Genomic DNA, 115,343 nt, shown 5'->3' with positions numbered 1-115,343 from the left:
CTGTTCAAGGTCCTGGCTCACAAGAACCGACTGCAGTTGCTCTATCTGCTTGCCGAGCAGGAACGCTCGGTCGCCGAACTCGAAACCGCCTTGTCCCTGAGCCAGGCCATGGTGTCCCAGCAGCTGACCCGCCTGCGGCTCCAGAGAATCGTGTCGACCCGCCGCGTCGGCCGGCGGATCTTCTATCGCCTGAACGACCGAGGCGTCGGCGCCGTGATCGCAGCCACCCTCGACGCAACGGCTGCGCACTGGACGAAAGCTCACGCCTGATCGAGGCGCGCGCAAAGGCCGGTCTAGTCATGCTAGTCGCCGGACAGGGGCCGTTCCGCCATTTCCGTTGCGACCGGCCCGTCGATCGGCGTGTCGTAGGTCATCAGGATATAGCCAAGCACTGTGTAGAAGCCGACGGTCGCGATCAGGTCGAAGACCGCCTTGCGCCCGAATGCCTCCGCAAGCTCGGCCTCTAGCTCGGCCGGCAGGCGCCGTTGATCGAAGAGCGCGTCGACGGCACGCGCGACCAGCCCGTCCTCACCCTCCGGCATTCCGCGCATCGCGGCGATACGCGCATCGCTCATCCCCAGCACCCGGGACCGGCTGACATGGTGGGCCCATTCATAGGGCGAGCCCATCCGGTGCGCGGCGCGCAGGATCACCAGCTCCGAACGCACAGCGCCGAGCGCGCTGTCCTTCACCACATGCTGGCGCAGCGCCGCCCAGGCCTTCAGCAACTCGGGGTGATGCGCCATCGTCCGGTAGACATTGAGCGCGCCGGCGAACCCGGTTCGCATCTCGGCAATCTGGTCGGGCCAGTCGGCATCCGCAATCGGTGGGCAGGGAGAGGTCGTCATCGTCAATCTCGTTGAAGGCAGCGCCGGAGGATGCCGGTTCTCAAAGCATCGGCCCGAAACGTGAATTGCGGTTTTCGGGACAGCCGATGCAAACACAGAGAGCTTAGATCATTGGAACGGATACGGGATCAGGTCCGATGATCAAGGCGCGAGATATCTTGCGTAGAGGACGGGAGCACGATCGGCCAGATGCCCACGACGCATCTGAACCTCCATGCCCCTCTTCCAAGCGAACACCTGTTCCGCTTCGGCAGTCTGGCGAATTCATGCCGCACGCCCCTGGGACAGGGGCGCACTGACGTTACGTACGCATGTCTTGAAAGCACAAAGGAAGTGCTTTATATCCCCCGGCATGGCTTCGCGCTATCAGTCGACCATGAGCTACATCCTGGCCCCCTCGCCGGATGACATGCGCGCGATCCGCGCGACGCTCGCCGATTATGCCGAGATGATGCGCATCCTCGACGCGATCGAGCGTGATCGCGGCGCCAGCGCAAATCTCGTTGCCCTGCATGAGCAGGCCTATGCCACCATCCGCGAACAGACCCGGTTGCCGGCGCGGCTGGTGACGCTCGGCCTGCGCGATCACGCCGGGCGGACGAGCGGAGCCATCATCGCAGACCTGCCGCTGGATGGGCGGCTCTATGCCATCAAGACCCCCACGCATCTGAGCCTCTCCACCATCGAGGGGCGCAGGCTCATTCCCTATTCCGTTGCCGGCTACGTACCGGGTTGGTCGGATCACGCCGAAGCACGGCTGGTCCTGAGGGATGACGAAACGCTCATCCTGGTCGGCATCGCCGCTGTCATCACACCGAAGGAGACCGTCATGGCCACCGAAGGAATTCTATCGCGCATCGGGCGTATCATTGCGGGCGCCGCCCACGGCACCGTCGACGCGCTTGAAGGCGCCAACGCCATCGTCACCGTCGAGCAGTCGATCAGGGAGATCGACGCCGTCGCGGAGGATGCACGGGCGGGCGCCGGCAAGGCGCGCGCCGAAGAGCACCGCCTCAAGGCCAAGATCGCCGAGATCAACGAGGAGATCGAGGATCTCGCCGGCAAGATCGAAGTCGGCCTGGCCAGCGGGCGCGAGGATCTGGTCACGCCCGTGATCGGCCTGCAGATCGACCTGGAGGCGCAGCGTTCGGCGCTGGAGACGGCGCTGGCCGAGGCTGCCGGCAAGATCGACGACGCAGGCAAGGCGCTCCAGGCGGTCAATTCCGCCAGACAGGATGCGGTTGCCCGGCTCGCCGCCCTGAAGAAGAGCAAGGGGGCGCAGGATGCGAGCCAGGACGTCAGTGCCTCGGTCCGCAACGACAACCGGCTGGCGCAATCGCTGAACGCGATCGAACGCGTCACCGGTGTCTCGGGGCGGCCAATGACGGGCGCCTCCGAAGTCGAGGAACTCGCCCGCCTGCAGCGTGAGAAGGCAATCCAGGAGCGACTGGCCCGCTACAAGGGCCAGAGCGGTTCATGAGCGCGCTCACTGCGCCGGGCTTCTATCCCTTCACGATCGCTGCGCTGATCCTCGTCGGCATCGTCGCCATCGAGATTGTCGCGATGGTCGTTGGGATGTCGATCTCGTCGCTGGTGAATGACGGGCTCTCCGATCACGGCGTCCATAGCGAGCACGGCCCGCTCGACGCCTGGATGTCCTGGCTCAACCGGGGCGGCGTGCCGCTGCTCGTCCTGATCATGATTGGGCTGGCCTCATTCGCCATCGCCGGGTTCGCCATTCAGGGCCTGGCCCAGGCACTTCTTGCGCCGTTGCCGACACTGGTTGCGAGCCTGCTCGCCGTGGCGGCGGCGCTGCCGATGACACGTGTGCTGTCGCGTTGGACGGCGCGGATCATCCCGAGCGACGAATCCAGCGCCATCAGCCAGTCCGACCTGATCGGGCTGATCGGAACGGTGACGCTGGGCCCGCTCGACCAGGGCAAGCCGGGGCAGGTCCGCGTCAGGGACCTGCACGGCAACATTCATGTCCTGCGGACAAAGGCCGCCGCGGGCCACCTCATCCCGCAAGGGGCGAGCGTTCTGGTGGTCGATGGTTCCAATGGGTTGTTCGAGGCCATTCCTGCGCCGGAGGAACTCGGCGCGCAGACCTGAAGCTGGGTAAGGGGAAATACGTTCATGGACTATGTTTCCATCCTCACGATTGCCGGAACGGCGATTGTGCTCATCGTCGGCATCGGCGTGGTCATGGCGGCGCTTTATACGCGCTCGACCCGGGACAAGGCCTATGTCCGCACCGGCCTCGGCGGCAAGAAGGTCGTCCTGGACGGGGGATCCGTGATCCTGCCGATCTTCCATTCCTATTCCTGGGTGCAACTCAGCACGCTGCGGCTTGAAGTGCAGCGCAGCGAAGGCGAGTCCCTGATCACGGCCGATCGCATGCGGGCCGATATCACCGCCGAGTTCTACGTCCGGGTGAAGCCGGATGCGGACAATATCGCCCTGGCGGCCCAGACGCTGGGCGACCGGACGAACAATGCCGACCTGCTGAAGACGCTGGTGGAAGCCAAGTTCGTCGATGGACTTCGCTCGGTTGCCGCGACCATGAGCCTGAAGGACCTGCAGGAAAAGCGCTCCGAATTCGTGAAGGCGGTGCAGGATGCCGTCGCAGCCGACCTGCAGTCCAACGGTCTCGAGCTCGAGTCCGTCTCGCTTACGCGGCTCGACCAGACCGACATCAAGCATTTCAACCCCAACAACACTTTTGACGCCGAGGGCCTGACCGCACTCACCCGCGTCACCGAGGAGCGCCGCCGCGAACGCAACGAGATCGTGCGCGAAAACGAGGTGGCCATCGCGACGAAGGACCGTGAGGCAGCGCTGCAACGCCTGACGATCGAACGCGAGCAACGTGACGCCGAGCTCAACCAGCAGCGCGACATCGTCAACAAGACAGCAGAGACGCGCGCGGAACAGGCCCGTGCGGAGCAGGCGGCGCGCCTGGCCGAGGAGACAGCCCGGCTCGAGACCGAACGCGGCGTGGCCAAGAACGAAGCGGAGGCCCGCCAGGCCAAGGAGACCGCCCGCATCACGGCCGAGCGTGGCATTGCCGAAAGCGAGGCCGAAGCGACGCGCATCACCGAGACTGCCAGGATCGACGCCGCCATCGCCGTCGCGCAGAAGAGCGAAGCCGAGTCGCAGGCCAAGGCAAAGGCGGAAGAGGCCAAGGCCGCGGCTGTCACCGCCGAGGAGCAGGTCGCGACCGCACGCGCCGTCGAAGTCGCCGAGCGCGCCAAGAAGATCGCCGTCATCGACGCCCGCAAGGTCGCCGAGCAGGCCGCGACCGGCATCACGGTCAAGGCCGAGGCTGAACGAGAGGCTGCCGAGAACCTCGCAGCCGCCATGCTGACCCAGGCGCAGGCCGAAGCCGATGCCGCCAAGTTTCGCGCCGGCGGCATCATCGAACTCGGCGAGGCGGAGGCGAAGCGCGAGCGCGCGATCAACGAAGCCCGCAATTCGCTTTCGCCGCAGATGGTCGATTTCGAGCTGACGAAGCAGCGCATTGCCGTCATTCCCGATGCCCTCGCGCAGGCGATGAAGCCGATCGAGAAGATCTCCGACATCAAGATCTTCAGCGCCGGCGGCCTGCTCGGAGCCATGAGTGCCGGGGGCGCGGGGTCGGCCGGCCATGCCGGCCCGATCGCGGACCTCAGCAGTCAGCTCCTCAGCTACGGCGCGCAAAAGCCGATCGTCGATGCGATCCTGGCCCAGGCCGGATTCGCGGGAGATGATCCCGTGCACGCCTTGCTCAATGGCACGCAACGCCCGACCGCGCTTCCCGCAGCCGAAAGCGGGGCGGCGTAGGCGATCGAGCGCCGCTTGGTCGATGGGCTGAAGGACAGAAGAGAAGGCAGGCCGGGCCAAGCGTCCGGCCTGGACCTCCCCCTCAGAGGTCCGGAGACTGATCGATCAGCGTCAACCGGGGGATCTTCGTCCCCTGGTCGAGGACGGCGCCGGGCGCGATGACCGCGTTCGCGCCGATCCGCACGTGATCCCCGACGAGCGCCCCGAACTTCTCGACACCGGGCTCGACGACCCGTCCGCCGAAGACGAAGCGGATGGCCTTCGCCTCCCATTCGTTGCGATGGTTCGCAATGATCGCACCGGCTTCGAGATTGACGTCCGCGCCCAGGATCGAGTCGCCGACGAAGTTGAAATGCGCGAGCTTGGCCCCGCTGAACATGAAACTCGACTTGAGCTCGCATCCGGGCCCGATGATGCAGCCCTCGTCCAGGAACACGCCGCCACGCAGATAGGCGCCGGCCGCCAGGAAGCAGCCCGGCCCAACAATGGCGGGCCCCTTCAGGACAGCCCCGCTCTCGATGGTCGCGGTTCGGTGCACGGCGACATCGCCCTCGCGCCTGTAACCCTCGTCTAGATCGCTGAGCGCCGCCCCGACCAGCTCCACGGCTCTCCGGGTTATCTGCCAAGCGTAATGATCGTCCCGTCCGAAAGGCGAATCCGGCCAAGACGCGACGAATTTTTCGATCCGTAGATCGTCAGACATGGCGTCTCCTGACTCTCTCCATGGACATGAGACGCGATGTCAGCGCCCCACCGCAATGGCGATTGATATGCAGGCGAAAGCCATGCAACACTTTGCGTCCGAACTGGATTGAGGATGCTTGGTGCATTCGTCCACGCACAGTGTCGAACAACAACAAGGTTAGACGATCCCGCTTCGTCTAACGGCAGGACACCTGATTTTGGCTCAGGGAATTGTGGTTCGAATCCATGAGCGGGAACCACCCAAGACACGTCGTCAGCCGGCATTCCCGGTTTTCGCGTTTGTACCCGTTCCGAATGGTCGTGAACGAGCCCCCATCCCCTCGCCCGCTGGCCAAGACATGCTGACGCTCGACCATCTCACCGTGATTGCGCCGACGCTGGTCGAAGGCGTCTGCCATGTTCGAACCTGCCTCGACCTCGATGTCCCCTTCGGACAGCGCCATGGCTATATGGGCACCTATAATCACCTGCTGCAGCTCGGCGGAACCGTCTATTTGGAGATCGTCGCGCTTGATCCGGATGCGCAGGGGCCGGGGCGTGCGCGCTGGTTCGGCCTCGACAATCCTGGCGCCGTGAAGGCCGATTGGGATGCGGGGCGCCGCTTGCGCGGCTGGGTCGCGCGAACCGACGCCATCGACCTGGTCCTTCGCGGTCGCGAAGACATCTTTGGGCGAAAGGTCTCGCTGCCATGGACCGCCCCCTCCTTTGACTTCGCGATCCCGGATGACGGCGCCCTGCCCCTCGGCGGAGCGGCCCCCTCGATCATCGACCGGCGCGGCAAGCCGCGCGCCATGTCTGCGATTGCGGATCTGGGTGCACGGCTGCGCTCGTTCACGCTCGAACACCGTGACGCCGTCGCCCTCTCCGCGCTCTATGAGGAACTCGGGATCGACCGTCCGCCTGTCATCATACCGGGCGATGATCTGCGCTATCGCGCGCTGATCGAAACGCCGGCCGGCGTGAAGGAACTGTCCTGAGTTAGCGAAACACCCGATCCCACCGGACTCTCGACCCATCGCAGAGCGGTTCGACGCAAGATGCCTGACCATTGCGCCCCATGAACAAGGTACGCCGCATGCCCAAGCGCCCACCGTTCGAGCGTATCGCGCTGCTTCTGCAAGGCGGAGGAGCGCTCGGTTCCTATCAGGCCGGAGTCTACCAGGCCCTGGCCGAAGCCAATCTGCATCCTGACTGGGTGGCGGGCATCTCGATCGGCGCGATCAATTCCGCCCTGATCGCCGGCAATCCGCCGGAGAAGCGCGTGGATGCGCTGCGCAGCTTCTGGGAGGCGATCACCGCGCCGCTGCCGGGTTTCCCTGCGATGGTCTCGTCCATGATGGGGGCGATGGCTGGCAATGGCGATCTCGCTCATGGCTGGCTCAACCAGACGCGTGCCCTTTCCACGCTGATGGGCGGCGCGCCGGACTTCTTCAGCCCGCGCCCGATCCCGCCCTTCCTGTCCTCGGATGGCGGTGCGGCTGCAGAGAGCTTCTACGACGTCAGCCCACTCAAGGCGACGCTGGAGCGGCTCGTCGATTTCGATCGCATTAATGCCGGCCCGATGCGCTTCAGCGTGGGAGCCGTGAATGTGAGAACCGGCAATTTCGCCTATTTCGATACGGCGACCCATGTCATCGCGGCCGAGCATGTGATGGCCAGCGGAGCCTTGCCGCCGGGTTTCCCCGCAGTAGAGATCGATGGTGAGAGCTACTGGTTTGGCGGGCTGGTTTCCAACACTCCGCTGCAATGGGTGCTGGACAGCCGGCCTCGCCAGGACACACTCGCATTTCAGGTCGACCTCTGGAGCGCGAAGGGCGAGTTTCCCACCGATCTGGTGAGCCAGGATTCGCGCTTGAAGGATATTCGCTTCTCAAGCCGGACCCGCGCAGCGACCGACCAGTTCCGGAAGAACCAGAGCCTGCGGCGCGCGCTGCGGCACCTGATCGAATACGTTCCCAAAGCGGCATTGGCCAACGCCGATCCTGACGTTCTCGCGTTGATCGCCGAAGCCGATGACAAGATCCACAACATCGTCCACCTGATCTACCGCTCCAAGAGCTATGAGGGTTCCTCCAAGGACTACGAGTTTTCGCGCGCGACCATGGAGGAGCACTGGGCCTCGGGCTACGAAGACGCGTCCCTTACCCTGAGCTATCCCGAAGTGCTGCGGCCTGCGGAGACGCCCGACGGCGTCGCCACCTTCGACCTGGCGGAACTGGCGCTGCGAAAGCGCAGATAGTGGCTTGCGAGCATGCCGCAGCAGGCTTCAGACCGATCACGAGCAACGAGGACACAGCGTCATGAAGATCGCCGATGTGCGCGCCAATGCTTTCGCGATGCCCCTGAACAATCCCGCCTACCCGAAACCGCCCTACAAGTTCTACAATCGCGAATTCGTCGTCATCAATTACCGGACGGATCCTGAGCGGCTGCGCGCGCTGGTGCCCGAGCCTCTGGAGGTGATCGGCGATACCGTGGCCTATGAGTTCATCCGCATGCCGGATTCGACCGGTTTCGGCGACTATACCGAGACCGGGCAGGTCATCCCGGTGCGCTTCACCACGGCGACGGGCGAGGTCCAGGAAGGCGGCTATGTCCACGCCATGTATCTCGACGACAATTCACCTATTGCCGGCGGGCGCGAGATCTGGGGCTTTCCGAAAAAGCTGGCGACGCCGAAGCTGACGCATCAACAGGAGACACTCGTCGGCACCCTGCACTACGGCTCGGTTCTCTGCGCGACCGCCACCATGGGTTACAAGCATCGCGAGCTCGATCTGGCGCCGCTTGCCAAAGCCATGGCCAAGCCCGCCTTCATGATCAAGATCATTCCCCATGTCGACGGCTCGCCGCGCATCTGCGAGCTGGTGCGCTACTACATGGAGGACGTGACGTTGAAGGGAGCCTGGTCCGGCCCGGCCGCCCTGCAGCTCTTCGAGCATGCGATGTGTGACGTGGCGCGGCTGCCCGTCCACGAAGTGGTCTCGGCGAGCCACTACATTGCCGACCTGACGCTGGGCCTCGGCGAGGTCGTGTTTGACTACCTCGCAACCGGCGCAGCCAAGGCCTGAACGGCGATCCGTTCGGCGCGTCGAAGCGTGTATCGGCCGATGGGATCAGTGCTTCGCTATAGGCACACCCTATCGGCCCTCGTGAAGAGCAACTGGTCCGACACTCCAGGTTGAAACGATCGACGCTGCCGAGGTGACGACGCCCTGTCTCCGTCGCCCGGCAGATGGAAGGTCAGCGCGTTTCCGGGCAAACAATCATTGACGTAGGCGGCGGAACGCAAAGGTCCCGAATCGGCCCAAAACTGACGTAACGTCGCCAAAAAGTACACTTGGCGAACAATATTCCCTAGCGTCAGTATTATCCACCCGTGTTGCCGAATTGTATCTACCCTCATCTTCCGATCGCGCGCGGATATCGGCGCCGCCGCGACGTCTATCCCCCGTGCGATTTTTGGTCTTTGGATCGAAGCTGACGGGTCCAACGGACGAATCGCGATGAAGGGTGCCTTTGGGGGGCGCAGCATGAATTTCTGGGCATCGACTGGGCGCCAGGCGCCCTCCGTGAGCGCGAACGCGGGCATGTTTGCGGGGCATGAGCGCCAGCATTCCGGCATGCGGCGGGCCTGGCTCGCCAGCGTATCGGCACTCGCCCTGCTCGGAGCCCTGGTTGCAACGCCGGCATTGGCGATTGATGTCGCGAACCAGAGCGACTGGAACGCGGCCGTTGCGGCCGTCGCGGCTGCGGGCGCCGGTTCCACCACCACGATCAACATCACCAATGGCTTTACGCTGACGAGTTCGCTCGCCCAGCTACAGGCGAGCAACGCCAATGTCACGGTGAACATCACCGGTAACAGCCAGGTGATCGATGGTGCGGCGGCCTTTCAAGGCATCCAGGTCAATGGCGCCAATGCGCCGACCGTCAACATCTCCAACCTGTCGATCACCAACACCGCCGCGCGTGGCGGCAAAGGCGAGAACGGATATAACGGCTATTACAGCGGCGGGCTCGCGTATGGCGCAGGCGGCGGCGGCGGCGGCGGCCTCGGCGCGGGCGGTGGCCTGCTGGTCGGCAGCGGCGCCAATGTCACGATCGCCGAAGTCACCTTCAGCAGCAACGCGGCGACGGGCGGCGCCGGCGGCAATGGCGGCGTCGCGCAGAACACCGCATCCGATCCGACCGGCGGCAATGGCGGTGCCGGCGGCGCGGCCAATAATGGTGGCGCCACCGGTGGCGGCGGCGCGGGCGGTCTCGGCGGCAACACCGGCACGCAAGGTACCGCCGGCACGGCGGGTTCATCCTTCGGCGCTGGTGGCGGCGGTGGCGGCGGTTCCGGCACCACTAGCAGCACCGCCTATACGCCGAACAACAATGGCGGCGCAGGCAATGCGAATGGCGGCAATGGCGCACAGGGCGGCGATGGCGTCACCAACAACAATGGCTCGCAGGGCCCAGGCTCGGATGGCGGCTCCGGCGGTGCGGGCGGCGCGGCACGCGGGGGCGCGATCTATGTCGCCACCGGCGGCTCGCTGACTATCCTCGATTCCTCGATTTCGGGCGTCTCGGTCACCGGGGGGACTGGCGGCACTCAGGGCGTCGGACAGGGCCCGAGCAGTTTCAGCGGGTCGCCCGGCGCAGCCGGCATCGCCAGCGGCGCTGCGATCTACCTCAGCGGCGTGACGGCGAATATCGGCGTCTCGAGCGGGACGGTGACCTATGCCAGCTCGATCGGCGGCAATGGCCTGATCAGCGGCGGCGTGACCACGGCGCTCAACAAGACCGGCGCGGGCACACTCGTATTGTCCGCCGCGAACGACTTCACCGGCAATATCGCCATCAGCGGCGGTACACTCTCGATCGGAGCCAGCAACAACCTCGGCAACGCCGCCAATGACCTGGTGCTCTCGAACGGCGGTACACTGGCGGTCACGGCCACCACCACGCTGGCGGCGGCGCGGACGTTCAGCATCACCGGTTCCGGCGGCATCGACGTGGCCAGCGGCACAACGACGACGCTGCAGGGCGTCATCTCGAACGGCTCCTCCGCCGGCAGCCTGGTCAAGGCCGGCAGCGGCACGCTCACGCTTTCGGGCGCCAATACCTATACCGGAACGACCTTCATCACCGCTGGCACCCTGACCATCACCGGCGGCCAGGCGATCAGTGACACCGGTCGTGTCGAGATCGCCAGCGGCGCGACCCTCGATGTCGCGCAGAGCGAGACGATCGGCTTCCTGTCGGGTGTCTCGGGCGCGCAGGTCATCATCGCCAGCGGCCAGACGCTGACGACCGAGGACAACAGCGGAGGAAACTTCGCCGGGACGATCTCGGGTGCGGGCAGCCTCAAGCAGAACTTCGCTGGCACCACGACAATTTCGGGCACCAGCACCTATACAGGCCCGACAACCGTGTCTGTCGGAACGTTGGTGGTGAACGGCTCGATCGCCTCATCCTCCAGCTTGACCGTCAATGCAGGCGCCACGCTCGGTGGCTCCGGCCAGGTGCCCGGCACCACGGTTTACGGCACGCTCGCACCGGGCAATTCGCCGGGCACGATCACGGTCAATGGCAACCTGACGCTGGGTGCGGGCTCGACCTATATTGCCGAAGTACAGGGCGCGGTCTCCGACCGGGTCAACGTCACCGGCACGGCAACGCTTGCCGGTATGTTGCGGATCGTGCCGCTGAGCGGCCCCTATACCTTCAACAGCGCCTATACCCTGCTCTCGGCGGCGGGTGGCCGCAGTGGCACATTCGGCACGACCGATGTCACCGCGTCCTTCGGCGACGGCGTCACCAGCGCGGTAAGCTACACCGCCAATGACGTGCTCCTGACACTGACGCCCAAGGCGATGACGACGCTCGGCGTCACGGCTCCCCTGAACGCCTTTTCGGTCGCCGCAGGCCTCGACCGGGCGGTGGCGGGCGGGGCCGATCCGTCGGCGCTGTTCGGCATCTACAATCTGCCGGCCGCGGCAATCCCCGGGGCGGTGAACCAGCTGTCGGGCGAGGCCCACACCGCCGCGCCGGCGATGGCGGTCTCGGCCGCCGACCAGTTCCTGCGTGCGATGCTCGATCCCTTCGCGGCGGGCCGCGGCACCGCGGGGCCTGCCCCCCCTGGCGAAGCTTCCTACTCCGGCCTCGTCCGCAAGGGCGCCGACGCACCGACCACGCCGACTGTCCTCGATCCGCCGCCCTACACCGTCTGGGGCGCAGCCTTCGGCTCGGTCGGTCGCAGCGACGGCAGTGCGCGCATCGGCTCGGCCAGGCGCGATCTCGACGATGCCCATCTCGCCGTCGGCGCCGATTTCAGGATCATGCCGGGCACGGTTGCGGGTTTTGCGGTCTCCGGCGGCAGCGCCCGGTCCTCGCTTTCCGGGGGGCTCGGCAAGGCCGAGGCCGATGTCTTCCAGGCCGGCCTCTACGGCACGACCCGGCTCGGCCCGGTCAACCTTGCCGCCGCCTTCGGCTATGGCCGACTCGAGAACGAGATCAAGCGCAGCATCCCGGTGCTCGGCAGCGCACTGTCCTCCTCCTATGCGACGACCGCCTGGAGCGGCCGGTTGCAGGCGAGCGCCGCCGTGCTCGACTGGAACGGCCTGACGCTCTCGCCGCTGGCCGCGCTGCAGGCGATCCAGGCGCGCAGCCCGGCCCTGACCGAGGCGAACTGGGCCGGCGCCAATGCCGGTGCGCTCACTCTGGCGAAGCGCAACGACATCACCTCGCGCAGCGAGCTTGGCCTGCAGCTCGACTATGCCAGCGGGCTGAACGGGCTGCCGGTCGCCGGCTATCTCCGGGCGAGCTGGGCGCATTATTACCAGCGCGATGCCGGCCTCTCCGCCTCGATTGCCGGCCTCATCGGCTCAGGCTTCACGGTCGAGGGTGCCAGGCCCGCCCGCAACAGCGCGCTGCTCGCCGCCGGGCTCGATCTCAAGCTCAGCCCCTCCGTCACGCTCGGCGCCCGCCTCGACGGCGAACTCTCCGGCTCCACCAACCGCCTCGGTGGCCAGGCTCAGATCAGGTTGAGCTTCTGAGCACAACCCACTGCAGCAATTAGCTGTTCCCGCCAGGGCGCCTCATGGAAGCGAACGCCCTGACTGCGCCAGGGGGAGCTCTGAATCTCCCCTGATCGAGCCGCACGCGGCTCGATCAGGGTGGCAGCGCCTTCAGCCCTTCAGTTTCGTCCAGCGCGCGTTCGCCTTCGATGAGGCGACCGCGGCCTCGATGAAGGCCATGCCCTGGAGCCCGTCCGCCAGCGTCGGGAACGTGCAGTCGTCAGGGACGGGTTGTCCGGCCTGACGAGCCCGGATGGCGGCGGCTGCCTCCCGGTAGATCGTGGCGAAGGCTTCGAGATAGCCTTCGGGGTGCCCCGCGGGGACACGGGTGACACGTTGCGCTGCCGCATTGGCGCCGCCGGAGCCCCGCGTGACGATGCGCTGCACCTCGCCGAAGGGCAACCATTTCAGCTGATCGGGCTGTTCCTGCGCCCATTCGAGCCCGCCCTTGTCGCCATAGATGCGCAGGCGCAGGCCATTCTCGTTGCCCGGCGCGACCTGGCTCGCCCAGAGGCTGCCGCGCGCGCCGTTCTCGTAGCGCAGCATGACCTGGACATTGTCGTCGAGGCGCCTGCCCGCCACGAAGCTGGTGAGTTCGGCCGAGATCTCCGTCACCGCGAGGCCCGAGACGAAGCCCGCCAAATGAAAGGCATGCGTGCCGATATCGCCGATCGAGCCCCCGGCGCCCGAGCGTGCCGGGTCGGTGCGCCACTCCGCCTGTTTCTGGCCGGTCTGTTCGAGCGCCTCCGTCAACCACTCCTGCGGGTACTCGACCTGCACGACCCGGATGCGACCGATCTCGCCGGCTGCGACCATGGCCCGTGCATGGCGAACCATGGCATAGCCGGAATAGTTATAGGTCACCGCGAAGACCACGCCCGCACGGTCCGTCGCCGCCTTCAGGTTCTGCGCCTGCTTGAGGCTCGTCGCCAGCGGCTTGTCGCAGATCACATGGATGCCGCGCTTCAGGAAGGCGAGCGCGGCGGGAGCGTGCATGTGGTTCGGCGTGACGATGGCCACGGCTTCGATGCCGTCGCGACGCCGCGCTTCGGCCCGCGCCATCGCCTCGAAATCGGGATAGACCCGCGCCGGGTCGAGACCGAGCGCAAGACCCGAGCGCAGGGCCTTTTCGGGCGTGGCGGAGAGCGCCCCGGCCAGAAGCTCGTATTCGCCGTCGAGACGCGCCGCCATGCGGTGCACCACGCCGATGAACGCGCCCTCGCCGCCTCCCACCATGCCGAGCCGGATGCGCGTATTCATCGGGTGAGCCCCAGGAGTTTGCCGTTGGTCGCGCTGTCGGCGCCGCTCGCAGCGAAATCGTCGAAGGGCCGTTCGGCCCTGCGGATCATATGGCTGCGGATGAACGCAGCACCTTCGGCTGCTCCCTGTTCAGGGTGCTTCAGGGCGCATTCCCATTCGACGACCGCCCAGCCCTGATAGTCGTACTGGGCCAGCCGCGAGAAGATACCGGCGAAATCGACATGCCCGTCGCCCGGCGAGCGGAAACGGCCGGGCCGCTCGACCCAGCCCTGATAGCCGCCATAGACGCCGGAGCGGCCGGTCGGGTTCAGCTCCGCGTCCTTGACGTGAAAGGCCCGAATGCGCGCGTGGTAGATGTCGATGAAGGCGAGATAATCGAGCGCCTGCAGCAGGAAATGCGAGGGATCGTAGAGGATGGTAGCGCGCCGATGCTCACCTACTGCCTCAAGAAAGCGCTCGAAGCTGGTGCCATCATGGAGATCTTCGCCGGGATGGACTTCATAGGCGAGATCGACGCCAACCTCGTCGAACGCGTCGAGGATGGGCGTCCAGCGCCGGCCCAGTTCCGAAAAGGCTTCCTCGATGAGGCCCTGCGGCCGCTGCGGCCATGGATAGACATAGGGCCAGGCCAATGCACCGGAGAAGGTGGCATGCGTGGCAAGGCCGAGATTTCGCGAGGCCCGTGCGGCGAGCTTGAGCTGCTCCACCGCCCAGGCCTGCCGCTCGGCCGGCTTGCCGCGCAAGGCGGCCGGCGCAAAGCCGTCGAAGAGCAGGTCATAGGCCGGGTGCACGGCGACCAGCTGGCCCTGGAGATGGGTCGATAGCTCGGTCACCTGAAGGCCATGGCGATCGAGCCTGGCGGCGATGTCCTCGCAATAGGATTTCGACTGTGCCGCCTGCGCCAGATCGAACAGTGCAGGATCGTTTGTCGGGATCTGAACGCCGACATAGCCATACCCAGCCGCCCAGCCGGCGAGCCCATCGAGACTGTCGAAAGGCGCCGTCGGCCCGACGAACTGGGCGAGGAACAGGGCTGGACCTTTCATCATCTCATTCCTTCATTCTCTGATGGGGGGCGGGTGCTGTCGGACAGGAGCGGTCGAACCACGCACGACGAGGCGTGTCTCCATCACCAGATTGGCGGCGGCGGGCTCCTCACCGAGGAGACCGATCATGCGCGCCATCGCCTGCCGCCCGATATCGAAACGCGGCTGGTGGATGGTGGTCAGCGGCGGCATGAAGGCGTCGGCGAGCACGATGTCGTCGAAGCCGACAACCGAGACGTCAGTGGGGACCGAAAGCCCGCAGGCGCGCAATTCGCTGATCGCACCGAATGCCATCTGGTCACTGGCCGCAAACAGCGCCGTGAAGCCAGTTCCGGTCTCATTGAGACGACGCACGGCCCGGCGGCCGGCATCCAGGCTGAAATCGCCCTCGACGATCAGCGCCTCATCGGCCGCGATGCCTGCTGCGGCGAGGCCGCTGCGATAGCCCGCCAGCCGGTCGACCGCGAGACGTTCCGGCAGCGGCCCGGTGATATGGGCGATGCGGCGGTGGCCGAGCCCGAGCAGGTGCTCAACGGCTTGCCGGGCCGCCGCGATGTTGTCGATCGAGACCGTCGGCAGGGCGAGTTCGGGAAAGGTCTCAAGCGCGATGACGATGGGCGGCAGCCGCGACAGCTCCGTCTTCAGGGCGTCCGGGAAGCGGCCGACCATCAGGATCAGTCCGTCGGCATGGCGCGCGCGCACCATGTCGACATAATGCGTGATGCGCTCGTCGTCGTCGCGCGCATCGCCCATCAGCACCTTGTAGCCGGCCCGCATGGCCGCCTCTTCGACGCCCTTGTAGATCTCGAGATAGAACGGGTTCGAGATGTCGCGCACCAGCAGGATGACCGTGCGGGTCGCGCGGCTCCGGAGATTGCGCGCCTGGGAGTTCGGCACGAAACCTGTCGCCGCCACGGCCTCGAGCACGCGCCGGCGCGTCTCGGGCTGCACCTTGTCGGGGCGCTGCAATGCCCGCGAGACGGTCGCCGTCGAGACGCCGGCGAGTTCTGCGACCGTGGCAATGGTGGGCACGCTCATGATCAGACCCGCAACCGGGCCTGGCGGCCATAAAGCAGCATCAAAACCAGGAGCGTCAGGCCGAAAATCATCTGACGGCCATAGGTTTCAAGCTGCAAGGTCGTCAGCACGCTCTGCAGCAGCACGAGCGCCAGCGCCCCGAGCACCGTGCCGAGATAGCCGCCGGCACCGCCTGCGAGCGATGTGCCGCCGATGACCACGGCGATGATCGAGGACAGGACGTATTGGTCGCCGACGCTGATGAAGGAGCTGCCGGTGTAGCCGATGACGCAGACCCCCGCGAGACCGGCGAACAGGCCGGAGAAGCCGTAGAGCAAGCAGCGGATGCGCGCGACCGGCAGCCCGACGAGCATGGCGGCGCGCTCATTGGCGCCGATCGCGTAAACGCCGAGCCCAAAGGCCGTGCAGCGCAGGACGAAGCCAAGCGCCAGAGCGATGACGGCCCAGACCAGGAGGATGCCGGGCAACCCGAACAGCAACGGGCGATTGACGAAACCCATCAAGGCGGGTGCGGCATTGCCCGACGGCACGCCCTGCGAATAGACGACGAGGCCGCCCTGGATGATCGCGGTCATGCCGAGCGTCATGACGAGCGGCGGAATCCGGACCACGGTGACGCCAAGCCCGTTGACCAGCCCGATGGCGAAGGTCACGGCGCAGGCGGCCAGCACCGCCGGCAGGATAGCAGCGTCCTGCCCGGCCATGACATTGCCGGCAATGACCGCGCCGAGCGAGACCATCGGCCCGACCGACAGATCGATGCCTTCGCGCCCGCCGAGGATGACGAGATTCTGGCCGGCGGCGACAATGCCGAGGATCGCAGCCACGGTGGTCAGGCGGACGATCTGGTCGCCCTGGGCAAAGCCCGGCGACAGCGCTTCGCCGATGGCGAGCAAGAGCGCGATCGCCCCTGCGGCGAGCACCAGCGGATTGGTGAGAAGGGCCCGCGCCGTCATCGCCGCGTCACCAGCACGCCGCCGGCCAACGCCGCGAGCACGATGACGCCCTGGACCAGGGTCTGCCAGGCGAAAGGCAGGCCGGCGAAGAAGATGACATTGCCGATCATGCCGAGCACCAGCGCGCCCAGCACCGAACCGACCGGGCTGCCCGAGCCGCCGGAGAGCGCGGTGCCGCCGAGCACGACCGCCGAGATCGACGAGAGAGCGAGGCTCTGTCCGAGCAGCGGATCGCCGCTCGCCGTCTCCCCGGTCAGGCACAGGGCCGCGAAACCGGCAAACAAGCCGGACAGGGCAAAGGCGCCGATGCGGATGCGCTCCAGCCTGAGGCCGGTCTGGAAGGCGCCGACACGGCTGCCGCCGACGGCCAGCAGATGCGCGGCGAAGGGCCGGCGGGCGAAGACGAGCGCAAAGGCGAGCCCCGCCAGTAGGATCCAGAGCACGACCGGCAGCCCGAGCAGCGTCGCGCCATAGCTGCGCCAGAACCGCTCCGGCACCGGCAAGCCCGCCTGCGGCAGTACGAAGAGCCCCGCGCCGGCAAAGACGATACCGGTCGCGAAGGTGGTGACGATCGCCTGGAGCCGGAGCAGCGCGACGAGCAGGCCATTGACGAGCCCGCAGAGCAGAGCGGTCGCAAGCCCCGCCAGCATGCCGGCAAGGATGGCCGCTGCCCCGTCGCCGCCGATCGCGGCGATGACGCTGACCGTCACCACATTGACGAGCGCCGCAATGGCGCCGACCGAGAGATCGATATCGCCGCTGAGTACGACATAGGTCTGGCCGATGGCGACTAGCGCCAGCGGCAGGAAGGTCGTGAGGTTCGATTGCAGCACCGCCGGCTGGACGAAGGATGGCTGGAACGCCGTGTTGACCAGGACGAGAACGATCAACGCGGCGAGCGTCAGCATCCAGGGCCGGCTGCGGATCAGGGCTGCGCTCATGCCACCTCTCCATAGGAGGCGCGCGTCAGGTGGAAGGGATCCAGCGTGTTCTCCGCGAGTTCGGCCACGATCCGCCCGGCGTTGAAGACGGCGACGCGATCGCACCATTCCAATAGTTCGGCATCTTCGGAGGAGTAGATCAGGATACTCGCGCCCGCGTCGGCGAGCTGCCGCATGATCGCCAGCAGATCGGCCTTGGCCGCGAGATCGATGCCCTTGGTCGGATCGTCGAGCAGGATGACGCGCGGTCCGGTCGCGAGCCAGCGGGCGATGAAGACCTTTTGCTGGTTCCCGCCCGACAGCGTGCCGATCGCTGCGGAGAGGCTCGCATATTTCGTCCTGAGGCTGTCGGCATGCTGCGCGGCGCGCGGCAGGAGCGCGCTGCGCCGGACAAGCGCCCGCTTCTCGCGGACGAGAACCGCGGCGATCAGGTTCTCGAAGATCGAGCGGCCGCTCAGGGCCGCGTCGCGCCCACGGTCGCCGGAGACATAGGCCAGGCCACGTCGGATCGCATCGGCCGGTCGGGCCGGCATGAAGGCCTCGCCCGCGAGCGTGACCGCTCCGGAGGAAAACGGCAGAACGCCGAACAGGCCTTGCAGGAAGGCCGACTGCCCCTGCCCCTGCAGTCCGCCGAGACCGACGATCTCGCCCGGCGCCACCTTGAGCGAGATATCGCGCAGGCGCGGGTTCGAAACATGGGCCACGACCAGCCCTGCCTCCGCCTGTGCCGCAGGCGGGCGCCGTCCGGCAGCGGGGCGAAGCTTCGTCTCGCCGACCATGTGCCGCACGACGGTGTCGCGATCGGTCTTTGCCGTTGCGAGCTCGGCGACCGTCGCGCCGCCGCGCATCACCGTGATCCGGTCGGCGACGGCAAAGACCTCGTCGAGACGGTGCGAGATCATCAGCGTCGAGACACCCTCGCCCTTGCGCCGGCGCAGGATCTCGAAGAGCCGCTCGGCCTGACGCCCGTCGAGTGCGGCCGTCGCCTCGTCCAGGATCAGGAGGCGCGGCTCGCGTGCCAGCACCTTCAGGATCTCGACGATCTGGCGCAGATCGGGGGGCAGATCGGCGATCAGCGCGTCCGGTGTCAACTCCAGCCCCGCGACGCCGGCGAAGAGCGCGATGAGTTCGCGCGCCCTCGCCCGCAGGCGCCCGCGGTCGATGAAGCCCAGCCGCGTGCGCGGCTCATGGCCGAGGCCGAGATTGGCCTCGACGCTGAGCTGCGGGATAAGGCTGAGCTCCTGGTAGAACAGGGCGATGCCGGCGCGTTCGGCATCGCGCGGGCCGCGAAAACGCCGCGGCTCCGCATCGATCGCAATGGTTCCCGCATCAGGCGCGACGGCGCCTGCCACGGTCTTGCACAGGGTGCTCTTGCCGCAGCCATTGGCGCCGAGAAGGGCGTGAATCTCGCCCGCCTCGACCTTGAGCCGCCCGTCGGAGAGGGCAACAACGGCGCCAAAGCGCTTGCCGACGCCCCGGGCCTCGAGAAGCGCCATGGCTACTTGAAGTACTGCTGGGCCTCGTCGGGCGTTACGACGGCAGTGACCGACCAATAGCCGGGCTTGCCCTCCGCCTGCTTCAGGGCCGCCGGCAGGCTGGCATTGTCGACGAACGGGATCGGGATATAGATGGCGTTGCCGTACTGCCCCTTGAACACTCCATCCTTGAACTCCTTGCCCATCAGGCGCAGCACCGCGACATTGAGCGCCGAGGCCATCACGCCGGGCGGATTGACCGAGGCGCCCGAGTTCAGCTTCTGCTCGGACCAGCGCGTCAGGAAGTCCTTGCGGATCTCGCCGGTCGCAGCGGTCTGGTCCTTCTTGCCGGCTGCGTCGATCGCGCGCCAGGCGCCATCGGCCATGCCGTCCTGCACCCAGACGCCGTTGAGCGCCGGATAGGTTGCGAGCAGGTTCTGCATCGCCTGCTGACCCTTGGCTTGGTCCCAGTCGGCATTGGCTTGGTTCAGCACCTTGATGTCGGGATGCTTGGCGAAGACTTCGCGATAGCCCGCGACCCGCATCTCATTGGCGGGGTGGCCGGCGATGCCGTTGATGGTGACGATATTGCCCTTGCCGCCGAGCGCCTTGGCGAGCCATTCCGCCGATTTCACCGCCCAGTCCTTCTGGTCGATGCCGACATAGATCGCGTCCTTGGACGAGACCTCGGCATCGGTGGACACGACGAGGATGTTTCGCGCTTTGGCCTGTGCGAAGACCGGATCGAAGGCCGTCGGGCTGTTCGGGTTGATGATGATGGCATTGACGCCCTGGTTCACGAAATTGCGGACATGGCCGATCTGGCCCTGCACATCCACGGTCGAGCTCTGGACCACGACCTCGACATTGACGCCCTTCGCCTTCCAGGCGGCGGCCGCGGCCTGGGCCTCCTCGATCATCTGCGTGCGCCATTCGCTGCCGACCCATCCGTTCGACAGCCCGATCTTGTAGGATTGTTGCGCACTTGCCGCGCCGCTCATCGCCAGCACTGCGGCAGCCGTCAGTAGTCCCCTGCGGGTTGTGATGCTCTTGATCATCGTTTCCTCCCTTGTCCCGTATTAATCGGGACTATCGGCAGGATGTAATCGATTGCATCAAGCGTCAATACGCCAAATGGCTGGTCCGATGTCCCTCATGGCGTGCTGGGATCAAGGCGGCGCCGCGAGGCGGCAAGGCCGGGCGATCAGCGCGGATTGCGACGAAGCAAGGGGCGCCCGAGGGCACCCCTTGTTGAAGGTCTGGCAGGATCCGTCCGGTCAGAATTTGACGGCTAGGCTGCCCTTGACGGTCTGCTCGATCGCATGGGCGCTGTACTGGCCGCCATAGGACAGGCTGAGCGTCGCGTTGGGCGCCACGGCGAGGTCGAGCCCCGCGTCGAGCACGGCCGCATTCTTCGCGATCGGGATGCCGGTGATGCTGAAGGGCGTGCCGCCGGCGAAGGACAGGAGCGAGGCCGGCGTGACGTCGCCGAAGGCGTGTCGCCAGGCAAGCGCCCCACGCAATTCCAGCGCCATGCCGTTCACGGTCACGGTCGTCGATGCCCGCATACCCAGCGTCGAGAAAGCGGTGCTCATATCGGAACTGCGACCGACGAGAGCCGCCGCCGCGCCCCGCTCGGTAAAGCCGTCGCTCTGCAGGTTGACATAGGCAAGGCCGGCAAAGGGCTCGAGCGCGACGCGCCCGGCGTCGATACGGTAGCCGAGTTCGCCGAAGACCTGTGCGGTCGCTGCGTTGTAGTCGCTCCTCAGCCGGTCGGAGAAGCCTGTGAAGGAGACGGTGCGGTCGACCGTGAGGTCGTGCCAGCTATAGGCGGCGCCGGCGCGCAGTCCGAAGGCGCCCCATTGGCCGCCGCCATAGAGACCGAGATGGTAATTGTCGCTGTTCCCTGAGGAAATCCGCCCCTTCGCCTCGAAGGTCGAGCGGCTGTAGCCGCTGTAGAGACCGACGCGCCAGTTGTCGAAGACCGCGGCATCGGCGCCGAGCAGGAAGCCGCCGCTGGACCGGGTCAGTTTCGAGACGCCACCCTGGGCTTCGTTGCGGCCCCAGGAGCCGAAGCCCTGCCCCCAGACCGCGAAACGGTCGTTGGGCACGAGCCGCGGCATCGGCCCGGTGACAGGCGCTGCCATATCGGCCGTGAAGCCATAGGTCATGACCGGCTGCTGCGCCGCCGCGACGGTCCCGAAGGCCGACCTCAGGCGGTCGATCGCCGTTGTGCGCACCACAGTGCTTTCCTCGACCAGGATGCCCTGCGCCGAGGCGTGCACCTCGCCCGACAGGGCGTCAAAAGCCTGGCGTGCCGCAGGGGCATCGAGCTTGACGATGGCATCATAGACGGGATTGCCGGTGCCGAGCCGCTCGCCTGCCGCACCCAGGCTCGTCTGGTTGCGGGTCTGGCCGACGCTTCCGAAGGAGACATCGTTGCGCGCGATCGTCAGGTAGGTTTGCGCGGCATCATAGCTCAGTCCCGGCGTCAGGAAGGCGAAATTGCTCGTCACCGAGGTGAATTGGCCGGACACACCGCCAGCGGCATCGAAGAGCTTGAAGCGCGCGGACGGCGGCATCGAACCCGAGATGGCCGCGATCGCCAGCGTAGCGCCGGAGACCGTGATCGTGCCGGTCGAGATGATCTGGTCCGACTGGCCGGCGCCATTGACCTCGACCTGATAGATCGAGCCGGGCGCGAAGGTCACGTTGCCGTTGACGGTCAGGGTGCCGATTGAGTTACCCGGGGCGACGATGCCCCCGGCGAGCACGTTCAGCCGGCCGATCGTGCCATTGCCGCCCAGCGTCGCGCCGCTTTCGACGGTCACGGCCGAATTGGCGAGCGAACCGTTCACAGCCAACCGCCCGGCTGCGATCGTGGTGGGTCCCGACAGCGTGCTGTTGCCGGTCAGGTTCAGCGAGCCCGTACCCGTCTTGGTGAAGCGGCCGGTACCGTTGATGGCGTTGGCGAATTGGGCATCGCTGTTCTGGTCGATCACCAGCGCGGCGTTGTTCAGGATCGCGCCGCTGCCGAAGCTGGTCGCGCTGCCGCGCAGCGTGCCGGCCGTGATCGTCGTGCCGCCGGAATAGCTGTTGACGCCGGTCAGGTTGAGGGTGCCGGTTCCGAGCTGCTTCAGCGCGCCCGTCCCTGAAATTGCGCCGGAGAAGGTGACCATGTCGGAGCGGTTGAAGGCCAGCGCGCCGCTATTGGCGACATCGCCGCTGATCGCGCCCGTCGTGCCGCCATCGCCGATCTGCAAGGTGCCGGCGCTGATCGTGGTGCCGCCCGCATAGCTGTTGGCGCCGGTCAGGATCAGCGTGCCGGGCCCCATCTGCGTCAGGGCACCCGAGCCAGATATGGCGCCTGCGAAGGTCACGATGTCCGATCGGTTGAAGGCGAGCCTGCTGTTGTTGACGACAGCACCGGTGATCTCGCCCGCCGTGCCGCCGGCGCCGACCTGCAAGGTACCGGCCGAGATCGTCGTGCCGCCCGTATGGCTGTTGGTTCCGGTCAGGATAAGCGTGCCTGCGCCGAGCTTGGCAAGCGCACCCGTGCCACTGAGCGCCTGGCTCAGGGTGAAGCTGTTGGCCGCATCCGCGATATCGAACCCGCCGCCATTGTTGCCCCAGGTCACAACCCGGCTGGTCGAGGTGAAGCTCGTGCCGGTGACACGCAGCACGCCGCCATTGAAGGCGAGGCCACCAGCCGCCTGGCCGAGATTACCGTCGGCGGAGACCGAGAGCGTGCCGGCATTCAGCAGCGTACCGCCGGTGTAGCTATTGGTGCCGGAGAGGACGAGTGTGCCGAGATCGGTCTTCACCAGTTCGCTCGCACCGGTCAGGTTCGATGCGATGGTTGCGACATAAGAGGCGCCGCCCGTGGTGCCGTCGCCGACGCGGATGATCGCCTGCGTGCCGCTGAGGGTAACAGTGCCCCCCTCGATCCTGTACCCGTTCGCGTCGAACTGCATGCCGGTCGCCGAGACTGCGCCCAGGCTGGTATCGACCGTGACGATGCCGCTCGTACCCTGGAAGACCATGTAGCCCGGAGCCGGCGCCGCGGGGCCGTTGATGGTGCCGTCCAGGTCGGTCCAGTTGCCGCTGGTCGCGCTCCAGATGCCGGCGCCGCCATCGATCGCGCCGTTATTGGCGTTGCCCGCCGCGCCGCCGTCCCAGAATTTCAGGGTGAGGCCGTTGCTGTTGACCAGGTTGACCTGGCTCGAGACGGAGGTCTGCACCGAGAGATCGCCGGCCGCAACGCCGCTCGGCAGTGTGCCCAGCGTCAGGCCGTTATTCGTCAGCGTGCCGCCATAGTTGAAAAGGCGATAGATGCCGCCGCCGAAGCCGCCGGCATTCGCGACGTTGAGGGTGCCGGCCAGCGTGAGATTGCCGGTCACGTCGACGCGGTCGCTGCCGTTCCCGGCCGGGAGATTGGGCAGGCCGAGATCAAAGTCGAGCTGCGAACCGGAGGACAATACCAGAGCGCCGACGGTGAGCGTGCCCGTGGTCAGGGTGCCGGGATTGGCGCCCGGCGCCAGGCGTCCGCCGCTGGCGACCGTGACGGCGCCGGTGATAGAGCCCGCGCCCGCCAGGGTCGCGCCACTCTGCACCGTGACCGCGGTATTGCCGAGCGAGCCCGACACTTCCAGCGTGCCGCCGCTGACCGTGGTCGCGCCGGTATAGGTGCTGGCGCCCGAGAGTTTCGTGACGCCCGTACCGCCGGTACCGCCGCTCGTTTCGAAACTGCCGGTGCCGCTGATCGCGCCGGCGATCGTGATCGCGTTATTCTTGTCGATGACGAGGGCGCCGGCATTGGCGATGGCGCCGCTGCCGAGCGAGCCCTGTGCGCCGCCGCTACCGACCTTGAGCGTGCCCGCCTCGATCACGGTGCCGCCGCTATAGGTCATGCCATCGCCGAGGACCGTCGTGCCGGTGCCGCGCTGGGCGAAGCTGCCGGCGCCGCTGACGGCATTGGGCAGCGCATAGATATCGGAGCGCTTGACCGCGAATTCGGCGCCGGACGCAACCGTCACCGAGCCTGCGATCGAGCCCGCCGCGCCGCCATTGCCGATCTGCAATGCGCCGGCATTGACGGTGGTGCCTCCCGTATACGTGTTTGCGCCGGTGAGGATTGTCCGGCCGCTGCCGTTCTGTTCAACCGAGCCTGCGCCGACGCCGTCGGAAATCACCTTGTCGAAGATATATTCGTTCGTGCGGTTGAAGGCGAGGACGCCGCTATTGGTGACATCGGTCGCAAGCGCGCCAGTCGTTCCGGCATTGCCGATCTGCAGCGTGCCGGCGGCGATCGTCGCGCTGCCGGTAAAGGTGTTGTCGCCCGCCAGGGTCAGGCGGCCCGTGCCCATCTTGGTCAGCGAGCCCGCGCCGCTGATGACGCCGGTAAAGGTCGAATTGGTCGCCTTGCCCGCGCTGAGGGAGCCCGCGCCGAGCTTGACCTCGCCTGCGCCGCTGAGCTCACCGATGCTCTGCGTATAGCCGCCAAGGTCGAAAGTCGCTCCCGAGGAGACAGAGACATTGCCGCTGGCGTTCAACCGGCCGTTGCCGCCGAGCAGCAAGGTGCCGGCGGTGATGAAGGTTGGGCCGGAATAAGTGCTGGCGCCGGACAATGTCAGCGTGTTGCTGCCAAGCTTGCGGAGCGCGCCATTGCCGGAGATCACGCCCGCGAAGCTGGCAGCGTTCAGGTTGTCGAATTCGAGCGTGCCGTCATTGAAAACAGCGCCACCGACCGAACCATCATTCGTGCCGTCATTGCCGATGCGCAGCGTGCCGCCGGTGGTGATGGTCGTGCCACCGGAGAAGGTGTTCACTGCCGTCAGCGTCAGGGTGCCGCTGCCGGCCTGGGTCAGCGAGCCGCTGCCGCTGATTACGCCGGCATAGCTAAGGTCGTTCGTGCGCTTGAAGCTGAGCGCGCCGTTGTTGAGGATGTTGCCGGAAATCGCGCCGGTCGTGCCGCTGTCGCCGATCTGCAGGGCGCCCGCGCTGATCGTCGTGCCGCCGGTATGGCTGGCCGCGCCGGTCAGGATCAGCGTGCCCGTCCCGCTCTTGGTCAGCGCGCCCGTGCCGGAGATATCGCCCGCCAAGGTCAGGCTGCCGGTGCGGTTGAAGGCGAGCGTGGCGTTGTTGACGACATCGCCGACGAGCGAGCCAGTGCCGCCGCCATCGCCGATCTGCAATGTGCCGCCGCTGATCGTCGTGCCACCGGTGAAGCTGTTGGCGCCGCTCAGCGTAAAGGTGCCCGTCCCCGTCTTGGTCAGCGAACCGCTGCCGATGATGTTGCCGGCGAAGGTCGAGGAGGCATCGGCGTTGCCGACCGTCAGTGCGCCGCCTGTACCGAGCTGGACCGTGCCGGCGCCCGAGAGCGCACCAACGCCTTGCGCATAGCCGCCAAGGTTGAAGGTCGCATTCGCGCCGACCGTCACCGCGCCATCTCCCAGCAGCCGGCCGTTACCGCCCAGCGCCAGCGTGCCGCCGCTCACCGTGGTGCCGCCGCGATAGATGTTCGCACCGGTCAGCGTCAGGGTGCCGGCGCCGGTCTTGGTCAAGGTGCCGGCCGGGCCGCTCGTGTCATAGATGCTGCCGGCATAGCTGCTGCTGCCGCCCGTGTTGAAGGTGACATTGGCGGTATTGAAGATATTACCGGCGAAAGAGCCATCGGTGACGCCATCGCCGATCTGCAATGACCCTGCGCTGACATTGGTCTCGCCGGTAAAGGTATGCACGCCGGTCAGCGTCAATTTACCGGTGGACGATTTAATCATGCCGCCCGTGCCGGAAATATCGCCAGCGAAGGTGTAATCATCCAAGCGACTGAAGGCGATAAGACCGTTATTGACGACGTTGCCGATGATGGAACCCGTGGTTCCGCCCATACCGATCTGCAGCGCACCGGAACTGATCGTCGTTCCACCTGTATAGGTGTTTTCGCCGGCCAGGATCTGCGTCGACCCCCCGTTCTTGATCACCGAGCCGGCACCCGAGATGATGCCGAAATAGTTGTTGCCCGAGCCGCCAAGGGTCAGCACGCCGTTGCTGCCGAGCTTGACCTCCCCGAACGAACCGCCGAGCCCCCCGATCGTCTGCGCATGGCCGTTGAGGTCGAAGACGGCGCTTGATGCGTTGAGCCAAACCACGCCCGTGCTGCTCAGGCTGCCACCCGTACCGAGCGCCAGCGTGCCTTGATAGATCATCGTCGTGCCGGTGCTGTTGACGGCACCGGTCAGCGTCAGCGTGCCGCTGCCTGACTTCATCAGGCCGCCCGTGCCGGTGACGGCGCTGGCAAAGTTGATGGAGCCGGAGTTATTGAAGGCCAAGGTACCGTTGTTGATCACAGAGCCGGTGATCGTGCCGTCGGTCGCGCCGTTGCCGAGTTGCAAGACACCGTCCGAGATGGTGGTACCACCGGTATAGGTATTGGTGCCGGTCAGGATCAGCGTGCCGACCCCGGTCTTCGTCAAGCCGCCGGCGCCCGCAAGGCTGGCGCCGATCGTGCCGGCCGAGAGGTTGAAGGCGGTCGTGGCCGTGATCGAGCCTGTGCCGGTGACGCTGCCGCCGGCCATCGTGAACGTCCCGACGCCAAGATTGTAGCCCGCCGCGACATTGACCGTCGCGGTGCCGCTATTGGTCAGCGTGCCGATACCGGTCATGTTGCCGCCGGTCAGCGAGAGCGTGCCGTTATTCTGGTTGTTGATATCGCCGGTGACGGCGACGTCGCCGCCGAGCACCTTGATCTGCCCGTCGTTGTTGATGCCCTGGCCGGCGGACAGCACCGCCGTCCCGGTCGGGCCATTGAAATTGATCGTGCCCCCGCCCTGGTTGTTGATCGCACCGGCATCGATGACGCTGCCGCCCACGCCGACATCGATGACCGCGTTGTTGTTGAGCGTATTGCCGGTGCCGCGAAGGGTTGCGCCGGCGCCGATGCTGATCGAGCCCGCGGCGTTATTGATGCTCTGGGCGCTGAGCGTGCGCCCGGCACCGATCGTGGTCGAGCCGTAATTTGCGAATGTGGTGATGCCCGTCACATCGTCGGCGGCTGTCGAGCCCGTCACCGACATGGCGATGCCGCCATTGACCTGGATCGTATTGTTGAAGACGCCCGCAAGCGTGGTGGTGCCGCCGAGCTCGATCGCGCCGATCGAGCTGCCGGCGAGCGCCTTGATGCTGTTAGTGCCGCCGGTGATGATGATGGCCGTCGACGCTGCGCCGTTCAGGCCTCCGGCACCGCCCAGGGCGCCCCCCGCGATCGTACCGCTATTGATGATCGTCAGGTTCTGCCCGATGATTCCGGAGCCGCCGGCCTGTGGACGGTAGGGTTGGGCGTTCTGGAAATCGGTGCCGCCACCGCCGCCCTTGATGGTGCCTGTATTCGTGATCGTCAGCCCGGCCGTGCCGGTCGCGGTAATGCCGTTACCGCCTCTGCCGCCCGCTCCGTTGCCGGAGGGGTCGGTGAATGGATTGATTGCTCCGTTGGATGAGCCGCCGCCGCCGCCATTGCCACCTGTGATCGTGCCGGAATTTGTGAGGTTCGCGCCGGTTCCGGCGATGATGCCGGAGCCACCGCCGCCACCGCCGCCACCACCGCCATAGGAGTAGTTCGGCACAGAATTGTAGTTTCCGCCGCCGCCGTTACCGCCTTTGCCGCCGGTAATGGCGGCGCTGTTGTTCAGATCGGCGTTAAGGGTCAGACCGGCACCGCCGGCACCGCCGCCGCCGCCACCGGCGCCCGCCGCATATCCGCCGCCACCGCCGCCCGCACCATCGGAGCCGCCACCGCTCCCGCCTCGGTTCCCCTGACCACCGGTGGATCCGCCGCCGCCGCCGGGAGCCGTCGCACTGCCGTCTCCGTAGGTGCCGCCGCCTCCGGCTCCGCCTGCGGTAGCGCCATTCGGCGCGCCGCTGCCATTGCCACCATTGGCTCCGGTGTACTGCGCCAGCGCCGGCCGCTGCGTCGCCGCCAGCATGACCGGCATGACCAGCGCCGTGCAGGCAAGCAGCACTGCGCGACGCCTGCGCCAGTGGCGCACCGTTGCGACAACCTGATCAGCCCGGTTGGCCAACGGAGCAGCCCCGTCATCGATGCGTGTTCCGGCCAGCCGAACCCGGCGCCCCGTCTCGATCTCTGCGGTCATGGCGAAGCCCAAATCCCCCCAGGCGCCGAGCGCCCCAGTCCTTGATGCAACCCCGGATTGCGAGGTCGCTTACGTCGTCTCAGTCAGCGCCTGTCAGGGCGCCGTCGGCCAAACATCACGTCAAATCAGAAGCGAGCCCCGCGCTCGTTCCCCGCCCAGCACGTGTCGCGCAGCTGCACCGGAGGCGCGCAACGACAAGCAGCCAACCAAATCTCCAGTAATCACGGGAGCCGCGTCCACGATCACGCCGAGCATGCCCCTCGCCCGTATGCCTTGCGAATGGCCGAAGCCTTCGCCCGGGTGAGTATCGTCGGTACGCCAGGCAAGCAGCGCTCCCCCCCGGGCCGATCGCCCGCGCTCCGCCTCACCGGCGAAGCCTCCATGACCATCGCCGCTGCGAGCACGAAGCACCTGCCGCTGCGACAATTCGGTCATATCAGAACGCCGGGACGGGACCAGACGGGCACGGCCGCGCGATGTGAACGGTCGTTAGCATTTGAGGGAATTTACCGCGTTATGCCGGCAAAACGTGCATTCCGTAGCCGATCGACGCCTTCCGACGCCAAATTCCGGCATGCCCGGCGACGGGCGAAACCAAGGCTGCCGGACGCCGTCAGAAGTTCGGCCTCCGGAAGCACGTAAAGCCCACGGAGCGCATGCGCCCGAGGCGAAGCCGGGGCCATCATGCCTCCCGCGTCATAATGCGGGCAAGGCAGGCACAGGACTGTGACTTCCGCAGCGCTGAAAGTCTGATGAAAGGTTCAGGGTCTAACGCTCACGGCGTCACGGTTCAGCCAATCCTCCGCGAAAGGAGGAAGGAAGCGTGACAGGAAACCAAAACCAAGGAGCCGGCCCATGCGTGCCCGCATTCTAACATCGTCGATTGCTTTCGCCGCGCTTCTGGCCGCAGCCGGGTCGGCGCTGGCTGCCGACAAGGTCACCATCATGGTGGGCGGCTATGAGAAGCAGATCTACCTGCCCGCCAAGCTCGCGGTGAGCCTGGGCTATTTCAAGGACGAGGGGCTCGATGTCGAGCTGCTGAACGAGGCCGCCGGCGTCGACGCCGAGAACGAGATGCTGGCCGGAGCGGTTCAGGGCGTCGTAGGCTTCTACGACCATAGCGTCGACCTGCAGGCCAAGGGCAAATATGTGATGTCCGTGGTGCAGTTCAGCCAGGCACCGGGCGAAGTCGAACTCGTCTCGTCCAAGTATCCCGACGTGAAGTCGATGGCCGACCTGAAGGGCAAGACCCTCGGCGTGACCGGGCTCGGCTCCTCGACCAATTTCCTGACGCAGTACCTGATGATGAAGTCCGGCGTGAAGCTCGGCGACTTCACTTCGCTTCCGGTCGGCGCGGGCACGACCTTCATCGCAGCCATGCAGCAGGACAAGATCCAGGCTGGCATGACGACGGAGCCGACGATCTCGCGCCTGCTCGCCACCGGAGAGGCCCGGGTCCTGGTCGATATGCGCACGGTCGAGAAGACCAAGGAAGCGCTCGGCGGCACCTATCCCGCCGCCTCGCTCTACATGCAGACGGCCTGGATCGAGAAGAACAAGCCGATCGTCCAGAAGCTCGCCAACGCCTTCGTCAAGACGCTGCGCTACATCAACACGCATGATGCCGCCGACATTGCCGACAAGATGCCGAAGGACTATTACGCCGGCAACAAGGAGGCCTACGTCAAGGCGCTGGCCGACGGAAAGGCCATGTTCACGGTCGACGGCGTGATGCCGCAAGGCGGCCCGGAGACGGTCCTCGCCGTGCTCTCCGGCTTCTCCAAAAACATCCAGGGCAAGCAGATCGACCTGTCGAAGACCTTTACGACCGAGTTCGTGAAGAACGTCAAATAGGTCCACCGCTCCCGGGCGATGGCGCCAGGCCATCGCCCGCCTTGTCTGCCTATCGCCTCTTGCGATCCGCGAACGCCGGCCTGCCGGCGAAGGAGAAGCCATGTCCGCGACCGCTCCCGATGAGAGCCCGGCGATCGAGCTGATCAATGTCAGCCGCCGCTTCCTGACGCCCGATGGCAAGTCGATGACCGCGATCCGCGATTTCAACATGAGCGTGGCGCGCGGTGAGTTCGTCGCCGTCGTTGGCCCGACCGGCTGCGGCAAGTCGACCACGCTGAACCTGGTGACCGGCCTCGCCCGCCCCTCGAGCGGTGAAGTCCGCCTGTTCGGCGAACCGGTCGACGGCATCGACCCGCGCATCGGCTTCGCCTTCCAGACCGATGCGCTGTTTCCCTGGCGCAATGTGATCGACAATGTCGTGGCCGGCCCGCTCTTTCGCGGAATGCCGCGCGACGAGGCCTATGCGAAGGCCAAGAAATGGCTGGCGCGGGTCCACCTGACCGGTCATGAGACGAAATATCCGCACCAGCTCTCCGGCGGCATGCGCAAGCGCGTCTCGCTGGCGCAGACCTTCATCAACGAGCCGCAGATCCTGCTGATGGACGAGCCCTTCTCGGCCCTCGACGTGCAGACGCGCGTGCTGATGCACGACGTGCTGCTCGACCTGTGGTCGGAGGCGAAGGCCTCGGTCGTCTTCGTGACGCATGACCTGGAAGAAGCGATTGCGCTCGCCGACAAGGTCTATGTGCTGACCTCGGGGCCCGCGACGGTGAAATCGGTCTATCCCGTCGATCTGCCGCGCCCGCGCATTGTCAGCGAAATCCGCTACGAGCAGGACTTCATCGCCCTGTCCAAGACGATCTGGGACGATCTGCGCGACGAAGTGCAGCGCGGCGCCGCCCGCGACGAAGCCCGCGCAGCCTAGGGAGCATCGACATGGCCGATATCGCAATCGCCTCCGGGCCGGTCTATCGCGCCGGGACGTCCGACGCCGAGATCGAGGCCGCCGCCGCCAAGGCGGCGCGCCGCCGCACGCAGCTCGTCCTGTTCTGGCGCTGGGCCATCCTGCTCGCCTTCCTCGGCGGCTGGGAGATCGGCGCGCGCACCGGCATCATCGACGAGTTCTTCTTCTCGAGCCCGAGTGCGATCTGGTCGCGCCTGGTCGAATGGATCTTCGAGGGCACCTCGGAAGGACCGCTCTGGTTCCATCTCTGGGTGACGATGGAGGAATCGCTGATCGGCTTCGCGACCGGCTCGATCGCCGGCATCGTCGTCGGCATCGCGCTCGGCCGCAACCGCATGCTCGCCGACATCTTCTCGATCTATATCAAGGTGATCAACTCGATTCCTCGTGTGGTTCTGGCACCGATCTTCATCATGGTCTTCGGGCTCGGCCTCGCTTCCAAGGTCGCCCTGTCCTTCGTCATGGTGTTCTTCGTCGTCTTCGCCAACGCCTTCCAGGGCGTGCGCGAGGCCGACCGCAACCTGATCGCCAACGCCCAGATCCTCGGTGCGCGCGGCTGGCAGCTGACGCGCTCGGTGGTGATCCCCTCGGCGATGAGCTGGATCTTCGCCTCGCTGCATGTCAGCTTCGGCTTCGCCATCATCGGCGCAATCGTCGGGGAGTTCGTTGGCGCACGTTATGGCATCGGGCTCCTGATCAACATCGCCAAGGGCTCCTTCGACTCTGCCGGCATGTATGCCGCGATCGTCGTGATCATGGTCGTGGCCTTGCTGGCCGAATACCTGATGACCCGGCTGGAGCGCAGCCTGGCGACATGGCGGCCCGCGCCCTTGCAAGACACGCAGTAAGACACGCGCAAGGACTAGAGAGGCCTCGCCCGGTCCGCTGACCGGGCGAGGCTCGTTTGCGGCTGGCGATGCCGTGTTCAGCCCGGGCGGGTCAGCTCTGGCCCGGCGGCGCGGCCGGCATAGACGGAAGCCTGACCTCGGCCCGCAGGCCTTCGCCCGCGGCGCGATTGGCGAGGGAGACGGTGCCGCCATGCGCTGCGGCGATCTCGCGCACGATCGACAGCCCGAGGCCAGTACCGTCCGGCCCGGCACCCGGCAGGCGGTAGAAGCGCTCGAAGACCATCTCCCGCTCCTCTTCGGGAATGCCTGGCCCGGTATCCTCGACGACAAGGCGGATCTGGCCCTCCGCCTGCGACAGCGCGACAGAGACGGCTCCGCCCCTCGGCGTGTAGCGCAGCGCATTCTCGACGAGGTTGACGACGATCTCGCGCAACAGCGTCTCGTGCCCCTGCAGCATGGCCGCCCCGTCCGATAGATCGAAGGCGAGGTCGATCTCGCGTTCGAAGGCGATCGGCGCCAGACCCTCCAGGGCCTCGCGCGTCACCGTGGCGAAGTCGAGAGGGACCTTGCGCAGGGCAGCGCCGCCCGGCTCGGCACGCGCCAAGGTCAGCAACTGATTGACCAGCCGGGCCAGGGCATCGAGCCCACGGTCGATGGCGTGGAGGGTTTCGTCCTTGGAGGCGACCTCGGTTTCCCGCAAACCGACGGTCGACTGGGTCTTGAGGACGGCGAGCGGCGTCCGCATCTGATGGGACGCATTGGCGACGAAACGCCTCTGCAAAGCCACATAGCGCTCGATGCGCCCGAAGGCGTGATTGAGCGCGCCGATCAGAGGTCTCAGCTCACTCTGCAGATGCGTCGTCTCGACGGGCTGCAGCGAGCCGGGCCGGCGGTCCGCCAGTTCCTTGCGCAGCCCGAGCAGCGGACCAAGGCCGCGCCGGAGACCAAAGAGCGCCAGGAGCGCGGCGAGCCCCACCAGCAACGCCTGATCACGCACCGAATTCAGCCAGAGATCGGTCACCAGCCGGTCGCGGCCGCGCAAGGTGGTGCCGACGATGACGATGGCATTGCCGCCCGCCGTCTTCGACACGACGGGCTGAGCCAGGGCGACCGCCCGGATGTCGTCAACGCGAAAGCGCGCGGAGAAGAAGACCGGCTGCAGGTCGCTCGGTGGTGCCGGCGGCCCCGCGACATCGGGAAAACCCGCGATCAGCTCGCCCGAGGGCGCGATCACCTGGTAGATCACCCGGTCGCGATCGGAGGTGGCGAACATCTCGATTGCCGAGGGCGGAATCAGCGCCTCGACGCTGCCGTCGCTTTCCTTGACCTGCTCCGCGATCACCCGCGCCGAAGCCAGCAGCATGCGATCGGTGACGAGGTTGGCAGTGGAGACCGCGCTGCCATGCGCCGTCCAAGCGTTGAAAGCGACGATACCGGCGAGCGGAACCAGCAGCCAGCCGAGAAGCTCGCCTCGCAGGCTCCTAGCCATCCTGCTTCCTCAGCGCATAGCCGAGCCCGCGCAGCGTCCCAATGGAAACCCCGGTGCCTTCCAGCTTCTTGCGGACACGATGGACATAGATCTCGATCGCGTTGGAAGTCGCGTCGTCGTCGAGGCCGAATACGGTATCGGTCAGCGTCGCCTTTGAGACCACTCGCCCCGCCGCGAGCACCAGGGTCTCGAGAACCGCGTGCTCGCGCTGGGTCAGCGGCAGGGGCCCCCCCCCCGCCGAGAACTGCCGCGTGGTAGTCTCCAGCACGATCGCACCGAAGGCGACCGTCACCAGCCTGTCGCTCTGCTTGCGTCGCAGCTGCGCGCGGATCCGTGCCTCGAGCTCGAGCGGGTCGAACGGCTTGACCAGATAGTCGTCGGCGCCGCTGTCCAGCCCTGCGATACGGCTGGAGATCGCATCATTGGCGGTGAGGATGATGACGGGCGTCACGCCCTTGCGAGCCCGGAAGCGCTTGAGGATCTCGATCCCGCCCATGCCAGGCAAGGCCATGTCGAGAATGACGAGATCATAGACCTGGGTCGAAAGCGCAGCGTCGGCGTCGCTCCCGTCACGAACGCAGTCGACGACATAACGGCTTTTGCGCAGCAGGCGAGCCAGCCAATCAGACAGCTCCTGATTATCCTCGACGAGCAGTATTCGCATTGGATACGCGTTCTCGCAGGCCAATCGGGGGCACGAACTATCCCGAACACCCTTCCTAGACGGTTGGCCCGGGCCCTGTGAAGGAAAAGCCGTACAGGCGGCGTGCGGCCGTGCCGGGGCGTCCCCGTTTCAGGAACGCCTCTTCGCCCTGCGAACAGCGACCGACATCGGTATCGGGGCCAATGGTCCTTCGGAAAGCCATGGTCGTGAATGCGCATCGAGACGGCTCGCGGCGGGCCCTCTCAGCTCATTGCCATCTCGTCCAACCTGCCTTGCTTCACCGGAACCAGCGGGTGGCGACCGCTGTCGATATCGGCAATCTGCCGCTGCACCTGAGTGATCACCTGGCGGGAGAACGGGCCGAGATGGACGTAGAGCGCGACCATCATCATCACATAGGGCAAGGCCCGACGGTTATGCATGAGACAGTCGACCACCGTCTTCCAGAATTCGCGCCTGACGCCGCCCTTCATCGTCGACAGGCGCCAGAGCAGACGCCAGGACGATTTCAGCTCCTGCAACTCCATCGAGGTCGGCATTTCCAGGCGGCGATTGGTGCAATCGAGCATCCGCCCGACGCGCCGAACCCGGCCGAAGAAAGCCCCGGGCGCGTAGACTGCTTCCAGTACAGCCTTGTAATCCGCCAGAATGGCGCGTCGCGGGCGACTGGTCTCGAAGTTGAGGCCAGCGGTGCACTGATCGCCGAACTGCCGTGCAGGGGCGGTGTCGTCGGATATCTGGAGCCGGCCCTCGCGCTCCAGGCGCCGCGTCAGCTGGGTGTTGGGCAGGGCATAGAGCAGGCCGACCATGCAGACCGGGATCGCCGTATCCTCGATACAGGCGATCATGTCGCGCGCGACACTGCCCTTCTCGCTGTCGAACCCGAGAATGAAGCCAGCATTCACGAACAGCCCTGCCCGGTAGATCCTGTGCACGCTGTCCTGGAGGCTGCGCCTTGTGTTCTGCTTCTTCTGCATCGAGATCAGCGTCTCGGAATCCGGACTCTCGATGCCGACGAAGATCGTGAAGAAGTTGGCCTCGCTCATCGCCTGCATCAGGGCGGAATCATCGGCAAGGTTGATCGACGCCTCGGTCGAGAACTCGAAGGGAAAGTCCTTCTCGGTGATCCAGCGCTTGAGATCGGGCAGGAACTGCTTCAGCGCCTTCTTGTTGCCAATGAGATTGTCGTCGACGAAATCGACATGGCCGCGATAGCCGAGCGCATGGAGTGCGTCGAGCTCGGTCAGGATCTGCGCATTCGTCTTGGTGCGTGGCACACGCCCATAGAGCTCGATGATGTCACAGAACTCGCAATTGAAGGGGCAACCGCGCGAGAACTGGATGCCGACATGCAGATAGCGCTCGAATTTCAACAGATCGAAGCGCGGCGTCGGACTCCTGGTGACATCGGTCTTGCCCATTTCGGACTTGAAGACGCCGGTTCTCTCCCCTGATTGCCAGGCAGAGACGAAACCGGCCATGATCTCCTCCGCCTCCCCCAGCACCAGGAAGTCCGCCGCCGCGTAGACATGGGGCGTGGAGGTCGCGTCGGGTCCGCCGACGACGACGGGTTTGCGGCGCAAGCGGCACCGCTCGATGATGGCGAGCGAGCCCTCCTGCTGCGGCAGCATGCCCCCCGTCATCACGAGATCGGCCCAGCCAAGGTCCTCTTCGGCGAGTTCTTCCGTGTTCAGGTCGACGAGACGGATCTCCCACGCCGCCGGCAGGAGCGCGGCCACCGTGATCAATCCGAGGGGAGCGGCGGGATGGAGCGCTCCGGCGAGCTCGCATGTCGCCTTGTAGTTCCAGAAGGAGCCCGCGTTGAACCGCGGATAGACCATCAAGACCCTGCAGCGTTCACTATGCATGTCGTCTCCTGCTTCGGGCTTCGACTGGAGAAATGTGGGCTCATCGACTGACGAGGCTCCAGACGGCAGCGCCTAGGTGCCAAGAACTTGCGGGCTGCAAGAACTCGCGGACTGGGGACAAGCCTGAGACATCGCTGCGACCGTTGTCGCGCGAGCGCTGCTCCAATGCAGCATTGGGCGGGTGGAAGACGAAATGCGTCCCTGCCTCCGATTGGCAGGGACTTCATGAGCAAGGACCGTGCCTGGGAGGCTCGGGTCCTGCGCGCCCCAGAAACATGGCGTTTCCGGTGACCGGGGGCCGCAGACGTGCGGAGCGCGTCCCCTCAAAACATCAGGGAAGCTCCAAACGCTGGAGCGGCCCCGGCCTGCCCCAGCGCGCCTGTCCCCGTCGCCTATCCATCGCGCGCAGCCGCGTCGTCACCGACGCCTGGCGACGACGACGAAGGTCTGACACCGCCTCATCAGAGCCGGGAACCGCCGCCCCAGGGCCTCCACCCGGGCCATGCACAGGGCGTTCAACCAATCGAACCGCCGGAAGACCGGCGGCCAGAGACCGTACCAGTGCAGCTCTTCGACCACGAAGCCGTGCGCCTCGAGCAATGCAACCGCCTCGTCCTCGCGCATCAGCTTGTTGATCTCGCGCCCGGCAAGACGATTGCGAACGGGATAGACGAGCCCGACCAGGCTTGCCGGGTTGCCATGGAAATTGGCGACGAGGACGCCCCCGTCGACGAGACAATTCCTCAGGACATCGAGCACTTCCGCGCGAAGCGGGGGCTCGGCATTGAGGAAGAAGCGGAAGGCGGTGCAGACCTGCCGGTCACCGACGGCCTCTATTGCACCGGTCTGGGTCAGGTCGGCCTCGAGGAAGCGGATGTCCGGATAGCGCCCGCGCGCGAAGGCGAGCATTTCCGGCGAAATATCGACGCCGACGATGTCGTCGAAGGCCTCTTCATGCAGTTCCAGGATGCGCCCGGTCCCGCAGGCGAAGTCGAGGGACCTCGACGCGCCGCGGGCCGCCAGCCTCGCAAAGATCGCCCTGAGCAGCGGCGCTTCGACCTCGCGCCAGTTGATGGCGTAATAGCCCTCGGCAAAGGTCCTGACATAGCGCCGGCCGTAGCCTGCACCGGTCGAGCCCACCCGATAGGATTCGGATTGGGGGACTATCGACTGGCCCAGCGCACCGCCCCCGCGCGCTCCGCCCAGCGGCTCCCGCTCCCAGACCGTCGCACCGGCGGTCGAAGCATCGGGCACCAACTGCGAGCGGAACCAGTGCATCGGGACCGGAGGCACAGCCAGGGCCAGGCCAGGCCTGACCTGGAGGCGTAGGCGAAGGAAGATGGCGAGAGCCAGGTTCAAGGCGATAACTGTGACAACCGTTGCTACCGCGGCGCCGGTCAGTCCCCAGAACCGGTTCGCCACAACCGTGGCCACGATGTTCGCCCCGGCACCCACGATCAGCGTCGCGGCTGCAGCCCGTTCGTGTCCCGCCATCGTCATGAGCGTCTGCTGGGAGCCGAAAGCGGCCGCGATGACCTGACCGATCAGGAGGATGCGAAGGACGGGGGCCGCGGATTCGAAATCCGGGCCGAGCCAACTCAGCAAGGGATCGGTGAGCACCAGCAGAGGCACGGAGATCAGGATAGCTGCCATCAATGACAGCCTGGCGGAGTGGCTCAGCAGCGCCTGCAGCTGCGATCGATCACCCCCGCCCCCCAAGCGCGAGGCGAGTGGCAGGATCGATCGCCCAAAGGCCACCAGGGGACGCGTCGCCAGTGTCGCCATGCTGAGAGCAATGCCGAAGATACCGGCCTTGGTTATGCAGCCCTCAAGGCCGAGCACGATGACGCCGGCCCGGTTCAGGACGATCTCGGCGGCGACGATCATCGTGAGGGGGGCGATGGAAGACCGCCATTCGGCGGCGGCATAATTTGCCACGGCCATGCGGACTGCCCGTGGCCGGACCTCCCGCAGGGTCGGCACGAGCACCATGGCCGCCATCGCCGAACCGACGAGCGTGGAGCCCATGACGAGCGTCGCATCGCGGGGCCACAGATGGTACCATGCCGTCAGGAAGATCACGCCAAGCACGAGCCCGTTCAGGACGACACGCTCGATGGCGAGCACCGACAGAGCGCCGCCGAAACTGCGCGTCACGGAGCCGCTGATCAGGAGAAGCGTGAGCAGAGGTGTCGCGGCCAGCGCCATCAGGCCGGTCGAGATGACTTCCTGCCGAAATGTCCCAGGATACATGGTGATGAAGGTCGCTCCGACTACGGCGACGGCCATGGCGGTCGCCAGCGCCCTGCGCACCGCATACTGGATCACGCCCCGGGCGAGGCTGCTCTCCTGCCGCGCGAGATAGTCCGGCAGGAGGCGCATCAGCGAAATATTGAAGCCCAGCGTTGAGCTGTAGGCGACGACGCTGGCGCAGGCGAAGGCGAAGGCATAGATGCCGTAGCTATGGGCGCCGATGACCCTGGCGGCGAGAAACTCGACGAGGAAGGCGAGAAACGCCCCGATCAGATAGGGCAGCAGCGCACGAATACTGGGCAGCGGGATGGCCCGCTGTGAAGCCTCGTCGGCAGACGCCGCAAGCCCCATTGTCCTGATCGGCGCCGGCACCGGCATAACGGGATGAGCCGAACCGGAACGCCCTGCTGCACGGCCAGCCGGGAGTCTCGCCAGGACCTCCTCCATGGCTGCGTCCAGCGCGCTGCCGAGCGTTGCCTCGTCGTGAAAGGCAAGCGAGATCACCGGCGTCCCGTGCTCATGCAAGAGGCCGTCGGCGCGGGCGATGACGGGCGCCGCGGCGTGGCTCATTCCGAAATCCGTCTCGGGCGTCTCCGGGGGTGCATCGATACAGATGACCAGATCGGCCTTTGGCACCCGTTCGAGGGCTGCTTCCAGAGTGGCCTCGCTCAGGGCCCAGCTATGCGTGGCGAGCAGACAGACGGTTTGAACGAAGCCTTGTTCGAAGATCACGATCTGGTCCGACCGCGCCGCCTCCGACCAAGCATAGCTCAGGCTCGCATTATAGTGGCGCAGGACGCCGAACCAGGCCGCATTGGCGGGCGGCAGCATGGCGAGGATATCGAAGCCGGGCCAGAATCCGAACCTGCGGCTGAGCGGGAGGACGGCCGCCGCGCCCCATTTGCCGATGCCACGGAAGACAGGCCCGGCGGTTTTGCCCGGAGGGTCACGGGCAGGATCCCCAGTCGCGGGCCATTCGCCTTGAATGATCTCGGCTGTCTGACCGCTCTCGCGGAGCCTCTTGCACAGTTCGCTGGCAAAGCTTGCTCTGCTGGCACCGGTGGCGCCGAAAAGATCAATGATCATAGGCCAATACCCTTGCATTGAGAGGGTCGTGCCACTGCATTGGGGGCCGGGCGCACTCCGGCGTGTGGACACTCTGCTCCGGTGATTGCCGTCGTTCGGCGGCGATGGCGGCTCCGCCCTGCTGAAGCAGGGCGACCGTGCAGCACGCGGCCCCGCAGGCCTCCTACGATCGGCGTCGGTTGTTCGTCGCGCATCGGATCAACCCTGTCTTCGGCGGCCGGCTGCGGGATTGACCTCAACCGGCTACGCCTGGGGCGCGGCCAGATCATCCTTCGAATGAACGAAGCCGGCATCGATCGCGCCATGGCGGAGTCTCGGCGCCGTGGCCGGAACGGGCGGCCGGACGGCCAGGAAAAGCCGGGTCATCCTTCGTTCGGAGGATGCCGAGCACCTGGCTGGCGCGTACCAGAGACAGGCTTGGCTCGCTCGGGCGCAGCTGACTTTTGAAGCCGAAGCCCCGAGCGGGAGGAGCCCTCGTTTCTCATGCGACCCGGATGCCGACCGTGGGCGCCTCGGCTCCAGACCTCGCATGCGTCTCGATGACCGTATGGTCGCATGAAGCGAGAGCTCGGGCTCAGCGGCAACCGGGCCTCGGTGGGTACGCAGGATGCCGGCTCGGGCGCCCCGCCTGCCCTATCGTCAGCAGCGTGCCAACAGCTTCCGACGCCTGGACCGGGTGACAAGCCCCGAAGCATCCGCCGGCGAGAGGCCATCGGCGATTCAGCCTGGGAGATTGCGATGCCGGTCGTTCATATGCGTCCATTCAGTTATGATATCTGTGATCACTCCACGGCGGCCGAGGTCGAGCGCATCAAATCCGCCTATGCGAAATATGCGGAGAGGGATCGCGGAGACCCGGACAGAGAGAGACGCCCCGGACGCCTGCGCATGGTGCGCGATCGCGATGTCGCCCTGTACAGGTTGCTCGATCGGGAGGCGGCCCCTCCCCTCAAGCAATATCGCGTCCTGGACCTTGGCTGCGGGACGGGAGATCTGGTCCGCCGGCTGCAGCGCTACGGTTTTCCCAACGACCGCCTGTTCGGGATCGACCTGCTTCCGGAAGCCCTCGCGACCGCCAGACGAAAATGCCCGGAGGTATCGTTCACGGAAGCAAATGCCGAGAATGTACCGTTTCCCGACCAGCATTTCGATTTCATCCTGGTCTTCACAGTGTTCTCCTCGATTCTGAGCCCCCTCATGGCCAGGAACGTGGCGCGCGAGATCAATCGCGTCCTGACTCCGAACGGGGTGATCATCTGGTATGACATGCGTTACCCCAATCCCTGGAACCGCAATGTCAGGGCCATGACACGGCGCCATATCCAGGACCTGTTTCCCGATTTCGAGAGTGAACTGGCCTCGAAAACGCTGATTCCCCCCATTGCCTACCGTCTCGGCGCTCTCACCGATCCGCTCTATCCGGCGCTGACATTCTTCCCGGCCTTTCGATCGCACTATTTCGGCATGCTGCAACGGGCGTCCGCCGCCGTGGCAGAACCTGGAGGCACCGTGTCCTCGCCAGTGCGCCCGCCCGAACTCCAATCGCGACGGAGCGCTTCCGTCTGACGCCGATGAGCTTGTGCATGGGCTCGCGGGGAGACCGCGGGCCTCTGTCGTTCTCCGGCCTGGCGGAACTGAAGCTGCGTGGCTCCGGCACTGCACTGTCAGGGGGCCCGTGGTCGGGCCTGTACGGCGCCCCCTCCAGCGGCCTGGCTTCGCGTGAACGCAGGATGTCACGGGCGACAGCCTCGACGACAGGGCCAGTGGTCGCGGGACCTCCACCGCGGCCGGCAGCTCAGGTCACCCCAGCCAATGCCGATCCCCCGCCCCGACGCCGAAGCCGCAGCATCGGCCCGGGAACGGGATTGCGGCCTTCGGGAAAGCCGGTGAATTCACGGAGGGTTGGATCATCGGACCGGATACGGGATATCCGGCCCGACAATCTAATGGGAGAGCGCCGCATAGCCACGTGCTGCGGGCTCTTCCGCGGCAGCGCGCGACGGACGCATCCTGGCGAGGACCTCGGTGGTGATCCGATCGATCGACAGATTGCAGCTAGGGGCATCGATGCTGCTGATCCGGATCATGGGGAGCGCGCGTGCGCTGACCATGTCGGAGATCAGGTCGACATGGTCGACGTGGTCCAGGCTGCCTTGCAGATCGATCTCCAGGTAGCGCTGAAGCGGGCCGATCTTCTGCCAGCGATCCCGAAGGCGCTCCTCCAGAAGGGCGCGTGGCGCCTCGAAGCGGATGAGCAGGTCTGGTTTCGGCACGATGTCGAGCGCGCGTCCGACAGGGTCGCGGTCGGTTATGCCGCTGAGCAGGATGAGCGAGGCCACCGCCTGGACCATGCCCTGATCGAAGATCGTGATCGCATCGGAGGCTTGCGCCGCAGTCCATTCGTGATGGAGCAGGGCCAGGTGCCAATAGAGACGAATGAACCAAAGCCGGTCCTTCGGTGGCAGGAGCCTGAAGAGCTCCGCGATGCCAGCGGCCGGACCGGCGGAGCTGAGCAGCTTGGCGCTGGCCAGGCATTTGAGAATGCCGCGCCTCAGCGGATGGGCACGCACGCCGATCCGCGGATTCACGACATAGCCGAGGCCGCGCAGATGGGCGGTCAGGGCCGAGACCATCGTCGTCTTTCCGGCCCCGGACGGCCCAAACATCTCCAGGATCATCGCGAGCCTCTCCGTCTTGCCTTGGCGCCCGGTCCCGACACAGATCGGCTACAGCCCCAGCGGAATCTGGCCGTCATTGCTGCCCAGCCTCGCCGAAGCGGTGATCGAGGCAACCTTGGGAAACTAGGAAGGAGCCTTGCGAACGTCATCCTCCGTTCGAAGGATGTGGCCCAAGCCCCTGCCTGCCGGGCAGGATCGGGGCGACGCCGACACGGGAAACAATGCTCGAAGGCGAGCCCTGCCGTCGGCTCCGGCGGGCTGGCCTGGGTCGCTCTGGCGCGAGCCAAGTTCCTCTTCCGTAACGGGCGGTCTCCGGCGTCAGGCCGCGAGACGCATCTTCTCCAGGCGTGAAAACACCTGCGCGACGTCCACCGCGGGGGTCGGAGGTCCGAAATAATAGCCCTGCACCTCGGTGCAACCGACCGCCATGACCGCCTCCAGCTGTTCCCGGGTTTCGACGCCCTCGGCGGTGGTCGTCATGTTCAGGCTCTGGCCGAGATGGGCGATCGAGGTGACGATGGCACGGCAATCCTCCTGCACATGCATGTCTTTGACGAAGGACCGGTCGATCTTGATTTTGTCGAAGGGGAAGCTTCTGAGGTAGCTGAGCGAGGAGAATCCGGTGCCGAAATCGTCCATGCAGGTGCGGATGCCGAAACGGCGCAACTGGTGCAGCACGGCGAGCGTCGCGTCGCTGTCCTGAAGCAGCACGGATTCGGTGATCTCCAGTTCGAGCCGGTGAGCCGGCAGCTGGCTGCCAGCCAGCGCACTGAACACGATCTGCGCGAAGTCGTCGTTGCGGAGCTGTACGGCCGAAAGATTGACCGATACCCGCGTGCCGTTTGGCCATTGCGCCGCATCGGCACAGGCGCGCCGCAGCACCCATTCTCCTATCGCCACGATGAGCCCGGTTTCCTCGGCGACCGGGATGAATTCCGCCGGCGAGATCGCCCCTCGGACCGGATGGGTCCAGCGCAGCAGCGCCTCGAAACTGACGATCTCCATCCGCTTCAGATTGACGATGGGCTGGTAGTAAACCTCCAGTTCGTTTTCCTGAAGCGCCCGACGCAGCGCATCTTCCAGCGCGCGCCGCGCGTCGATCTGCTCTTCCATGGGGGCTTCGTAGAAGCAGTAGGTTCCCCGTCCGGTGTTCTTCGCCGCATACATCGCCATGTCGGCATGGCGCAGCAGCGAATCGCAATCGCTGCCATCCTTGATGGCCATCGCGATGCCGACGCAGGTCCCGATCCTGATGTCGCGGCCGCCGATCCGGAAAGGCTGCCCCATGCGTTCGACGATTCGGGTGGCGATCCGGCGAAGCTCGTCGAGATCGGGGTATCCGCGACACAGGACAGCGAATTCATCGCCGCCGAAGCGAGAGACGATATCGCTGCCGCGGACCGCTTTCTTCAATCGGACGCTGACGGATTTCAGCAGTGCATCGCCCAGTTCGTGACCGAGCGTGTCATTGACGGTCTTGAACCGATCGAGGTCGAGATAGAGCACGGCGAAACTGCCTGACTCACCGTGATGAAGTTCGAGCGCGCGCTCCAGATGTTCGCGAAACTGAGCACGGTTGGGCAAGTCCGTCAGCGCGTCATGGTGCGCCATATAGGCGATCCGCTCCTCAGACCGTCGGCGCTCGGTCACGTCTTCGTAGGTCGCAACCCAGCCGCCATCCGGCATCGGCTGCTGCGAGACGGAGCAGACCGTGCCGGCCGCAAGCTCGAACGAGAATGTCGCCGAGCGCGGTCCAGACGCGATCGACTTTTGATGGGCAAGCAGAGCCGCGAAGCGCTCGTCGGTCACGGTTGCAAGGCTCGCCCCGGGCTTGGTGCTCTCCGCCGGCAATTCGAAAATCTGACGGTAGCGCTCATTGCAGACGATCAGGCGGTGTTCGCCGTCGACCAGCAGCAACCCTTGCGACATGTTGTTCAAGGCCGCATCGAAGCGCTGGTTCTGGGTGCGCAGTTCGATATCGCGCAGCACCAGCATCTCGTTTTGACTCTTCAGGCTGTCGTTCTTGCTGGAAATGTCCTCATTGGCCCGTTCGAGATCGCCCTTCGCGTCCTTCAGCCCGTCCGTGAGCACATGCATCTCACGATGAGCCTGCTTGAGCAGGCGGTTGCGAAAATGTAGCAGCAGAACCAGGCCAAGCGACATCAGCACGAGCGTCACGATGATGCCCGAGAAGAACCAGTGCAGGCTTAGAAGCTCACGTTGATCGCCATCGACCTGATCGCCGGAGATACGGTTTGCCGCCGCCGCAAGGCTCGACATCTTCTGGTCGAGCGGCGCCAGTCGCGCGCGGATGCGCGCGGCATTTTCCGGGTTGAGATGGTCGACCCATGGCTCGATCTCGGCCAGCGCCTGGCGAAATTCGTCGACGGTCGCGCGCCGGTCGGCACTCTGGTTGACGAACTCCTCGAACTCGCCGGAGCTGAGCAGGTTGAGGCGGTTGAGCAGGATCTGGTAGCGCAGCGCCACCTCGTCGGAATCGACCTTGCTGGAGGGAATGCTGAAGCTGGCAACGCGCTCCTGGAAGCGCTGGAGTTCGACGACGGACTGGCTTGCCAGCCAGGTTACATTGTAACGCGCCGTCTGCCGGATGAGATTCTGCTGCTCGACGATAAGACTTGATACATACAATGCAGACAAAACGAGGCCGACAAGAACGGCCCCGAGCAAGGTTTCTATCTTTCGCATCTTCAGCATGAGTTAATCCCGGCAGATTCTCCCACAGATGCTAGATAGTTGCCATTATCTACCCCGTCCCTAGCGGACAATCAACTTTGAAACCTGCCAGGCAGAGCGGCTGTAGAACTTCTGACTGCGCAACTCAGGGTTGCTATCATAGGGGTAGACGATGAACAGCGGACCCTTGTCCCGAATCGGCATGTATTCATTGTTGCGCTTAAGCGCCAGGATGACGTTGTACTTCGCGAAGTCCTCGAGCGGGATTTCTGTCGTATAGTCGTTGAGTGCGATCGCTTGAACGGTGTCGCCCTTGGCGCCGACCGATTTCATCAGTTTATCAAGAGAGATGCCCTCGAATTTCTGCGGTCCGGAGTACCACGGGGTGTTGGTCTCGATTGTCATAAGCCCCATCGCCTCGAGTGCCGCGCGATCGAACTGTGCGGTATCCCCGCTATTGGTCACAGAGATCTTTCCGGATATCGTCAGGATGACTTTGTCCGTGGGAGCGGCCAAGGTCTGGGCGCTGGCCGACCGTATCATGAGCAGACACATGGACGAGATCGCGCCCAGGGTGATTCCACGTCGCAATGTGTCTATAGACATGAGGGGCTCCCGATCGGTCCAAGCTCGAAATCCTACGAGCCGGCCATTAAAAACCTCTAAAGCGAAAATCGGTTAAATTGTTGATATATTTACACAAGGCCCCTGCGAATTTCTCTACGATTTTGATGTACTGACCCCGACCCACGTGCGACCCCTACCGCCCATGAAGGCATCTGGATGCGACATGTCACGAGCCAATAGCCTACCGAATTCAGCCCGCCTCGGAAACCACGCGGTCGAGGGCTACCTGGACAAGACCGAGCGGGCGGACATGAGGGCCGCAGCTGCGAAGAAGATCGAAGAGCTGTTCGATATTCTGCAGATCGACCACCAGAACGATCATAACACACGCGATACACCGGCGCGGGTCGCCAAGATGTTCGTCGAGGAACTTCTCCATGGCCGCTACAACCCGCCGCCGAAGATCACCGAGTTCGACAATGCCACGAGCTACGACCAGCTGATCGTCACCGGCCCGATCGATGTCCGCTCGACCTGCGCCCATCATCTGATGCCGATCTACGGCGTGGCCTTCATCGGCGTGCTGCCGTCACCGGAAGGCAAGATCATCGGCCTGTCGAAATATGACCGCATCATCCAGCATTTCGCAGCCCGCCTCCAGATCCAGGAAGAGCTGGTCAAGCAGATCGAGCAGCATATCGTCGAGATGACCAATCCCCGCGGCCTGGCGGTGAGGATCAGCGCCGTCCACATGTGCAAGACCCATCGCGGTGTTCGGGCCAGTCATGCCAGCCGCATGGTGAACAGCTCATTCTACGGCGAGTTTGCCACAAACGCGTCATACAAGGCCGAATTCATACAGGAATGCACATCCCTGGAACGCCTTTAGGACCCCAATCAATGGATAGCGTGGCAATGATGCAGGACCACAGGCCTGCGCGAACCGTTCACCGGGACGTCTATCGGTCGACCAAGACCTATGACTTCACCGAAGGCTTGTCCTGCTGCTTCCGGCAATGGCGCGCCACGCATTCGCATTGCAGCCTGGTTCACGGTTACGCGCTGTCCTTCAAATTCGTCTTCGCCACCCATGAGCTCGACGAGCGCAACTGGTGCTTCGATTTCGGCGGGATGAAGGAGATCAAGACCTGGTTGAAGCACATGTTCGACCACACGATGATCGTGGCGGCCGACGACCCGCATCTCGACGCATTCCAGGGGCTGGCCGACAAGGGCCTTGTCGACCTGCGGATCATGCCCGCGGTCGGCTGCGAGTCGACCGCCCGCTACACGTTCGACCATGTTTCGGCCTGGCTCGCCAACCAGATCGGCGAACGTGTCTGGCTAGAATCGGTCGAGGTCCGCGAACACGACGGAAACTCGGCGATCTTCGAGCGCCGTCAGGGCTGAGGGCTGCCCCGTCAGGACCGACCCGGTCTGCGAGTGCCGGGCGCGATGCCGCGCATGAGGGTGCCGCCCGCAGCCGACGCGCGGCGGAACAATTTGGCATGATCAGGCGGCGCTCCTCTCCCCCGGGGTGGTGTGACGCGGCTGGCCGGGCCGTGCGTCTCCGAGTCTCGCCCGCACAGTGCAGGCTGGAAGGGCGCCCGCACGACGACTGCGGCGCGCAACCATTTGGGCATCGGCGACTTGGATTCATCGGCTGCGATCGGCGCAAGGCGGGGGGCTGCCCGCCTCGCAACCGATCAGTTGAGACCGCCCCAATCGCTATCTGCGTACGAAGAGAGCATCGACAACGCGCACGTCGCCGGCCCCCTTTCGGATGAGAACTGGATTCAGATCGCACGCGGCCAGCAAATCCTCGAAATCGCTGGCGAGCTGCGAGAGCCTCACGGCGAGATCAACCAGCTGGCTCGTGTCGGTCCGAGGCATCAGGTTGCGGTACCCCCCCAGGATGCGATCGAGTTTGGTGCGGCGGAGCATCGTGCCGGCTTGCTCATGATTGAATGGAGCAAGAGCGACCGCTCGATCGGCAACGAGCTCGACCAGCGTGCCGCCACTCCCCAGGACAACCATTTGGCCAAATGGCGGCGCAGCCGTGAATCCAGCCATGGCCTCGACACCGTCGACGAGCTGCTCCTGCAATTCATAGCCGTCGATCGTCGCCGCGGGCAGCGCCCTGCCGACATTCTCGGCAATGGCCGTGATCGCACGGCGCAATCCATCCTCGTCGCGAATGCCCAGCACGACCCCGCCGACATTGGAGCGGTGCTGCACGTCCCGGGATGCGACCTTGACCACCATGGGAAAGCCAACCTCGCCGGTGCGGGCGACCGCTTCACCTTCGTCCTTCACCACGATCGATTTGACCAGGGGGATGCCGTAGGCGCGCAGCAGCCGGAATGACAGTTCGGCATCGAGAGCGCCCGAGCATTGCTCGATCTCGCGCCTCAGGCTGGCGACCTCCTCATTGAACGGCGCCCGCGCGCCGCTGCGCTGGCTCGCCCAGGAGCCGGCAGGCCCCGGCTTGCCGAGCGCGAGGTTGCCGACAGCGCGAAGTCCGGCGTGAAGCCCGCGCAGCAGCGGCACCCCGTGATCGGCTAGCATCGAACGAACGCCCGGATCGACATTCTCCGAGGTCGGCGAGATCACGACCAATGGCGTTTCGCTCGCCTTGCCGGCCTCGGCATAGACGCCGAGCACATTCATGTAATTCTGGAGCGTCGCCGGGTTCAGGCTCTCCTGGGTGTCCTGAAGCGCGATGACCGCACCGACATTCTCGTCACAGAGGATAGCGCGCATGGCTTCGGGTGTATTGCGGTCCTCGACATTGACCGTCGCTCCAAAATCGACCGGATTGTTTCCGGCCGTGCCCGGCAAGGCAGCACGCAGGCGGTGCGCAGTCGCTGCGCTATATGCTGCGACCGCTACGCCCTGCGCTTCCGCGACGTCGCATGCCAGGGCGGTCTGACCGCCGGAAATCCCGACAATCCCGATGCTCGCCCCACGGACCATGCGCCGCGCCACCGCCGAGCATTCGAGCGCCGCGACGAGCTCGTCATAATCCGCGACGGTCGCGATATTGGTCTCCCGGAAGAAGCTGTCATAGGCGTCGCGATCGCTGACCAGCGCACCGGTATGGGCCTGGGTTGCGGCAACGCCGACATCCGAACGGCCAACCTTGAGCACCACCAGGGACTTGCCCGCGGCATGGACGCATTCTGCAGCCTCGGCGAGCGCCCGGGGCGACTTGATGGATTCAGCGACCACGCCGATGACCCTTGTCTCATCGTCGTCCGCCAGCCAGCGCACGTAATCTGCGGCCGCGACCTGGAACTCGCTGCCGACGGTCACGACCTTTGAAAGCCCGATGACCGTCGAGTTCATCACCGAGATCGCTGCGGAGCCGGATTGGGCGATCAGCGCGACGTTGCCCGGCCTGAGGCGCAGCGACGGCCTGGATGGGTAAAGCGGGATCGAGTCGGTGAAATTGACCAACCCCATGCAGTTGGGGCCATGCACGACGATGCGGCTCTGGGCGCCGAAGGCACGAAGCGCGGTCTCCTCGTCATGCGAGAAACCGTTCGTGAAGACGATCGCCGAGCGTACCGAACTCGTTTCGAGCTCCTGCAACATTCCCGGCACATGCGCAGCGGGAATGGCGATGATCGCCAGGTCCGTCTCCTCGCGGATCTCCGCAACCGAGTTGACGGCACGCAGGCCCTCGATCTGATCGGCCTGGGGATGGATCGGGAGGATCTCCCCCGTATAGCCCCATGATTTCAGATTGCTGATGACCACGTTGCCCTGCGTGACGCGCTTTGCCGAGGCGCCGACAACGGCCACAGAGCGGGGCCGAACCATGGGTGTGACGTCGATATGCAAGGCGTTATGTCCTTCGATGGCGGTCTGCCTTCGCAGCCGCCCCTGGGCGGCTGCGGGCGCGGAGTCCGGCGGGGGTTACTGCTTGTCTTTCGGAAGCCAGGCTTCCGCCCAGTTCGGATGGGTGTTGAACGAGAAGTTGAACTGAGCGTCCAAGTTCTTGAAATTGTTCGTCACAGCCTCGAAGACGCGCGAATTCGTCAACGCAAGCTGGTTCAGATCACGCGCGATGATCTCGGCATAGGCCTTGTAGTGCGCCTTCTGCTGATCCGCCGGCGCCGAGGCCGCATTGGCCGCGACCTTGTCGAACTCGGGATTGCAGTAGCTGGTCGGATTGGCGTAGGGGACGCTGGTCTCGTTGCAGACGAAGCTGCGGTCGACGCCGAGAACCGGGTTCGAGCGTCCGGTCAGCGAGATGATCGACGCATCGAAATCATGCTGCGTATAGACCTTGTTGGTCCAGATCTGCTGATCGAGCGCGCTGAGCTTCACGTCGATGCCGAGCGCTGTCCACTGCGCCTGCACGACCTGCGCCACTGCGTCATAGGGAGCGGCCGAGATCACGGCCAACTCGAGCGCGAAGCGCTTGCCGTCCTTCAGCGGAAATCCGGCCTCGTCGAGCAATTGGGCGGCTCGCTTCGGATCATAGGCATACATCGTGTCATAGTTGACCGACGTATCGTGCAGGTTCTTGAACTGCGTCGGGATGGCGTTCTTGGCGGTCTCGGCCAGCCCCTGGTAGACATCCCTTACGATCCGCTGACGATCGATGGCGTGGAACAGCGCCTGACGGACCTTGACGTTGTTCATCGGCGAGCGCCGCAGATTGAAGTCGATGACGGCGGTCTCGGGCGCGTTGGTCACGATCGGCACGACCCGGAAGGAGCCCCGCTTCGCCGCCTGCTGTGTTGCCGGGACCTGCACAACCTCGGGCCGGAACCAGTTGACCTCGCCGTTGACGATGGCGTTGAGCCGCTGTTGGGGGTTCGGGATGAGCGCGAAGATGACCGAATCGAGATAGGGCTTGGGCGCTTCCCAGTAGTGCGGATTGCGCACGAAGGTGATCGACTGGCCGCTCACCCATTTGTCGAACTTGAACGGGCCGAGGCCCACCGGCGCGATATTGGCCGGGTGAGTGGCGATGTCCTTACCCTCGTAGATGTGCTTCGGCATCAGCGGAAACACCTCCTTGTCGAAGAGATCGAGCGTCGCGGTCAGCGGCTGCTTGAGCGTCAGGAGGAAGGTCTTGTCGTCCGGGGCCGAGGCCTTCTCGACCAGGGGCATGAGCTTGGTGAGATAGGTGTTGAACTTGCCGAAATTCTCCAGCGTGAAGACGACGTCGGCCGCGGAGAACGGCTTGCCGTCCGACCACTTCACGCCCTCGCGGAGGTTGAAGGTGTAGGTCTTGCCGTCCTCGGAAATGGTCCAGCTCTTTGCCAGGCGCGGAACGCGATTGGCTTCGCGGTCATAGGTCATCAGCCCGTCCGCCCAGACATCCGCGGCAAACAGCGCCGGGACCGAAGAGGTCATCTGGGTGTTCAGATTCGGGATCGTCGTCGAATTCAGCGCGGCGATGACCGTGCCGCCCGGGACAGGCTTGCCATCGTCCGCCTGGGCTCCGGCGGAGAGTAGAAGGCTCGACGCCCCCGCAAACAGCGAGATGACGCCCAGCCTGTGCATCGTCCACGCATCGTTCCGTTTAGCCGTGTCCATGATGTGCTCTCTCCCTTTGGCTTTTTTGGGTAGTCCTGCATCAGGTCTCGACGGGCCTGGGCGTCCTCTCCACGGCCGCCGCACCTGCCGGACGCGGTGACGCCCCGACTTCGTCCGCGCGGTGGCAGGCCGCAAAGGTTCCGGCCTGGCCGACCGGTCGCAGCGCGGGGTCGGCCGTCGCGCAGATTTCGATGGCCAAGGGGCAGCGGTGGCGGAATCGGCAACCACCCGACATGGGCTCAGGCATCTCGGCTCGCACCTGTGTCGCGCTCAGGCTGCGGATCCGGCCACGGCGCGGATCGAGCGAAAGCCGCGCGTCGAGCAACAGCTTCGTATAGGGGTGGAACGGGCGCTCGTAGATCGAGCGGCCGATCTCGACGATCCGGCCGCGATACATCACGGCGGTCCGGTCGGCGATCGACTCCATCGCCCCGAGATCGTGGCTGATCACCACGAAGCCGACATTGGTTGCCTTGTGCAGGTCGCGCATCAACTGCAGAACCTGGGCCTGGACCGACACGTCGAGACTCGACAGCGGTTCGTCGGCGATGATGATCGCCGGCCGAAGCATCATCGCCCGCGCAATCGCGATGCGCTGCTGCTGCCCGCCGGAAAGCTGGTGCGGATAGCGGTCGAGATAATGGTCCGGGGGGTTGAGCCCAACCGCGGCAAGATGGCCGGCGAGAAAGGCTCGCGTCTCGCGCGGCGTGGCAAGCTCGTGGCGCTGGACGATGTAGCCGAGCATGCGCTCGACCGTCATGCGCGGGTTCAGCGACGAGGCCGGGTCCTGAAAGACGGCCTGGACCTGGCGTCGGAAAGCCTGTCTGCCGGAAGCCCCGAGCGAAACCAGCGAGGTGCCACGAAACTGCACGTCGCCCGCCGTCGGCCGGTTCAGCATCAGGAGCAGCTTGGCGAGGGTGCTCTTGCCGGAGCCGGACTCGCCGACGATCGCCAGGGTCTCGCCCTCGTTGACATCGAGATCGACACCATCGACCGCCCGCACCGTGTTCCAGCCTGGGCCATTGGCGTTGCGGCTGGTGTAGAGCTGCTCGACGCGGGTCATTCGCATGATCGGAGCGCTCATGACTGAAGCTCCCGTGTCAGCCGGCGCGTGCTGAGTTCGATCAGGCGCCGGGAATAATCGTGCTGGGGCTGCTCGAAGAGCGTGACGGTCTCGGCGCTCTCGATCACCTTGCCCGCGCGCATCACGTAGACCCGGTCGCAAAGCTCGGCGACGACACCAAGGTCGTGCGTGATGATGGCCATCGCCATGTTGCGCTCCTTATGCAGCCGGTAGAGGGTCTGCAGGACCTGCAGCTGCACGGTCGCGTCCAGGGCTGTCGTCGGTTCGTCGGCAAAGAGAAGCTGGGGATCGCTGGCGAGCGCGATCGCGATCATCACGCGCTGGCGCATGCCGCCCGAGAGTTCATGCGGGTAGCGCCGGGCAAGATTGGCCGCGTCGGGAAGCCCCACCTCGTCCAGCAGGGTATGGACCCGAGCCTTGTCCGAGCCGCGCCCTGCATCCCGGGAGAGCGCCTCCTGGATCTGCCGGCCGATCCGCTGCGTCGGGTTGAGATAGCCGAGCGGGTCCTGGAAGATCATCGAGAAGCCGCGCCCGCGACGCAGGGCGCGCAGCTCGCTGTTGGCCATGCCGAGGATGTCGCGGCCTTCGAAGGCGAGCCTGCCGCTCAGTTCCTCGATGTTCACGTTCGGCATCAGGCGCGTCACGGCGCGCGCCATTGTGCTCTTGCCCGAACCGGATTCGCCGACGATGCCGACGCATTCGCCAGGGCGGACCTGGAAATCGACTCCGTCGATCGCCCTCACCACCTTGTGGCCAAGACGCAGATGGACCTTCAGGTCGTTTACATCGAGGAGGAGCGAGGCGCTCATTGAAGCCCTCCAATCCCGCTCGTGCTGCGCGGATCTATGACCTCGTTCAGCCCATCGGCAAAGAGATTGAGGCCGACCACGGTGATGCAGATGGCGGCGCCGGGAAACAGGCTCATCCACCAGGCGCTGTCCATGTAGTCCTGCGCGACGAAGAGCAGCCGGCCCCAGCTCACCTTGCTCGGGTCGGAGAGGCCGAGGAAGCCGAGCCCTGCCTCGATCAGGATGGCGATGCTGGCGTCGAGCGCGACCTGGACGATGATCGGCTGGATCGCGTTGGGCAGGATCTCGCGGAACATGATATGGGCCGTCGAGAGGTCGGCGACCCGAGCGGCTGCGATGAATTCGCGATCGCGAAGCTTGATGTACTGGCCGTAGACGAGGCGTGCCTCCATCGGCCAGATCGCCAGCGCCACCGCCGCGATCAGCAGCCAGAAATTCGAGCCGAACAGCGCCACGGCGCAGAGCACGAGAATGATGACCGGGAGCGTCTGGAACAGCTCCACCAGCCGCATCAGCGCCGCCTCGACCGGGCCCTGGAAATAGCCGGCCAGGATCCCGAAAGTGCCACCGATGAGCAGTGCGGCGAGCGCCGCCCCCAGCCCGACGAGCAGGGACGAGCGGCTGCCATAGACGACGAGCGAGAACACGTCCCGGCCGATATTGTCCGTGCCGAACAGGAATTGGGACGATGGCGGCGCGAGGCTGAGCTGGGTCTGCTCCAGCGGATTGTACGGTGCAATCAGCGGAGCGGCGGTCGCCACGATCACCAGGACGATGAGGATGCCTGCTCCGAGCGCGCCGTGGCGCGTTCCGAAGAGATTGGCGATATGGGCCTGCCAGCTCCCGACCGGGATACCGTTGCCGGATGCTGGTGCCGTGGCGGTTTTGCTGTCTGACATGGCTTCGACCTCACCGCATGGTTCTGATACGCGGGTCCAGCGCCGCGTAGAGGAGATCGACGATCAGGTTCATGGCGACGACGGCGACGGCCGAGAAGATCACGACGCCGACGACCGTCATGTTGTCCCTGAGCCGGATCGAGTCGACCAGCAGCAGGCCGAGGCCCGGCCAGGTGAAGACCGTTTCGAGCAGGACGGCGCCGCCGAGCGCGGAGCCGAAGGCATAGCCCGCGATCGTGACCAGTGGCAGGCTCGAATTGCGCATCACGTGGCTGCGGATGATCTGCCCGCGGCTCAAGCCCTTGGAACGGGCCGTGATGATGTAGCCCTGCGACAGCGTGTCGATGACGCTGGCGCGCATGATCCGGGCAATCCGCATGCCCTCGTGGATTCCGAAGGCGAGGACCGGCAGCGCGAGATAGCGCAGCTTTTCGAAGAGCCAGGCGATCCCATGCGTCCGGCTGATCAGGGGGCCGATGCCCTGGGTCGGAAACCAGCCGAGCCGGAGCGCGAACAGCATTACCAGCAGCTGGCCGAGCCAGAATGTCGGGATCGCGTAGGCGATCAGGGCGGTGGTGGTCCAGAACTTGTCGACACCCGGCCGACGTGTCGTTCCGGCCGCGATACCGATTGCCATGCCGAGTGGAATCGCCAGCGCGAAGCTGACCGATGCCAGCAGGATCGTCCGCGGCGCCCGCTCGAGGATAAGGTCGAGAACGCCGCGCTGGTTCTGATAGGAGAAGCCGAAATCGCCCTGCGCGACATTCAGGAGATAATTGCCGACCTGAACGAGGAAGGGGTCGTTCAGGCGATACTTCTCTTCGATCGCCTGCCGATACGCCGGCGGAACCGGGTAGTCGCCGACGAGAGCCTGCACCGGATCCCCCGGGATCATGTGCAGCATGGAGAACATCAGGATGATGATCGCCAGGAGCAGAGGGATTGCGTAGAGCGCCCGCCGGCCGACGAAGCGAAGCATCGGACCGCGCCCTCAGTTCAGCCGGAAGAATTCAGCGGCGTTGCCGTACAGCCATTTCTCGATGACCTTTTCCTTGAGCGGCAGCTGCTTGTACTGCTCGATGATGCTTTCGAAGGAGGTCCCGAACAGGTAGCGCGAGAGCCCTACCATGACCTTGTCCTGGAGGAGCGTGTTGCCGAACTGCAGGAACTGCTCCCAGCCGGAGCCGGGCTGGCTGAAATAGCGGGGATGATGGGCTGCCGTATCGACATAAAGCCGCGGGTGCCGGCGGAGCAGTCCGACCATCTCGTTCACCCAGGGCCATCCGGCGAGGCCAGCCACGATCCTGAGCTCGGGGAAATCGATAGCGACATCATCGAGATAGCGCGGATGGCCGAGATCGTAAGGCCGGTCATTGGCGTAGTTCATCGCCGTGTAGATGCGGACCGGGACGTCGAGCTCGGCGGCCTTGGCGTAGAGCGGATAGTAGCGGCGATCATTCGCGGGCACGCCGTTATAGAGCGCCGACAGGCGCAGGCCGTTTGCGCCCTCCTCCTTGACCAGCCGCTCGAATTCGCGAACCGCCCGCATGCCGTCGAAGGGGTCGAAGGTCGTGAACAGGAAGAAGCGGCCGGGATGGGCCTGGTGAATCCGGCCCGTCGCGCTGTTCTCCGCTCCAACCAGCAATCCCCGCGCGATGCCGGCGCGGTCCATGTCCTCGACCAGCCGCACGAGGCCGCCGTCGTCAGCCTCCCCCTTCGCCGGAGCCGTCTCTTTGCTCCTGAAAACATTGCCGTAATTGGCAAATCCGTAGCCTTCGGGCCGCGGCAGTGACTGAGCGAAAGGTGTTCCCGGTCGCCCTCGCGAAATGCGTTCCAGATCTGGATTCGCTTCGCTGTGAGGCAAGCTCAGTTCCATGTCGATCACGCGGCTCATTCACATTTTCTCCGTGACGAGTGCAGGCGCAGATGTCACCCGCCTTCGAATAGTGAGGACCGGCTCGCCAACGGAGTCAAGAGAGTGATTAATCTCTTCTGTAAATGTTCAATATCTTGACATTTTAGCCAATGAGCGCCAGTTTTCCTCGGAGTGAACAGGAACAGACCCAAACCTTCCATTCCAGCTCACCGAATGTGACCCGGTAAATATTCATCAACGATCGATCGAAATAATACGAACGAAACCAACTATATAAATGGAGAAATTCTTGAAGATTCCCGCGGACGATCCCGACATCGCAACAACTCTCGTCAAGGGACTTGCTGTTCTGGAGACCTTTCGCCCGAACCGCACATTGATGAGCAATGGCGAGATCGCGAAGGAATCGGGGATCAACCGCTCCACGGTCGCACGCCTGACCTATACGCTCGAACGCATGGGCTATCTCAGGCAGGAAAAATCCAAGTTCCGGCTGAGCTGGCGCGCACTCATGCTGGTCAACCCGCTGCTGGTGAACCTGAAGCTGCTGCACATCGCGCGGCCCTCGATGCAGAAGCTGGCTCAGGACCTCGGAGGGACCGTCTCGATCGGAACGATCGACCGAATCAACTTCGTCTATCTCGAGACCTCGCGGGTGAACGAGAACATCTGGACCTCGCCCGATCTCGGCACGATCGGGCCGCTGCTGCCGGCCACGATCGGCCATGCGCTCAGCTCGCTCCTGTCGGAGGACGAACTCAAGCTGAAGCTCGAGGAGATGAAGCGTCGCTCGCCCGAACTCTGGGCGAAATACTCAGAATCCTTCCTGCAGGGTGTCGCCGATTGCCGCAGCCGGGGCTTTTCGGTGGCCAAGGGCGTCTGGATTCCGGGCACCCATTCCGCTGGCGTGCCGCTGATCCGGGACGCCAACGGCGATTGCTTCGGCATGAACTGCCGGGTGCCCGTCTTCCGGCTCAGCCCAAACCAGATCGAGGACGAGGTCGCGCCCCGGCTGATTTCGCTGGCAGCCAATATTCGCAATCAACTGAGCTACATCATGCCGAGCTGAGGGCGATCGCTCAGTCGATCCGCCGAAGGCTCGGTGAGCTCGCCCCTGGCGCAATGCCCTCGATGGATTGCGAACCGTAGATCGTCGAGAACCACATATCGGACACGGTGCTCGCCACCAGCTGGGGCCTGGCCTGAAAGCCCGCGAGCGAGGGCTGCGTCTGGCCGTAGATCTTCAGGAGCAGCTCATCGACCATCCCGATCAGGCAGTGGATGGTCAATTTGAGCTTGTCTGCATCCCACAGCTCGAGCTGCCCCTCGCGGCGAAGCCTCGCGAGGACGCGCTCTACCATGGCATTGTCGGCGCTGCGGCCGACTTCGGCGATCAGCTCGTCCTCGTCCTTGAGGCGGAAATGGCAACGCATGAGCCCGACATTGCGGCGGAAGCATTCGACATAGTGCAGATTGGCGTGGTGGATTGCTTCGTATTGCGACGCATCACGCGCAACCGGCCGGCGCGACGCACGCACGAACATGAAATAGTCAGCGATGGTCTTGGCAACGACATCGCGCTTGGCCGCGAAATACCGATAAAACGTTCCGTGCGCGACACCAGCGGTCGCCGCAATGAGATCAACTGAAATCGCGTGATAGTTTTTTTCTCTGAGCAGGCGCGCAGTTGCCAGCTCAAGCTGCAGCTCCGTGCGAATGATCTTCTTTTCGCTTTGCGCGGCGGCCAAGCGTTTCTCGAGATAATCTACGTAATCGTAATTTACGTTTTCCAACAACAAGGGCCCGCCCTTCTCACGCTCGTTTCTAACAGCGCGCCCTATCGCGCCGCAATCTCGATCCCAGCATAGCGCACTTGACAAAAAATGACACTCTCGTCACTTTTTGAATGCACCTCTTATTCGGAGCCGGATTTCAATGAGTTCGACCGGAGCGACGATCGACTTCAGAAGCGTTCGCAAGACGTATGGAAAGTTCGTCGCGCTGGAGAGCTTCTCGATGCACGTCAAGCGCGGGGAGTTCATGACCCTGCTCGGCGCGAGCGGCTCGGGAAAGACGACGGCCCTCAACGCGCTGGCCGGCTTCACGGAGATCGACAGCGGTGAAATCCTCATCGATGGCGTGCCGATCACCAGGCTGCCGACCGAGAAACGCGACATCGGCATGGTGTTCCAGAGCTATTCGCTCTTTCCCCATCGCAATGTCATCCGCAACATCTCGTTCCCCCTCGAGATGCGCGGCGTGCCGCGGGCTGAAGCCAGGCGGCGCTCGGAAAAGGCGCTCCAGATGGTGCGGCTGGACGCGCTCGCGAACCGCATGCCACACGAACTGTCCGGAGGCCAGAAGCAACGCGTGGCCTTTGCACGCGCCGTCGTCTTCGAGCCCCGGGTGCTGTTGATGGACGAGCCGCTGGGCGCGCTCGATCTGAAGCTGCGCGAGACACTCCAGCTCGAGATCAAGGACTATCAGCGACAGATCGGATGCACCGTCATCTATGTCACCCATGATCAAGGCGAGGCACTGACGCTCTCCGACCGGCTGGCGGTCATGGACAAGGGTCAGGTCCTGCAGATCGGCCCGCCGGAGGAGCTCTACGACAAGCCGCAATCGCGCTTTGTCGCGGAATTCGTGGGGGCAAACAACATTCTCAAGGTCGAGGGTGCCGAGCCGGGTTCCGTGATGCTGGAAGGGCTTGGCCGCGTGTCCGGCCATGTCGCGCATCTCATAGCGGCGAGCTTCGCGTCCATCCGGCCCGAGCTCATCCAGATCCGCCGGGAGGCTTCCGGCGCGCATCGCGCCACTCTCGCGGAGGCCGTCTTCTTCGGCAACTCCGTCCGTTACGTGCTGCGCGCGGCTGACGGCAAGGAGATCTCGGCCATCGAGCCACGCAGGCCCGGACAGGACGTGCTGCCGCTGGGCACGCCGATCAGCTTCGATCTCGACGTCGCTGATCTTGTCGCACTCAAGGGTTGAGCTTCCCAGACCACCATAAAAACACAGGGGACTACCGATCATGACGATGACCAGAAGAGCTTTCGGAATCGGCTCCGGTGCACTTGCCGCCGCCCTAGCGTTCAAACCCTCATTCGCTCAGGACGTGACCATCGTCGTCAACGGCTCCGGTGGAGCACTGGCCACGATGATCACGAAGATCTTCGAAGAGCCGTTTACCAGGGATACCGGGATCAAGGTCAGGGCGACCGCGCCCGTGAGCCTTCCCAAGCTCAAGGCCATGGTCGAGTCCGGCAATGTCGAATGGGATCTGACCGAGCTGAACGGCGACGATGTCGTGACCGCGACCAAAGCCGGATGGCTTGCCAAGATCGACTATTCGATCATCGATCCCGACAACAAGCTGCCGGCCATCGCAAAGCAGCCGACAGCGATGGTCCGGGCATCCTATTCAACCGTGATCGCTTTCAGGACCGACAAATTCGGCAAGGGCAAGACGCCGCAATCCTGGGCCGATTTCTGGGACGTCAAAGCTTTCCCGGGCCCGCGTTCGCTGGAAAATTCTCCCAAGGGCAACCTCGAATTCGCCCTGCTTGCCGATGGCGTTTCGCCTGACAAGCTCTATCCGCTCGACATCGACCGCGCCTTCAAGAAGCTCGACCAGCTCAAGCCCCATATTCCGGTCTGGTGGACCAACGGAGCCCAGCACGTCCAGTTGCTGATTGATGGCGAGGTCAGCATGACATCATGCTGGAACGGCCGCATCACGCCCCTGAGGAACGAGGGCAAACCCGTCGACATCACCTTCAAGGGCGGAGCGTTGATGCTCTCCTTCCTCGCCATTCCCAAGGGCGCGAAGCACCCCACCGAGGCGATGCGCTTCATGAAGGCTCGCATGGACCCGGCAGCATCGGCGGAATTCGTGAAACTGGTCCCCTACCCCGGCTTCGTGCCCGGAATGATGGAATTGCTGGACCCGGCCTTCGCAGCGACCCTGCCGACCTCGCCCGAAAACGCGGCGGTGCAGTTCGAGTTCAACAGTGCCTGGTGGGCGGAGAATCTCGACGCGGTCACGACGCGCTGGAACGAATGGCTGCTGATCTGAGCCGCCCGGGAATCTGATCGCACCATGAAACTCCGGTGGACGAAAACCACACTTCTCCTCGCGCCGGCAACGGTGCTGGCAGCGCTTCTCTTCGTCTATCCGGTGTTCGGCGTCCTGAAGCTGAGCGTCCACGATGGAACGGCGTTCACCACCGATGCGCTGCGACAAGTCTATAACTCGCAGCTTTCCGTCATCGTCCTGCAAAGGACCTTCGTCACGGCCGCGACCGTGACGGGGATCTGCCTCGTCATGGGCTATCCCATGGCTTACTTCATGGCGGGGCTCACGCCGCGCAAGCGGGTGCTGGCAACCTATCTGATCCTCCTGCCGTTCTGGATCAGCATCCTGGTCAGGACCTATACCTGGATCATTCTGCTCGGGCGCGAAGGCATCCTCAACAAGGCGCTTGCCGCCCTGGGTCTGACGGCCGAGCCGGTTCAACTGCTCTATACGCCGATGGCCGTTCACATCGGAATGGTCCAGATCCTGCTGCCGATCGTGATCCTGACCTGCCTGACCTCGATCCTCGATGTCGAGCGCGATCTCGTGAAGGCCGCCCGCTCGCTGGGAGCATCGCCCAGGCAGGCCTTCTGGAAGGTCGTCTTTCCCCTCAGCGTGAGCGGGGCCGCGACGGGTGGCATCATCTGCTTCATTCTCTGCCTCGGCTTCTATGTCACACCGACGCTGCTCGGCGGGCGAACCAGCACCCTCATCGCCAATCTCATCGATCTGCAGGTTCACAAGACGCTGAAATGGGACCTGGCAGCGGTGATGGCCTCGACGCTGCTGGCGGCGACCTTCTCCTGTCTCCTGGCTTACTGGGCCCTCACCCGAAAGCGCTCAGAATTTGCGACTGGAGGGCTCGCACGATGACCCGGGCCGTCCTGACCGCTTATTTTATCCTCGTCGCGAGCTTTCTACTGCTGCCGCTGTTCTTCCTCGTTCCGATTTCGCTGACCGACAGCCAGTTCCTCGAATTCCCGCCGAAGTCGCTGTCCCTGCGCTGGTACAGGGAGTTCTTCGTCGATCAGAGCTGGGTCGACGCCACACTCGCAAGCCTCAAGATCGGGGTTGGGGCGACGATTCTGAGCCTGCTCTTCGGGACGCTGGCGTCGGTCGCTCTCGTCCGTGCGGATTTTCGCGCCAAGGGCTTGCTGACGGCCATTTTCATCGCCCCTCTCATCATACCGTCAGTGGTGATCGCGCTCGCGCTCTACATCGTGTTCCTGCGCTGGCAACTGGTGAACAACATCTATGCGCTGACCCTGGTGCATGCGCTGATCGCCCTGCCCTATGTCGTCATGATCGTATCGGGCAGCCTTCGCAGATACGACATGACGATCGAGCGGGCGGCGCGCGTCCTTGGCGCCGGCCCCACCCGGGCGTTCCTGTACACAACGCTGCCTTACCTTATGCCAGCGATGTTTGCTTCGGCGATCCTGGCCTTCTTCGCGTCCTTCGATGAACTGATCATCACGCTCTTCATCTCCGGCGGATTGCAGACGCTTCCCGTGCGCATCTGGAACGATCTCAGCCTCAAGCTCGATCCGACGGTGCCTGCCGTCGCAGTCATGCTCACCCTTCTCAGCATCGTCGGGATGACCGTGGGCGAGATCGTTCGCCGCCGCAATGAACGCCGATACCAGTCGAATTCAGTGTCCGAGGCCTGACATGCAGCAAAACGACAGCAGAACCAGCGATTGGTCCGAGCTCAAGCCTCTCGTCGATCGCATGAGGGCCACTATCGAGGCGACGCCGCTGGCGCGGAACATCGGCTCGTTCGTGGATGAGCGGGCCTCGATGAACGGCGACAAGATCCTCTGGACATTCTTCGAGGAAAGCGAGGGCGGCGTCGCAACCTATGCCGAAGCCAGGTCGGCGATCGAGCAGGCGGCGGCAGGCCTCTATGCGGCGGGCGTGCGCAAAGGCACTCACGTCGCCGTCATGCTTCCGAATATCCCGGCATTTCCCGTCACGTGGCTTGCCCTGGCAAAACTCGGGGCGGTGATGGTGCCGGTCAATATCGGCTATACCGGCCGAGAGCTCGACTATGTGCTCACGGACTCACAGGCGACGTACCTCGTCATCCATGCGGATTGCCTGCCCTCCTACGAGGCGCTGGGCGCCGAGGCACCTCTGCAGAGCTCCGCCGTTCTTATCGTCGGCGACGCTTCCGCTGCGACGGACCGATATGCCCGGATCGATCGCAATCCGCCCGCCCTTCCGGCCGACCTGCCGCAGCCCGCGCTCGATGATCTCGTCAACATCCAATACACGTCCGGCACCACCGGATTTCCAAAAGGATGCATGCTGACGCACCGATACTGGCTCACCATTTCCCTGGTTGCCGCAATGCGAGGCGGCGACGCCGAGAATTCCAGGAATATCCTGGCGGCTCAGCCCTTCTTCTACATGGATCCGCAATGGCTGACCTTGATGGCGATGCGGGTCAGCGGCCAGATCTTCGTTGCTCGGCGTGCCAGTGCGACTCGTTTCATGGATTGGGTCAGGACATACAAGATCCACTACTGCCTCTTTCCCGAAATCGTCTATCAGCAGGCACCCAAGCCATCCGACGCCGACAATGATCTGAAGCGCGTTTCGATCTTCGGCTTCAACAAAGAAAAGCACGCCGATTTCGAGCGGCGATACAACACGATCGCCCGGGAGTCCTTCGGGATGACCGAGGTCGGATCGGCGCTCTTCCTGCCGCGAGAGGCCTATCACATGGTCGGCTCAGGCTCCTGCGGGATGGTCGCGCCCTTCCGCGAGGCACAGATCACCGACCCCGAGGGCAACGTCCTGCCCGCTGGCGAGATTGGCGAACTTTGCATTCGCGGTCCGGGCATCATGCGGGGCTATTACCGCAAGCCGGAAGCGAACGAAGCGTCGTTCAGGGGGGATTGGTTCCGCACCGGGGACCTGTTCTGGCGCGACGCTGAAGGCTTCCACTACATCGTGGGCCGCTTGAAGGACATGATCCGCAGGAGCGGTGAGAACATTGCCGCCCGCGAAGTCGAAGCTGCGCTGGCCGAAATGCCACAGGTTCTCGAAGCCGCCGTCGTCGGCGTGAAGGATGCGGCGCGCGGCGAGGAAGTGAAGGCCTATATCGTGTTGCAGCCCGGCGTTTCGGAAGCCGAGGCCTCGCCCGAAATGATCTTCGAGCACTGCAAGAGCCGGCTCGCGCCGTTCAAGACGCCTCGTTACGTCGAGTATCGCGACACTCTGCCGAAGACCCCGTCCGAGAAGATCGCCAAGCAAAAGCTGATCGCAGAGAAATCCGACCTTCGCATCGGCAGCTTCGATCGCATCACCAATCAGTGGATCTGATTATCCAAAGGATATCTATCATGCCTTTCGAATACGAGCGCGTTGGCAAGATCGGATACTTCACCATCCGCAATGGATCGGTGAATCCGATGACACCGGCGATGCACAAGCAATTCTACCATATGATGCTCGAATTCCTCGCCGACGACGAAGTGCATGTCGGTATTCTGCAGGGCGCCGGAGACCGGGCCTTCTCGGCCGGCGACGACATCAAGAACGACTACGCCAAGTTCGCCACGCCGAAGGACGAACTCGCCTATTACCTTGCCCCGAAGCACCGCGTCGCCGAGGGCGAGCCGGACACGTTCACCTGGTCACGCGAGGTGCTCTCGCTCAACCGCTTCAAGCCGATCGTCGGTGCGGTGCGCGGCTATTGCTACGGCCAGGGGATGATCTATCTCAGCCACCTCACGGATATCCGCGTGGCGTCGGAGGATGCCAAGTTCGGTTTCCCCGAAATCGCCTACGGCATGGGTGGTGCGGGCGGTTCGACGCGGCTGTCGCGATATCTGCCGCATACGATCGCAATGGAAATGCTGCTGACCGGCGATCCGCTCTCCGCGCAGGACGCGCTGCGCGCGAACCTCGTCAATGCCGTGGTCCCTTCCGATCAGGTGCTGGCCAAGGCCGAGGAATATGCCGCTCGCATTGCACGCCACCCCCTGCTCGCATTGCGGATCGAGATGGAGGCCTCGGTGCGATGCATGGACATGTCCCGCCAGGACGCGCTCGACTATGTGAAGAACCTCTACCGCATGCAGCGGCTCGCCTATAACGGCGAGGAAAAGGTCGATGCCTTCCTCTACAAGAGCAAGAACTGAGCAAGAGCACAAAGCGAGCCGGTCGGCGTGGGAGTCCGCTACCGATCGGCTAAGCTTCTTGCGACACCCGCTAAATCCCAAACCAGATCTCGTATCCGGTCCGGGATTTAGCCTTTCCGTGTTCGCATCGGCTTTCCCGACCGCAATCCACTTCTCGAGCCGATGCTTCAGACCTTCATGCCCGGCAGATTGAGGGAGGCGGTGTTGCCGCCGTCGACTGCGAGCGCCTGGCCCGTGACATAGCTCGCGTCCTCGCTGGCCAGGAAGGCGATTACGCGGGCGACCTCCTCGGGATGGCCATAGCGGCGCAATTCGCAGCGCGCGCCCAGCCGATCCTCCTTCCCGAGTTCACGTGCCTTCTCGAAGATCGGCCTGGTCATTCCCGTCTCGATCAGACCGGGGCAGACGGCGTTCACTCGAACGCCATAGGCACCAAAATCGCAGGCGGCCGTCTGGGTCATGCTGATGACGGCAGCCTTCGAGGCACTATAGGCATTGCCGCCCGCACCAGCCCTGATCCCGGCCACCGAAGCGGTGTTGACGATCGCGCCGCGGCGGGCCTCGACCATGGCCGCGCCGGCATGCTTCATGAACAGCATCGCGCCGAAGACGTTGACCTGCATCACCCGGTCCCATTCGGCGAGGTCCTGCTCGAGTGCGCTCCCCTTCGAACTCGCCATGCCGGCATTGTTGCAGAGCACGTCGATGCGCCCATGCCGCTCCAGCGCGCGGGACACGCAGGCGGAGACCGCGTTTTGATCAGCGATGTCCAGCACCTCGACGGAATGGTTCTCAGCCCGCGGCAGGCCGGCCAGGACGTTTGCGAGCTCCGCCTCGTTCCTATCGACCAGGACGAGGAGCGCGCCCTCAGCGGCAAAGCGTTGTGCGGTGGCGCGGCCGATACCGCTGGCCGCCCCGGTCACGATGCAGAGCTGGTCCTTGAAACGCATGGTCATCCCTCGCCTCGCCTCAGTATCGGTGGTTCGCGCCGGACAGGGCCACCTGCCGGCCCAGTTCGGCCAGCATCCCGGCGCGCTGTGCAACCTCGGCCGCGTTCGCATCGCTGGCATTGCCCAGAACGGAGCGGGCCATCACGCCGTGCAGGATCGCCGACAGACGGAAGAAGGAGAGCGCCAGGAAGACGTGCCAGTCCGGCAGCGAGGCACGGCCGCTCGCCCGACAGTAATGCGCGATCACCTCGTCTTCGCCGGGGATGCCGAGATCCCTGAGGTCGAGCCCGGACAGGCCCCGTCCGCCGGCGACGGCCGGAGCGATATGATAGGACATGCAGTAATAGGCGAGGTCGCTGAGCGGATGGCCAAGCGTCGACAGTTCCCAGTCGAGCACGGCCGATACCTGGGGGCCGTCGCGGCGGTAGCAGAGATTGCCGATCCGATAGTCGCCGTGCACGATCGTGGTTTCATCCGCCACGCTGCAATGCTCACGCAGCCAATCGGCCAGCCAGGTCAGGTCGGCGATCTCGCCGGCCTCCGACGAGGCACGATATTGCTTCGTCCAGCGCTCGACCTGCCGGCCGACGTAGCCGCCCGGCGGACCATAATCGCCGAGCCCGGCAGCCTCGGGAGCCACGGCATGCAGCGCCGCCAGCGTATCGACGGCCGCGAGGTTCAGCGAGGCACGGTCTTCTCGCAGCAGGTCGGGAAGCGCCAGGCTGTCGAACTGGCGCCCGTCGACAAAGTCCATCACGTAGAAGGCCGTCCCGATCACCCCGGCATCTTCGCAAAGCGCGAAGGCCTGCGGCACGGGCACTGTCGTGCCCGCGAGCGCCCTGATGATCCGGAACTCGCGCTCGACCTGATGCGCCTTCGGCAGCAGCTTTCCGGGCGGCTTCTTGCGCAGCACGCAGCGTCGATCACGCGCGGAGATCAGGAAGGTCGGATTGGATTGGCCGCCCTGGAACTGGCGCACCGAAATCGGGCCGCCGAGACCGGGGACATGGGCGTCGAGCCAGCGGGCCAGCGCTCCTTCGTCGAAACGGTGGTTTTCGATCACGTCGACAAGGGTGGCCACGGGAGCGGTCATCATGCGCCTCAGCTGATGGTTTCGCCGCCATCGGCGACAATGACCTGGCCGGTGATGTAGGCGGATGCCGGGCTGGCCAGGAAATGCACGATGCCGGCGATATCCTCGACCTCGCCGAAGCGGCGCAAGGGCGTGCGCTGCTCCATCTGCGCGCGTCGCTCGGGCGATTCCACCAGTTCCCGCGCGAAGTCGGTGCGCACGATGCCCGGCGCGATGGCGTTGACCCGGATCCCCTTGGGGCCCCATTCGACGGCGAGGTTGCGCGCCAGGGCGGCCTCCGCGGCCTTGGACATGCCGTAGGCGCCGATCACCCCCGTGCCGCGCAGGCCGGCGATCGAGGACATCATGATGACGGCACCGCCGCCGCGCTCGGCCATCTGCGGAAGGACGAGGTTGCTGAGCCAGATCGCGCTCTGCACGTTGACCGCCATGATCTTGGTGAAGGCCTCGTCGGGCAGGCTCGACAAGGGGCCATAGACCGGATTGATCGCCGCGTTGCAGACCAGGATGTCGATCCTGCCCCAGACCTCCAGGACGTGGTCGACGAGCCCCTTTAGCTGCTCGTGCGAGCCGACATGGCAAGCCCTCGCGATGGCCTCGCCGCCGCTCGCCCGGATTTCATCCGCCACGGCATCGCAGGCGTCCTGCTTTCGGCTGGACACCACGACCCGGGCGCCGTTGCGCGCCAATTGCAGCGCGGTTGCCTTGCCGATCCCGCGCGACGAACCCGTGATCAGGGCGACCTTGCCTTGGACATCGAACATCGCATGCACCTCAGTTGCGGTAGGTCTTCAATTCCATGCGGGCGATGCTGTCGCGATGGACCTCGTCTGGACCATCGGCGAAGCGCAGGCTGCGGGACTTGACCCAGGCAGCGGCGAGGAAATGGTCCTGGGAAACACCGGCCGCACCGTGAATCTGGATGGCGCGATCGATGACGTCGCAGGCCATGTTCGGCGCCACTACCTTGATCATCGCGATCTCCCGGCGGGCGGCCTTGTTGCCGACCGTGTCCATCATATGCGCAGCCTTCAGGACGAGCAGCCGCGCCGCCTCGATCTCGCAACGCGAGCGCGCGATCTGGTCGCGGACCACGCCCTGGTCCGCCAGCGGCTTGCCAAAGGCCGTGCGCGACAGGGCGCGGCGGCAGGCTGCCTCCAGTGCCCGTTCCGCCAGGCCGATCGAGCGCATGCAGTGATGGATGCGGCCGGGTCCGAGCCGCCCCTGCGCGATCTCGAAGCCGCGCCCTTCGCCCAGCAGCATGTTGGTTGCCGGCACCCGGACATTGTCGAAAGTGATCTCGGCGTGGCCATGCGGCGCATGATCGTAGCCGTAGACGGTCAGCGCCCGCTCCACGGCGACGCCGGGCGTATCGAGCGGGACGAGGATCATCGACTGCTGCTGATGCTTGGGAGCGTCCGGATTGCTCCGGCCCATCACGATCGCGATCTTGCAATGCTCGCTGAGCGCGCCGGAACTCCACCATTTGCGGCCGTTGATGACGTATTCGTCGCCGTCGCGCCGGATCGCGGTTTGAATATTCGTGGCATCCGACGAGGCCACATCCGGCTCGGTCATCGAGAAACAGGAGCGGATCGCCCCGTCGAGAAGCGGCAGGAGCCAGTCCCGCTTCTGGGCTTCCGTGCCATAGAGAACCAGGGTCTCCATGTTTCCGGTGTCGGGCGCCGAGCAGTTGAAGATCTCGGGCGCGATGGCGGAGCGGCCCATCACCTCGCAGAAATGGGCGTAGTCCAGGTTGTTGAGCCCCGCCCCATAGCGCGTGTCCGGTAGAAACAGATTCCACAACCCTTCGGCGCGCGCCCGCTGCTGCAGCTCGCCGATGATCCGTGGCGTGCCCCAACGTGAGGGCAGAGCGGCGTGCTGGCGCTCAAAGACCGCCTCGTTGGGATAGACATGCTCGTCCATGAAGCGCTGCAAGGCCGCCAGGCGCGGCCTATGGATGTCCCTGAGCTCAAACATCTGCCTTGTCCGCATGCTGGGTGGAAGGATTGGGCTGGCTTCCCGGTCGCCACCGGAAGGTGCCGATGCCATGGGCGACACGCTCGCCATCGCCGTCGAAGACATGGGCCTCGGCCGTGAAGCTCGACCTGCCGGCGGAGATCGTCCGTCCCTCGACCGACAGCCATCCGGCCCGGACCGGGCGGGTAAATTGCGTGGTCAGCGAAATGGTGATGGCGAAACGTGGCGCCTGCCCCTCTTCGGAGTGCAGGCCGGATGCACAGGCTGCGAAGTCGATCATCGTGCAGAGCACGCCGCCATGGACGTAGCCCATGCGGTTGAGATGTTCCGGTCCGATCCGGAGGCCACCCTTGACCTGACCGACCGCCGATTCTTGGAGATCGAGCCCGAGCAGGCCAAAGATGCCGATATCGGCATAGCTCGTGCCGCTCACGACAGGGCCCGGCCGGTCGTGAGGACGATCTTGCCGATAGCGCTGCGCGCAGCGAGCAGCTGAAGCGCCTCGACCGTGTCGGCAAGATCGAGCGTGCGGCTGATCAGCGGCTTCAGCTTGCCCTCTTCGAACCAGGCGAAGAGCTGGGTGAAATTGTCCTTGTTGGCCTGCCGGTCTCGCGCGGCGAAGGTGCCGAAGAAGACACCGACGAGCGCGCAGCCCTTGAGCAGCAGAAGATTTGCGGGAATGCGCGGAATAGTGCCCGCGGCGAAACCGACGACCAGGACGCGGCCTTCCCACGCCGTGACGCGCACGGCCTGCTCCAGAAAATCCCCGCCGACCGGATCGTAGACCACGTCGACACCCTTGTCGGCCGTGAGTGCCTTGACGCGGTCCCTGAGCGATTCAGTCGCGTAATTGATCAGGTGATCCGCACCGGCTGCGCGCGCCACCTCAAGCTTTTCGGCGCTGCTTGCGGCTGCGATCACGGTTGCGCCCATTGCCTTGCCGATCTCGACGGCCGCCAGGCCGACGCCCCCGCTCGCGCCGAGGACGAGAAGCGTTTCTCCGGGCTGAAGCTGCGCACGCTGCCTGAGAGCGTGCATGCTCGTGCCGTAGGTCATCGAAAAGCCAGCGGCCGTCACCGGGTCCATGCTGGTGGGACGCCGCATCAACCGCGCGGCGCCGACCACGCATTCCTCGGCGAAGGCGCCAACCCCGACCATTCCGACAACCGGCATGCCGACCTCGAGATGCGTGACGCCATCGCCGACCGAGCGCACGATGCCGGCGATCTCGGTGCCGGGCGTGAACGGCAGCGGCGGTTTGACCTGGTATTTTCCCTCGACCATCAGCGTGTCGGGAAAGTTGACCCCCGCAGCCTCGATGGCGACGCGCACCTCGCCCGGCCCGGGCTCGCCCAATTCCTTCGCTTCGACGACAAGATCTTCAAGCGGCCCAAACGCCTTGCAGATGACTGCGCGCATTTTTCTCTCCCTATGGTCGGATACGAGGCTGCCGCCGGAAACCCGGGTCGGCGCCCCCGAGTGGCGGCCTTCCCGTTCAATCAGGCTGCCGCGCCGGCCCGGCGGGCGTCGCGGATCATGTTCCTGGCGATGACGAGTTGCTGGATCTGGGTGGTGCCCTCGTAGATCCGGAACAGGCGCACATCCCTGTAGAAGCGCTCGATCCCGGCGTCGGCGACGTATCCGGCTCCGCCATGAATCTGGACGGCCTTATCGGCGACACGCCCCACCATCTCGGAGGCAAACATCTTGGCGCAGGCTGCTTCGGTCGCGATACCGTGCCCGGCATCCCGCCGGCGGGCGGTCTCCTCGACCATGCAGCGCGCGGCAAAGCTCTCCGCCTTCATGTCGGCCAGCATGGCCTGGACCAGCTGGAATTCGGCGATCGGCTTGCCAAACTGGCGCCGCTCCATGGCATAGGCGAGGCTGTCCGCGATCAAGCGCTCGGCCACGCCGACACAGACGCCCGCAATGGTCAGGCGGCCGCGATCAAGCACCTTCATGGCAGTCACGAAGCCCTTGCCCTCGTAGTCGGGGCCGCCAAGGATCGCTGTCTTCGGCACGCGGACATTGTCGAAGATCACGTCGCAGGTATGGGCGCCCTGCTGGCCCATCTTCTTGTCGTTACGGCCCAGCGTAATGCCGGGCCGATCGGCATCGACCAGGAATGCCGAAATGCCCGCAGCCGTTTTACTGTCAGGGTCGGTGCGCGCAAAGACCGTGAAGAGACCGGCGACCGGGGCATTGGTGATGAAGCGCTTCGTGCCGGTGATGACAAAGTCATCACCGTCGCGCCGGGCCGAGCTGCGTAGCGACCCTGCATCCGAGCCTGCTTCTGGCTCGGTCAGGCAGAATGAACCGACGAGTTCCCCGCTCGCCATCTCTGGCAGATAGCGGCTCTTCTGCTCCTCGGTGCCGTCGATGATGATGCCTTGCGAGCCGATGCCGTTGTTGGTGCCGATCATCGACCGGAAGGCCGGAGAGGTTCCGCCGAGCAGGAACGAGACCTGGACCTCTTCCGAAAGCGTGAGTTCGAGGCCGCCATAAGCCTCCGGAGTGGCCAGGCCGAAAAGACCAAGCTCGCGCATCTGCGCAATGATCTCCGCCGGCACCTGATCGTTTTGCGACACGAGCGCTTCATTCGGCCTCAGCCGCTCGCGGACGAAGCGCTCGACCGTGTCGAGCAGCTGGCGGAAGGTATCGGGGTCAAGCGCCATCTAATTCCATCTCTCGGAATTTAATTCCATTATTGAGTTTTCTCGCATATGGTCTATCAGACCGTCAAGCTGGCTGGGGCGGTTGGATCGCTCGGAAGTCCGCTTTCCTGCACCCCAATCAGCTGGGCGATGGTGACGAAGCAGCATGCGCAAGCGCGAAACGCCGGTGGGCGCCACCCTCCCGGGCGAGACTGAGGACCAGGATCCCCGCTTCGTCACGGCACTGGCGCGCGGCCTCAACGTGCTACGCTCCTTCAAGCGCGGGGATCGCGCGCTCGGTAATCAGGAGCTTGCCGACCGCACCGGGCTGGCGAAGTCGACGATTTCGCGGCTGACCTACACGTTGAGCAAGCTGGGTTATCTCGAATACTCGCCGATGAACGGTCAGTATTCGCTCTCGGCGGCAGCCCTGGCGCTCGGCTTCTCGGCGCTGGGCAACCTCGCCATCCGGGACGTCGCACGCCCCCTGATGCAGGAACTGGCCGATCGCGTCGGCGCCTCGGTCGCGCTCGGCGCACCCGACCAGCGCACGATGATCTATATCGAGGAATGCCGCGGTTCGAGCCCGCTGCATCTCGGCATCGAGATCGGCTCGCATATCAAGATGGCGACCTCCGCGATGGGGCGCGCCTATCTCGCAAGCCTGGATCCGGCGTCCCGATCACGCATCGTCGACGTGCTCTGCGACCACGAACCCGACAGCGAGGGCATCCGGGCTGGAATCGGCACGGCCGTCAGCGAATACGCCACTCATGGCTATGTGCGTTCGGTCGGGGAATGGAAGCAGGAGATCAACTCGGTCGGCGTACCGATCCTCCTGCACGGCTCACGCCCCTTCGCATTGAACTGCGGGGGATCTGCGCTCTCGCTGCCAAAGGAAAAGCTGGACGAGGTGGGGGAGCAGTTGCAGGACGTCGCCCGCCGCATCCGCCAGGCGCTGGGCAGCGACTGACGCTTGCGTGATAAGGACCATGGGCCGCGGCGAAATCCCGACAGCCTCGGCCAACACATGCCCTCCTGCGGAAATCCGTATTCACAGCGTCGACGGATGGATGAAAGTCCCGCTATAGTTCGCGAATGTCGAGCAGTGGAGGAACGGATGCCTATCGCCTCTTACGCAAGTGCAGCCATCGTCGGCCTTGTCGCCGCAACAGCCCTGGTCTCGCATGGCTCGGCAGCCGAAGGCCGGTTCGCGGCCTATCAGGGAGCCTGGCTTGCCGACGGCACGGCCTGTGAGGAGATTTTCTCACCAGGCCGAAACGGCATGACCTTCAAGAGCCCACCCGATCTTTTCGTATCGGCCTTCATCATCAGCGGCGACCGCATCAGGACATCGGCCGCCACCTGCAGGATCCAGTCGGTCAAACGCGTCGGCGATCGCGACTTCCTGTCGCTCGGCTGCGTCAATCCAGTCTCGACCTCACAGGTGTCCGCGATCATGGCCAAGGAACCGGATGGCCGCATCAAGCGCTTCTACAGCGCGAACGACACCAGCGGAACCAATTACAGGCTTTGCCCGAAATAGGACGGCACCGCTCGCGGAACCTCACGGCAATATCCTGAGCCGAACGCTGGTATCGGCATGCTGGGGGCACCTGATCGGCGCCACGACGGGCAGTGCCGGCCGCTTGCAGGTTGGTAGAGGGAGCCGGACCGCCGGTTTGCGCTGGACGGTTCCCGGCGGCTTCATGAGCGGGCCGTGCACTCTTTGATGCTGATCCGAAGCGGCGCTGACCTTGGAAGACGGTTTGGCCCAGGCCGTCATGCTTCGGCATTGGCCTGGCCGGAGCCGGGCCATTCACGCAGAAACGATCGTGAGGGCGCGGCATGCAACCAAATGGTCCCCAGGCCGACCGCACCGGCGGCTGGTCCATCGGCAGATTCACCGAGAACCTGTTCGGATGGGCTCGCCGATATCAGATGGGCAACCTCAAACAGGATATCCCGGCGGGCCTTGCCCTGGCGGCCTTCACGATCCCCGAATCCCTTGCCTATGCTTCGCTGGCCGGTTTACCCCCCGTCGCCGGGCTCTATTGCTATCTCGTGGCCGGTCCCGGCTATGCCCTGTTCGGCGCAAGCGGCCAGCTCGCCGTCGGGCCGACATCCGCGCTCTCGGTCCTGTTTCCGACCGGCTTGTCCGCCCTCGCCGCAGGAGACCTGTCGCGTTACGCCGCTTTGGCGGCCGCGACCGCGATCGTGTTCGGCCTGATCTGCGTCGCCGGACGCCTGCTTCGCGCCTCGCAGACCGCCTATTTCATCTCGGACACGATCCTGCTCGGGTTCAAGACCGGCGCCGCGCTCTACATCGCCTCGACGCAGCTGCCAAAGCTCTTTGGCCTGCCTGGCGGGACCGGTAATTTCCTGCCACGCCTCCTGCAGCTTTGGCGGGAACTGCCAGCCACGCACGGCCCCTCGCTCGCCATGGGCATCGCCGCGGTTGTCCTGTTCCTTGTGCTGGAGAAACTGATGCCGCGGCGACCCACCACATTATTCGTGGTGGGCGCCGCGATCATCGCAACCAACCTATTGGGACTGCACAAGCTCGGGATCGCGATTGTCGGAGACATCCCACAAGGTCTCCCGCATTTCGGCATCCCCGCCATCAAGCCGGAGGACCTGACCGAGCTCGTGCCGCTGGCATTCGCCTGCTTTCTCCTCGGCTTCGTCGAGACGAGTTCGGTTGCAAGGAGCTTTGCCCAGGAGCACGGCACCGAGATCGACACCGATCGTGAGCTTCTCGCCCTTGGTGCCGCCAATCTCGCCGCGGGGGTCTCGCAGGGCTACGCGGTCTCGGGCGGGATGTCGCAGACCGCCGTCAATGCCATGGGCGGCGCGGTCTCGCCGCTGGCGCTGCTCGTCAATTCCGCAGCGATCCTGCTCGTACTGCTCTTCTTCACGGGCGTGTTCAAATACCTGCCCGAGCCGGTTCTCGCGGCAATCGTCCTGATGGCCGCAAAGCATCTCGTCCGCTTCCGGCAGATCGGCAACCTGCGGCAGGTCGCGTTCGCGGAGTGGATCATCGCGCTGGTCGCGTTCTTCGGCGTGCTGCTTGCAGGCGTCCTCAACGGGGTGCTCATCGCAGCGGCGGCATCGCTCATGCTGACCATTGCCCGCCTCACCCAGCCGGAGATCGCCACCCTTGGTTTCGATGCCGAGAGCGGCAGCTTCGTGAACCTTTCCAATCGCCCCAGCGCAACCACCGCGCCCGGCGCCCTGATCCTGAGGACGGCCCATCCTTGGGTCTACTTCAATGTCGAGAATATTCGGCGCGGGATTCTGGACAGGGTCGCCGCGTCGCAGGGGCTCAGGCTCGTTGTCCTGGATTTTTCACCGATCACCAGCATCGATGCCACCGCAGCTGCAGCGTTGTCCAGCATCCGCCGAAGGCTGGCGGCCAGCGGAATCGCGCTTGAGATCGCGAACCTGCGTGACGAGGTCGACCAACGGCTGAAACTCCTTGCGCCGGAAGACGGGCAGGTCGAGTACAGGGTGCATCTCGGAATTCGCGAGGCGCTGGCGGCCCATGGCCTCCTGGCCAGCAATCCGGGCGCCGCGTCTGTCGGCACATGAGCTCCATTCTCGCCGAGATCGAACGCCGTGCCGCGCAGCGCGCAGACACCGACCGGGGCGGCAGCACAGCATGAACCCCGCCGCCTGCCACCCCGTCTGTGATCAGAGCGCGAGATCGGGGCCGAGCGCCGCCAGGAAGTCCCGGGCATCGAAAACTGCGCCCGGAGCGAAGACGCCGCCGCGTTGCTTCTCGCTGTTCAGAATCCGCTCGACAGCCTCGACCACCAGGGGCGCGGTGACGGCATAGATGTCCTGGCCCCGAGCCGCCGCGCGCCGCACATCATCCCCCCGCCGGATCTCGACCTCGACGAGGAACCGCTGCGCCGAACGGCCGGACGCGTCGGTCGCCACCGGCGCCGGGGTGGTGACGTCGCGCAGATCGCGCAGCGGCGCCGTGTTCAGGTAGCTGTGGAGTTCTGTCAGCTGGAGATGGCTGCCGATCAGGATCGCCTCGGTGAAGGGCAGCTCGACCATCTCCTGCGCGCCAAAGGGGGCGGCGAAGGGCCAGACGCTGTTCTGCGCCGGATCGGGCAGGTGCTGCAGCCTCCCCTCCGCAATCGTCACGCGCCTTGCCGTGTTGCGCAGCCCCGTCACCCGCGTGCCCTCGGTCGGGTGCCAGCTGTCCAAGGCGATCGCGACGCGGGCCTCGTCCGCATTGGTCCAGTCGCCCATCGCCGCCGTCGTCAGCAGGTCGCCCAGGCCGCCATAGAAGCCCATGGCGGGAATGACGGCGACGCCGGCCTCTTCCGCAGCCGCGGAATAGCGCTCGAAGGTCGCCCGGGCGCTGGGCTGTTCCGCCGTCACGTCGAGATAGGGGATGCGCGCCTGCAAGGCCGCCGGCACCAGGAATTCGGCCGTGTCGAGGAACGGCCCGGCGCAGTTGATCAGCGCCGACGCTCTGCCGAGGGCGCCCGCAAGCGCAGCGGAATCCCCGAGCGTTGCGACCTCGTGCCTGACGCCGGCCGGAAATTCGGCCGCCGCCAGCTTTTCTGCATCGCGCCCGATCGCGATTGCCACAAATCCGCGCCGCAGCAGCTCCCTGATCACGAAGCGGCCCGTATGTCCGGCGGCCCCGTAGACCGCAATCGCAGGCTTGCTGATCCCAGCCGCGTCAAACCGATCGTTCATGACTTCCTCCCGCTACAGACCTGTCTGTTTCTTATGGGTACAGACAGGTCTGTAGCGCGTCAAGCGGAGAGCTGCTATCTTCACTTCGTCGAGGGAGAGCAGAGCATGCGGACAGAGCCAACGAACCAGCCGCTGGCGGAGGAAATCGGCCAGGTGGATATGCGCGAGCGGCTGCTTGCGACCGCATCCGACCTGTTCTACCGCCGTGGCGTCCGCGCCGTCGGCGTCGATGTGATCATCGAGGCGGCCGGCGTCGCGAAGACGAGCCTATACCGTCACTTCCGTACGAAGGACGACCTCATCGCCGCGTATCTGCAGCGGGAGGACGCAGATTTCTGGGGGCTCTGGGATGGCGTGGCGGCGCGCCATGCCGGGGATGGCGAAGCCGAGCTCGATGCGCACATGGCCTGGATCGGCGAGCGCGTCGGCCGGCCCCGTTATCGCGGCTGCCCCCAGATCAATGTCGCCGCGGAGTTCCCGGACGAGGACCACCGTGCCCGGCTCGTGGCTCGCACGCATAAGCAGCAATTGCACCGCCGCCTGCAGGACATCGCCGAGCGGCTGCAGGTCAAGCATCCCGACGTGCTTGCGACCCAGCTCTCGGTGCTCATCAACGGGGCCTTTGTCAGCTCGCAAATCCTGTCCACCTGCGACGCGACAGCGATCCTGCGGCAGATGACGCACGCCTTGATCTCGGCGGCCCGGATCGCTCCGGCCGGCGTCTCGCGAGCGTAGCGCTCGCGGCAAGACCAAGCGCGATCGCCGCTCGGGCGTTCACATATCCTTCGTCTGACGGACGGTGTCGAGGAAGGCCCTTACGATCCGGCTGGCTTCGCGCTTCCGCAGCACGACGACATGCGCGTAGGTGTAGATTTCCGCATCCGCGATCGGGATCAGGCGGAGCACCGGATCAGGCACGAATTCGGCGACCGAGACATAGCTGATGCCGAGCCCGCGGATGACCGCCTCGCGGATCGCCTCGCGGCTGCCGATCTCCATGACGGTGCGCGGTCTCGTCCTGGTCGCTGCCAGCGCCTCCTCAAAGGCCCGTCGCGTCGTCGAGCCGCGCTCGCGCACGATCATCGCCTCGCCGTCGAGCGCCGCGATCTCGATGCTCGTGCAGCCCGCGAGCCGGTGATCCTCCCGCACGAACACGGCAACCGGGTGCCGACGATAGGGAATGGTCAGCAGCCGGTCGTCTTCGTCGAGATAGGCGAGCACGGCGACATCGCAGCGATACTCGAAGAGATCGTCCAGGACTTCGGTCGAATTGCCGATCTTCACGGCGAGTTCGATCCCGGGATAGGCCCGGTTGAAGGCCGCGAGCATCTCGGTGACGTGATAGGGGCCGACCGCGCTGATCGACAACCGGCCGGTCCTGAGCTCCCGCGTCTGCTCGAGGAAGGCGATCGCCTCGTCCTCCTCGGAGAACAGCCGGGTCGTGATAGCCAGCAGTTGTCGCCCCGCCTCGCTCAGTTCCCGGCGCCGTCCCTTCCGGACGAAGAGCTCGACCCCGTACTCCTCTTCGAGCGCGCCAACCTGTGCCGTCAGCGTCGGCTGGCTGATGTTGAACTCGGCGGCGGCGGCGTTGAAGCCGCCCGCAACGGCCACGGCATGGAAGGAGCGAAGGCGCGTATAACGCATAGCAAATTTCTATCTATCAGCCCTGAAAAATCAATTTGTTTATTGGGTCGCCCTTTGTGAGCATCCATTCCAACGACGCCGGAAAAGCGCGGCGGCAAAGACGAGAACGAGGGTGGAACGCATGCATTGGGCCTATTGGAATCCCGTCCGGATTCGGTTCGGCGCCGGCCTGTTCGACGAGGTCGCAGGCCTGATCGGCAGGCGGCGCTGGGCGCTCGTCACCTATGACCAGCCGATCTTCCGCGAGCTCGCGGACCGCCTCGCAAAAGCAGCCGGGGCGCCGGTGGTGACGATCGCCAATATCGAGACCAATCCGGACTGTGCCGATCTCGTCGAATCCTGCCGCCTGTTCGGCGCTTCTGCTGAGCGGGCCGAGGTCATCGTCGCACTCGGCGGCGGCTCGATGATCGACGCCGCCAAGGTGCTCGCCGCCAGCGGCGGGGATTTCGAGACCGTGCGCCGCCATCTCGTCGACAAGGCCCCTCTCGACGCCTCCAGCATCATTCCGATCATCGCCGTTCCCACGACGGCTGGGACCGGCAGCGAAGTCACCTCCTGGGCCACCGTCTGGGATGCCGCCCGTGGCAGCAAATACTCGCTCGCCCATCCCCGACTCTATCCCGAGGCTGCCGTGCTCGACCCGGCCCTGACGCTGGGCGCGCCGCGCGGCCTGACGCTCGCGACCGGGCTCGACGCGCTCTCGCATGCGCTGGAGAGCATCTGGAACGTCAATGGCAACCCGGTCTCGGCCAATTACGCCGTGGAGGCCGCGCGCGAGATCATCGACACGCTGCCGCGCCTGATGGAGCGGCTCGACGATATCGGCCTCAGGGAGCGCCAGATGCGCGCCAGCCTGCTGGCGGGCCTCGCCTTCTCCAACACCAAGACGGCGCTGGCCCATAACATCTCCTACGACATCACGCTGAAGAGCGGCACGATCCACGGCATCGCCTGTTCGTTCTCGCTGCCGATCGTGATGCGCTGGGCCATGGGCACGCAGCCGCAATGCGATGCCGCGCTGCGCCGGGTCTTCGGCAGCGATCTCGAAGCGGGCGCCGAACGGCTTGGGCTGTTCCTGCAAGGTCTCGGCGTCAAGACCGACCCTGCCGCCTATGGCGTGTCGCCGGTCGAATGGGACCGGCTGGTCGCAAAGGCGCTGGAGGGTGAGCGGGGTCGCAATTTCATCGGGAGACAGGCCGCCAAAGCTGCCTAACATCACTCACATCAGGGCTACGGCGCCCGCAATCGGTTCACCGGCAAGGTCAAAGGACCACCGGATCATCTTGGGAGGATGACATGAACATTTCGCGTCGGAAGGTGTTGACGGGTTCGCTTGCCGCAGCGGGGGCCGTTCTGGCCATGCCGCATCTGGTTCGCGCCCAGACGAAGCTGATCCGGGTCGGGCTGATCCCGTCGGAGGATTCGCGGGCGATGCTGGAGTCGAGCCAGCAATTGCTGGACGCCCTGGAGAAGAACCTCGGCATCAAGGTCCAGGGCTTCGTCGCCTCGGACTATAATGGCGTCATCGAAGCCATGCGCTCGGGCCATGTCGAGGTCGCCTATCTCGGCCCGTTCTCCTATGTGCTCGGCACTACGGTCGCGCCGATCGAGGCCTTCGCGACGGCCGAGACCGCCAAGTCCGGCCGCACCTATTACCACAGCCAGATCATCACGCGGAAAGACAGCGGCATCAAGGAAGTGAAGGACCTGAAGGGCCGCACCTTCGCCTTCGTCGATCCGTCCTCCACCTCCGGCCACCTCTTCCCCAAGGCCGGGCTGATGAAGCTCGGCTTCGATCCCGAGAAGGATTTCGGCCGCGTGCTCTTCACCGGTTCGCATGACGCCAATGCGCTCGCCGTCGCCAACAAGCGTGTCGATGCCGCAACGATCGCCGACCGCATCTTCGATGCCGCGGTCCAGAAGAAGCTGATCGACCCCGCCGACATCCAGGTCGTCTGGCGCTCCGACCCGATCCCGGAATCGCCGACCTGCTGGCGCAAGAACGTGCCCGACGACCTGAAGAAGCAGATCAGGACCGCTTTCCTGAACATCAGGGACATCACCTGGGCCGATCAGGGCAAGCTCAACCGCTTCGTCGAGACCAATGACCAAGCCTACGACATCATCCGGGACACAGCGAAGGTGCTGAATCTCGATCTGGCCAAGATGAAGTAGCCGCGCCTGGCGCGGCTCCACGGAGGATCCGAGATGATCAAGATCGAAGGGCTGAAGAAGTCCTATGTCGGTCGGCCGGTGCTGCAGGGCATCGACCTGACCGTTGGACCAGGCGAGTTCCTGGTCGTGCTCGGCCCCAGCGGCGCCGGAAAGTCGACACTGCTGCGCTGCATCAACGGGCTGGTGCAGCCCGATGCGGGACGGACAGTGATCGACGGCGCCGTCTTCGACGCCAAGCGCAGCGTGCGCGGCGAGCGGCCCGTCGCCATGATCTTCCAGCACCACAATCTGGTGAAGCGCCTCTCGGTGTTGAAGAACGTGCTCGTCGGCCGCATGGCCGGGCTCTCGTCCTTCCTGTCGATGCTGCAGCTCTTTCCCAGGCGCGACGTCGATATCGCCATGGAATGCCTGACGCGGGTCGAGCTGGCGCACAAGGCCAATGCGCGCGGCGACCAGCTCTCCGGCGGCGAGCAGCAGCGTGTCGGCATCGCCCGTGCCCTGGCGCAGCAGCCGGCGGTCATCCTGTGCGACGAGCCGGTCGCAAGCCTCGATCCAAAAACCTCGCGCGTCGTGCTCGGCTACCTCAAGGCGATCTGCAAGGAAGAAGGCATCGCCGTGATCTGCAACCTGCACCAGGTCGACTATGCCGTGGAATTCGGCGAGCGCATCGTCGGGCTCAGCGGCGGCAAGGTGATCTTCGACGACACGCCGGACCAGCTGACCTCCGAGATCGTCCACCAGATCTATCCCGGCCTGGAAGACCCCGGAATCAGCCGCGTCCTGAAGCCGCGCCCGGTGGCCCAGCCGGTGCTGGCGTCTCCGTTCATCGCCACCGCAACCGCCTGAACGCGACGGGGAGCCCGATCATGTCATTCGGAACATTGCAACTCGTCCTCCGTCCGCCGCAGGGCCGTTTCGGCTGGTGGGGTGTCAGCGCCCTGTCGCTCGCGACCATCGTCTTCCTGTGGTGGGCCGCGCTCGGCTCGCAGATCAACGCCAGCAATCTGTGGAACGGCATCCCCTATATGTGGGATTTCCTGGTCCGCATGATGCCGCCCAATCCGGATTTCCTGGATCGGCTCTGGAAGCCGGCGCTGGAGAGCCTGCAGGTCGCGGTCTGGGGCACGCTGCTCGGCGTCGTCATCGCGCTGCCGATCTGCTTCTTCGCGGCCCGCAACCTGAGCCCGAGCCCGGTCGTCTATCACGCCACGCGCCAGGTGCTGAACTGCATGCGCGGCATCAACGAGATCATCCTGGCGCTGATCTTCGTCGCGGCCATCGGCCTTGGCCCCTTCGCCGGCGTCCTGGCGCTCGCGATCCACGGCGCCGGCATGCTCGGCAAGTTCTTCGCCGAGGCGATGGAAGATATCGACGAAGGGCCGCTGGAGGCCTTCCGCTCGGCCGGCGTCGGGCCCTTTCAGACCTTCTTCTTCGGCGTCCTGCCGCAGGTGCTGCCGACCTGGCTCGGCACGGTGTTCTACCGGCTGGAAACCAATGTCCGCCAGTCGACCGTGCTCGGCATGGTGGGTGCCGGCGGCATCGGCTTCGAACTCGTCTCCTCGATGAAGCTCTTCAAGTACCAGGATACCGCGACCTGCATCCTGATGATCCTGGCGATGGTGCTCGCAGCCGATCTCATCTCGTCGCGCGTCCGGGCCATGATCCGGTAACGCCCTTTCGACCGTGGCGCCGCTCGCCACGGTCGGGCGGCATCAAGGCTTCAGGCCTCGGCGACAAGGACGGTGTCGTCGAGGCCATGATGAGTTTCACCAACGTCCAGACCTGGTCCCTGCCCTGGACGCGTTGATCTACTCAGCCGCATCGCGCGTCGGTCGTCCGGCGCGCGTCCGGAACAGAACGCTTGAGCGCGGACTTAGCCGGCTCGCCAGCCATCCCATCCACAAGCCAGCCTCATCCCCCCGCTGGCGGACGCCCCAAATTGCTCTGTATGGTTGCGTAAGGTCAGGGGGACTGTCGTGGCTATCGTGTTCGGGCAATTCATCGGCGCTTTTCTGTTGGCCGTCATTCTGACGACGATCATCTCCGCGCTCATTCGCAGATTCACCGCCACCTCTCGTGTGTTCATCGCCAATGGGCTCTCGCTGGCCATCGCGACGCTGCTGGGCGGTCTGGGAATGGCCGATGGCGGCGAACCAGACTTTGTCAGCGCTTTTGGAACATACGTCCTTCCCCAACTGGCGGTATTTTCCATCGACTTTCTGCGCAGCCGTGGCGCTGCTGCACGGCGGCGGTCGAAGCCGGAACCGATGGCGTTCAATCGGCCTGATCCGCCGATGAACGGTGCCACGCCCGCAGCCGCCAGGTCTGGGACGCTATCGAACCCGGCGGCCCGGTCCGACCTCGAGATCGATCCGCAGCAGCGCATGCTGGCACCGCCGGCTGCACAGGCCGGCCCAGCCCTTCCCCAGAGGAACATCATCGTCCGGCATTGGCGCGGCGAGTTGAGCCTCGGCTGGTCCTTCTGGGGCATCGCTGTCCTTGGCAACATCGCCGCGCTGATCACGATCCTGGCGCTCAACCTGATCTTCTCCACCGACACGGGATATGATCCGGCACCGATCTTTTGGCTCAATGTCCTGACCTGGCTTGTCGTGACGCTCATCGCGATCTGGCAGGTCGTCGGCACCTGGCGGTCGGCGACACATCACGCGGAGCGGCGTGCTGCGTTGAACCAGGGTGCTTTTTGGTCCAGGGCCGCCAAGGTCAGTCTCGGTCTCGGCGTTCTCAGGTTCGTGAGCGATTTCGTGCATTCGGGAGCACCTCAACTCGCCGAGGTCTACGACATGGCCTGGACAGGCGATTCTCGTCTTCCAGCCTATTCGTTGCGGGTGATGCGAGACGGGACGGAGATCGAGATCACAGGCGGGATCAAGTTCGGCCTGGCTGCGGATTTCGAGCGCGTGATCAAGGTGTCGCCCCGGATCAAGGTCGTCCACCTGCACAGCTTTGGCGGGCGCCTCGGAGAGGCCGACAAGCTGCGACGGAACATCGAGGCGCGCGGGCTGATCACCTATGTCTCGGCGCGGTGCGAGTCGGCCTGCACGCTTGTCCATGCTGGCGGCCGGGAGCGGTGGGCGACGCGGTTGGGGGGCCTCGGGTATCACGGCCCCGCCTTTTCAGGCATGACAGCGGAAGATCTGGCCCCATCTACGACTTTCTGGAAGTCCGTCTATGCGCAGGCGGGACTGTCCGCCAGTTTCGTCGCTCGCGGCCTCGCCGTGCCCAGCGACACGATGTGGCGGCCGAGCATCGAGGAGCTCGTCGCCGCAAACGCGGTCACCCACCTGGCGACCGGCAGCGAGTTTGCGATATCGGGCTACGGCGCCAACCCCACGCCTGACGATCTGTTGTCTCCGTATCAAAAAATCTGGCCGGTTCTCGCAGCGATCCGGACCCGCCTCCCTGCCGAGTACGAGCGCATCAGGCGCGTTTTCGCCGATGGGTTCACGTCTGGCGCAACCGAGGACCAGATCATGGCGGACTACAGGGCTGTGGCAGTGCCGTTGATCGCATCGCACAGATCGAAGGCCGACGATGAAGTGCTGATCGATTCTGCGCGTCTCCTGATCGATCAGTATCGGGCCCTTGGGCAGTCGGATCCCACGCTGTGCTATCGGTATGCTGCCCTTGGCGCGGGCAAAGTGAGCGTGGCCGGGGCCTTGCCCGTTGAGCTCGTCCAGCGCGAACTGGGCCTGCAGGAACGCGTGATCATGACCTCGAGAGCCCGACCACCGGTTCCCGAAGCGGTCACGAGCGCCGTACTGAGCCGAGTCCACCAGACGTTGGTGCGGCGCTACGGTGCTGACCGGATGGCGATTTTCTCGGACGAGACTGTCGCGCCTGCGAAGCATATCGACTATTGCGCGTTATCGATCGCACTCTATCAGGAACTCGTCGCGCAGAGACCTGAAGACGCCGGCGCGCTGCTCAGGGCGCTTGAAGCGCAATAGGTTTTACCGGCCCCATTACAAGGCCGGTACGACGATATCGGTCTTTGAATACGCCACGCAGGGCCGACCACAAATCGCGCTATTCCTCGGCAAAACGCCGGGTTACTCTGGTCCGATGGAAGCCCCGCATCGCGCCTTCGGCCGGGTCGGCGACACGGTACAGCCCTCCCGGCTGGCGCCGACCGCCTTTGCCGTCGCTGTGCTTGGCCTGTGCTTCCTTGCCGGCGAAATGATCGCAGGCGATCTCGCGCGCCTGGACATGGCGGTGCTGGCGGCTTTCAGGAGCGCCGGTGACCTGGGCCAGCCGCTCGGCCCGCCCTGGCTCCAGGAGGCGGGCCGCGATATCACGGCATTGGGCAGCTTTGCCATCCTCGGCATCTTGTTCGCTGCGACGGTCGGCTATCTCATCCTGATAGGCAGGCGGGATGCGGCGAAGCTCGTGAGCGTGACCGTGATGGGCGGTGCTGTGGTCAGCGCCGCGCTGCAGCTCTGGCTGGACCGACCGGGGCCCGACGGGCCCTATGTCGTCTTCACCGCGAGTTTTCCGAGCGAGCATGCAACCCTGTCTGCGATGACATTCCTGACGCTTGGCGCCTTGCTGTCCCAGCTGGCGACCGACAGGCGGGTCAAGGTCTATCTGATGTCGCTCGCGATCATCCTGACTTTGGCGGTTGGCCTCAGCCGCATCTATCTCGGCGTGCACTATCCCAGTGATGTCCTGGCAGGATGGTGCATCGGCAGTGTCTGGGCCGCGCTCTGCTGGACGCTTGGACTTCGTCTCCAGCAACGCCGCGACGATCAAGTGCCGGCCGCGGTGCTGACAAACTCGTAGCCCCGCGCTGCTCCGCCGATCGGGGGCACTCTTCCCCTGCCCGTCGCCCACGCGCGATACCGTGCCCCCACGGCGCGGGCATGATCGTCCCGACCTGGGCGTGATGTACCAAACAGCCTGCCAAAAATGCCGGGCCCTGCCCCTGGGACAGGTTCGTTGCCTCCAGACTGTCGCTAGGCCGGCACTATCTGGCGAGCGGGCGGATCATAGGCCTGGATCGGCGGCAGATTGCCGTCGAAACGCTCGACCTGGACCGTCGTCAGCTGTCCCGTGCAGCCCTGCGCCAGGGCCGAGGTTCCGATATCCCGGGTCAGGACATTGGGGTTGCCGTGGACGCAGAGCGATTTGTCCTCGGTCGGGTCGGCGGGATCATACCAGGCGCCGGTCGGGAGCTGGATCACGCCCTGGCGGATGCCGTCAGTGACGCGCACGCCGGCGAGGCAGGCGCCGCGCTCGTTCGAGATCCGGATGATGTCGCCATCGGCAATGCCGCGCGCGGCCGCATCGTCCGGGTGCATGCTCGCGACCTCGCGGCCCCGATGCTTGGCCTCGCTGCTATGGCCGCCGAAATCGAACTGGCTGTGCAGCCGCGTACGCGGCTGGTTCGCGACCAGCACATAGGGCGAGGCCGTGTCCGGCACGTTGGTCGGCCCGAGCCAGGTCGGGTGGCCCGGGCAATCCGCCTCGCCAAAGCTCGCGATCGTTTCCGAATAGATCTCCAGCTTGCCGGTCGGCGTCGGCAGCGGATGCCCCGCCGGATCCTCGCGGAATTTCCGCAGGCGCCCGCCATCATCAGGCAATTGCGGCAGCTCAAAACCCTCGCCCGCCCAGAATTCCTGGAAACTCGGAGCCGGCAGGCCCAGGGCGGCAAGCTCCACCCGCGTCGGCTCGTAGAGATGCTCCAGCCATTGCCGCACCGAACGGCCCTCGGTGAAGGCCTGGCGCGAGCCGAGCCTCTCGGCGAGATCGGCGAAGATGGCGTAGTCGTCGCGCGCTTCGCCATAAGGCGGCACGACGGGCTGCATCGGGACGAGCAGCGGGTCGTTGGAACTGCCGCCGATGTCCTCGCGCTCCAGCGTCATCGTGCAGGGCAGCACGATGTCGGCATGGCGCGCCGTCGCCGTCCAGGCGAGTTCATGCACGACGAGCGTGTCGAGCCGGGCAAAAGCCTGGCGCAGGCGGTTCAGGTCCTGGTGGTGGTGGAACGGATTGCCGCCGGCCCAGTAGACCAGCTTGATCTCGGGATAGGTCCGGGTCTGGCCGTTATAGCGATAGCTGGCGCCCGGGTTCAGCAGCATGTCGGCGATGCGGGCGACCGGAATGAAGTCGGAAACCCCGTTTCGCCCCTGCGAGAAGGTCGGCACCGGCACGGCATTGTAGCGCCGCCCGTAATAGGCGATAGCACCCAGCCCATAGCCATAGCCGCCGCCCGGCAGGCCGATCTGGCCGAGCGCAGCCGCCAGCACCATGCCCATCCAGACCGGCTGTTCGCCGTGCTCGGCGCGCTGCAGCGCATGGGCGACGACGATCAGGGCACGCCGGCCATGAAGCCGCTTCGCCAGCGCCGTGATCGCATCGGCAGCAACGCCGGTGATCGTCGCAGCCCAGGCCGCATCCTTGGGCTGCCCATCGGTCTCGCCCAGGAGATAGCGCTCGAAGATCGGCCAGCCGACCGTGCAGCGATCGAGGAAGTCGCGATCATGCAGCCCGTTGACGACGAGGGTGTGGACGAGCGCCATCATCAGCGCCGTGTCGCTACCGGGAATGCAGGAGATCCACTCGGCCCCGGCCTCCTCCGGCAAGTCGCCCCGGAGCGGCCCCGCCAACACGAACTGGCAGCCGCGCGCCCTCGCCCGATCCATCGCGCCGCGCTCGACATGCTTGCTGATGCTGCCGCCGGCCACCATGCTGTTCTTCAGGGCCATGCCGCCGAAGGCGAGCACGATCTCGCTGTGTGCGGCGATCTGCTCCCAGGAGACGTTGCGCTTCACCAGGTCCTCGTAGTCGCCGATGACATGCGGCACCACGACCGCGGACGCGCCCGAGGAATAGCTGTTGACCGAGCGGACATAGCCGCCAACCGAGGTGTTCAGGAAACGGTGGATCTGACTCTGGGCGTGGTGGAAGCGCCCCGCGCTCGCCCAGCCATAGGAACCGCCGAAGATCGCGCCCGGGCCGTGATTGCCGCGGATGCGCGCAAGCTCGCCGCCGAGCAGATCGAGCACGGCGTTCCAGGACATCGGCAGGTACTCGTCGCGCCCGCGCCGATCATCCGGACCGGGGCCACGTTCGAGCCAGCCACGGCGAACCATGGGCTGCGCGATCCGGGCGCGATGGCGCAATGCGGCGGGGAAGTTCTGGATGATCTCGTTCGGATCGGGGTCGCCCGGGTGGGGCCGGACTTCGAGCCTGCCATCCTGCATGCGGGCCGAGAACACGCCCCAATGCGAGGTATGCGGGCGGAAAGCTTCATCCGCTGAGGAAGGTTCGGTCATCTGGTTGCTCGAACTGGTCATCACAGGTTTTTCCGACGGCGGCAACGCCGCCAAAGCCGCTGCAGGAATCCGGCATAGAGCCCCATGATCGCAAGCGATTTCTGCGATCCCCGTCGATGATCGCCCCAAGCCGGCATGACGCGCCGGTCCGAAAGCCGGCACGCGTCATCCGGCGGCCCGATTAAAGGCCGCTCTCAAACCGCCACCACGTAACCATCCCGGCGCGGGTCGGCTGCGCCGGTCATCACGCCGGTTGCGGGGTCGATCGCCACGGCCTGCATGCCGCCGCATCGCATCGTCCAGCCGGTATCGAAGGCCTCGATCTCGTGGCCGCGGCGCCGCAGCTCTTCCAGCGTCCCGGCCGCGATGCGGTTCTCGGCCTGGATGAAGCGCCCGTCCCAAAGCCGTGCCCGCGGCGCCTCGATCGCCTCCTGCAGCGGCAGGCCGAAATCGAGATGCTGCACCATCGCCTGTGTTTGCGTCTGCATGATGCCGTAGCTGCCGGGCGTGCCGAGCGCGAGCACCGGCTTGCCGGCGCGTGTCGAGATGCTGGGCGACATGCACATCGGCAATTCGTCGCCCGGCTTCGAGCGGTTGGGGCTGCCGGGCTGGACATCGGCCCAGTACAGGAAATTATTGAGGCAGAGCCCCGTGCCCGGCACGACGATGCCGCTGCCGAAGGGGCTGCCGAGGCTGTTGGTGATGCAGACCAGATTGCCGTCGGCATCGGCGGCCGAGAATGAGGTGGTATGGGCGGGGTCCTCCGCCGTCTGCGGCGTCCATTGCTCGGTCGGCCCCTCGATCGGCTCGCCATCGCCGATGCGCTGGCGCAGGCCCGCGATGGCGGCATCGGAGAAGATCTCGGCCAGGATCTCGGCGGAGGGATTGTTGCTGGCGATCCGCAGGCCGGCCGCGAGCCTGATGGTCCGATAGACCAGGTCGAGATGCTCCGGCCCGTCCTTGTTCAGGCTCCCCAGATTGAAGCCCTCCAAAATCTTGAGGCTCAGCAGGAACTGGAACGCCTCGCAGGGCGGCGGCGGAACATGGATCTCGAGGCCGCGATAGCTCACGCTATGCGGCTCGCGCCAGCGCGGCTGCACGGCTGCGAGATCTTCCATCGTCATCTTGCCGCCGAGCGCGCTCAGATACCCGACGATCCTTTCGCCCAGCGCGCCGCGATAGAGATGATCCGGTCCCTTGGCCGCGATCTCCGCGAATGTGCCGGCGAGATCGGCCTGGCGCAGCACATGGCCGAGCTTCACCGGTCCGCCCTCCGGCAGATAGTTGGCGCTGAAGGCGGGGTAAAGCTCGGGCGAGGCCTGGAGCAGCGGCGCCTGCTCGTTGAATTCGTCGACCCCGAATTCGGAGAGCGCGAAACCGTCGCGGGCGAGCGCGATCGCCGGCGCCAGAATTTCGCCAAGGGATTTCCGGCCATAGCGCTCCGCCAGCTCGCACCAGCCGGCGAGATTGCCGGGAACCGCGACCGCATGCGGGCCGCGCTCCAGCTCGGCCCGCTTGGTGAAGCGCTCGGCCGGAAAGCTCGCCTGGATCGGCGGCACGAAGTCGAGCACGCGGACGCGCTGCTCGGCGGCAGTCCAGAGCGTCGCCGAGCCCATGCCCGTCAGGCTCGACATGAAGGGCTCGACCACGGTCAGCGCCGCGGCGGTCGCCGCAATCGCGTCGAACGCATTGCCTCCCTGGATCAGGAGCCTTGCGCCGGCCTGGGCGGCGAGCGGGTGGGCCGCGGCAACCATGCCGTGGCGTGAAAACAACGTGGGGCGGCGGCCATGCATCGTCAGTCGTCCTTGCGTCCCTGTCAGGCTGGCTGCGATCAGAGCACAGTTCGCCGGCAAGGACAGGCCGCCACCCCACGCTTTTCGAGAGGGTGCCGCCGGAGTTAAATGCATGGCTGGGGCGATGATCGCCTGAGTGATGCGCTTCTGGAAGGAAGCAGGGATTGGGGCCGATCGTCGGGGCTGATGACGGCGCTTCTCTCGGCTCTTCATCCTTTCCTGGTGTGAAAGGCCTCGAAAGGAAGCGATTCCAGCTGGCGCTACGGGCATCGGATGCCTGCCCGAGCGCCGACATTGGGTTCAAAGCGCACAGGCGTGATCACCCCTGTTCGGACGCAAAGAGGGCTCGCGCTGCAGCGAGGATTTCTGCCGTCGAGGGGAATTTTCCGATCCCGGCGAGCCCTTCGGAGCCGCATTCGATGTTCGCCCAGCGGATGATTCCATGCGGATCGATCAGGAATTGGCCCTTGAGCTGGGGCCATTGCCGCTCCATGTCGGCGTGGTCGGTCGGGCTCTCCGTATAGCCATCGAGCCTGGTCAGCCTGTCGGCGGCCTCCCTGATCGGCACGGGCTCCGGGAACTCATCATTCGGATTGATCCGCAGTGTCGCAAAAGCCTCCAGCAATTCCGGGGTCGCAGGCGGCTTCGGCACACCATAGGCGCGATGGGTGGAGAGCTCCGGATCGACCGCCAGGCGCAGGTTGCTCGGGCGGAATTTGAAGTAGAGCTGCGCGTTCTCCAGCGGCGTTGCCACAATCCCGAGTGTTTCGACACCGATGGCCTTGAGCTCACGGTCAGTCGCCGCCATGTGCGCGATCGCCCGCCGGCAGAACGGGCACCACAGCCCCACGAACAGCGCAAGAAACACCGAATGCCTTTCGCGGTAATCGGAGAGGGACGCGATCCCGCTTCCGTCGACCGTGGGGAGCACAAAATCAGGCGCCAATTCGCCTGGCGAGGCGGGGGCCCGGAATCCTTTTGCCATACGAAGCCTCTCCGCCTGACGAACTGGATCAGTTGCGAACCGGCAGGATCATGGAGCGCCGTCGGCCGGCAGGAGCCTCTTCCGGCCGATCAAGTATAACTCTGCGGCAGCCCGGTTCCCAGCCTTACGGCGCAGTGCGGCGGGATTCCGCAAACAAAACCTACGCCCGAGGCGGGCACCCCGCCCGCTTCGCCGCTCATTGCAGATGCGGCTTCTTCAGAAAGCTGCCCCTGTCGGCCGACCGAATGCGGAGCCATGTCTCGCGGCCGTCGCGGACGACCCTGATCGGGACCTCGGCGCCTGCGGGGCCGCTCGCCCAGAGCTTGCGGTAGAAGTCGGCCAGGCCGTCGATCTCGCCATCGCGCACATCCGAAATGATGTCGCCGGGGCGCAGGCCCGCCTGGGCTGCCGGGCCGCCTTCGGCCACGCTCATCACCACGACCTTGCCATTGCTCTCGGCCGAGAAGGCACCGAGCCAGGGGCGTGGCGGCTTGTCGACCCGGCCGCGCGCAAGCAGATCGTCGAGGATCGGCGGAAGCAGATCGATCGGCACGATCATGTTGACGTCAAAAATCTCGCCGGCCCGACCCATCCGCAGGTGCAGCGAGCCGATGCCCAGAAGCTTTCCGTCCGGTCCGAACAGCGCCGCGCCTCCCCAGGACGGGTGCGCCGGGGCGGTGAAGATGGCTTCGTCCAGCAGATATTCCCAGTAGCCGGCGAATTCCTGCTTGGCCACGATATTGGCCTCCACGACTTGCCCGATGCCGTCTGCAAGCAGGACGGAATCGCCGATTTCGGCATCAGTGGCTGCGCCGAGCGCGACCGCCGGCAGGTCGAGCCGCTCAAGCGCCTGGACCAGGCCAAAGCCGGTCTCCTGATCATAGGCCAGCGCATGCGCTGGCACCACGCGACCGGTCCAGGTCGTCAGCCAGACGTCCTCGGCCTCGGTAATCAGGTACCCGATGGTGAGCACGAGCCCGTTGTCTCGAATGACAACGCCGCTGCCCTCCCTTCTCGTGCCCAGCGCCGAAGCGGTGAAGGCATCTGCGGGAATGGACGAGCGAACGCCCACGACGGAGTGCAAGATCGGGCCGATACTCATGGTTCCATCCCGAATAGGCGTAGGGCCAAGCGAGACGCGCCGACCGCTGACGGTGCGGTGCCTCTCTTGAAAGGTATGAACCGCCCCGGTCAAAGCAAGGCCCCGGCGAGGATCGAGCGCCGCCCGTTCCGTGAGTGAGCGGCAGTTTTCGCGAATGTGATCGACGCAAAACAGCCGCCTCAGAACACCTCGCCCTTCCCGCCCAGGTTGCACTCCCCTAAACTGCGAACGGGCATCGGGAGACAATAACGGGTCGGACACCCTGTCCGGGCCAAGCTCCGCATACGGAAAAGGCAAGATCGGACCACAACCCATTCCTCAGGAATTAGTTCTAAGGACGGCAAACACCATGCGAATTTATGTGACCAGCGTCTTTGTCGACGACCAGGCCAAGGCCCTGAGCTTCTACACCGACAAGCTCGGCTTCATCGTGAAGAATGATGTTCCCGTCGGGGATCATCGCTGGCTGACGGTTGTGTCACCGGAGGACCCCACGGGAACGGAACTGCTGCTCGAGCCGAGCGAGCATCCAGCGGTCAGGCCCTACAAGGACGCCCTCGTCAGGGACGGCATCCCTGCAACCTCGTTCCAGGTCCAGGATCTGAATACCGAGTTTGCACGACTTCGCGAGCGTGGGGTCGTGTTCACGTTGGAGCCGATGGATGCAGGACCTGTGCGCATGGCGGTCCTGGACGATACCTGCGGGAATCTGATCCAGCTGATCGAAATGAAACCGGGCTGAACGCCATCGGCCTTCCCGAAATCCGGCATCCGCCTTTACTGTAGATGCCAAGGCCTGTCTCGTCCTTATCGACCGCGATGCGATGACGCCCCGCCCCAGGCGCCCCCGCGAGTTGGGCGAAGACGCGATGAGCAGGATCGTGTGGGGCAGCATCCGCAGGCCGCTCGGCAAGCCCGTTGATCCGCACCCGCGCGAGAAATCTGGTTCCAAGATCCTGCGCAATGCAACGAGCTCGTAGATCTCGCTTCCCCGGTCAACCACATGCAGGCAGCGCGCTGGCGCGCGCCGGGAGCGCGGGCGACTGGCGCAGGTTCTCAAGCCGCGGTAGCTCTTCGTCGTCTCGATCGGCACGCGCGTGGGATTGATATGCCGCTTGACCTGGGGATCCTACAGGCAGGCCTTGATGACCGCGACCTTGCCGTGATCAGGCAAGAAAAGCGCCGGCACGCCCCCGAAGGCCTCGAGCGCGTGAACATGGCGGCGATCCAGTCACGAAGCGTCTCGCTCCAGCTCGCCTCGGCATGCCGAAACGCTCCACCGTCGCGACCTTCCGCTTCATCGTCGAGCGGCTAGATCTTTGGTCCCGGACATTGATGATGCGGTCACTTCCATGGGATCGAGGGGGCACTATGGGCCTGGCTCTCCACGGAAGCAGCACGACGACAGCGGCGATGCGTCTCTGGTCTTTGAGCGTTGCGAAGAGGCTCTCGATCGTCCGGCCCCCCCGGAGCGGGGGCCTGGCGCGTCTCTAGCGGAGCATGGGATGATCGCATACACGCAGCCGCATGAGCCAGATCTACCGTCCCAACCGTGCCGAGACCGGGCAGCATACTGGTGCTGCGGCTGGTTTGTCGAAGTCAGGCCATGCGGCTCTCGTCCTGCTGCCCTTGGCAATGTGGCTTGCAAATCGATCAGCCCCGCTGATGCTCGGTGTCGCGACGATCGCTTTTGTCGCCGCGGCTGCTGCGTCGGTTCATTCTGGAGAAATGACCACCCGCCTGCGCCGAATACTGGCGACTCCGGTGGGCTTGAGCCTGGCTGCCTTTTTTGCCTGGGCGAATGTCTCGATCCTTTGGAGCCACGATCCGGTCGCCTCTTTGCGGATGTGGGGCGAGCTTGTGCTCCCCGTTGGTTTTGCACTCGCCATCGCCGCATCCGGCAGATTCAGGCCACAACCGGCTTGGCTGAAGGCCCTGGCGGTAGCGATCATATTTGCCTGCCTGCTATCGATCGTCGAACTCGCCTCCGGCCTCTCGCAACGAGCAACCCTCGGCGTCGGCAAGCTGTTCGGCTTCGTTTTCAACCGTCCCGCAATCACCGCGCTCGTTCTGGCTGTGCCGACCGCCCATGGCCTGTGGCGATCGTCGGACGCGCGCCGGTCCAACCGCCTCCTCGCCGCCGTGCTTGTTCTGGCCGTCGCCGCCTTGGCGCTGAAATCCGAGAGCGCATCGGCGCGTCTCGGTATTGTCGTCTGCATGATCTGCTGGCTGCTATCGCTCTACCTGCCGCGTTTGATGTTGGCCGCGGTCGCCGGCGCCTTTGTTCTCACGATGGCGATGGCGCCCGTGCTCGGCATCGCGGCAGAGAATTGGCTGCCCTCGCAGATCCTGAACCGGTTCGCGGTGATGACGGGACAGGCGCGTATCGACATTTGGCTGAGTTTTGGCGAGGTGGCGCGTTCCAGTCCGCTGCACGGGGCGGGGTTCGGCACCTCGACCAGCATGCACCTGCACCCTCTGGCCACCGAGGTCTCGCCGACGCATAAAGAGTTGTTCGCCGTCGGCCATCCCCATGACATGCCGCTCCAGGCCTGGGCCGAAACCGGGTTGATCGGTGTCAGTCTGCTGACCCTGGCTGGCTTGCTGCTGCTGCGCCAGCTGAGCCGGTTACCAACGCCGGAAATGGCACCACGTTTGGCACTATTCGCGGCGGCCTTTGCGATTGCTGTCGTCGGTCACGGTGCCTGGCAGGGTTGGTGGATTGCCACTTTGGCGGCTTCGATACTTTGGTTCACCCCGTCCGACTTTCGAGCCGGTGGGCTGCAGATGCTGCCCCGTTCCAGTGCGGGCGATGAGTGGAAGGCAAGTCCACTTTCGAGCGAGGCCGTGTGAAAACCCGCCGGTTGGGGCACCGACTACAACAGTGCTCGCCCTCAGTCCCAGCTCGGTTGGCACGCACCCACGTGACGTCGCCACTTGGTCTCGATCCCGTTTGAAGTTCGTTCGGTACGCAAACAGAGGCGCCAAAGCGGTCTTAGCCGCTACGGCCAACAAGTGGTAGGAACGACCGGTTACCGGGGCATGGCGGCGTGATGACGAAGTTTGGTCTTGATTGCAGAATGTCAGATGCAAGCTGCCGCTCGCAAAGAACTTGGCTCCATCGAAAGAGAGGTCCTGTGGCCCGCTCAGTGCTGATCACGATCGCCGTGGCGTTCGCTGGTGCGGCCTTCGCCGCCGAACCGCAGCCGAGCAAGGCTCTTCCGCCTGCATCGGCAACGGCCGCCTGCCTTGAGCAGAACAGCCTGCCGAACGACGCTTTCGGCTTCAATTCGGGAAGTGACGTCAATGACCTCGGACAGTTTTCTCTCTCGGGAGCGTATGGTGGTTCGTTCGGAGCGCGCAGCGGCCCACTCGCGTCGCACAACCTCAATGTCCAGGCGACCTACTCGCCGTGGCGCTGTGTCGAGCTCGATCCCTTCGCCTTTGCCGGTGTGACCAATTCGAAGACGTTCGGTGCGAAGGCCAACGGCTCCACCGTCGGCGGCGGTATCGAGATGAAGTACAAGCTGCTCGGGCGCGATACAAATGGCGTCGGCCTGACCTTCGACGCCGTGCTCCAGGGCGCGGCAACGGATGGCGCGTTCTACACGCTCACCGGACGATCGCGCAGCGTCTATGACGGCGTCTTCTCGGTGTTTCTCGACAAGGAACTGATCACCGGCAAGCTCTACGGGGCACTCAATGTCAGCTACGACTGGAACTATCAGGACCTCGGCTCGCCAGGCGGCGGCTATGCCAGAACCTCGATAGCGCGCGTCGGCGGCGCGCTGACCTATCAGCTCGCGGACAGTTTCTTCATCGGCGCCGAGGCAAACCATTTCCGGCGCTATGACAACCTTGCCTTCGGTCACCTTCTCGGTCAGGCGACGTTCGCAGGGCCGACCTTCTATTGGGCCTTGACGAAGGATTGGGCGCTCTCCGGTGCCTGGAGTATCCAGGTAGCCGGTCGCGCCGCCGGTGTTGGCGGCAATGTCGATCTGACCAATTTCTCCCGCCACATCGCCAAGCTGAAGCTCAACCATGATTTCTGACGCGGTTCACGTCGCGTTTGCTTGCGGGGCGGATGGCTCGCACCAGAGCCGATGACGACGGCTCATAGCGGATGATGGCGCAGCCCTCCGACTGGACGCACTTGTTCTTGAGCCATTCGCCGCCCCGGACAGAGCGGTACGGCGCATCCCGACGCTTCGCAATGATACCCTCGAGGCCGATCTTGAAGGCCAGGGTCAGGAAGGCGTCGCCGTCGGTGAGGAATGGCGGCGCATCGCGACCCGATGCGTCGCTGCGCTCACAGATTCTTCGCGGCATCCGTCATCTTCCGGATGTGAGCAATCAGTCCTGAGCCTAGCCGAGGAGGCCGAGATAGCCCGCAAGCTCGCGCGCGGCGGCAGCGCCCGCCCGGTTGGCGCCGATCGTCGAGGCTGACGGGCCATAACCCACCAGATGGATGCGCGGGTCCTTGGCGACCTGGGTCGCGAGCCGGCCGGTCATGACGATGCCGCCCTTCTCCTCCCGGAGCTGCAGCGGCGCCAGATGGTCGAGCGAACTGCGAAAACCGGTGCACCAGAGAATGACATCGGCCCCTTGTTCGGCTCCGTCGGCCCAGCGCACACCCTGTTCGGTGATCTCGCTGAACATCGGCAAGCGCTTCAGGACGCCGCGCTCGCGGGCGGCGAGCAAGGCCGGCGTCAGCGGAATCCCGGTCACCGACACGACCGAACCGGGGATCAGGCCCTGCCTGACCCGGTCCTCGACCATGGCGACGGCGGCGCGCCCGTCCTCTGCCGTGAAGGGGCGATCCCGGAATTGCGGCTCGCGCCTGGTCACCCAGGTGGTCGAGGTGACGCGAGAAATCTCATCGAGCAGCTGCAGCGCGGAAATGCCGCCGCCGACCACGACGACATGCTTGCCGGCGAATTCGTCGGCCGTGCGGTAATCGCGGGTGTGAAGCTGCCGGCCCAGGAAGCGGTCGGCTCCGGGATAGCTCGGAATATAGGGGGTCTCCCAGGTGCCGGTGGCGTTGATGATGCCGCGGGCCGAGAAGGTTTCGCGATCGGTCTCGATCCTGAAGCGGTCGCCGCGGTCGCAGACGACCTTGACCGCCACCGGGCGATAGACCGGCAGCCGAAACTTGCGCTCATAGGCGGCGTAATACTGGGGGACGGCCTCGGAGGCCCTCACTTCCGTGAGACCTGGCTCGATCACATCGGAGAACTGCATCCCCGGCAGGTCATGGATCCGGTTGACCGTGCTGAGCGTCAGGGACGGCCAACGATATTGCCAGGCGCCGCCGGATTCCGGGGACTTGTCGAGGACGAGATAGTTCCTGCCGGCCACAAGACCGAGATTTTGCAGGTGATAGGCGCTGGACAACCCCGCCTGGCCGGCGCCGATGACCATGACATCGACCTTGATCACGGCCCGGACATCGCCCTTCAGGGGGGACGGCTCAGTCGTGCCAGGCACATCGGAAGGCTCGAGATCGGCGTTCATTCCCAAAGCCATGAGACAGGAAGCGCGAGAACTCAAGCCGTCCGCGCCTGCGCGGACGGCCCCTCGCGCTCCCTTGCCGCGAGGGGTCAGCCGAATTCCGGATCATCCCGTGTGCGCTCCAGGATGAGCGGGATGATCAGGTCCTCTTCATCCCAGAGGTGCCGCAACAGGGTCCGGTCGAAGCCCTCGATCTCTCCTGCGATCCGCTCGGCCACGCGCAACGCGTCCCCGTCGCGCCCCGAGACCTCGCCCGACAGCGCGGCGATAAGCTCGCGGCTGGCGGTGCCGAGGCGGTCGATCGCGCCGTGGATCACGGCGTGGTCATTGTCGAGAATATCGAACCCCTTCTGCAGCTTTGGTGCAGCGGCGGCAAAGGACGGGAAGTAATACTCGTCCTCGACGCGGTGATGTCCATCCAACTCGCCGAGCAGCAGGCCCATCCGGCGCTGAAAGAGCGGCGGGAACGCGGCAGGGGACGTGCGACCTTCCCTGAGATCGGTTGTCATGCCGCCGATCAGCACCGAAAGTTCGCGAAACAGGTCGTGCCTTTGGAGCCAGCCTTCGGCCAGCCCGTGCAGGCTTGGATCATTCGCCCATTGATCGCGCGGGAACTTGCGCAGCAAGGCGAGAAGATCATCCGGCAGGCCGCTCCTCGCCTCGACATTCAATGCCTTGTCGATGTCCTTCATGATATCCCTCGCCTTTCCGCGTTGCCGCAAAGTGCCGGCCGTGGCTTGGGTGTCACGGCCGGCCAGGGCCAGTCAGCGCGTGCCTTCCTTCAGGCCGAGCAGCTGCCACTCCCAGCGCAGTCCCTGTCCGAAACCGCCGCCATGTTCGGCGAAGAGCTTGGCGACCTCGTCAGCCGTCGGACGCGCCCAGTCACGTTGCAACTCCGAGACATAGGCAATCGTGGTGAGCGGCTGCGCTCCGGCCTGGACCATCCGCTGCACGGCGCGCTCGTGGCCTTCCGTGCTGCCGCCGCCGGATGCATCGGTCACGATGTAGACCTCGTAGCCATCGGCCAGCGCGTCGATCACCGGCATGCTCAGGCACACTTCCGTCCACAGGCCCGCCATCACCAGCTTCTTCTTGCCCGATGTCCTGACCCAGTCGAGGACACGCGGATCGTCCCAGGAGTTCAGGCCCGTCCGGTCGATCGGTGTCTGGTCCGGGAAGACGGCCTGGACCTCCTCGAACAGCGCCTGGCGTTCGGCGAAAGCCGTGGTGAGCAGGGTCGGCACCTTGAACAGCTTCGCCGCCTTGGCGAGGAAGGTCGTGTTGTTGACGACCGCCTCGCTGGTGTGGGAGCGCAGCGCCAGCAACTGCAGGTACTGATGATCGATCAGCAAGAGCGCGTGATCATCGGGGGTGAGCAGAGAACTCTTGGCCATATCGATGTCTCCGTAGCGTTGATCAAGGCCGCGGCCCCGATGTCTCAAGAGATATCCATGGAACGAATTTGCCTGTAGTCGGTCAGATTGGTACTGTCCGTTCCAAAAATGGAACGACCGAATGCAGGATCTCAACGACCTCTTCTATTTCGCGCGTGTCGTCGAGCATGGCGGCTTCGCGCCTGCCGGGCGCGCGCTCGGCATGCCGAAATCGACGCTGAGCCGGCGCGTCGCGCTGCTCGAGGACAGGCTGGGGAGCCGGCTCCTGCAACGCTCGACGCGCCATTTCGGGATGACCGAGCTCGGCGAAGTCTATTACCGGCACTGCGTGGCGATGATCGCCGAGGCCGAAGCCGCTCAGGAGGCGATCGACAATACCAGCGCCGAGCCACGCGGCATGATCCGCGTCACATGTCCGATCTCGCTCATGCTGAGCTTTGTTTCTCCGATGATCTCCCGCTTCCTGATCGCCTATCCGCAGGTGCGCGTTCAGCTTTCAGCCACCAATCGCCGCGTGGACGTGATCGAGGAAGGGGTCGATGTCGCCCTGCGCGTTCGCTTTCCCCCTCTCGAGAATGAGGGGCTGGTGATGAAGCGGCTTGCCGAGAGCCGGCAGGTCCTGGTCGGGAGCCCGGCTGTGCTCGACCGGTTCGGCCGGCCGGACACGCCCGCTCAGCTAAGCCGCCTGCCCGGGTTGGATCTGATCCGCTCCATCCCCAAACATGCCTGGGAGCTTCGCAGCGCTGCGGGCGAACCCGTCAGCATCGCGTTCGAGCCGCGATACACCACCGATGACATGGATGCGCTGCGGCAGGCAGCCGAGGACGGCGTCGGCATCGCTCAGCTCGCGGACTATCTGGTCATGGACAATGTCGCCTCGGGCGCGCTGGAAATCATCCTGCCGGACTGGACGCTGCCGAGCGGTATCGTCCATGCGGTCTTTCCCTCGCGCCGTGGGCTGTCGCCGGCAGTGCGTGGCTTCATCGACTTTCTCGCAGCGGAATTCCAGGCGAGATGATCCCGATCGGCCTGCGGCAGACCTCCTGCCCGACATCACCTTGGGCGATCCCTCCTTCCCTTGGCAGCATCGGGCTGCGACTGTGCATGCCATGCCTGCATATGCACGATCCTTTGCGCGCTCCCTTCGCCTGGGTTTCCTCGCCATCGCGCTCCTCGGCAGCGGCTGGGGGAGCGCCGCCCATGGCCGGACCAGACCGGGAGCGCAGGCAACTCCGGATGCCGCCGCCCCCTACGGACCGGGCGGCGTCTACGCACGGATTCCGGCCCGGGATGAATACGGGCGGGATCAACTGGCGATGTTCCGCGCCTGGAACCCCGACCCGGTGGGACAGCATGAGGCCAACCTCCGGGCGATCCAGCCGGCGCTCGCCAGGGTGGTGCGCCGGGCCCAGGCCGACAATCCCGACCTGCGCTTCGTGATCGGCTCAGGCCGGCGCGACCGCACACTGCAACGCCAGGCGGTCGCCTGGGGCTGGTCCAGGGTGCATGCGAGCTCACACCGTTCGGGTAATGCCGTTGATCTGTGGCCGCTCGATGCTGAGGGCCGGGTGATCTTCGACCCGAATGCCCAGAACCGGATCGCGGTTGCGCTGAAGCGTGCAGCCACCGAGCTGGGCGTATCGCTGCGCTGGGGTGGCCGTTTCCGCGGCTACAAGCACATGGACCGCTCGCATTTCGAGCTGTCGCTCAGGGCAAGCAACGGCCAAGACTACGGCCAAAGCCATATCACGGCAGGCGGATCAAAGCTGCCCGCCGTGACCGATCCGCAGATCGCAACGCTTTCTGGAAGGGCGCCATGAACCCCAAATACGCTGCAGCCCCACTCGCGCCCGTATGGGCGCCGCAGGGCCGTCACGCCCCGCAAGTCAAGCAGACGCAGCGGGCACGGTGAAACAGTGCTTTCCGAGCTTCCCTCCGTCAATCACCTGTCGCTGGTCATAACCCAGGCAGCGGCCCCCGCCTTCCTCCTTGGCGCGGTGGTCGGCCTCATCTCGGTCTTGATCAACCGCCTCGAGCGCATTCTCGACCGGTCGCGAACATTGAACGCGCTGGATCGTTCGATCGCTCCGGATCTCAAGGCCGACTTGCCCCGCCTCGAACGGCGAGCAGGCTTGATCAACGGCGCCATCGTGTTCGCGATTTCCAGCGGGGTGACAACGATCCTGCTGATGGTTGTTGCCTTCACCTTCGCCTTCCTGGGCTTAGCTCACGAACGCGGCGTAGCGCTTCTCTTCATCTTGGCAGTTGGACTGTTCGGCGCCTCGCTCACTCAGTTCCTGCGCGAGGTCCAGATGGCGCTTCAGAAGATCGATCTCATCAGTTGACCGAACGCCCGGGCCAGATCATCGGACGGGTTGCGGATCCGGTCCGATGATCCAATCTTTCTTAATGGGCATCAGCTTTCCCGAAATCCGCAATCCACTTTTCGGGCCCATGCTTCAGGTCCTCACCGCCTCCGAAGAGACTGTAGCTCCTCCGCTATCGGCCCGGCCCGAACAGCCGCCCGCGTCGTGCGCGTTCGACGCCTCCAAGGCATCTTACTTGAGATGTCACAAAGCACTTGTGAAATCTCAGAAGCTGATCCAGCATGCCTGCCATGCTCGATACCTCGCCCGCCTTCGCGCCATCCTCGCCGCTCCCGGCTGCGGAGACGCAGCTCGATGTCGCGACCCGGCGGCTGCGCAAGGCGGTCGTCTCCTGCGAGCTGGCGCCGGCCGAATTCGTCCATGAGGCCGCCCTGGCCGAGCGCTTTGCGCTTGGGCGCGCCGGCATCCGCGTCGCGCTGACCGAGCTCACGGCTGCCTGTTTCGTCGACCGGCACGCCCGCCAGGGCTGGCGGATCGCCCCCGTCGACGGCGCCCTGATTGCAAGCGTGCTGGACGGCCGCCGCCGGCTGGAGCCGTCGCTGGCGACGCTGCAGCCGAGCGGGCAGACCCAGGCTGCACTGGCCGCGCTGCTTGGCGTGATGGACTCTGTCCGGGGCCGAACCGAGCCGGTGGCGCTCTCGACCGCGCGTTCCGCCGAACGGCAGCTGCGCAACCTGCTCGCGGCGGCGACCGGGACGCTGGCCCGTCGCTGGCTCGGCGACATCTGGGACCATGGCGACCGGATCGTGCGCATGCTCGACCTCGCCGGCCACCCGATTCCGCCGGCAGAGCTCGGCGATCTCGTGAGCGCGCTCGGCGCCGGCGATGAGACGGCAGCACGCCTGGCCATCGCCGGAGAGCACAAGCGCTTCACCGAGGCGCTCGCCCACGGCCTGATGCTGACGTCAGCCCGGCCCGCACAACCGCCTGCCCGCTCGGCGCGGCGCAGGCGACAGAGCCCGACCATTACCACCGAACAGACCCGCCCCCTCTCGAAGGAGCAGCAGCGATGACCCCTCTCTCACGGAATGCTCGTCTGGCTGCGCTGGCCGCAGCGCTCGCACTCAGCGCCGCGCCCGCCCATGCGTCGAAGGAGCGCTTCGTCGTCGACCTCGTCAACGAGCCGTCATCGCTCGATCCGCAGGTGCAGTGGAACCCCGACAGCTACTATGTCTACCGCAACATCTTCGACAATCTCGTCACCCGCGACGACAAGGGCGAGATCGTCCCGCAGGTCGCGACGAGCTGGAAATACCTCTCCGACACCGAGATCGAATTCGAGCTGCGCTCCGACATCCTCTTCCATGACGGTTCGAAGCTGACCGCCGAGGATGTCGCCTACAGCGTCAAGCGCATCACCGATCCGAAATTCGGCAGTCCGCAGCTCGGCCAGTTCGACAAGATCACCGATGCCGTCGCGCTGTCGCCGACCAAGGTGAAGCTTACCACCAACGGCGCCTATCCCGCCTTGCTCGCCCAGTTGGTCAAGCTCTCGATCGTGCCGAAGGCGATCGTCGAGGCCGTCGGCAAGGATGCCTTCAACCTGAAGCCGGTCGGCAGCGGCCCCTATAAATTCGAGGGCTGGCAGCGCGGCGTGCAGGTCTCGCTCAGCCGCAACGACGCCTATTGGGGCGACAAGGGGCCGTTCCCGGCGGTGATCTTCCGCGCCGTGCCGGACGGAGCGACCCGGGTCGCCAATCTCCAGGCCGGCACCAGCGATCTCGGCGTCACGCTCGACAGCGACCAGGCTGGCCAGCTCAAATCGGCGGCCAAGGCCAAGGCGCTGATCGGCCTGACCGAGCGCGTCGCCTATCTGCGCCTCAACACCACCAAACCGCCCTTCGACAACGCCAAGCTGCGCCTGGCCGCGGCCCATGCCATCGACAAGGAGGGCATGGTCGACGGCTTGCTCGGCGGCTTCGACAAGCCCGTCTCGCAATTGCTGACGCCGGCAAGCTTCGGCTGGATCGAGGGCATGAACGGCCCTGGCTTCGACCTCGCCAAGGCCAAGGCCCTGGTTGCGGAGGCCGGCCCGGCCGCAAAGGCCGAGATCGAGCTCGCGACCGCACCGGTCTTCGATCAGCGCATCGTCCAGGCGATCCAGCAGCAGCTCGTCGATGCCGGCTTCACCGTCAAGATCGCGATGTCGGATATGGCGACCTATCTCAAGCGCTCGCAGGCCGGCCCGGAGGCCACCTCGACGCTGAGCTTCGGGCGTTGGTCCTGCGCCTGCCAGGATGCGGACGGCGTGCTCTTCCCGCTGGTCCACAAGAGCAGCGGCTGGTCGGCCTATCGCAATCCGAAGGCAGACGGCCTGCTCGAGGAGGCGCGCCAGACGCTCGACAAGGACAAGCGCCTGGCCGCCTACAAGCAGGTTCACGAGATCATCGCGACGGAAGCCCCGCTCGTGCCGCTCTATCAGGCCGCCGTGCTCTACGGCGCGACCAAGAACCTTCAGTTCAAGCCGACGCCGAATGAAAGCATGTTCCTGAACCGCATGAGCTGGGTGGACTGAGGCTTCGTGCAGGGCTTTCTTCTTAGGCGTACAGGACAGGCGCTCGTCACCATCCTCGGGGTGGTGACGCTGATCTTCTTCGTCCAGCGCCTGACCGGCGATCCGACCTATCTCTTGGTCCCGGAGACCGCGACCAAGGCCGATGTCGAGGCGCTGCGCCATGCGCTCGGCTTCGACCGGCCGCTGCTGGTGCAATATCTCGACTTCCTGGCCGATCTCGCCCGCTTCGATCTCGGCCAGTCCGTTGTGCAGCGCGTGCCGGTGCTGACGATCATCGCCTCGCGCCTGCCCTATACGCTGATGCTGGCGGCGGGCGCGCTCGTCGTCGCCTGCGGCATCGGGGTACCGATGGGTATCCTGCTCGCGGTGTTTCGCGACCGCCCGATCGCCAAGGCCGCTTCCGGCATCGTGCTGGCGGCCCAGAGCATGCCGACCTTCTGGAGCGGCATCCTGATGATCCTGGTCTTCTCGGTGCTGCTCGGCTGGCTGCCGCCCTCCTCCACCGGCGATTTTTCGCATCTCATCATGCCCTCCTTCGCGCTCGGCCTGCTCAGCATGGCGACCTTTGCGCGGATCACCCGCTCGGCCCTGCTCGACGAGCTCTCGAAGGACTATGCCCGCACCGCCCGCTCACGCGGGGTTCGGACCGGCCGGCTGCTGCTGCGCCATGTCGCCCGCAATGCCTCGATCCCGCTGATCACGGTCGCGGCGCTGGAAATCTCGAACCTGCTCGCCGGCGCGGTCATCGTCGAGACCGTGTTCGCCTGGCCCGGCATCGGCCAGGTGACCGTGCAGGCGATCCTGGCCCGTGATTTCATGATCGTGCAGGGCGTCGTGCTGATGGGGGCCTTCGTCACCGTCCTGCTCAACCTGCTGTCGGACGTGCTCTACAGCATCATCGATCCGCGCATCGTCCTGGAAGGGACGCGATGAGCGCAGTCGCCTCTCCGCTCCCTCGCCCGCGCCGTCAGCTCCCGCTTCGTCGCTGGTGGCCGGTCGCAATTATCGCACTGGTGGTGCTGGCCGCGATCCTGGCGCCCTGGCTCGCGCCCTATGACCCCAACGCCCAGAACCTCGCCGGCCGTCTGAAGCCGCCGGGCACCGTCTCGCGCAGCTTCCATTACTGGCTCGGCAGCGACGAACTCGGCCGCGACCTGCTCAGCCGGATCATCCATGGTGCACGGGTCTCGCTGATCGTCGCCTTCGCCTCGGTCATCCTGTCCGGCACCGTCGGCACCGTGCTCGGCATGATCGCGGGCTATCGGCGCGGGCTCGTCGAGACCGCGGTGATGCGCGTCGTCGATATCTTTCTCTCGATCCCGGCCGTGCTGCTGGCGATCATCACGGTTGCGGTGCTGGGGCCGAGTCTGGTCAATGTCATCATGGTGCTCGCGCTGACGCGCTGGCCGCGCTACGCCCGCGTCGCCTATAGCCAGACGCTCTCGGTCGCGACGATGCCCTATGTTCGGCTCGCCGCGCTAATGGGCGCCGGCTCCGGGCGCATCCTCTTCCGCCATATCCTGCCCAATATCATCGGCGCGGTCAGCGTCGTCGCGACGCTCGAATTCGGGCTGATGGTGCTGTTCGAGGCGGGCCTCTCCTTCCTCGGGCTCGGCGTGCAGCCGCCGACAGCGAGCTGGGGGGCGATGCTCTCGACCGGCCGCAACTATGTCGCGACCGCCTGGTGGGCGGCGACACTCCCCGGGCTTTGCCTCTTCGTGCTCGTGCTGGCCGTCAACCTGACGGGCGATGCCGTGCGTGACCGCCTCGATCCCCGTTTCCGCTGAGGGCCACTGGAATGTTCGACGACATCAAGGGAAAACGCGCGCTCGTCACCGGCGCCTGCGGCGTGATCGGACGCTGGATCGCGGAGACGCTGCATGAGGCAGGCGCCGTGCTGGCGCTGACCGACGCGCGGGAAGACGAGCTTGCGGCGTTTGCCGCGGCGCTCGGGCTCGGCGGCGAGAGCTTCACCAAGGCGGCCGACCTGACCGACGAGGCCTCGATCAAGGCGCTTGCGGCCGAAATCGGCACGCGCTGGGGCGCGGTCGACATCCTCGTCAACAATGCCGGCATCTATCCCAGCGGCTTCCTGCTCGACACCTCGACGGAAGAATTCGACCGGATCTTCTCGGTCAATCTGCGCGCGCCCTTCATCCTGACCCGCGAGATCGCGACGCAGATGGTGCGCCAGGGCGTCAAGGGCTCGATCATCAACATCTCATCGGGCGCCTCGCGCAAGATGCGGCGCACCGTCGTGCCCTATTGCACCTCCAAGACCGCGCTCGACCGGCTCACCAAGGGCTTTGGCGTGGAGCTCGCCGAGTTCGGCATCCGGGTGAACGCGCTCGAGCCCGGCTTCGCCGCCGGCAGCAAGGTCAGCGACCTGACCGAAGCGCATATCCAGAGCACGACCTCGCAGATCCCGCTCGGCCGCCCCTCCTCGCGCGAGGATGTCGGCAATGGCCTGCTTTATCTCGCCAGCAGTGCCTCGGCCTATGTCACCGGCGCGACCCTAACGATCGACGGAGGCAACTCCATCGGCTCGCTCGCCGTCCATCAGGACAAGAAGAACCCGCTCTAGTGGAGGACGAGATGACAACCTCCCTCCCGCCTGCGCGCTTCCCCGTCTCCGATTACGAATGGCCGGCCGGCAAGAGCAGCGCCTTCTGCTTCAGCGTCGATGTCGATGCCGAGAGCCCCTATCTCTGGAACCTGTCCGAGGGCGCGCCCGCCACGCTCGGACAGATCGAGCAGCGGCTGTTCGGCCCGCGCATCGGCATCTGGCGCATCCTCGACCTGCTCGACCGCTACGGCATCAAGGCGACGATGTTCGTTCCCGGCCTGGTGGCGAAGAACCATCCGGACTTGGTGCCGGCCTTCGTCGAGCGCGGCCACGAGATCGGCCTGCACGGCTATTTCCACGAGATCGCGACCGATGCCGACCCCGACGAATTCGCCCGCGCGCTCGATGAATCGCTGGCGCTGTTCAAGAGCCAGGCTGGCGTCGTGCCCAAGGGCTTCCGCTCACCGGCCTGGGAGATGACGCCTGCCATGCTGGCCGAGGTCAAGCGGCGCGGCCTTTATGACAGTTCGCTGATGGGCTTCGACCATCCCTACACGATCGACGGCATCACCCAGGTGCCGGTGCTCTGGGCGGTCGACGATGCGGTCTATTTCCGCTTCACCGGCAGCGTGACGGACCGGGCCCCGCCTTCGCCACAGGGCGGCATCCTCGAAGCCTGGCTCGACGAGTGGCACATGCTGCATCGCGAGGGCCGGATGATGATGCTGACGATCCATGACTGGATCTCAGGCCGGGCCGGACGGATCAGGATGCTGGAGCGGCTGCTGGACGCGGTGACCTCATCGCCCGGCGTCTGGATCGCGACCGTCGGCGAGCTTGCGGCCCATCATGCCGCCAGCGCCAATGCCCAGCGCTTCAGCGTGCCGCTGCGCCTGCCGGAGCCAAGCGCGCCGCGGCGCTTCAAGACGCCGCGCTGATGCAGACCTTCACCGTCCGCCGGCCCGCCGTCCAGTCGGCCCATGGCCTCGTCGCCGCGCAGAACCGCCACGCGGCCGAGGCGGGCGCTGCCGTGCTCTCGCGCGGCGGCAATGCGATGGATGCGGCCGTTGTCACCGCGCTCGTGCTCAGCACGGTCGAACCCTGGCTTTCCGGCGTCGGCGGCGGCGGCTTCCTCGTCCATGCCGATGGCACGACGGGGGCGACCGAAACGCTCGATTTCAATGTCCGTGCGCCCGCCGGCATCGACCCGGCGGATTACCCGCTGACCGATGCCCAGACCGGCAACTGGTTCGCCTGGCCGTCAGTGGTGGGGGACCGGAACGTCTCCGGCTATAGCGCGATCTGCGTTCCCGGCGCGATCGCGGGCTTCGCCGCGGCGCTGGAGCGCCACGGCACCCTGTCCTGGGAAGAGGCGCTGCAGCCGGCGATCGAGCATGCCGAGCGCGGGCTCGAGATCGACTGGTTCGCGGCGTTCTGCATCGCGATCGAAGTGGCCGGCATCGCCCGCGACCCGGTGCTTGCCGCCCTGCTGCTCGACAATGGCCACGCGCCCAAGGCAGGGGCCGATACGCGGCGCTTCAAGCCGATGGCGCAGAAGGCGGCGTTGCTCAGGCGATTGGCGAAGTCCGGCGCGCGCGATTTCTACGAGGGCGATACGGCGCAAATCATCGCCGCCGATCTCGAGGCCGGCGGCTCGGCCATCCGGCGCGGCGATCTCGCGGCCTATGACGTCACCTGGGCGCCGCCGTTGACCGGGCGCTATCGCGCCTTCGACATCGCCGCCATTCCCGGCCTGAGCGGCGGGCCGAGCTTCCTCGATGCGGCGGGGCGTCTCGCGTCCGGCCCGCTGTCGCGCGAGACGCCACCGGCGCAACGGGCCCTGCTCTATGCCAGCGCCATCCGCGAAGCCTATGCGACGCGCCTGACCACGCTCGGCCATGCAGCGACACCCCAGGCCGGCTGCACCTCGCATGTCAGCGTGGTCGATCGCGACGGCACCATGGTCTCGCTGACCAATACCCTGCTTTCGCGCTTCGGCGCCAAGGTCGCGCTGCCGAATGCCGGCATCATCATGAACAATGGCATGATGTGGTTCGATCCCCGCCCCGGCCAGCCGAACAGCATCGCGGCCGGCCAGAAGCCGCTCGCCAATATGTGCCCGCTCGTGCTGAGTCAGGACGGGCGGCCGGTGCTCGCCATCGGTGCAGCCGGCGGGCGCACCATCTTCCCGACCGTGCTCCAGCTCATCTCCGGCATCGCCGACCTCGGCCTGTCCCTGGAGGAGGCCTTCCATCGACCGCGCATCGATGCCTCGACGCCACGCATCAAGATCGACGCCCGGGCCGAACCCGATGTCGCCGCGACCGTCGCCACCGCCTTCCCGGTCGAGATCGTCGAGGACACGCTCTATCCCGTGAATTTCTCGATTCCCTCGGCGGTGATGACCTCGCCGGCCGGCGGCTTCATCGGCATGGCCCATCCGACCAGCGCCTGGGCCGCGGTCGTCGCGGCAATCGCATGACCACGACCGAGGGCCCCGTCCTGGCGATCGAGGATCTCGTCGTCGAGATCGACGGCAACCGCATCATCGACCAGGTCTCGCTTTCGGTCGGTGCCGGCCGGATCCTCGCGATCGTCGGGGAATCCGGCTGCGGCAAGAGCCTGACGGCGCTCTCGGTGCTCGGCCTGCTTCCCAAGGCCGCACGGTTCAGGGGCGGCGCGATCCGGCTCAGCGGGCGCGACCTGACGGGGCTTGGCGAAGCGGCGCTCTCCGATGTCCGGGGCAACGAGGCGACGATCATCTTCCAGGAGCCGGTCGCCTCGCTGAACCCGCTGATGCGCGTCGGCGAGCAGGTCGAGGAGGCGCTGATCCTGCATCGTGGCCTCTCGACCAGGGCCGCGCGCGAGGAGGCGATCGCGATGATGACGCGCGTCGGCATTCCCGATGCGACGCGGCGCGCGCGCCAGTATCCGTTCGAGCTTTCGGGCGGCATGTGCCAGCGCATCATGATCGCCTCGGCGCTGATCTGCCGCCCGGCCCTGCTGATTGCCGACGAGCCGACGACGGCGCTCGACGTGACGATCCAGGCCCAGATCCTCGACCTGATGCGCCGCCTGCGCGAGGAGGTCGGCACCGCGATCGTGCTGATCACCCATGACATGGGCGTCGTTGCCGACCTCGCCGACGATGTCTGCGTGATGTATGGCGGGCGCATCGTCGAGAGCGGCGCGGTCGAACCGATCTTCGCCGCGCCGCGCCACCCCTATACCAAGCTGCTGCTCGCCACGATTCCGACGCTGCAGGGCACGCGCAAGGCGGTGCTGCGCACCATCGAGGGCATGGTCCCGAGCGCCGGGTCCTGGCCCGATGGCTGCCGCTTCCGGACACGCTGCCCGCTGGCGGACGAGGCCTGCCTGGCACCGCCGCCTCTCGCCTGCGTCGGAGAAGCCCATCGCGCCGCCTGCTGGCATTCGGACGATGTGGAGGCGCTGGCATGACCGCGTCCCCGCTGCTTCAGGTCCGCGATCTCAAGGTCCATTTCAAGCTGCGCCGTGGCGTCGGCACACCGGGCGGCGTGGTCAAGGCGGTGGACGGCGTCTCCTTCGACGTCGCGGCCGGCCGCACATTGGCGCTGGTCGGCGAATCCGGCTGCGGCAAATCCACGACCGCCTATGCGGTGATCGGCCTCGAACAGGCGACGGGCGGCACGGTCAGCTTCGACGGCCGCGACATCACCGGGCTCAAGGGGCGCGAGCGCGTAGCTCTCTCCCAGGAGATCCAGATCGTCTTCCAGGACCCGAGCGCCGCGCTCGACCCGAAGATGAGCATCGAGGCCAGCATCAGCGAGCCGCTTGCCATCGCCGGCTGGACCCGCAGCGACAGGCGAAAGCGCGTGGCCGAGCTGCTCGACCGGGTCGGGCTGCCCGCCACCTTCGCGGAGCGCCTGCCGAGCGCGCTCTCGGGCGGACAGCGCCAGCGCGTCGTGATCGCCCGCGCGCTTGCGCTGTCACCCCGCCTGCTGATCCTCGACGAGCCGGTCTCGGCACTCGATGTCTCGATCCGCTCGCAGGTGCTGAACCTGCTGCTGGAACTGCAGCGCGATCTCGACCTCGCCTATCTCTTCATCTCGCATGATCTCTCGGTGGTCCGGCATATCGCCGACGAGGCGATGGTGCTCTATCTCGGCTCGGTCATGGAAAGCGGGCCGATCGATACGATGTTCGAGGCGCCGCAGCACCCCTATACGCAGGCGCTGCTCTCGGCGATCCCGCTGCCGGACCCGCTGCTGCAACGCCGGCGCGAAAAAATCATCCTGACCGGAGACCTGCCGAGCCCGCTCTCTCCGCCGCCGGGCTGTCCCTTCGTCAGCCGCTGCCCGATCCGGATCGAGCGCTGCAGTTCAGCCCGCCCGCCCCTCCTGGAGACGGCGGCAGGGTCGCGCGTCGCCTGTATCCTGAGGCACTAGCAGCTGGCCGTTCGGAATGGAGGCTCGAACTGTCGGAGACGCAGGGCAAATGCGCTCTGTCCGCGGGCGAATTGCCGTATCCAACCCAACGGCCCATCGCTATTGAACGGTCCTTGTCGATCCGCCCGGAACCCATCGTGCGCCGCGTCCTGCCGTCTCTGCCTTCGTTGACGATCTTTGAGGCGTCGGCGCGCCATTCGAGCTTTACCCGTGCGGCCGAGGAACTGAATCTCTCCCAGAGCGCGGTCAGCAAGCAGGTTCAATCGCTGGAGGCCTTCCTGGGTCTGCGCCTGTTCGAGCGCGTGAGACAGCGGATCGTCCTGACGGAGGCGGGACAGCTCTATCTCGCCAGGGTGCGCGAGGCCCTGGAGATCATGGAATCGGCAACCATGGAAGCGCTCGCCTTCCAGGGCGGCGGCGGAATGCTCAACATCGCCACTCTCCCGACCTTCGGCGCGCGCTGGCTTGCGCCAAGGATCGGCGGCTTCCGGGCCCTGCATCCGCGTTTCGCCCTCAGCCTGACCGTACGGGCCTGGCCCTTCGACCTCGTCGAGGAGAACATCGATATCGCCGTCTATTTCGGCGAGAAGCCTTGGCCCGGTGGTCCATCCGACCTGCTGATGGAAGAAGAGATCATCCCTGTCTGCGCCCCGTCGCTGCTGGCACCGCTGGGGCCAGTCAGCGCCGTCGCCGATCTCGATCGGCTCGCGCTGCTCCATCACCGCGCTCGACCGCGCGCCTGGAAGGACTGGCTGCAGCTGGCTGGAGCAACCGAGGTCAACCCGTTCCACGGCGTTCGCTTCGAGCAGTTCGAGATGATCATCCAGGCCGCGATCAGCGGCATGGGAATGGCGATCGTGCCGCGCTTCATGATCGAAGCTGAGCTGGCCGACGGAAGGTTGGTCGCCCCCTTCGCCCGCGCGATGAAGAGCGCGGAATCCTACTACCTTGTCTGCCCCGAGCGAAAGCGAGACCTGCCGGCAGTCCAGGCGTTCCGACGCTGGGTCCTGGATGAGGTGCGCCTGTTCCGGCAGCGCCAACGCGACGAAAACGAGCGTCCGTCGAAGGGGTGAAACTTCATTCCCGGAAGGAATGAAGTGACGCGATCTTATCGTTATGGCCGGCGCTGGCAGCCACCTTACTATGCCGTTCGCGACCACCAGATCCGGATCTCCGGGATCTGGCAGGGAGAGCGGCTCAATCGCACGGGAGCGGGTTTTGTTGGATTCTTTCGGGTCACGCGCGGCGAGCCTTGCTTTCGCGCTTCTTCTCGCCGCGCCTGCTGCTGCTCTGGCGCAAGAGAGCACGCTGACGGCCCTGCGGACGAGCGATGCCGATCGCTACGATCCCCAACGCACCACGACGCTCGCCGCAGCAGAAGTGCTGTACATGGTCGGCGAAACGCTGGTGACGCTCGACCGCGACCTGAAGACCGTTCGCCCCGGCCTGGCGGAACGCTGGGAGGTCAGTTCGGACGGCCGGACGTATACGTTCCATCTCCGCCGCGACGTGAGCTTCTGCGACGGCAAGCCCTTCACCGCCGCGGCTGTCGTCGGCACGGTGGAGCGCTGGCTCAATCCGGATTTCGCCGGCGTCAGCAAATGGAAGGCGGGCAAGGTCGAGAGCATCAAGGCGCTCGACGACCACACGGTGGAATACCGTCTGAAGGAACCCTATTCCGAACTGCTCTATCAGATGACGCAGTTCAACTTCGTCATCATCGACCCGGAACAGGCTGCGGCGCTGAAGGATAATTTCGGCATTTCCGCATTCAATGGGACCGGCCCTTTCTGCTTCCGCTCCTGGAAGCCGAGGACGGAGACCGTGCTGACCCGCCACGAAGCCTATCGCTGGGGGCCGGCCTTCATGGAGAATGCCGGGCCGGCCGGTGTCGCCCGCTTCGTCTGGAAGATCGTGCCGGAGGCCGCGACGCTTGTCGCCGCCCTGCAGACCGGCGAGGGCGACCTCTCCTATTCGGTTCCGGCCTGGGCCATTGCCGAGGTGCAGGCGAACCCGAAGATCCGCCTGCTCAATCCCGACGTGGCCTTCCGCACCCATTATGTCGGCATGAAGATCACGCGCCCGCATCTCGCGGACAAGCGCATCCGCGAGGCCATCAGCCTTGCCATCGACGAAGGCGCGATCGCCGACGCCATTTTCTTCGGTGAAGCCGAGGCGGCGAACGCCTATTTCTCCAAGGCGACGCTCGATTTCAATCCCGGGATGAAGCTCGGCGCCTTCCGCTACGACCCGGCCCGGGCCAAGGCATTGCTCGACGAGGCCGGCTGGGTCGCGGGCCCCAAGGGCGTCCGCATGAAGGACGGCAAGCCGCTGTCGCTGAACTTCTACGGTTTCACGGGCGACACCAACCGCCAGATGGCCGAGGCCATCCAAGGGGATCTGCGCAAGATCGGCGTCGATCTCAAGGTCGAGCTCTACGATGCGACGATCGTCTGGGGCAAATTGCGGACCCAGGATTTCGATCTCTACCAGATGAACTACCCCTATCTGAGCGCCGGCGAGGCGATGAATCTCTACTTCCTCTCCAGCAACATGCCTACGCCCAACCGGATGAACTGGAACGACCCGGACACCGACCGCCTGATCGAGGAGGGCAACCGCGCGACCTCGCCGGAAGCCCGCTACAGCGCCTTCGCCCAGGCCGAAGCGATCGTCCATGAGGCCGTGCTCTGGAAACCGCTGGTGAACGAGAAGCTGACCGTCGTCTCGCGGACCACCCTCAAGCCGTTCAAGCCTCACGGCATCAGCGGTGCGGCGCTCTATAACGGGCTGGACCTCATACCGGCGAAGTGACAGCGAGCGAACCGCCTGCGCCACTCGGCGCACCGGATGTTGGAACAGGCGACGGCACGGGCATCTGGACGACCGGAAGCCGTGCGCCGAGGGACGAATTGACGTGACGCGACAGCTGTTTTGGCGCCTCCTGAGCTCGCTACCGATCCTTCTTGGGGTGCTCTTTGCCGGGTTCCTGCTCTTGCAGGTCATCCCCACCGACCCGGCAACCATTATCGCCGGCCCCACGGGGACGGCGGCCGAAATCGACGCTATCCGGCGCCAGCTCGGTCTCGACGCCCCGATCCTGGTGCAGTTCTGGCTCTACATCCTGCGGGTCGCCCAGGGCGATCTTGGCCGCTCGATCATCAACAACGCTCCGGTGATCGACGAGCTGGCCTCGGCACTCGGCCCCACCGTGGAGCTGATGGTGGCGAGCCTGAGCTGGGCGGTGCCGCTCGGCATCCTGTTCGGCACGCTTGCCGCGACGCGGCGCGGAAAAGCGTTCGATCGCGCGGTCATGGCATTGTCGGTCGCCGGCGTGTCGGTGCCGGCCTTCTGGGTCGGGCTGCTGCTGTTGCAATTTGCGGCCTATCGCTGGCAGCTGTTTCCGCTCCAGGGCCGTGGCGGGCCGCTCTGGACATTGCAGGGCCTGCATCACGTCGCACTGCCGGCGCTGATGCTCGGCGTCATCTTCATCGGCCCGGTCGCACGGATGACGCGCACCGCCGTGGTCGAGGTGCTGGGGGCCGATTTCATCCGCACGGCGCGTGCCAAGGGCGCGTCCGAGTTCCAGGTCGTCACGCGCCATGCCCTGCGGACGGCGTTGATCCCGGTCGTGACGCTGATCGGCCTCCAGATCGGATCCCTGCTTGGCGGTGCCGTCATCGCGGAGACGATCTTCTCCTGGCCGGGCGTCGGCCGGCTCGCGGTAGGCGCCATCGTGTCGAGCGATTTCCCGATGGCGCAAGGCGCCATTCTGGTGATCGCCTGCGGCTTCATCGTCGTGAACCTGATCGTCGACACGCTGTATGGCCTGCTCGATCCGCGCATCCGGAGTGCGCTGCGATGAGCGCCCAGGGTCCCGCATCGACAGTAACAGCTGCTCGCCCGTCGCGGCCGGGCATGTTCCAGCGCCTCAGAAGCGACAAGGTCGCGCTCGCTGCGCTGATCCTCCTTCTCGTCATCGTCGCGGCGGCCGTGTTCGCGCCACTGCTGACGCCGTTCGACCCCTATCATACCAATCTCCGGCTGCGGCTGCGTCCTCCCGGCGGCGCTCACCTGCTCGGAACGGATTCGCAGGGCCGCGACCTGTTGACCCGCCTGCTCTACGGCACGAGGACGACCCTGGTCCTGGGTTTCGCCGGCGTCGCCATCGGCACCCTGATCGGCGGCACCATCGGGCTCCTGGCGGCATTCTATCGCCGGCTCGAAGGGCCGTTGATGCGCATCGTCGACGTCCTGCTGTCGTTCCCCTCGATCCTGTTCGGCCTTGCGCTCGCAGCCATGCTCGGCATCGGGATGGACAGTCTCGTGATCGCGCTCGGCCTGTCGGCCTCGCCCCGGATTGCCCGCGTCACCCGTGCGACGGCCGCCACGGTCATGCAGGCGGAATATATGGAGGCCGGGCGCGTGATCGGGCTTTCCGACGCGACGCTGATCCATCGCTACCTCCTGCGCAATTGCGCGGCCTCGATCGTCGTCTACTGCACGCTGCAATTCGGCGAGACGATCCTGCTCGCAGCTGCCCTGGGCTTTCTCGGCCTGGGCCTGCAGCCGCCGATCGCCGAACTCGGCAGCATCGCGGCCGAAGGGCGGAGCTTCATTTTCCTGGCGCCGCATGTGTCGACTGCCGCCAGCCTGCTGATCTTCGTGATCGTGCTGTCCTGCAACGTTCTCGGGGACGCCTTCCGCGACCTCACGGATCCGAAATTGCGCCGATGACGACTGAGACACCCGTGATCGAAGTCCGCGGACTGCGCGTCTGCTTCAACACCTCTGCCGGAAAGGTGATGGCGGTCGACACGGTCGACTTCGCCGTCGGCGCCGGCGAGACGCTCGCCATCGTCGGAGAATCCGGCTCGGGCAAGAGCATCATGTCGCTTTCGCTGCTGCGGCTCGTGCCTGCGCCGGGCGAGATCGCGGCGGGGCAGATCCTGTTTCGCGGCGAGGACCTCGTCGCCAAGCCCGCCCATGCCATGCGCGACATTCGCGGTGGCCAGATCGGCATGATCTTTCAGGAGCCCAACACGTCGCTCAATCCCGTGCAGACGATCGGCGACCAGATCATCGAAGCCATCCAGCTGCATGAGCCGGCGAGCCGCGCAGAGGCGCATGCAAGGGCGATCGAAGTGCTGCAGCTGACCGGCATTCCCTCGCCGGAAACCCGGGTCAAGGCCTATCCCCATGAACTCAGCGGCGGCATGCGCCAGCGGGCGATGATCGCAATGGCGCTGGCCTGCCGCCCTGGGCTCCTGATCGCCGACGAGCCGACAACGGCGCTCGACGTGACCGTGCAGGCCCAGATCCTCGACCTGATGCGGGAGCTGAAGGCAACGACCGGCGCCGCCATCATCCTCATCACCCATGACCTTGGTGTCGTCGCGGAGATGGCCGACCGCGTCGCCGTGATGTATGCGGGGCGCATCGTCGAGACGGCTCCGGTCGGGGCTTTGTTCGACAGTCCCGAGCATCCTTATACCGTCGGGCTGCTCAGCTCGATGCCGGCGATCGATGGCGACGAGGAGCCCCTCACGCCCATCGAAGGCGGCCCGCCCGATCCGTTGGCGTTGCCTCCGGGCTGCGGGTTCCAGCCGCGCTGCCCGTTCGCCATTGCGCGGTGCAGCACGCAGATCCCGCCGCTGCGCACCGTCAGGCCAGGGCATTCCTCGGCCTGCTGGCGTGCGCCGCTTCTGGAAAACCTCATGCAGGAAGGGCGGGCCTGATGCCGGCTGCGGATGCCGCTACCACGCTTCTCACCGTCGACGGGCTGAGCAAGCAGTTCAGCGTCGCGGGCACATGGCCGTGGCAAAGGCGCAGGCTGAGCGCCGTCAACGACATCAGCTTCTCGATCGCGCCGGGCGAAACACTGTCGCTGGTCGGCGAGAGCGGCTGCGGCAAGTCTACGGCGGGGCGAATGCTGGTCGGGCTGACCGCACCGAGTAGCGGGCGCATCCTGTTCGAGGGGCGAGACATCGCGACGTTGTCTTCACGCGAACGGCGCGCCCTGCACCGCCATGTCCAGCTCATCTTCCAGGACCCTTACGGCTCCCTCAACCCACGCATGACAGTCGGCGAACTGATTGCCGAGCCTGCCCTGGTCTTCGGCCTCGCCGACAGGCACAGCGTTGCCGCCCGGGTCTCCGAGCTGCTCGGCCTGGTCGGTCTCGCCGACAGGCATGCCGATCGCTACCCGCACGAATTCTCCGGCGGCCAGCGCCAGCGGATCGGGATCGCGCGTGCGCTGGCCGTCGAGCCGCGCCTGATCGTCTGCGACGAGCCGGTTTCCGCGCTCGACGTCTCGGTCCAGGCCCAGATCGTCAATCTGCTGCGGAGCCTGCAGGATCGGTTCGGGCTGAGCTATCTCTTCATCTCGCACGGGCTGTCCGTCGTGCGGCACCTCAGCCACCGCGTCG

At 65.4% G+C, this 115,343-nt stretch carries 94 protein-coding genes and 1 tRNA gene (2 of these 95 only partly in view); 53 read left to right on the top strand and 42 right to left on the bottom strand.

What is annotated here, in order from left to right; all coding sequences use genetic code 11:
- On the top strand, nucleotides 1–270 hold the 3' portion of the coding sequence (locus AB4099_RS09535) for an ArsR/SmtB family transcription factor (RefSeq protein WP_441477883.1). 75 nt of this gene lie to the left of the window's left edge; the window shows 270 of its 345 coding nt (coding positions 76–345); its start codon lies beyond the left edge, outside the window; its stop codon occupies nucleotides 268–270.
- 32 nt (nucleotides 271–302) lie between these two features.
- On the opposite strand, the gene AB4099_RS09530 is transcribed toward AB4099_RS09535, so the two are convergent.
- Entirely contained in the window at nucleotides 303–848 is a 546-nt protein-coding gene (locus AB4099_RS09530) for a carboxymuconolactone decarboxylase family protein (protein WP_113516002.1), read from the bottom strand.
- 376 nt (nucleotides 849–1,224) lie between these two features.
- Here AB4099_RS09530 and AB4099_RS09525 point away from each other — a divergent pair, with 376 nt between their 5' ends.
- Genes AB4099_RS09525 through AB4099_RS09515 form a run of 3 tightly spaced genes read left to right on the top strand, consistent with a single transcriptional unit; the run spans nucleotide 1,225 to nucleotide 4,670 of the window.
- Entirely contained in the window at nucleotides 1,225–2,328 is a 1,104-nt protein-coding gene (locus AB4099_RS09525) for a PspA/IM30 family protein (RefSeq protein WP_162768187.1), read from the top strand.
- Complete coding sequence (locus AB4099_RS09520; protein WP_113516004.1) at nucleotides 2,325–2,960, top strand: OB-fold-containig protein; 636 nt, start codon at nucleotides 2,325–2,327, stop codon at nucleotides 2,958–2,960. The genes AB4099_RS09525 and AB4099_RS09520 overlap by 4 nt, the downstream gene beginning before the upstream one ends.
- Nucleotides 2,961–2,984: 24 nt before the next feature.
- Nucleotides 2,985–4,670 carry a flotillin family protein gene (locus AB4099_RS09515; RefSeq protein WP_113516005.1) on the top strand — a complete coding sequence of 562 codons (1,686 nt, stop codon included), beginning with the start codon at nucleotides 2,985–2,987 and terminating at the stop codon, nucleotides 4,668–4,670.
- Between the two features lie 82 nt (nucleotides 4,671–4,752).
- Here the strand turns inward: AB4099_RS09515 and AB4099_RS09510 are convergent, their stop codons facing one another.
- The gene (locus AB4099_RS09510) at nucleotides 4,753–5,373 is read right to left on the bottom strand and encodes an LbetaH domain-containing protein (protein WP_441477882.1); all 621 of its coding nucleotides are present in this window, start codon (nucleotides 5,371–5,373) and stop codon (nucleotides 4,753–4,755) included.
- A 167-nt stretch (nucleotides 5,374–5,540) separates the two neighbouring features.
- Here AB4099_RS09510 and AB4099_RS09505 point away from each other — a divergent pair.
- The 5 genes from AB4099_RS09505 to AB4099_RS09485 all read left to right on the top strand — a co-directional run bounded on the left by AB4099_RS09505 (nucleotide 5,541) and on the right by AB4099_RS09485 (nucleotide 12,421).
- Nucleotides 5,541–5,614 (top strand) — tRNA-Gln (locus AB4099_RS09505).
- Between the two features lie 99 nt (nucleotides 5,615–5,713).
- Nucleotides 5,714–6,352, top strand: a complete 639-nt coding sequence (locus AB4099_RS09500) for a VOC family protein (protein ID WP_441477881.1) — start codon at nucleotides 5,714–5,716, stop codon at nucleotides 6,350–6,352.
- Between the two features lie 98 nt (nucleotides 6,353–6,450).
- Nucleotides 6,451–7,614: a patatin-like phospholipase family protein gene (locus AB4099_RS09495; RefSeq protein ID WP_441477880.1), complete on the top strand. Its 1,164-nt coding sequence runs from the start codon at nucleotides 6,451–6,453 to the stop codon at nucleotides 7,612–7,614.
- Between the two features lie 61 nt (nucleotides 7,615–7,675).
- On the top strand, nucleotides 7,676–8,446 hold the full coding sequence (locus tag AB4099_RS09490) for an acetoacetate decarboxylase (protein WP_441477879.1): 771 nt from the start codon (nucleotides 7,676–7,678) through the stop codon (nucleotides 8,444–8,446).
- A 501-nt stretch (nucleotides 8,447–8,947) separates the two neighbouring features.
- Nucleotides 8,948–12,421 (top strand): autotransporter domain-containing protein, encoded by a 3,474-nt coding sequence (locus AB4099_RS09485; RefSeq protein ID WP_441477878.1) that lies wholly within the window; start codon nucleotides 8,948–8,950, stop codon nucleotides 12,419–12,421.
- A 132-nt stretch (nucleotides 12,422–12,553) separates the two neighbouring features.
- Here AB4099_RS09485 and AB4099_RS09480 read toward each other — a convergent pair whose 3' ends face one another.
- From AB4099_RS09480 to AB4099_RS09445, 8 genes are all read right to left on the bottom strand, one after another.
- Complete coding sequence (locus tag AB4099_RS09480) at nucleotides 12,554–13,702, bottom strand: Gfo/Idh/MocA family protein (protein WP_441477877.1); 1,149 nt, start codon at nucleotides 13,700–13,702, stop codon at nucleotides 12,554–12,556.
- The gene (locus tag AB4099_RS09475) at nucleotides 13,699–14,751 is read right to left on the bottom strand and encodes a sugar phosphate isomerase/epimerase family protein (protein WP_441477876.1); all 1,053 of its coding nucleotides are present in this window, start codon (nucleotides 14,749–14,751) and stop codon (nucleotides 13,699–13,701) included. Before AB4099_RS09475 ends, AB4099_RS09480 begins: the two co-directional genes overlap by 4 nt.
- A 9-nt stretch (nucleotides 14,752–14,760) precedes the next feature.
- On the bottom strand, nucleotides 14,761–15,786 hold the full coding sequence (locus AB4099_RS09470) for a LacI family DNA-binding transcriptional regulator (protein WP_441477875.1): 1,026 nt from the start codon (nucleotides 15,784–15,786) through the stop codon (nucleotides 14,761–14,763).
- 2 nt (nucleotides 15,787–15,788) lie between these two features.
- Complete coding sequence (locus AB4099_RS09465; protein ID WP_441477874.1) at nucleotides 15,789–16,742, bottom strand: ABC transporter permease; 954 nt, start codon at nucleotides 16,740–16,742, stop codon at nucleotides 15,789–15,791.
- A complete protein-coding gene (locus AB4099_RS09460; protein ID WP_441477873.1) occupies nucleotides 16,739–17,683 on the bottom strand; it encodes an ABC transporter permease in 945 nt (314 codons plus the stop codon). The genes AB4099_RS09465 and AB4099_RS09460 overlap by 4 nt, the downstream gene beginning before the upstream one ends.
- Nucleotides 17,680–19,179, bottom strand: coding sequence for a sugar ABC transporter ATP-binding protein (locus AB4099_RS09455; protein WP_441477872.1), 1,500 nt, complete (start codon nucleotides 19,177–19,179; stop codon nucleotides 17,680–17,682). Before AB4099_RS09455 ends, AB4099_RS09460 begins: the two co-directional genes overlap by 4 nt.
- Before the next feature lie 2 nt (nucleotides 19,180–19,181).
- Nucleotides 19,182–20,216: a substrate-binding domain-containing protein gene (locus tag AB4099_RS09450; protein WP_113519331.1), complete on the bottom strand. Its 1,035-nt coding sequence runs from the start codon at nucleotides 20,214–20,216 to the stop codon at nucleotides 19,182–19,184.
- A 219-nt stretch (nucleotides 20,217–20,435) separates the two neighbouring features.
- Entirely contained in the window at nucleotides 20,436–28,307 is a 7,872-nt protein-coding gene (locus AB4099_RS09445; protein WP_441477871.1) for an autotransporter-associated beta strand repeat-containing protein, read from the bottom strand.
- 855 nt (nucleotides 28,308–29,162) lie between these two features.
- On the opposite strand from AB4099_RS09445, the gene AB4099_RS09440 reads away from it, so the two are divergent.
- The 3 genes from AB4099_RS09440 (at nucleotide 29,163) to AB4099_RS09430 (ending at nucleotide 31,973) form a co-directional block, all read left to right on the top strand.
- The gene (locus AB4099_RS09440) at nucleotides 29,163–30,161 is read left to right on the top strand and encodes an ABC transporter substrate-binding protein (protein ID WP_441477870.1); all 999 of its coding nucleotides are present in this window, start codon (nucleotides 29,163–29,165) and stop codon (nucleotides 30,159–30,161) included.
- A gap of 100 nt (nucleotides 30,162–30,261) precedes the next feature.
- Nucleotides 30,262–31,086, top strand: coding sequence for an ABC transporter ATP-binding protein (locus AB4099_RS09435; protein ID WP_113518671.1), 825 nt, complete (start codon nucleotides 30,262–30,264; stop codon nucleotides 31,084–31,086).
- A gap of 11 nt (nucleotides 31,087–31,097) precedes the next feature.
- Entirely contained in the window at nucleotides 31,098–31,973 is an 876-nt protein-coding gene (locus tag AB4099_RS09430) for an ABC transporter permease (protein ID WP_113518670.1), read from the top strand.
- Nucleotides 31,974–32,064: 91 nt separating this feature from the next.
- Here the strand turns inward: AB4099_RS09430 and AB4099_RS09425 are convergent, their stop codons facing one another.
- The 4 genes from AB4099_RS09425 to AB4099_RS09410 form a co-directional block, all read right to left on the bottom strand.
- Nucleotides 32,065–33,462: a sensor histidine kinase gene (locus AB4099_RS09425; protein ID WP_441477869.1), complete on the bottom strand. Its 1,398-nt coding sequence runs from the start codon at nucleotides 33,460–33,462 to the stop codon at nucleotides 32,065–32,067.
- The gene (locus AB4099_RS09420; RefSeq protein WP_441477868.1) at nucleotides 33,455–34,126 is read right to left on the bottom strand and encodes a response regulator; all 672 of its coding nucleotides are present in this window, start codon (nucleotides 34,124–34,126) and stop codon (nucleotides 33,455–33,457) included. Before AB4099_RS09420 ends, AB4099_RS09425 begins: the two co-directional genes overlap by 8 nt.
- 242 nt (nucleotides 34,127–34,368) lie before the next feature.
- Entirely contained in the window at nucleotides 34,369–35,994 is a 1,626-nt protein-coding gene (locus AB4099_RS09415) for a B12-binding domain-containing radical SAM protein (protein ID WP_441477867.1), read from the bottom strand.
- A 417-nt stretch (nucleotides 35,995–36,411) separates the two neighbouring features.
- Nucleotides 36,412–39,333, bottom strand: coding sequence for a methyltransferase domain-containing protein (locus tag AB4099_RS09410; protein WP_441477866.1), 2,922 nt, complete (start codon nucleotides 39,331–39,333; stop codon nucleotides 36,412–36,414).
- 738 nt (nucleotides 39,334–40,071) lie between these two features.
- On the opposite strand from AB4099_RS09410, the gene AB4099_RS09405 reads away from it, so the two are divergent.
- Nucleotides 40,072–40,899, top strand: a complete 828-nt coding sequence (locus AB4099_RS09405) for a class I SAM-dependent methyltransferase (protein ID WP_162768467.1) — start codon at nucleotides 40,072–40,074, stop codon at nucleotides 40,897–40,899.
- A gap of 377 nt (nucleotides 40,900–41,276) precedes the next feature.
- On the opposite strand, the gene AB4099_RS09400 is transcribed toward AB4099_RS09405, so the two are convergent.
- The 3 genes from AB4099_RS09400 to AB4099_RS09390 all read right to left on the bottom strand — a co-directional run bounded on the left by AB4099_RS09400 (nucleotide 41,277) and on the right by AB4099_RS09390 (nucleotide 45,260).
- Nucleotides 41,277–42,011: a hypothetical protein gene (locus tag AB4099_RS09400; protein WP_113518664.1), complete on the bottom strand. Its 735-nt coding sequence runs from the start codon at nucleotides 42,009–42,011 to the stop codon at nucleotides 41,277–41,279.
- A 318-nt stretch (nucleotides 42,012–42,329) separates the two neighbouring features.
- A complete protein-coding gene (locus tag AB4099_RS09395; protein ID WP_113518663.1) occupies nucleotides 42,330–44,726 on the bottom strand; it encodes a putative bifunctional diguanylate cyclase/phosphodiesterase in 2,397 nt (798 codons plus the stop codon).
- Between the two features lie 60 nt (nucleotides 44,727–44,786).
- Nucleotides 44,787–45,260: a putative pterin-binding protein gene (locus AB4099_RS09390; protein ID WP_441478060.1), complete on the bottom strand. Its 474-nt coding sequence runs from the start codon at nucleotides 45,258–45,260 to the stop codon at nucleotides 44,787–44,789.
- A gap of 235 nt (nucleotides 45,261–45,495) precedes the next feature.
- Here AB4099_RS09390 and folE point away from each other — a divergent pair, with 235 nt between their 5' ends.
- Together folE and AB4099_RS09380 are read left to right on the top strand one after the other, a co-directional pair.
- A complete protein-coding gene (gene folE / locus AB4099_RS09385; RefSeq protein WP_162768466.1) occupies nucleotides 45,496–46,161 on the top strand; it encodes a GTP cyclohydrolase I in 666 nt (221 codons plus the stop codon).
- A gap of 11 nt (nucleotides 46,162–46,172) precedes the next feature.
- Nucleotides 46,173–46,682, top strand: a complete 510-nt coding sequence (locus AB4099_RS09380) for a 6-pyruvoyl trahydropterin synthase family protein (RefSeq protein WP_441477865.1) — start codon at nucleotides 46,173–46,175, stop codon at nucleotides 46,680–46,682.
- Nucleotides 46,683–47,000: 318 nt separating this feature from the next.
- Here the strand turns inward: AB4099_RS09380 and AB4099_RS09375 are convergent, their stop codons facing one another.
- From AB4099_RS09375 to AB4099_RS09345, 7 genes are all read right to left on the bottom strand, one after another.
- Nucleotides 47,001–49,118, bottom strand: a complete 2,118-nt coding sequence (locus AB4099_RS09375) for an acetate--CoA ligase family protein (protein WP_441477864.1) — start codon at nucleotides 49,116–49,118, stop codon at nucleotides 47,001–47,003.
- Between the two features lie 75 nt (nucleotides 49,119–49,193).
- The gene (locus tag AB4099_RS09370) at nucleotides 49,194–50,828 is read right to left on the bottom strand and encodes an ABC transporter substrate-binding protein (protein ID WP_441477863.1); all 1,635 of its coding nucleotides are present in this window, start codon (nucleotides 50,826–50,828) and stop codon (nucleotides 49,194–49,196) included.
- A gap of 40 nt (nucleotides 50,829–50,868) precedes the next feature.
- The gene (locus tag AB4099_RS09365) at nucleotides 50,869–51,912 is read right to left on the bottom strand and encodes an oligopeptide/dipeptide ABC transporter ATP-binding protein (RefSeq protein ID WP_441477862.1); all 1,044 of its coding nucleotides are present in this window, start codon (nucleotides 51,910–51,912) and stop codon (nucleotides 50,869–50,871) included.
- Nucleotides 51,909–52,721, bottom strand: a complete 813-nt coding sequence (locus AB4099_RS09360) for an ABC transporter ATP-binding protein (RefSeq protein WP_441477861.1) — start codon at nucleotides 52,719–52,721, stop codon at nucleotides 51,909–51,911. Before AB4099_RS09360 ends, AB4099_RS09365 begins: the two co-directional genes overlap by 4 nt.
- Nucleotides 52,718–53,620 (bottom strand): ABC transporter permease, encoded by a 903-nt coding sequence (locus tag AB4099_RS09355; protein WP_441477860.1) that lies wholly within the window; start codon nucleotides 53,618–53,620, stop codon nucleotides 52,718–52,720. The genes AB4099_RS09360 and AB4099_RS09355 overlap by 4 nt, the downstream gene beginning before the upstream one ends.
- Before the next feature lie 10 nt (nucleotides 53,621–53,630).
- The gene (locus tag AB4099_RS09350; protein ID WP_441477859.1) at nucleotides 53,631–54,599 is read right to left on the bottom strand and encodes an ABC transporter permease; all 969 of its coding nucleotides are present in this window, start codon (nucleotides 54,597–54,599) and stop codon (nucleotides 53,631–53,633) included.
- A gap of 12 nt (nucleotides 54,600–54,611) precedes the next feature.
- Nucleotides 54,612–55,514: an amidohydrolase family protein gene (locus AB4099_RS09345; protein WP_441477858.1), complete on the bottom strand. Its 903-nt coding sequence runs from the start codon at nucleotides 55,512–55,514 to the stop codon at nucleotides 54,612–54,614.
- Between the two features lie 271 nt (nucleotides 55,515–55,785).
- Here AB4099_RS09345 and AB4099_RS09340 point away from each other — a divergent pair, with 271 nt between their 5' ends.
- Nucleotides 55,786–56,565 carry an IclR family transcriptional regulator gene (locus AB4099_RS09340; protein WP_441477857.1) on the top strand — a complete coding sequence of 260 codons (780 nt, stop codon included), beginning with the start codon at nucleotides 55,786–55,788 and terminating at the stop codon, nucleotides 56,563–56,565.
- A 10-nt stretch (nucleotides 56,566–56,575) separates the two neighbouring features.
- On the opposite strand, the gene AB4099_RS09335 is transcribed toward AB4099_RS09340, so the two are convergent.
- Nucleotides 56,576–57,295 carry a TetR/AcrR family transcriptional regulator gene (locus AB4099_RS09335; RefSeq protein WP_441477856.1) on the bottom strand — a complete coding sequence of 240 codons (720 nt, stop codon included), beginning with the start codon at nucleotides 57,293–57,295 and terminating at the stop codon, nucleotides 56,576–56,578.
- 136 nt (nucleotides 57,296–57,431) lie between these two features.
- Between AB4099_RS09335 and AB4099_RS09330 the strand changes: the two genes are divergently transcribed.
- The 6 genes from AB4099_RS09330 to AB4099_RS09305 are packed head-to-tail and all read left to right on the top strand — an operon-like array spanning nucleotide 57,432 to nucleotide 63,722.
- Nucleotides 57,432–58,487, top strand: a complete 1,056-nt coding sequence (locus tag AB4099_RS09330; protein WP_441477855.1) for an ABC transporter ATP-binding protein — start codon at nucleotides 57,432–57,434, stop codon at nucleotides 58,485–58,487.
- A 40-nt stretch (nucleotides 58,488–58,527) separates the two neighbouring features.
- Nucleotides 58,528–59,571: an ABC transporter substrate-binding protein gene (locus AB4099_RS09325; protein WP_441477854.1), complete on the top strand. Its 1,044-nt coding sequence runs from the start codon at nucleotides 58,528–58,530 to the stop codon at nucleotides 59,569–59,571.
- Nucleotides 59,572–59,595: 24 nt separating this feature from the next.
- Nucleotides 59,596–60,444: an ABC transporter permease gene (locus AB4099_RS09320; protein WP_441477853.1), complete on the top strand. Its 849-nt coding sequence runs from the start codon at nucleotides 59,596–59,598 to the stop codon at nucleotides 60,442–60,444.
- Nucleotides 60,441–61,241 carry an ABC transporter permease gene (locus tag AB4099_RS09315; RefSeq protein WP_441477852.1) on the top strand — a complete coding sequence of 267 codons (801 nt, stop codon included), beginning with the start codon at nucleotides 60,441–60,443 and terminating at the stop codon, nucleotides 61,239–61,241. Before AB4099_RS09320 ends, AB4099_RS09315 begins: the two co-directional genes overlap by 4 nt.
- Before the next feature lies 1 nt (nucleotide 61,242).
- Nucleotides 61,243–62,901, top strand: coding sequence for an AMP-binding protein (locus AB4099_RS09310; protein WP_441477851.1), 1,659 nt, complete (start codon nucleotides 61,243–61,245; stop codon nucleotides 62,899–62,901).
- A 20-nt stretch (nucleotides 62,902–62,921) separates the two neighbouring features.
- Nucleotides 62,922–63,722 (top strand): enoyl-CoA hydratase/isomerase family protein, encoded by an 801-nt coding sequence (locus tag AB4099_RS09305; RefSeq protein ID WP_441477850.1) that lies wholly within the window; start codon nucleotides 62,922–62,924, stop codon nucleotides 63,720–63,722.
- 167 nt (nucleotides 63,723–63,889) lie between these two features.
- Here the strand turns inward: AB4099_RS09305 and AB4099_RS09300 are convergent, their stop codons facing one another.
- The 7 genes from AB4099_RS09300 to AB4099_RS09270 form a co-directional block, all read right to left on the bottom strand.
- The gene (locus AB4099_RS09300) at nucleotides 63,890–64,678 is read right to left on the bottom strand and encodes an SDR family NAD(P)-dependent oxidoreductase (RefSeq protein ID WP_441477849.1); all 789 of its coding nucleotides are present in this window, start codon (nucleotides 64,676–64,678) and stop codon (nucleotides 63,890–63,892) included.
- Between the two features lie 13 nt (nucleotides 64,679–64,691).
- Entirely contained in the window at nucleotides 64,692–65,765 is a 1,074-nt protein-coding gene (locus AB4099_RS09295) for a phosphotransferase family protein (protein ID WP_441477848.1), read from the bottom strand.
- An 8-nt stretch (nucleotides 65,766–65,773) separates the two neighbouring features.
- The gene (locus tag AB4099_RS09290; RefSeq protein WP_441477847.1) at nucleotides 65,774–66,529 is read right to left on the bottom strand and encodes an SDR family NAD(P)-dependent oxidoreductase; all 756 of its coding nucleotides are present in this window, start codon (nucleotides 66,527–66,529) and stop codon (nucleotides 65,774–65,776) included.
- A 10-nt stretch (nucleotides 66,530–66,539) separates the two neighbouring features.
- The gene (locus AB4099_RS09285; protein ID WP_113518646.1) at nucleotides 66,540–67,745 is read right to left on the bottom strand and encodes an acyl-CoA dehydrogenase family protein; all 1,206 of its coding nucleotides are present in this window, start codon (nucleotides 67,743–67,745) and stop codon (nucleotides 66,540–66,542) included.
- Nucleotides 67,738–68,178, bottom strand: a complete 441-nt coding sequence (locus tag AB4099_RS09280) for a PaaI family thioesterase (RefSeq protein ID WP_113518645.1) — start codon at nucleotides 68,176–68,178, stop codon at nucleotides 67,738–67,740. The genes AB4099_RS09285 and AB4099_RS09280 overlap by 8 nt, the downstream gene beginning before the upstream one ends.
- On the bottom strand, nucleotides 68,175–69,164 hold the full coding sequence (locus AB4099_RS09275; RefSeq protein ID WP_113518644.1) for an NADPH:quinone oxidoreductase family protein: 990 nt from the start codon (nucleotides 69,162–69,164) through the stop codon (nucleotides 68,175–68,177). Before AB4099_RS09275 ends, AB4099_RS09280 begins: the two co-directional genes overlap by 4 nt.
- An 80-nt stretch (nucleotides 69,165–69,244) precedes the next feature.
- On the bottom strand, nucleotides 69,245–70,420 hold the full coding sequence (locus tag AB4099_RS09270) for an acyl-CoA dehydrogenase family protein (RefSeq protein ID WP_441477846.1): 1,176 nt from the start codon (nucleotides 70,418–70,420) through the stop codon (nucleotides 69,245–69,247).
- Between the two features lie 145 nt (nucleotides 70,421–70,565).
- On the opposite strand from AB4099_RS09270, the gene AB4099_RS09265 reads away from it, so the two are divergent.
- The 3 genes from AB4099_RS09265 to AB4099_RS09255 all read left to right on the top strand — a co-directional run bounded on the left by AB4099_RS09265 (nucleotide 70,566) and on the right by AB4099_RS09255 (nucleotide 73,990).
- A complete protein-coding gene (locus tag AB4099_RS09265) occupies nucleotides 70,566–71,372 on the top strand; it encodes an IclR family transcriptional regulator (protein WP_113518642.1) in 807 nt (268 codons plus the stop codon).
- Between the two features lie 147 nt (nucleotides 71,373–71,519).
- On the top strand, nucleotides 71,520–71,945 hold the full coding sequence (locus AB4099_RS09260; protein ID WP_113518641.1) for a hypothetical protein: 426 nt from the start codon (nucleotides 71,520–71,522) through the stop codon (nucleotides 71,943–71,945).
- 395 nt (nucleotides 71,946–72,340) lie between these two features.
- Complete coding sequence (locus AB4099_RS09255) at nucleotides 72,341–73,990, top strand: SulP family inorganic anion transporter (protein WP_441477845.1); 1,650 nt, start codon at nucleotides 72,341–72,343, stop codon at nucleotides 73,988–73,990.
- A 102-nt stretch (nucleotides 73,991–74,092) separates the two neighbouring features.
- On the opposite strand, the gene AB4099_RS09250 is transcribed toward AB4099_RS09255, so the two are convergent.
- Nucleotides 74,093–75,118, bottom strand: coding sequence for a saccharopine dehydrogenase NADP-binding domain-containing protein (locus tag AB4099_RS09250; RefSeq protein WP_441477844.1), 1,026 nt, complete (start codon nucleotides 75,116–75,118; stop codon nucleotides 74,093–74,095).
- A 105-nt stretch (nucleotides 75,119–75,223) separates the two neighbouring features.
- Between AB4099_RS09250 and AB4099_RS09245 the strand changes: the two genes are divergently transcribed.
- Nucleotides 75,224–75,853, top strand: coding sequence for a TetR/AcrR family transcriptional regulator (locus tag AB4099_RS09245; protein ID WP_441477843.1), 630 nt, complete (start codon nucleotides 75,224–75,226; stop codon nucleotides 75,851–75,853).
- A gap of 39 nt (nucleotides 75,854–75,892) precedes the next feature.
- Here AB4099_RS09245 and AB4099_RS09240 read toward each other — a convergent pair whose 3' ends face one another.
- A complete protein-coding gene (locus AB4099_RS09240) occupies nucleotides 75,893–76,762 on the bottom strand; it encodes a LysR substrate-binding domain-containing protein (protein WP_441477842.1) in 870 nt (289 codons plus the stop codon).
- Nucleotides 76,763–76,883: 121 nt separating this feature from the next.
- On the opposite strand from AB4099_RS09240, the gene psrA reads away from it, so the two are divergent.
- From psrA to AB4099_RS09210, 6 genes are all read left to right on the top strand, one after another.
- The gene (gene psrA, locus AB4099_RS09235) at nucleotides 76,884–77,975 is read left to right on the top strand and encodes an iron-containing alcohol dehydrogenase PsrA (RefSeq protein ID WP_113518673.1); all 1,092 of its coding nucleotides are present in this window, start codon (nucleotides 76,884–76,886) and stop codon (nucleotides 77,973–77,975) included.
- 83 nt (nucleotides 77,976–78,058) lie between these two features.
- A complete protein-coding gene (gene phnD, locus AB4099_RS09230) occupies nucleotides 78,059–78,937 on the top strand; it encodes a phosphonate ABC transporter substrate-binding protein (protein ID WP_441477841.1) in 879 nt (292 codons plus the stop codon).
- 33 nt (nucleotides 78,938–78,970) lie between these two features.
- A complete protein-coding gene (gene phnC, locus AB4099_RS09225; protein ID WP_441477840.1) occupies nucleotides 78,971–79,783 on the top strand; it encodes a phosphonate ABC transporter ATP-binding protein in 813 nt (270 codons plus the stop codon).
- A gap of 20 nt (nucleotides 79,784–79,803) precedes the next feature.
- Nucleotides 79,804–80,607 (top strand): phosphonate ABC transporter, permease protein PhnE, encoded by an 804-nt coding sequence (gene phnE, locus AB4099_RS09220; RefSeq protein ID WP_113518634.1) that lies wholly within the window; start codon nucleotides 79,804–79,806, stop codon nucleotides 80,605–80,607.
- Between the two features lie 306 nt (nucleotides 80,608–80,913).
- Nucleotides 80,914–82,908, top strand: a complete 1,995-nt coding sequence (locus tag AB4099_RS09215) for a hypothetical protein (protein ID WP_441477839.1) — start codon at nucleotides 80,914–80,916, stop codon at nucleotides 82,906–82,908.
- Nucleotides 82,909–83,023: 115 nt separating this feature from the next.
- Entirely contained in the window at nucleotides 83,024–83,740 is a 717-nt protein-coding gene (locus AB4099_RS09210) for a phosphatase PAP2 family protein (RefSeq protein ID WP_441477838.1), read from the top strand.
- A gap of 173 nt (nucleotides 83,741–83,913) precedes the next feature.
- Here AB4099_RS09210 and AB4099_RS09205 read toward each other — a convergent pair whose 3' ends face one another.
- The 4 genes from AB4099_RS09205 to AB4099_RS09190 form a co-directional block, all read right to left on the bottom strand.
- Nucleotides 83,914–86,235 (bottom strand): molybdopterin guanine dinucleotide-containing S/N-oxide reductase, encoded by a 2,322-nt coding sequence (locus tag AB4099_RS09205; protein WP_441477837.1) that lies wholly within the window; start codon nucleotides 86,233–86,235, stop codon nucleotides 83,914–83,916.
- A 194-nt stretch (nucleotides 86,236–86,429) separates the two neighbouring features.
- Nucleotides 86,430–88,028 carry a gamma-glutamyltransferase family protein gene (locus AB4099_RS09200; protein WP_113518630.1) on the bottom strand — a complete coding sequence of 533 codons (1,599 nt, stop codon included), beginning with the start codon at nucleotides 88,026–88,028 and terminating at the stop codon, nucleotides 86,430–86,432.
- A 319-nt stretch (nucleotides 88,029–88,347) separates the two neighbouring features.
- Complete coding sequence (locus AB4099_RS09195) at nucleotides 88,348–89,013, bottom strand: redoxin domain-containing protein (RefSeq protein ID WP_113518629.1); 666 nt, start codon at nucleotides 89,011–89,013, stop codon at nucleotides 88,348–88,350.
- Nucleotides 89,014–89,209: 196 nt separating this feature from the next.
- Nucleotides 89,210–90,115: a S1C family serine protease gene (locus AB4099_RS09190; RefSeq protein WP_113518628.1), complete on the bottom strand. Its 906-nt coding sequence runs from the start codon at nucleotides 90,113–90,115 to the stop codon at nucleotides 89,210–89,212.
- 349 nt (nucleotides 90,116–90,464) lie between these two features.
- On the opposite strand from AB4099_RS09190, the gene AB4099_RS09185 reads away from it, so the two are divergent.
- The 3 genes from AB4099_RS09185 to AB4099_RS09175 all read left to right on the top strand — a co-directional run bounded on the left by AB4099_RS09185 (nucleotide 90,465) and on the right by AB4099_RS09175 (nucleotide 94,167).
- Nucleotides 90,465–90,857 (top strand): VOC family protein, encoded by a 393-nt coding sequence (locus tag AB4099_RS09185; protein WP_113518627.1) that lies wholly within the window; start codon nucleotides 90,465–90,467, stop codon nucleotides 90,855–90,857.
- A 923-nt stretch (nucleotides 90,858–91,780) separates the two neighbouring features.
- Nucleotides 91,781–92,968, top strand: a complete 1,188-nt coding sequence (locus tag AB4099_RS09180; RefSeq protein ID WP_441477836.1) for an O-antigen ligase family protein — start codon at nucleotides 91,781–91,783, stop codon at nucleotides 92,966–92,968.
- 284 nt (nucleotides 92,969–93,252) lie between these two features.
- Nucleotides 93,253–94,167: a hypothetical protein gene (locus AB4099_RS09175; protein WP_441477835.1), complete on the top strand. Its 915-nt coding sequence runs from the start codon at nucleotides 93,253–93,255 to the stop codon at nucleotides 94,165–94,167.
- On the opposite strand, the gene AB4099_RS09170 is transcribed toward AB4099_RS09175, so the two are convergent.
- The 4 genes from AB4099_RS09170 to AB4099_RS09155 all read right to left on the bottom strand — a co-directional run bounded on the left by AB4099_RS09170 (nucleotide 94,151) and on the right by AB4099_RS09155 (nucleotide 97,020).
- Nucleotides 94,151–94,444 (bottom strand): DNA ligase-like domain-containing protein, encoded by a 294-nt coding sequence (locus AB4099_RS09170; RefSeq protein ID WP_441477834.1) that lies wholly within the window; start codon nucleotides 94,442–94,444, stop codon nucleotides 94,151–94,153. The genes AB4099_RS09175 and AB4099_RS09170 overlap by 17 nt on opposite strands.
- Before the next feature lie 36 nt (nucleotides 94,445–94,480).
- Nucleotides 94,481–95,629 carry an NAD(P)-binding domain-containing protein gene (locus AB4099_RS09165; protein ID WP_441477833.1) on the bottom strand — a complete coding sequence of 383 codons (1,149 nt, stop codon included), beginning with the start codon at nucleotides 95,627–95,629 and terminating at the stop codon, nucleotides 94,481–94,483.
- An 86-nt stretch (nucleotides 95,630–95,715) separates the two neighbouring features.
- Complete coding sequence (locus tag AB4099_RS09160; RefSeq protein WP_441477832.1) at nucleotides 95,716–96,318, bottom strand: hemerythrin domain-containing protein; 603 nt, start codon at nucleotides 96,316–96,318, stop codon at nucleotides 95,716–95,718.
- A 72-nt stretch (nucleotides 96,319–96,390) separates the two neighbouring features.
- Nucleotides 96,391–97,020: a hydrolase gene (locus AB4099_RS09155; protein ID WP_113519318.1), complete on the bottom strand. Its 630-nt coding sequence runs from the start codon at nucleotides 97,018–97,020 to the stop codon at nucleotides 96,391–96,393.
- A gap of 121 nt (nucleotides 97,021–97,141) precedes the next feature.
- On the opposite strand from AB4099_RS09155, the gene AB4099_RS09150 reads away from it, so the two are divergent.
- The 18 genes from AB4099_RS09150 to AB4099_RS09065 all read left to right on the top strand — a co-directional run.
- Nucleotides 97,142–98,038 carry a LysR substrate-binding domain-containing protein gene (locus AB4099_RS09150; protein WP_441477831.1) on the top strand — a complete coding sequence of 299 codons (897 nt, stop codon included), beginning with the start codon at nucleotides 97,142–97,144 and terminating at the stop codon, nucleotides 98,036–98,038.
- A gap of 91 nt (nucleotides 98,039–98,129) precedes the next feature.
- Nucleotides 98,130–98,840 (top strand): M15 family metallopeptidase, encoded by a 711-nt coding sequence (locus AB4099_RS09145; RefSeq protein ID WP_441477830.1) that lies wholly within the window; start codon nucleotides 98,130–98,132, stop codon nucleotides 98,838–98,840.
- A gap of 96 nt (nucleotides 98,841–98,936) precedes the next feature.
- The gene (locus AB4099_RS09140) at nucleotides 98,937–99,365 is read left to right on the top strand and encodes a DUF2721 domain-containing protein (protein WP_113519315.1); all 429 of its coding nucleotides are present in this window, start codon (nucleotides 98,937–98,939) and stop codon (nucleotides 99,363–99,365) included.
- 272 nt (nucleotides 99,366–99,637) lie between these two features.
- Nucleotides 99,638–100,420, top strand: a complete 783-nt coding sequence (locus tag AB4099_RS09135; RefSeq protein WP_441477829.1) for a GntR family transcriptional regulator — start codon at nucleotides 99,638–99,640, stop codon at nucleotides 100,418–100,420.
- Nucleotides 100,417–101,922 carry an ABC transporter substrate-binding protein gene (locus AB4099_RS09130; protein WP_113519255.1) on the top strand — a complete coding sequence of 502 codons (1,506 nt, stop codon included), beginning with the start codon at nucleotides 100,417–100,419 and terminating at the stop codon, nucleotides 101,920–101,922. Before AB4099_RS09135 ends, AB4099_RS09130 begins: the two co-directional genes overlap by 4 nt.
- 6 nt (nucleotides 101,923–101,928) lie before the next feature.
- Nucleotides 101,929–102,855, top strand: coding sequence for an ABC transporter permease (locus tag AB4099_RS09125; RefSeq protein WP_113519256.1), 927 nt, complete (start codon nucleotides 101,929–101,931; stop codon nucleotides 102,853–102,855).
- A complete protein-coding gene (nikC, locus tag AB4099_RS09120; protein WP_441477828.1) occupies nucleotides 102,852–103,709 on the top strand; it encodes a nickel transporter permease in 858 nt (285 codons plus the stop codon). Before AB4099_RS09125 ends, nikC begins: the two co-directional genes overlap by 4 nt.
- An 11-nt stretch (nucleotides 103,710–103,720) precedes the next feature.
- Nucleotides 103,721–104,506: an SDR family NAD(P)-dependent oxidoreductase gene (locus AB4099_RS09115; RefSeq protein ID WP_441477827.1), complete on the top strand. Its 786-nt coding sequence runs from the start codon at nucleotides 103,721–103,723 to the stop codon at nucleotides 104,504–104,506.
- An 11-nt stretch (nucleotides 104,507–104,517) separates the two neighbouring features.
- Nucleotides 104,518–105,426 (top strand): polysaccharide deacetylase family protein, encoded by a 909-nt coding sequence (locus tag AB4099_RS09110; RefSeq protein WP_441477826.1) that lies wholly within the window; start codon nucleotides 104,518–104,520, stop codon nucleotides 105,424–105,426.
- Entirely contained in the window at nucleotides 105,426–106,970 is a 1,545-nt protein-coding gene (locus AB4099_RS09105; protein WP_441477825.1) for a gamma-glutamyltransferase family protein, read from the top strand. The genes AB4099_RS09110 and AB4099_RS09105 overlap by 1 nt, the downstream gene beginning before the upstream one ends.
- Entirely contained in the window at nucleotides 106,967–107,947 is a 981-nt protein-coding gene (locus AB4099_RS09100) for an ABC transporter ATP-binding protein (RefSeq protein WP_441477824.1), read from the top strand. The genes AB4099_RS09105 and AB4099_RS09100 overlap by 4 nt, the downstream gene beginning before the upstream one ends.
- Nucleotides 107,944–108,915 (top strand): ABC transporter ATP-binding protein, encoded by a 972-nt coding sequence (locus AB4099_RS09095; protein WP_441477823.1) that lies wholly within the window; start codon nucleotides 107,944–107,946, stop codon nucleotides 108,913–108,915. The genes AB4099_RS09100 and AB4099_RS09095 overlap by 4 nt, the downstream gene beginning before the upstream one ends.
- A 113-nt stretch (nucleotides 108,916–109,028) precedes the next feature.
- Nucleotides 109,029–109,988, top strand: coding sequence for a transcriptional regulator GcvA (gene gcvA / locus AB4099_RS09090; RefSeq protein ID WP_441477822.1), 960 nt, complete (start codon nucleotides 109,029–109,031; stop codon nucleotides 109,986–109,988).
- Nucleotides 109,989–110,136: 148 nt separating this feature from the next.
- A complete protein-coding gene (locus AB4099_RS09085; RefSeq protein WP_441477821.1) occupies nucleotides 110,137–111,729 on the top strand; it encodes an ABC transporter substrate-binding protein in 1,593 nt (530 codons plus the stop codon).
- A 103-nt stretch (nucleotides 111,730–111,832) separates the two neighbouring features.
- Nucleotides 111,833–112,780: an ABC transporter permease gene (locus AB4099_RS09080; RefSeq protein ID WP_113518805.1), complete on the top strand. Its 948-nt coding sequence runs from the start codon at nucleotides 111,833–111,835 to the stop codon at nucleotides 112,778–112,780.
- A 53-nt stretch (nucleotides 112,781–112,833) separates the two neighbouring features.
- Nucleotides 112,834–113,652 (top strand): ABC transporter permease, encoded by an 819-nt coding sequence (locus tag AB4099_RS09075; RefSeq protein WP_441477820.1) that lies wholly within the window; start codon nucleotides 112,834–112,836, stop codon nucleotides 113,650–113,652.
- Nucleotides 113,649–114,653: an ABC transporter ATP-binding protein gene (locus AB4099_RS09070; RefSeq protein ID WP_113518807.1), complete on the top strand. Its 1,005-nt coding sequence runs from the start codon at nucleotides 113,649–113,651 to the stop codon at nucleotides 114,651–114,653. Before AB4099_RS09075 ends, AB4099_RS09070 begins: the two co-directional genes overlap by 4 nt.
- On the top strand, nucleotides 114,653–115,343 hold the 5' portion of the coding sequence (locus AB4099_RS09065) for an ABC transporter ATP-binding protein (protein ID WP_441477819.1). It continues 407 nt past the right edge of the window; 691 of the gene's 1,098 nt are visible here — the first part of the coding sequence; it begins with the start codon at nucleotides 114,653–114,655; the stop codon falls past the right edge of the window. Before AB4099_RS09070 ends, AB4099_RS09065 begins: the two co-directional genes overlap by 1 nt.

The sequence above is a fragment of the Allobosea sp. 2KB_26 genome, assembly GCF_052115715.1.
Taxonomy (GTDB): domain Bacteria; phylum Pseudomonadota; class Alphaproteobacteria; order Rhizobiales; family Beijerinckiaceae; genus Allobosea.
This window is presented reverse-complemented; position numbering and strand designations above follow the sequence as displayed.

Bases quoted from the DNA above. Each gene is read 5' to 3' on its own strand.
- AB4099_RS09500 (WP_441477881.1), top strand. From the start codon at position 5,714: ATGCTGACGCTCGACCATCTCACCGTGATTGCGCCGACGCTGGTCGAA.
- AB4099_RS09185 (WP_113518627.1), top strand. From the start codon at position 90,465: ATGCGAATTTATGTGACCAGCGTCTTTGTCGACGACCAGGCCAAGGCC.
- AB4099_RS09325 (WP_441477854.1), top strand. From the start codon at position 58,528: ATGACGATGACCAGAAGAGCTTTCGGAATCGGCTCCGGTGCACTTGCC.
- AB4099_RS09100 (WP_441477824.1), top strand. From the start codon at position 106,967: ATGACCACGACCGAGGGCCCCGTCCTGGCGATCGAGGATCTCGTCGTC.
- AB4099_RS09300 (WP_441477849.1), bottom strand. From the start codon at position 64,678: ATGACCATGCGTTTCAAGGACCAGCTCTGCATCGTGACCGGGGCGGCC.
- AB4099_RS09305 (WP_441477850.1), top strand. From the start codon at position 62,922: ATGCCTTTCGAATACGAGCGCGTTGGCAAGATCGGATACTTCACCATC.
- AB4099_RS09285 (WP_113518646.1), bottom strand. From the start codon at position 67,745: ATGTTTGAGCTCAGGGACATCCATAGGCCGCGCCTGGCGGCCTTGCAG.
- AB4099_RS09530 (WP_113516002.1), bottom strand. From the start codon at position 848: ATGACGACCTCTCCCTGCCCACCGATTGCGGATGCCGACTGGCCCGAC.
- AB4099_RS09355 (WP_441477860.1), bottom strand. From the start codon at position 53,620: ATGTCAGACAGCAAAACCGCCACGGCACCAGCATCCGGCAACGGTATC.
- AB4099_RS09270 (WP_441477846.1), bottom strand. From the start codon at position 70,420: ATGGCGCTTGACCCCGATACCTTCCGCCAGCTGCTCGACACGGTCGAG.
- AB4099_RS09245 (WP_441477843.1), top strand. From the start codon at position 75,224: ATGCGGACAGAGCCAACGAACCAGCCGCTGGCGGAGGAAATCGGCCAG.
- AB4099_RS09410 (WP_441477866.1), bottom strand. From the start codon at position 39,333: ATGATCATTGATCTTTTCGGCGCCACCGGTGCCAGCAGAGCAAGCTTT.
- AB4099_RS09255 (WP_441477845.1), top strand. From the start codon at position 72,341: ATGGGCAACCTCAAACAGGATATCCCGGCGGGCCTTGCCCTGGCGGCC.
- AB4099_RS09415 (WP_441477867.1), bottom strand. From the start codon at position 35,994: ATGCATAGTGAACGCTGCAGGGTCTTGATGGTCTATCCGCGGTTCAAC.
- AB4099_RS09420 (WP_441477868.1), bottom strand. From the start codon at position 34,126: ATGCGAATACTGCTCGTCGAGGATAATCAGGAGCTGTCTGATTGGCTG.
- AB4099_RS09440 (WP_441477870.1), top strand. From the start codon at position 29,163: ATGCGTGCCCGCATTCTAACATCGTCGATTGCTTTCGCCGCGCTTCTG.
- AB4099_RS09160 (WP_441477832.1), bottom strand. From the start codon at position 96,318: ATGAAGGACATCGACAAGGCATTGAATGTCGAGGCGAGGAGCGGCCTG.
- phnD (WP_441477841.1), top strand. From the start codon at position 78,059: ATGAACATTTCGCGTCGGAAGGTGTTGACGGGTTCGCTTGCCGCAGCG.
- AB4099_RS09200 (WP_113518630.1), bottom strand. From the start codon at position 88,028: ATGCATGGCCGCCGCCCCACGTTGTTTTCACGCCACGGCATGGTTGCC.
- nikC (WP_441477828.1), top strand. From the start codon at position 102,852: ATGAGCGCAGTCGCCTCTCCGCTCCCTCGCCCGCGCCGTCAGCTCCCG.
- AB4099_RS09105 (WP_441477825.1), top strand. From the start codon at position 105,426: ATGCAGACCTTCACCGTCCGCCGGCCCGCCGTCCAGTCGGCCCATGGC.
- AB4099_RS09275 (WP_113518644.1), bottom strand. From the start codon at position 69,164: ATGCGCGCAGTCATCTGCAAGGCGTTTGGGCCGCTTGAAGATCTTGTC.
- AB4099_RS09475 (WP_441477876.1), bottom strand. From the start codon at position 14,751: ATGATGAAAGGTCCAGCCCTGTTCCTCGCCCAGTTCGTCGGGCCGACG.
- AB4099_RS09170 (WP_441477834.1), bottom strand. From the start codon at position 94,444: ATGCCGCGAAGAATCTGTGAGCGCAGCGACGCATCGGGTCGCGATGCG.
- AB4099_RS09265 (WP_113518642.1), top strand. From the start codon at position 70,566: ATGCGCAAGCGCGAAACGCCGGTGGGCGCCACCCTCCCGGGCGAGACT.
- AB4099_RS09110 (WP_441477826.1), top strand. From the start codon at position 104,518: ATGACAACCTCCCTCCCGCCTGCGCGCTTCCCCGTCTCCGATTACGAA.
- AB4099_RS09400 (WP_113518664.1), bottom strand. From the start codon at position 42,011: ATGATCCTGGAGATGTTTGGGCCGTCCGGGGCCGGAAAGACGACGATG.
- AB4099_RS09425 (WP_441477869.1), bottom strand. From the start codon at position 33,462: ATGGCTAGGAGCCTGCGAGGCGAGCTTCTCGGCTGGCTGCTGGTTCCG.
- AB4099_RS09370 (WP_441477863.1), bottom strand. From the start codon at position 50,828: ATGGACACGGCTAAACGGAACGATGCGTGGACGATGCACAGGCTGGGC.
- AB4099_RS09290 (WP_441477847.1), bottom strand. From the start codon at position 66,529: ATGTTCGATGTCCAAGGCAAGGTCGCCCTGATCACGGGTTCGTCGCGC.
- AB4099_RS09075 (WP_441477820.1), top strand. From the start codon at position 112,834: ATGTTCCAGCGCCTCAGAAGCGACAAGGTCGCGCTCGCTGCGCTGATC.
- folE (WP_162768466.1), top strand. From the start codon at position 45,496: ATGTCACGAGCCAATAGCCTACCGAATTCAGCCCGCCTCGGAAACCAC.
- phnE (WP_113518634.1), top strand. From the start codon at position 79,804: ATGTCATTCGGAACATTGCAACTCGTCCTCCGTCCGCCGCAGGGCCGT.
- AB4099_RS09115 (WP_441477827.1), top strand. From the start codon at position 103,721: ATGTTCGACGACATCAAGGGAAAACGCGCGCTCGTCACCGGCGCCTGC.
- AB4099_RS09180 (WP_441477836.1), top strand. From the start codon at position 91,781: ATGCTCGGTGTCGCGACGATCGCTTTTGTCGCCGCGGCTGCTGCGTCG.
- AB4099_RS09380 (WP_441477865.1), top strand. From the start codon at position 46,173: ATGGATAGCGTGGCAATGATGCAGGACCACAGGCCTGCGCGAACCGTT.
- AB4099_RS09520 (WP_113516004.1), top strand. From the start codon at position 2,325: ATGAGCGCGCTCACTGCGCCGGGCTTCTATCCCTTCACGATCGCTGCG.
- AB4099_RS09470 (WP_441477875.1), bottom strand. From the start codon at position 15,786: ATGAGCGTGCCCACCATTGCCACGGTCGCAGAACTCGCCGGCGTCTCG.
- AB4099_RS09330 (WP_441477855.1), top strand. From the start codon at position 57,432: ATGAGTTCGACCGGAGCGACGATCGACTTCAGAAGCGTTCGCAAGACG.
- AB4099_RS09260 (WP_113518641.1), top strand. From the start codon at position 71,520: ATGCCTATCGCCTCTTACGCAAGTGCAGCCATCGTCGGCCTTGTCGCC.
- AB4099_RS09135 (WP_441477829.1), top strand. From the start codon at position 99,638: ATGCTCGATACCTCGCCCGCCTTCGCGCCATCCTCGCCGCTCCCGGCT.
- AB4099_RS09390 (WP_441478060.1), bottom strand. From the start codon at position 45,260: ATGTGTCTGCTCATGATACGGTCGGCCAGCGCCCAGACCTTGGCCGCT.
- AB4099_RS09165 (WP_441477833.1), bottom strand. From the start codon at position 95,629: ATGAACGCCGATCTCGAGCCTTCCGATGTGCCTGGCACGACTGAGCCG.
- AB4099_RS09480 (WP_441477877.1), bottom strand. From the start codon at position 13,702: ATGAATACGCGCATCCGGCTCGGCATGGTGGGAGGCGGCGAGGGCGCG.
- AB4099_RS09430 (WP_113518670.1), top strand. From the start codon at position 31,098: ATGGCCGATATCGCAATCGCCTCCGGGCCGGTCTATCGCGCCGGGACG.
- AB4099_RS09435 (WP_113518671.1), top strand. From the start codon at position 30,262: ATGTCCGCGACCGCTCCCGATGAGAGCCCGGCGATCGAGCTGATCAAT.
- AB4099_RS09495 (WP_441477880.1), top strand. From the start codon at position 6,451: ATGCCCAAGCGCCCACCGTTCGAGCGTATCGCGCTGCTTCTGCAAGGC.
- AB4099_RS09405 (WP_162768467.1), top strand. From the start codon at position 40,072: ATGCCGGTCGTTCATATGCGTCCATTCAGTTATGATATCTGTGATCAC.
- AB4099_RS09445 (WP_441477871.1), bottom strand. From the start codon at position 28,307: ATGACCGCAGAGATCGAGACGGGGCGCCGGGTTCGGCTGGCCGGAACA.
- AB4099_RS09395 (WP_113518663.1), bottom strand. From the start codon at position 44,726: ATGCTGAAGATGCGAAAGATAGAAACCTTGCTCGGGGCCGTTCTTGTC.
- AB4099_RS09515 (WP_113516005.1), top strand. From the start codon at position 2,985: ATGGACTATGTTTCCATCCTCACGATTGCCGGAACGGCGATTGTGCTC.
- AB4099_RS09450 (WP_113519331.1), bottom strand. From the start codon at position 20,216: ATGATCAAGAGCATCACAACCCGCAGGGGACTACTGACGGCTGCCGCA.
- AB4099_RS09310 (WP_441477851.1), top strand. From the start codon at position 61,243: ATGCAGCAAAACGACAGCAGAACCAGCGATTGGTCCGAGCTCAAGCCT.
- psrA (WP_113518673.1), top strand. From the start codon at position 76,884: ATGCATTGGGCCTATTGGAATCCCGTCCGGATTCGGTTCGGCGCCGGC.
- AB4099_RS09365 (WP_441477862.1), bottom strand. From the start codon at position 51,912: ATGAGCGCTCCGATCATGCGAATGACCCGCGTCGAGCAGCTCTACACC.
- AB4099_RS09455 (WP_441477872.1), bottom strand. From the start codon at position 19,179: ATGGCGCTTCTCGAGGCCCGGGGCGTCGGCAAGCGCTTTGGCGCCGTT.
- AB4099_RS09510 (WP_441477882.1), bottom strand. From the start codon at position 5,373: ATGTCTGACGATCTACGGATCGAAAAATTCGTCGCGTCTTGGCCGGAT.
- phnC (WP_441477840.1), top strand. From the start codon at position 78,971: ATGATCAAGATCGAAGGGCTGAAGAAGTCCTATGTCGGTCGGCCGGTG.
- AB4099_RS09460 (WP_441477873.1), bottom strand. From the start codon at position 17,683: ATGAGCGCAGCCCTGATCCGCAGCCGGCCCTGGATGCTGACGCTCGCC.
- AB4099_RS09465 (WP_441477874.1), bottom strand. From the start codon at position 16,742: ATGACGGCGCGGGCCCTTCTCACCAATCCGCTGGTGCTCGCCGCAGGG.
- AB4099_RS09345 (WP_441477858.1), bottom strand. From the start codon at position 55,514: ATGAGCCGCGTGATCGACATGGAACTGAGCTTGCCTCACAGCGAAGCG.
- AB4099_RS09350 (WP_441477859.1), bottom strand. From the start codon at position 54,599: ATGCTTCGCTTCGTCGGCCGGCGGGCGCTCTACGCAATCCCTCTGCTC.
- AB4099_RS09150 (WP_441477831.1), top strand. From the start codon at position 97,142: ATGCAGGATCTCAACGACCTCTTCTATTTCGCGCGTGTCGTCGAGCAT.
- AB4099_RS09095 (WP_441477823.1), top strand. From the start codon at position 107,944: ATGACCGCGTCCCCGCTGCTTCAGGTCCGCGATCTCAAGGTCCATTTC.
- AB4099_RS09155 (WP_113519318.1), bottom strand. From the start codon at position 97,020: ATGGCCAAGAGTTCTCTGCTCACCCCCGATGATCACGCGCTCTTGCTG.
- AB4099_RS09315 (WP_441477852.1), top strand. From the start codon at position 60,441: ATGACCCGGGCCGTCCTGACCGCTTATTTTATCCTCGTCGCGAGCTTT.
- AB4099_RS09240 (WP_441477842.1), bottom strand. From the start codon at position 76,762: ATGCGTTATACGCGCCTTCGCTCCTTCCATGCCGTGGCCGTTGCGGGC.
- AB4099_RS09320 (WP_441477853.1), top strand. From the start codon at position 59,596: ATGAAACTCCGGTGGACGAAAACCACACTTCTCCTCGCGCCGGCAACG.
- AB4099_RS09130 (WP_113519255.1), top strand. From the start codon at position 100,417: ATGACCCCTCTCTCACGGAATGCTCGTCTGGCTGCGCTGGCCGCAGCG.
- AB4099_RS09205 (WP_441477837.1), bottom strand. From the start codon at position 86,235: ATGACCGAACCTTCCTCAGCGGATGAAGCTTTCCGCCCGCATACCTCG.
- AB4099_RS09195 (WP_113518629.1), bottom strand. From the start codon at position 89,013: ATGGCAAAAGGATTCCGGGCCCCCGCCTCGCCAGGCGAATTGGCGCCT.
- AB4099_RS09250 (WP_441477844.1), bottom strand. From the start codon at position 75,118: ATGAACGATCGGTTTGACGCGGCTGGGATCAGCAAGCCTGCGATTGCG.
- AB4099_RS09070 (WP_113518807.1), top strand. From the start codon at position 113,649: ATGACGACTGAGACACCCGTGATCGAAGTCCGCGGACTGCGCGTCTGC.
- AB4099_RS09360 (WP_441477861.1), bottom strand. From the start codon at position 52,721: ATGAGCGCCTCGCTCCTCCTCGATGTAAACGACCTGAAGGTCCATCTG.
- AB4099_RS09490 (WP_441477879.1), top strand. From the start codon at position 7,676: ATGAAGATCGCCGATGTGCGCGCCAATGCTTTCGCGATGCCCCTGAAC.
- AB4099_RS09525 (WP_162768187.1), top strand. From the start codon at position 1,225: ATGAGCTACATCCTGGCCCCCTCGCCGGATGACATGCGCGCGATCCGC.
- AB4099_RS09210 (WP_441477838.1), top strand. From the start codon at position 83,024: ATGGAAGCCCCGCATCGCGCCTTCGGCCGGGTCGGCGACACGGTACAG.
- AB4099_RS09190 (WP_113518628.1), bottom strand. From the start codon at position 90,115: ATGAGTATCGGCCCGATCTTGCACTCCGTCGTGGGCGTTCGCTCGTCC.
- AB4099_RS09295 (WP_441477848.1), bottom strand. From the start codon at position 65,765: ATGACCGCTCCCGTGGCCACCCTTGTCGACGTGATCGAAAACCACCGT.
- AB4099_RS09145 (WP_441477830.1), top strand. From the start codon at position 98,130: ATGCCTGCATATGCACGATCCTTTGCGCGCTCCCTTCGCCTGGGTTTC.